At 35.9% G+C, this 115,343-nt stretch carries 114 protein-coding genes, 6 pseudogenes and 1 other annotated feature (1 of these 121 running past the window's edge); of the genes and pseudogenes, 36 read left to right on the top strand and 84 right to left on the bottom strand.

Going from position 1 to position 115,343, the window contains the following annotated elements; all coding sequences use genetic code 11:
- Nucleotides 1–1,163 carry the 3' portion of an MATE family efflux transporter gene (locus ACXY7N_RS04810; protein WP_002108704.1) on the top strand. 283 nt of this gene lie to the left of the window's left edge, so the window shows 1,163 of its 1,446 coding nt (coding positions 284–1,446); the start codon falls outside the window, past its left edge; the stop codon is at nucleotides 1,161–1,163.
- Between the two features lie 145 nt (nucleotides 1,164–1,308).
- On the opposite strand, the gene ACXY7N_RS04805 is transcribed toward ACXY7N_RS04810, so the two are convergent.
- The 5 genes from ACXY7N_RS04805 to ACXY7N_RS04785 all read right to left on the bottom strand — a co-directional run bounded on the left by ACXY7N_RS04805 (nucleotide 1,309) and on the right by ACXY7N_RS04785 (nucleotide 7,000).
- Nucleotides 1,309–2,244: an ABC transporter ATP-binding protein gene (locus ACXY7N_RS04805; protein ID WP_098485917.1), complete on the bottom strand. Its 936-nt coding sequence runs from the start codon at nucleotides 2,242–2,244 to the stop codon at nucleotides 1,309–1,311.
- Nucleotides 2,237–3,280 carry an ABC transporter ATP-binding protein gene (locus ACXY7N_RS04800; protein ID WP_000854346.1) on the bottom strand — a complete coding sequence of 348 codons (1,044 nt, stop codon included), beginning with the start codon at nucleotides 3,278–3,280 and terminating at the stop codon, nucleotides 2,237–2,239. The genes ACXY7N_RS04805 and ACXY7N_RS04800 overlap by 8 nt, the downstream gene beginning before the upstream one ends.
- Nucleotides 3,281–3,298: 18 nt before the next feature.
- Nucleotides 3,299–4,315: an oligopeptide ABC transporter permease gene (opp3C, locus tag ACXY7N_RS04795; RefSeq protein WP_016088894.1), complete on the bottom strand. Its 1,017-nt coding sequence runs from the start codon at nucleotides 4,313–4,315 to the stop codon at nucleotides 3,299–3,301.
- Nucleotides 4,312–5,241, bottom strand: coding sequence for an oligopeptide ABC transporter permease (opp3b, locus tag ACXY7N_RS04790; RefSeq protein WP_000534165.1), 930 nt, complete (start codon nucleotides 5,239–5,241; stop codon nucleotides 4,312–4,314). Before opp3b ends, opp3C begins: the two co-directional genes overlap by 4 nt.
- Before the next feature lie 127 nt (nucleotides 5,242–5,368).
- On the bottom strand, nucleotides 5,369–7,000 hold the full coding sequence (locus tag ACXY7N_RS04785) for a peptide ABC transporter substrate-binding protein (protein WP_016088895.1): 1,632 nt from the start codon (nucleotides 6,998–7,000) through the stop codon (nucleotides 5,369–5,371).
- 319 nt (nucleotides 7,001–7,319) lie between these two features.
- On the opposite strand from ACXY7N_RS04785, the gene ACXY7N_RS04780 reads away from it, so the two are divergent.
- Both ACXY7N_RS04780 and trpS read left to right on the top strand, forming a co-directional pair.
- Nucleotides 7,320–7,700 (top strand): DUF3899 domain-containing protein, encoded by a 381-nt coding sequence (locus tag ACXY7N_RS04780; protein ID WP_016088896.1) that lies wholly within the window; start codon nucleotides 7,320–7,322, stop codon nucleotides 7,698–7,700.
- A gap of 105 nt (nucleotides 7,701–7,805) precedes the next feature.
- Nucleotides 7,806–8,022: a binding site (T-box leader), on the top strand.
- 75 nt (nucleotides 8,023–8,097) lie between these two features.
- The gene (trpS, locus tag ACXY7N_RS04775; protein ID WP_016088897.1) at nucleotides 8,098–9,087 is read left to right on the top strand and encodes a tryptophan--tRNA ligase; all 990 of its coding nucleotides are present in this window, start codon (nucleotides 8,098–8,100) and stop codon (nucleotides 9,085–9,087) included.
- A gap of 279 nt (nucleotides 9,088–9,366) precedes the next feature.
- Here the strand turns inward: trpS and ACXY7N_RS04770 are convergent, their stop codons facing one another.
- The 7 genes from ACXY7N_RS04770 to ACXY7N_RS04740 all read right to left on the bottom strand — a co-directional run bounded on the left by ACXY7N_RS04770 (nucleotide 9,367) and on the right by ACXY7N_RS04740 (nucleotide 15,455).
- Nucleotides 9,367–10,113: a YjbA family protein gene (locus ACXY7N_RS04770; protein ID WP_016088898.1), complete on the bottom strand. Its 747-nt coding sequence runs from the start codon at nucleotides 10,111–10,113 to the stop codon at nucleotides 9,367–9,369.
- A 143-nt stretch (nucleotides 10,114–10,256) separates the two neighbouring features.
- The gene (locus tag ACXY7N_RS04765) at nucleotides 10,257–11,045 is read right to left on the bottom strand and encodes a DUF2268 domain-containing putative Zn-dependent protease (protein WP_098646496.1); all 789 of its coding nucleotides are present in this window, start codon (nucleotides 11,043–11,045) and stop codon (nucleotides 10,257–10,259) included.
- 106 nt (nucleotides 11,046–11,151) lie between these two features.
- Nucleotides 11,152–12,390: a beta-ketoacyl-ACP synthase II gene (fabF, locus tag ACXY7N_RS04760; protein ID WP_000412643.1), complete on the bottom strand. Its 1,239-nt coding sequence runs from the start codon at nucleotides 12,388–12,390 to the stop codon at nucleotides 11,152–11,154.
- Nucleotides 12,391–12,421: 31 nt separating this feature from the next.
- Nucleotides 12,422–13,354 (bottom strand): beta-ketoacyl-ACP synthase III, encoded by a 933-nt coding sequence (fabH, locus tag ACXY7N_RS04755; RefSeq protein ID WP_001100533.1) that lies wholly within the window; start codon nucleotides 13,352–13,354, stop codon nucleotides 12,422–12,424.
- A 232-nt stretch (nucleotides 13,355–13,586) separates the two neighbouring features.
- Entirely contained in the window at nucleotides 13,587–13,763 is a 177-nt protein-coding gene (locus tag ACXY7N_RS04750) for a ComZ family protein (protein WP_001986215.1), read from the bottom strand.
- A 55-nt stretch (nucleotides 13,764–13,818) separates the two neighbouring features.
- Nucleotides 13,819–14,691, bottom strand: a complete 873-nt coding sequence (locus ACXY7N_RS04745; RefSeq protein WP_116349585.1) for an NAD-dependent epimerase/dehydratase family protein — start codon at nucleotides 14,689–14,691, stop codon at nucleotides 13,819–13,821.
- A 29-nt stretch (nucleotides 14,692–14,720) separates the two neighbouring features.
- Entirely contained in the window at nucleotides 14,721–15,455 is a 735-nt protein-coding gene (locus ACXY7N_RS04740; RefSeq protein ID WP_016088902.1) for a lipase family protein, read from the bottom strand.
- 156 nt (nucleotides 15,456–15,611) lie between these two features.
- Between ACXY7N_RS04740 and ACXY7N_RS04735 the strand changes: the two genes are divergently transcribed.
- Nucleotides 15,612–15,794 (top strand): YjzD family protein, encoded by a 183-nt coding sequence (locus ACXY7N_RS04735; RefSeq protein ID WP_001211112.1) that lies wholly within the window; start codon nucleotides 15,612–15,614, stop codon nucleotides 15,792–15,794.
- Between the two features lie 33 nt (nucleotides 15,795–15,827).
- Here the strand turns inward: ACXY7N_RS04735 and clpB are convergent, their stop codons facing one another.
- Nucleotides 15,828–18,428: an ATP-dependent chaperone ClpB gene (clpB, locus tag ACXY7N_RS04730; protein ID WP_016088903.1), complete on the bottom strand. Its 2,601-nt coding sequence runs from the start codon at nucleotides 18,426–18,428 to the stop codon at nucleotides 15,828–15,830.
- A gap of 211 nt (nucleotides 18,429–18,639) precedes the next feature.
- A complete protein-coding gene (locus ACXY7N_RS04725) occupies nucleotides 18,640–18,819 on the bottom strand; it encodes a YjzC family protein (RefSeq protein ID WP_002095847.1) in 180 nt (59 codons plus the stop codon).
- A 492-nt stretch (nucleotides 18,820–19,311) separates the two neighbouring features.
- Between ACXY7N_RS04725 and ACXY7N_RS04720 the strand changes: the two genes are divergently transcribed.
- The 3 genes from ACXY7N_RS04720 (at nucleotide 19,312) to ACXY7N_RS04710 (ending at nucleotide 20,565) form a co-directional block, all read left to right on the top strand.
- Complete coding sequence (locus tag ACXY7N_RS04720) at nucleotides 19,312–20,121, top strand: Cof-type HAD-IIB family hydrolase (protein WP_016088904.1); 810 nt, start codon at nucleotides 19,312–19,314, stop codon at nucleotides 20,119–20,121.
- A gap of 105 nt (nucleotides 20,122–20,226) precedes the next feature.
- Entirely contained in the window at nucleotides 20,227–20,367 is a 141-nt protein-coding gene (locus ACXY7N_RS04715; RefSeq protein WP_016088905.1) for a hypothetical protein, read from the top strand.
- A complete protein-coding gene (locus ACXY7N_RS04710) occupies nucleotides 20,368–20,565 on the top strand; it encodes a DUF3813 domain-containing protein (protein WP_016133901.1) in 198 nt (65 codons plus the stop codon).
- A gap of 25 nt (nucleotides 20,566–20,590) precedes the next feature.
- Here the strand turns inward: ACXY7N_RS04710 and ACXY7N_RS04705 are convergent, their stop codons facing one another.
- Nucleotides 20,591–21,448: a YitT family protein gene (locus ACXY7N_RS04705; RefSeq protein WP_488592303.1), complete on the bottom strand. Its 858-nt coding sequence runs from the start codon at nucleotides 21,446–21,448 to the stop codon at nucleotides 20,591–20,593.
- 100 nt (nucleotides 21,449–21,548) lie between these two features.
- Here ACXY7N_RS04705 and ACXY7N_RS04700 point away from each other — a divergent pair, with 100 nt between their 5' ends.
- The gene (locus ACXY7N_RS04700; protein ID WP_001120850.1) at nucleotides 21,549–21,680 is read left to right on the top strand and encodes a DUF3941 domain-containing protein; all 132 of its coding nucleotides are present in this window, start codon (nucleotides 21,549–21,551) and stop codon (nucleotides 21,678–21,680) included.
- Between the two features lie 130 nt (nucleotides 21,681–21,810).
- Nucleotides 21,811–22,668 (top strand): peptidylprolyl isomerase PrsA, encoded by an 858-nt coding sequence (gene prsA, locus ACXY7N_RS04695; protein WP_016088908.1) that lies wholly within the window; start codon nucleotides 21,811–21,813, stop codon nucleotides 22,666–22,668.
- Between the two features lie 51 nt (nucleotides 22,669–22,719).
- On the opposite strand, the gene ACXY7N_RS04690 is transcribed toward prsA, so the two are convergent.
- Nucleotides 22,720–23,574: a CvfB family protein gene (locus ACXY7N_RS04690; RefSeq protein ID WP_016088909.1), complete on the bottom strand. Its 855-nt coding sequence runs from the start codon at nucleotides 23,572–23,574 to the stop codon at nucleotides 22,720–22,722.
- Nucleotides 23,575–23,805: 231 nt separating this feature from the next.
- Between ACXY7N_RS04690 and ACXY7N_RS04685 the strand changes: the two genes are divergently transcribed.
- Nucleotides 23,806–24,297, top strand: a complete 492-nt coding sequence (locus ACXY7N_RS04685; protein ID WP_001040146.1) for a YajQ family cyclic di-GMP-binding protein — start codon at nucleotides 23,806–23,808, stop codon at nucleotides 24,295–24,297.
- A gap of 860 nt (nucleotides 24,298–25,157) precedes the next feature.
- Here the strand turns inward: ACXY7N_RS04685 and ACXY7N_RS04680 are convergent.
- The 3 genes and pseudogenes from ACXY7N_RS04680 to ACXY7N_RS04670 all read right to left on the bottom strand — a co-directional run bounded on the left by ACXY7N_RS04680 (nucleotide 25,158) and on the right by ACXY7N_RS04670 (nucleotide 27,778).
- Nucleotides 25,158–26,042: a helix-turn-helix domain-containing protein gene (locus tag ACXY7N_RS04680; RefSeq protein ID WP_016088910.1), complete on the bottom strand. Its 885-nt coding sequence runs from the start codon at nucleotides 26,040–26,042 to the stop codon at nucleotides 25,158–25,160.
- Nucleotides 26,043–26,269: 227 nt separating this feature from the next.
- Nucleotides 26,270–26,421, bottom strand: a pseudogene (locus tag ACXY7N_RS04675) (hypothetical protein); the annotation flags it as partial.
- 55 nt (nucleotides 26,422–26,476) lie between these two features.
- Nucleotides 26,477–27,778, bottom strand: a complete 1,302-nt coding sequence (locus ACXY7N_RS04670) for an alpha-amylase family glycosyl hydrolase (protein WP_431153512.1) — start codon at nucleotides 27,776–27,778, stop codon at nucleotides 26,477–26,479.
- 213 nt (nucleotides 27,779–27,991) lie between these two features.
- Here ACXY7N_RS04670 and ACXY7N_RS04665 point away from each other — a divergent pair, with 213 nt between their 5' ends.
- Nucleotides 27,992–29,224, top strand: coding sequence for an ammonium transporter (locus ACXY7N_RS04665; RefSeq protein WP_016088912.1), 1,233 nt, complete (start codon nucleotides 27,992–27,994; stop codon nucleotides 29,222–29,224).
- Nucleotides 29,225–29,386: 162 nt separating this feature from the next.
- Here ACXY7N_RS04665 and ACXY7N_RS04660 read toward each other — a convergent pair whose 3' ends face one another.
- The 4 genes from ACXY7N_RS04660 to asnB form a co-directional block, all read right to left on the bottom strand.
- Nucleotides 29,387–29,692, bottom strand: a complete 306-nt coding sequence (locus tag ACXY7N_RS04660) for a hypothetical protein (protein WP_016088913.1) — start codon at nucleotides 29,690–29,692, stop codon at nucleotides 29,387–29,389.
- A gap of 115 nt (nucleotides 29,693–29,807) precedes the next feature.
- On the bottom strand, nucleotides 29,808–31,274 hold the full coding sequence (gene katB, locus ACXY7N_RS04655; RefSeq protein ID WP_016088914.1) for a catalase KatB: 1,467 nt from the start codon (nucleotides 31,272–31,274) through the stop codon (nucleotides 29,808–29,810).
- A gap of 59 nt (nucleotides 31,275–31,333) precedes the next feature.
- The gene (hemH, locus tag ACXY7N_RS04650) at nucleotides 31,334–32,293 is read right to left on the bottom strand and encodes a ferrochelatase (RefSeq protein ID WP_016133897.1); all 960 of its coding nucleotides are present in this window, start codon (nucleotides 32,291–32,293) and stop codon (nucleotides 31,334–31,336) included.
- Nucleotides 32,294–32,481: 188 nt separating this feature from the next.
- Nucleotides 32,482–34,329, bottom strand: coding sequence for an asparagine synthase (glutamine-hydrolyzing) (gene asnB, locus ACXY7N_RS04645; RefSeq protein WP_016133896.1), 1,848 nt, complete (start codon nucleotides 34,327–34,329; stop codon nucleotides 32,482–32,484).
- A gap of 239 nt (nucleotides 34,330–34,568) precedes the next feature.
- On the opposite strand from asnB, the gene ACXY7N_RS04640 reads away from it, so the two are divergent.
- Nucleotides 34,569–35,123, top strand: coding sequence for a DUF2777 domain-containing protein (locus ACXY7N_RS04640; protein WP_016088917.1), 555 nt, complete (start codon nucleotides 34,569–34,571; stop codon nucleotides 35,121–35,123).
- Between the two features lie 59 nt (nucleotides 35,124–35,182).
- On the opposite strand, the gene ACXY7N_RS04635 is transcribed toward ACXY7N_RS04640, so the two are convergent.
- The gene (locus ACXY7N_RS04635; RefSeq protein ID WP_016088918.1) at nucleotides 35,183–35,548 is read right to left on the bottom strand and encodes a YisL family protein; all 366 of its coding nucleotides are present in this window, start codon (nucleotides 35,546–35,548) and stop codon (nucleotides 35,183–35,185) included.
- 150 nt (nucleotides 35,549–35,698) lie between these two features.
- On the opposite strand from ACXY7N_RS04635, the gene rocD reads away from it, so the two are divergent.
- Nucleotides 35,699–36,889 carry an ornithine aminotransferase gene (gene rocD / locus ACXY7N_RS04630; protein ID WP_016088919.1) on the top strand — a complete coding sequence of 397 codons (1,191 nt, stop codon included), beginning with the start codon at nucleotides 35,699–35,701 and terminating at the stop codon, nucleotides 36,887–36,889.
- Between the two features lie 109 nt (nucleotides 36,890–36,998).
- A complete protein-coding gene (locus ACXY7N_RS04625) occupies nucleotides 36,999–37,283 on the top strand; it encodes a hypothetical protein (protein WP_098485919.1) in 285 nt (94 codons plus the stop codon).
- 34 nt (nucleotides 37,284–37,317) lie between these two features.
- Here ACXY7N_RS04625 and ACXY7N_RS04620 read toward each other — a convergent pair whose 3' ends face one another.
- Complete coding sequence (locus tag ACXY7N_RS04620; protein WP_016088921.1) at nucleotides 37,318–38,217, bottom strand: fumarylacetoacetate hydrolase family protein; 900 nt, start codon at nucleotides 38,215–38,217, stop codon at nucleotides 37,318–37,320.
- A gap of 247 nt (nucleotides 38,218–38,464) precedes the next feature.
- Here ACXY7N_RS04620 and ACXY7N_RS04615 point away from each other — a divergent pair, with 247 nt between their 5' ends.
- From ACXY7N_RS04615 to gerPF, 7 genes are all read left to right on the top strand, one after another.
- Nucleotides 38,465–38,644, top strand: coding sequence for an aspartyl-phosphate phosphatase Spo0E family protein (locus ACXY7N_RS04615; RefSeq protein ID WP_000462840.1), 180 nt, complete (start codon nucleotides 38,465–38,467; stop codon nucleotides 38,642–38,644).
- A gap of 96 nt (nucleotides 38,645–38,740) precedes the next feature.
- On the top strand, nucleotides 38,741–38,962 hold the full coding sequence (gene gerPA / locus ACXY7N_RS04610; protein WP_016088922.1) for a spore germination protein GerPA: 222 nt from the start codon (nucleotides 38,741–38,743) through the stop codon (nucleotides 38,960–38,962).
- Nucleotides 38,963–38,976: 14 nt separating this feature from the next.
- Nucleotides 38,977–39,183, top strand: a complete 207-nt coding sequence (gerPB, locus tag ACXY7N_RS04605; RefSeq protein WP_016088923.1) for a spore germination protein GerPB — start codon at nucleotides 38,977–38,979, stop codon at nucleotides 39,181–39,183.
- 68 nt (nucleotides 39,184–39,251) lie between these two features.
- Entirely contained in the window at nucleotides 39,252–39,866 is a 615-nt protein-coding gene (gene gerPC, locus ACXY7N_RS04600; protein ID WP_016088924.1) for a spore germination protein GerPC, read from the top strand.
- 6 nt (nucleotides 39,867–39,872) lie between these two features.
- Nucleotides 39,873–40,067, top strand: a complete 195-nt coding sequence (gene gerPD, locus ACXY7N_RS04595; RefSeq protein WP_001102342.1) for a spore germination protein GerPD — start codon at nucleotides 39,873–39,875, stop codon at nucleotides 40,065–40,067.
- A 15-nt stretch (nucleotides 40,068–40,082) separates the two neighbouring features.
- Nucleotides 40,083–40,469: a spore germination protein GerPE gene (locus ACXY7N_RS04590; protein WP_016088925.1), complete on the top strand. Its 387-nt coding sequence runs from the start codon at nucleotides 40,083–40,085 to the stop codon at nucleotides 40,467–40,469.
- A 42-nt stretch (nucleotides 40,470–40,511) separates the two neighbouring features.
- Nucleotides 40,512–40,727, top strand: coding sequence for a spore germination protein GerPF (gene gerPF, locus ACXY7N_RS04585; protein ID WP_001141570.1), 216 nt, complete (start codon nucleotides 40,512–40,514; stop codon nucleotides 40,725–40,727).
- 59 nt (nucleotides 40,728–40,786) lie between these two features.
- On the opposite strand, the gene ACXY7N_RS04580 is transcribed toward gerPF, so the two are convergent.
- The 6 genes from ACXY7N_RS04580 to ACXY7N_RS04555 all read right to left on the bottom strand — a co-directional run bounded on the left by ACXY7N_RS04580 (nucleotide 40,787) and on the right by ACXY7N_RS04555 (nucleotide 50,667).
- Complete coding sequence (locus tag ACXY7N_RS04580; protein ID WP_016088926.1) at nucleotides 40,787–41,074, bottom strand: RNA polymerase alpha subunit C-terminal domain-containing protein; 288 nt, start codon at nucleotides 41,072–41,074, stop codon at nucleotides 40,787–40,789.
- Nucleotides 41,075–41,086: 12 nt separating this feature from the next.
- A complete protein-coding gene (gene addA / locus ACXY7N_RS04575) occupies nucleotides 41,087–44,812 on the bottom strand; it encodes a helicase-exonuclease AddAB subunit AddA (protein ID WP_016088927.1) in 3,726 nt (1,241 codons plus the stop codon).
- On the bottom strand, nucleotides 44,809–48,324 hold the full coding sequence (gene addB, locus ACXY7N_RS04570; RefSeq protein ID WP_088083428.1) for a helicase-exonuclease AddAB subunit AddB: 3,516 nt from the start codon (nucleotides 48,322–48,324) through the stop codon (nucleotides 44,809–44,811). The genes addA and addB overlap by 4 nt, the downstream gene beginning before the upstream one ends.
- 116 nt (nucleotides 48,325–48,440) lie before the next feature.
- Nucleotides 48,441–49,004, bottom strand: a complete 564-nt coding sequence (lepB, locus tag ACXY7N_RS04565) for a signal peptidase I (RefSeq protein WP_016088929.1) — start codon at nucleotides 49,002–49,004, stop codon at nucleotides 48,441–48,443.
- Nucleotides 49,005–49,213: 209 nt separating this feature from the next.
- Nucleotides 49,214–49,807 carry a TVP38/TMEM64 family protein gene (locus ACXY7N_RS04560; protein ID WP_016088930.1) on the bottom strand — a complete coding sequence of 198 codons (594 nt, stop codon included), beginning with the start codon at nucleotides 49,805–49,807 and terminating at the stop codon, nucleotides 49,214–49,216.
- Nucleotides 49,808–50,085: 278 nt separating this feature from the next.
- Nucleotides 50,086–50,667, bottom strand: coding sequence for a competence protein ComK (locus tag ACXY7N_RS04555; RefSeq protein WP_016088931.1), 582 nt, complete (start codon nucleotides 50,665–50,667; stop codon nucleotides 50,086–50,088).
- Nucleotides 50,668–50,951: 284 nt separating this feature from the next.
- Between ACXY7N_RS04555 and ACXY7N_RS04550 the strand changes: the two genes are divergently transcribed.
- Complete coding sequence (locus ACXY7N_RS04550; RefSeq protein ID WP_016133893.1) at nucleotides 50,952–51,134, top strand: hypothetical protein; 183 nt, start codon at nucleotides 50,952–50,954, stop codon at nucleotides 51,132–51,134.
- 31 nt (nucleotides 51,135–51,165) lie between these two features.
- Here ACXY7N_RS04550 and ACXY7N_RS04545 read toward each other — a convergent pair whose 3' ends face one another.
- Together ACXY7N_RS04545 and cspA are read right to left on the bottom strand one after the other, a co-directional pair.
- Nucleotides 51,166–51,378 carry a hypothetical protein gene (locus ACXY7N_RS04545; RefSeq protein WP_080118056.1) on the bottom strand — a complete coding sequence of 71 codons (213 nt, stop codon included), beginning with the start codon at nucleotides 51,376–51,378 and terminating at the stop codon, nucleotides 51,166–51,168.
- A 107-nt stretch (nucleotides 51,379–51,485) separates the two neighbouring features.
- A complete protein-coding gene (gene cspA / locus ACXY7N_RS04540) occupies nucleotides 51,486–51,689 on the bottom strand; it encodes an RNA chaperone/antiterminator CspA (protein WP_000301522.1) in 204 nt (67 codons plus the stop codon).
- Between the two features lie 372 nt (nucleotides 51,690–52,061).
- Between cspA and ACXY7N_RS04535 the strand changes: the two genes are divergently transcribed.
- Nucleotides 52,062–52,853, top strand: coding sequence for a phosphotransferase (locus tag ACXY7N_RS04535; protein WP_016088933.1), 792 nt, complete (start codon nucleotides 52,062–52,064; stop codon nucleotides 52,851–52,853).
- Nucleotides 52,854–52,924: 71 nt separating this feature from the next.
- Here the strand turns inward: ACXY7N_RS04535 and aceA are convergent, their stop codons facing one another.
- The 12 genes from aceA to ACXY7N_RS04475 form a co-directional block, all read right to left on the bottom strand.
- Complete coding sequence (gene aceA, locus ACXY7N_RS04530; RefSeq protein ID WP_016088934.1) at nucleotides 52,925–54,202, bottom strand: isocitrate lyase; 1,278 nt, start codon at nucleotides 54,200–54,202, stop codon at nucleotides 52,925–52,927.
- 23 nt (nucleotides 54,203–54,225) lie between these two features.
- Nucleotides 54,226–55,815: a malate synthase A gene (gene aceB, locus ACXY7N_RS04525; RefSeq protein WP_016088935.1), complete on the bottom strand. Its 1,590-nt coding sequence runs from the start codon at nucleotides 55,813–55,815 to the stop codon at nucleotides 54,226–54,228.
- Between the two features lie 220 nt (nucleotides 55,816–56,035).
- A complete protein-coding gene (locus tag ACXY7N_RS04520; protein ID WP_016088936.1) occupies nucleotides 56,036–56,698 on the bottom strand; it encodes an S-layer homology domain-containing protein in 663 nt (220 codons plus the stop codon).
- A 241-nt stretch (nucleotides 56,699–56,939) separates the two neighbouring features.
- Entirely contained in the window at nucleotides 56,940–57,596 is a 657-nt protein-coding gene (locus ACXY7N_RS04515; RefSeq protein ID WP_016133890.1) for an S-layer homology domain-containing protein, read from the bottom strand.
- A gap of 429 nt (nucleotides 57,597–58,025) precedes the next feature.
- Complete coding sequence (locus ACXY7N_RS04510) at nucleotides 58,026–58,682, bottom strand: S-layer homology domain-containing protein (protein ID WP_016088938.1); 657 nt, start codon at nucleotides 58,680–58,682, stop codon at nucleotides 58,026–58,028.
- Between the two features lie 120 nt (nucleotides 58,683–58,802).
- Nucleotides 58,803–59,705, bottom strand: a complete 903-nt coding sequence (locus ACXY7N_RS04505) for a DMT family transporter (protein WP_016088939.1) — start codon at nucleotides 59,703–59,705, stop codon at nucleotides 58,803–58,805.
- Nucleotides 59,706–59,917: 212 nt separating this feature from the next.
- Entirely contained in the window at nucleotides 59,918–61,645 is a 1,728-nt protein-coding gene (locus tag ACXY7N_RS04500) for a methyl-accepting chemotaxis protein (protein WP_016133889.1), read from the bottom strand.
- A 136-nt stretch (nucleotides 61,646–61,781) separates the two neighbouring features.
- Entirely contained in the window at nucleotides 61,782–63,050 is a 1,269-nt protein-coding gene (locus tag ACXY7N_RS04495) for a M48 family metallopeptidase (protein ID WP_016133888.1), read from the bottom strand.
- 134 nt (nucleotides 63,051–63,184) lie between these two features.
- Nucleotides 63,185–63,373, bottom strand: coding sequence for a hypothetical protein (locus tag ACXY7N_RS04490; RefSeq protein WP_000882301.1), 189 nt, complete (start codon nucleotides 63,371–63,373; stop codon nucleotides 63,185–63,187).
- 12 nt (nucleotides 63,374–63,385) lie between these two features.
- Entirely contained in the window at nucleotides 63,386–63,685 is a 300-nt protein-coding gene (locus ACXY7N_RS04485; protein ID WP_001006045.1) for a hypothetical protein, read from the bottom strand.
- A gap of 25 nt (nucleotides 63,686–63,710) precedes the next feature.
- Nucleotides 63,711–64,073, bottom strand: a complete 363-nt coding sequence (locus ACXY7N_RS04480; RefSeq protein WP_016133887.1) for a hypothetical protein — start codon at nucleotides 64,071–64,073, stop codon at nucleotides 63,711–63,713.
- A gap of 1 nt (nucleotide 64,074) precedes the next feature.
- Nucleotides 64,075–64,923, bottom strand: coding sequence for a CPBP family intramembrane glutamic endopeptidase (locus tag ACXY7N_RS04475; RefSeq protein WP_001067969.1), 849 nt, complete (start codon nucleotides 64,921–64,923; stop codon nucleotides 64,075–64,077).
- Between the two features lie 140 nt (nucleotides 64,924–65,063).
- On the opposite strand from ACXY7N_RS04475, the gene ACXY7N_RS04470 reads away from it, so the two are divergent.
- Nucleotides 65,064–65,768 carry a response regulator transcription factor gene (locus tag ACXY7N_RS04470; RefSeq protein ID WP_016133886.1) on the top strand — a complete coding sequence of 235 codons (705 nt, stop codon included), beginning with the start codon at nucleotides 65,064–65,066 and terminating at the stop codon, nucleotides 65,766–65,768.
- A 9-nt stretch (nucleotides 65,769–65,777) separates the two neighbouring features.
- Nucleotides 65,778–67,520: a sensor histidine kinase gene (locus tag ACXY7N_RS04465; protein WP_016133885.1), complete on the top strand. Its 1,743-nt coding sequence runs from the start codon at nucleotides 65,778–65,780 to the stop codon at nucleotides 67,518–67,520.
- A 171-nt stretch (nucleotides 67,521–67,691) separates the two neighbouring features.
- Here the strand turns inward: ACXY7N_RS04465 and ACXY7N_RS04460 are convergent.
- Both ACXY7N_RS04460 and ACXY7N_RS04455 read right to left on the bottom strand, forming a co-directional pair.
- Nucleotides 67,692–67,877: pseudogene (locus ACXY7N_RS04460) on the bottom strand (VOC family protein); the annotation flags it as partial.
- Nucleotides 67,878–67,937: 60 nt separating this feature from the next.
- Nucleotides 67,938–68,840 (bottom strand): AraC family transcriptional regulator, encoded by a 903-nt coding sequence (locus tag ACXY7N_RS04455; RefSeq protein ID WP_000446848.1) that lies wholly within the window; start codon nucleotides 68,838–68,840, stop codon nucleotides 67,938–67,940.
- Between the two features lie 137 nt (nucleotides 68,841–68,977).
- On the opposite strand from ACXY7N_RS04455, the gene ACXY7N_RS04450 reads away from it, so the two are divergent.
- Both ACXY7N_RS04450 and ACXY7N_RS04445 read left to right on the top strand, forming a co-directional pair.
- Nucleotides 68,978–69,463, top strand: coding sequence for an RNA polymerase sigma factor (locus ACXY7N_RS04450; RefSeq protein ID WP_098986638.1), 486 nt, complete (start codon nucleotides 68,978–68,980; stop codon nucleotides 69,461–69,463).
- A gap of 5 nt (nucleotides 69,464–69,468) precedes the next feature.
- Nucleotides 69,469–70,587, top strand: a complete 1,119-nt coding sequence (locus ACXY7N_RS04445) for an anti-sigma factor (RefSeq protein WP_016133882.1) — start codon at nucleotides 69,469–69,471, stop codon at nucleotides 70,585–70,587.
- Between the two features lie 41 nt (nucleotides 70,588–70,628).
- On the opposite strand, the gene ACXY7N_RS04440 is transcribed toward ACXY7N_RS04445, so the two are convergent.
- The 3 genes from ACXY7N_RS04440 to ACXY7N_RS04430 form a co-directional block, all read right to left on the bottom strand.
- A complete protein-coding gene (locus ACXY7N_RS04440) occupies nucleotides 70,629–71,606 on the bottom strand; it encodes an HD domain-containing protein (protein ID WP_016133881.1) in 978 nt (325 codons plus the stop codon).
- Between the two features lie 225 nt (nucleotides 71,607–71,831).
- Nucleotides 71,832–72,938: a metallophosphoesterase gene (locus ACXY7N_RS04435; RefSeq protein ID WP_488592302.1), complete on the bottom strand. Its 1,107-nt coding sequence runs from the start codon at nucleotides 72,936–72,938 to the stop codon at nucleotides 71,832–71,834.
- Between the two features lie 146 nt (nucleotides 72,939–73,084).
- Nucleotides 73,085–74,002, bottom strand: a complete 918-nt coding sequence (locus tag ACXY7N_RS04430; protein WP_016088954.1) for an alpha/beta hydrolase — start codon at nucleotides 74,000–74,002, stop codon at nucleotides 73,085–73,087.
- 168 nt (nucleotides 74,003–74,170) lie between these two features.
- Here ACXY7N_RS04430 and ACXY7N_RS04425 point away from each other — a divergent pair, with 168 nt between their 5' ends.
- On the top strand, nucleotides 74,171–74,716 hold the full coding sequence (locus tag ACXY7N_RS04425; protein WP_016088955.1) for a TetR/AcrR family transcriptional regulator: 546 nt from the start codon (nucleotides 74,171–74,173) through the stop codon (nucleotides 74,714–74,716).
- 56 nt (nucleotides 74,717–74,772) lie between these two features.
- Here ACXY7N_RS04425 and ACXY7N_RS04420 read toward each other — a convergent pair whose 3' ends face one another.
- The 15 genes and pseudogenes from ACXY7N_RS04420 to ACXY7N_RS04350 form a co-directional block, all read right to left on the bottom strand.
- On the bottom strand, nucleotides 74,773–74,913 hold the full coding sequence (locus tag ACXY7N_RS04420) for a hypothetical protein (RefSeq protein ID WP_488592301.1): 141 nt from the start codon (nucleotides 74,911–74,913) through the stop codon (nucleotides 74,773–74,775).
- 48 nt (nucleotides 74,914–74,961) lie between these two features.
- Nucleotides 74,962–75,492 carry a hypothetical protein gene (locus ACXY7N_RS04415; protein ID WP_016088957.1) on the bottom strand — a complete coding sequence of 177 codons (531 nt, stop codon included), beginning with the start codon at nucleotides 75,490–75,492 and terminating at the stop codon, nucleotides 74,962–74,964.
- A gap of 26 nt (nucleotides 75,493–75,518) precedes the next feature.
- Nucleotides 75,519–75,763 (bottom strand): annotated as a pseudogene (locus tag ACXY7N_RS04410) (DUF7660 family protein).
- 26 nt (nucleotides 75,764–75,789) lie between these two features.
- Nucleotides 75,790–75,990, bottom strand: a pseudogene (locus ACXY7N_RS04405) (hypothetical protein); the annotation flags it as partial.
- A gap of 313 nt (nucleotides 75,991–76,303) precedes the next feature.
- Nucleotides 76,304–77,308, bottom strand: a complete 1,005-nt coding sequence (locus ACXY7N_RS04400) for an ABC transporter permease (RefSeq protein WP_016088960.1) — start codon at nucleotides 77,306–77,308, stop codon at nucleotides 76,304–76,306.
- A 1-nt stretch (nucleotide 77,309) separates the two neighbouring features.
- The gene (locus ACXY7N_RS04395; protein ID WP_016133875.1) at nucleotides 77,310–78,188 is read right to left on the bottom strand and encodes an ABC transporter permease subunit; all 879 of its coding nucleotides are present in this window, start codon (nucleotides 78,186–78,188) and stop codon (nucleotides 77,310–77,312) included.
- A gap of 144 nt (nucleotides 78,189–78,332) precedes the next feature.
- Nucleotides 78,333–78,515, bottom strand: a complete 183-nt coding sequence (locus tag ACXY7N_RS04390) for a hypothetical protein (RefSeq protein ID WP_001104600.1) — start codon at nucleotides 78,513–78,515, stop codon at nucleotides 78,333–78,335.
- A 5-nt stretch (nucleotides 78,516–78,520) separates the two neighbouring features.
- Complete coding sequence (locus tag ACXY7N_RS04385) at nucleotides 78,521–79,111, bottom strand: MauE/DoxX family redox-associated membrane protein (RefSeq protein ID WP_016088962.1); 591 nt, start codon at nucleotides 79,109–79,111, stop codon at nucleotides 78,521–78,523.
- Nucleotides 79,108–80,913 (bottom strand): ABC transporter ATP-binding protein, encoded by a 1,806-nt coding sequence (locus ACXY7N_RS04380; protein ID WP_016088963.1) that lies wholly within the window; start codon nucleotides 80,911–80,913, stop codon nucleotides 79,108–79,110. Before ACXY7N_RS04380 ends, ACXY7N_RS04385 begins: the two co-directional genes overlap by 4 nt.
- A 593-nt stretch (nucleotides 80,914–81,506) precedes the next feature.
- On the bottom strand, nucleotides 81,507–81,668 hold the full coding sequence (locus ACXY7N_RS04375; protein ID WP_000073170.1) for a hypothetical protein: 162 nt from the start codon (nucleotides 81,666–81,668) through the stop codon (nucleotides 81,507–81,509).
- Nucleotides 81,669–82,068: 400 nt separating this feature from the next.
- Nucleotides 82,069–82,272: a hypothetical protein gene (locus ACXY7N_RS04370; RefSeq protein ID WP_016088965.1), complete on the bottom strand. Its 204-nt coding sequence runs from the start codon at nucleotides 82,270–82,272 to the stop codon at nucleotides 82,069–82,071.
- A gap of 112 nt (nucleotides 82,273–82,384) precedes the next feature.
- Nucleotides 82,385–83,917 (bottom strand): fatty acid--CoA ligase family protein, encoded by a 1,533-nt coding sequence (locus ACXY7N_RS04365; protein ID WP_016133871.1) that lies wholly within the window; start codon nucleotides 83,915–83,917, stop codon nucleotides 82,385–82,387.
- Between the two features lie 161 nt (nucleotides 83,918–84,078).
- Entirely contained in the window at nucleotides 84,079–84,507 is a 429-nt protein-coding gene (locus tag ACXY7N_RS04360; RefSeq protein WP_016133870.1) for a lipoprotein, read from the bottom strand.
- Nucleotides 84,508–84,660: 153 nt separating this feature from the next.
- Nucleotides 84,661–85,650 (bottom strand): lipoate--protein ligase, encoded by a 990-nt coding sequence (gene lplA / locus ACXY7N_RS04355; RefSeq protein ID WP_016088968.1) that lies wholly within the window; start codon nucleotides 85,648–85,650, stop codon nucleotides 84,661–84,663.
- Between the two features lie 9 nt (nucleotides 85,651–85,659).
- Entirely contained in the window at nucleotides 85,660–86,394 is a 735-nt protein-coding gene (locus tag ACXY7N_RS04350) for an MBL fold metallo-hydrolase (protein ID WP_016133869.1), read from the bottom strand.
- A gap of 179 nt (nucleotides 86,395–86,573) precedes the next feature.
- On the opposite strand from ACXY7N_RS04350, the gene yhfH reads away from it, so the two are divergent.
- A complete protein-coding gene (yhfH, locus tag ACXY7N_RS04345) occupies nucleotides 86,574–86,702 on the top strand; it encodes a protein YhfH (RefSeq protein WP_000567010.1) in 129 nt (42 codons plus the stop codon).
- A 39-nt stretch (nucleotides 86,703–86,741) separates the two neighbouring features.
- Here yhfH and ACXY7N_RS04340 read toward each other — a convergent pair whose 3' ends face one another.
- Nucleotides 86,742–87,755, bottom strand: a complete 1,014-nt coding sequence (locus ACXY7N_RS04340; RefSeq protein WP_016088970.1) for a LacI family DNA-binding transcriptional regulator — start codon at nucleotides 87,753–87,755, stop codon at nucleotides 86,742–86,744.
- Between the two features lie 197 nt (nucleotides 87,756–87,952).
- On the opposite strand from ACXY7N_RS04340, the pseudogene ACXY7N_RS04335 reads away from it, so the two are divergent.
- A pseudogene (locus ACXY7N_RS04335) lies at nucleotides 87,953–88,894 on the top strand (helix-turn-helix transcriptional regulator).
- An 84-nt stretch (nucleotides 88,895–88,978) separates the two neighbouring features.
- Entirely contained in the window at nucleotides 88,979–89,479 is a 501-nt protein-coding gene (locus ACXY7N_RS04330; RefSeq protein WP_016088972.1) for a DinB family protein, read from the top strand.
- Between the two features lie 116 nt (nucleotides 89,480–89,595).
- Here the strand turns inward: ACXY7N_RS04330 and ACXY7N_RS04325 are convergent, their stop codons facing one another.
- Nucleotides 89,596–90,105 (bottom strand): GNAT family N-acetyltransferase, encoded by a 510-nt coding sequence (locus tag ACXY7N_RS04325; protein WP_016133868.1) that lies wholly within the window; start codon nucleotides 90,103–90,105, stop codon nucleotides 89,596–89,598.
- 133 nt (nucleotides 90,106–90,238) lie between these two features.
- Here ACXY7N_RS04325 and ACXY7N_RS04320 point away from each other — a divergent pair, with 133 nt between their 5' ends.
- Nucleotides 90,239–90,592, top strand: a complete 354-nt coding sequence (locus ACXY7N_RS04320) for a PH domain-containing protein (RefSeq protein ID WP_016088974.1) — start codon at nucleotides 90,239–90,241, stop codon at nucleotides 90,590–90,592.
- Between the two features lie 26 nt (nucleotides 90,593–90,618).
- Here ACXY7N_RS04320 and ACXY7N_RS04315 read toward each other — a convergent pair whose 3' ends face one another.
- Together ACXY7N_RS04315 and ACXY7N_RS04310 are read right to left on the bottom strand one after the other, a co-directional pair.
- Complete coding sequence (locus ACXY7N_RS04315) at nucleotides 90,619–90,924, bottom strand: DUF2087 domain-containing protein (RefSeq protein ID WP_016133867.1); 306 nt, start codon at nucleotides 90,922–90,924, stop codon at nucleotides 90,619–90,621.
- Nucleotides 90,925–90,960: 36 nt separating this feature from the next.
- Nucleotides 90,961–91,153, bottom strand: a pseudogene (locus tag ACXY7N_RS04310) (hypothetical protein).
- 182 nt (nucleotides 91,154–91,335) lie between these two features.
- Here ACXY7N_RS04310 and ACXY7N_RS04305 point away from each other — a divergent pair.
- Entirely contained in the window at nucleotides 91,336–92,049 is a 714-nt protein-coding gene (locus ACXY7N_RS04305) for a hypothetical protein (protein ID WP_016088976.1), read from the top strand.
- A gap of 47 nt (nucleotides 92,050–92,096) precedes the next feature.
- On the opposite strand, the gene ACXY7N_RS04300 is transcribed toward ACXY7N_RS04305, so the two are convergent.
- From ACXY7N_RS04300 to ACXY7N_RS04285, 4 genes are all read right to left on the bottom strand, one after another.
- Nucleotides 92,097–94,910 (bottom strand): YhgE/Pip domain-containing protein, encoded by a 2,814-nt coding sequence (locus ACXY7N_RS04300; protein WP_088083424.1) that lies wholly within the window; start codon nucleotides 94,908–94,910, stop codon nucleotides 92,097–92,099.
- Nucleotides 94,911–95,126: 216 nt separating this feature from the next.
- A complete protein-coding gene (locus ACXY7N_RS04295) occupies nucleotides 95,127–95,699 on the bottom strand; it encodes a TetR/AcrR family transcriptional regulator (protein WP_016088979.1) in 573 nt (190 codons plus the stop codon).
- A gap of 213 nt (nucleotides 95,700–95,912) precedes the next feature.
- Complete coding sequence (locus tag ACXY7N_RS04290) at nucleotides 95,913–97,811, bottom strand: M56 family metallopeptidase (RefSeq protein WP_016133864.1); 1,899 nt, start codon at nucleotides 97,809–97,811, stop codon at nucleotides 95,913–95,915.
- 2 nt (nucleotides 97,812–97,813) lie between these two features.
- Entirely contained in the window at nucleotides 97,814–98,215 is a 402-nt protein-coding gene (locus tag ACXY7N_RS04285; protein WP_000184503.1) for a BlaI/MecI/CopY family transcriptional regulator, read from the bottom strand.
- A 228-nt stretch (nucleotides 98,216–98,443) separates the two neighbouring features.
- Here ACXY7N_RS04285 and ACXY7N_RS04280 point away from each other — a divergent pair, with 228 nt between their 5' ends.
- Nucleotides 98,444–99,298 carry a hypothetical protein gene (locus tag ACXY7N_RS04280; RefSeq protein WP_016088981.1) on the top strand — a complete coding sequence of 285 codons (855 nt, stop codon included), beginning with the start codon at nucleotides 98,444–98,446 and terminating at the stop codon, nucleotides 99,296–99,298.
- Between the two features lie 113 nt (nucleotides 99,299–99,411).
- On the opposite strand, the gene ACXY7N_RS04275 is transcribed toward ACXY7N_RS04280, so the two are convergent.
- Both ACXY7N_RS04275 and ACXY7N_RS04270 read right to left on the bottom strand, forming a co-directional pair.
- On the bottom strand, nucleotides 99,412–99,711 hold the full coding sequence (locus ACXY7N_RS04275; protein WP_088083423.1) for a hypothetical protein: 300 nt from the start codon (nucleotides 99,709–99,711) through the stop codon (nucleotides 99,412–99,414).
- Nucleotides 99,712–99,810: 99 nt separating this feature from the next.
- Nucleotides 99,811–102,177 (bottom strand): DUF6359 domain-containing protein, encoded by a 2,367-nt coding sequence (locus ACXY7N_RS04270; RefSeq protein WP_016133862.1) that lies wholly within the window; start codon nucleotides 102,175–102,177, stop codon nucleotides 99,811–99,813.
- Between the two features lie 241 nt (nucleotides 102,178–102,418).
- On the opposite strand from ACXY7N_RS04270, the gene ACXY7N_RS04265 reads away from it, so the two are divergent.
- The gene (locus ACXY7N_RS04265; RefSeq protein ID WP_116363206.1) at nucleotides 102,419–103,771 is read left to right on the top strand and encodes a DUF4026 domain-containing protein; all 1,353 of its coding nucleotides are present in this window, start codon (nucleotides 102,419–102,421) and stop codon (nucleotides 103,769–103,771) included.
- A 52-nt stretch (nucleotides 103,772–103,823) separates the two neighbouring features.
- Here ACXY7N_RS04265 and hemY read toward each other — a convergent pair whose 3' ends face one another.
- The 4 genes from hemY to ACXY7N_RS04245 form a co-directional block, all read right to left on the bottom strand.
- Nucleotides 103,824–105,245: a protoporphyrinogen oxidase gene (hemY, locus tag ACXY7N_RS04260; RefSeq protein WP_488592300.1), complete on the bottom strand. Its 1,422-nt coding sequence runs from the start codon at nucleotides 105,243–105,245 to the stop codon at nucleotides 103,824–103,826.
- Between the two features lie 19 nt (nucleotides 105,246–105,264).
- Nucleotides 105,265–106,200, bottom strand: a complete 936-nt coding sequence (hemH, locus tag ACXY7N_RS04255; RefSeq protein ID WP_088083422.1) for a ferrochelatase — start codon at nucleotides 106,198–106,200, stop codon at nucleotides 105,265–105,267.
- A gap of 14 nt (nucleotides 106,201–106,214) precedes the next feature.
- Nucleotides 106,215–107,261 (bottom strand): uroporphyrinogen decarboxylase, encoded by a 1,047-nt coding sequence (gene hemE, locus ACXY7N_RS04250; RefSeq protein ID WP_000252602.1) that lies wholly within the window; start codon nucleotides 107,259–107,261, stop codon nucleotides 106,215–106,217.
- A 189-nt stretch (nucleotides 107,262–107,450) separates the two neighbouring features.
- The gene (locus ACXY7N_RS04245; protein ID WP_098485933.1) at nucleotides 107,451–109,568 is read right to left on the bottom strand and encodes a transglycosylase domain-containing protein; all 2,118 of its coding nucleotides are present in this window, start codon (nucleotides 109,566–109,568) and stop codon (nucleotides 107,451–107,453) included.
- A gap of 127 nt (nucleotides 109,569–109,695) precedes the next feature.
- On the opposite strand from ACXY7N_RS04245, the gene hmoB reads away from it, so the two are divergent.
- Entirely contained in the window at nucleotides 109,696–110,193 is a 498-nt protein-coding gene (gene hmoB / locus ACXY7N_RS04240) for a heme-degrading monooxygenase HmoB (protein ID WP_016088989.1), read from the top strand.
- Nucleotides 110,194–110,373: 180 nt separating this feature from the next.
- Here hmoB and ACXY7N_RS04235 read toward each other — a convergent pair whose 3' ends face one another.
- The 5 genes from ACXY7N_RS04235 to ACXY7N_RS04215 all read right to left on the bottom strand — a co-directional run.
- Nucleotides 110,374–111,792, bottom strand: a complete 1,419-nt coding sequence (locus tag ACXY7N_RS04235) for a PH domain-containing protein (protein ID WP_353811449.1) — start codon at nucleotides 111,790–111,792, stop codon at nucleotides 110,374–110,376.
- Nucleotides 111,785–112,261: a PH domain-containing protein gene (locus tag ACXY7N_RS04230; protein WP_016133855.1), complete on the bottom strand. Its 477-nt coding sequence runs from the start codon at nucleotides 112,259–112,261 to the stop codon at nucleotides 111,785–111,787. The genes ACXY7N_RS04235 and ACXY7N_RS04230 overlap by 8 nt, the downstream gene beginning before the upstream one ends.
- 73 nt (nucleotides 112,262–112,334) lie before the next feature.
- Nucleotides 112,335–112,631 carry a protoporphyrinogen oxidase gene (locus ACXY7N_RS04225; protein WP_116363208.1) on the bottom strand — a complete coding sequence of 99 codons (297 nt, stop codon included), beginning with the start codon at nucleotides 112,629–112,631 and terminating at the stop codon, nucleotides 112,335–112,337.
- Between the two features lie 249 nt (nucleotides 112,632–112,880).
- On the bottom strand, nucleotides 112,881–113,873 hold the full coding sequence (locus tag ACXY7N_RS04220) for a hypothetical protein (RefSeq protein WP_488592299.1): 993 nt from the start codon (nucleotides 113,871–113,873) through the stop codon (nucleotides 112,881–112,883).
- An 812-nt stretch (nucleotides 113,874–114,685) separates the two neighbouring features.
- Nucleotides 114,686–115,343, bottom strand: a 658-nt coding sequence (locus ACXY7N_RS04215; RefSeq protein ID WP_488592298.1) for a prealbumin-like fold domain-containing protein, incomplete at its 5' end; no start/stop codon positions are given.

Here is a 115,343-nt window from a genome sequence, read left to right as displayed (position 1 = left end):
CTCAATACCTCGGTTCCAAACGTTTTATGGAAGCATCTAAAATATCAGCTTTAGCCGTCACATTAAATTTAGTGGTCGGACTCGTTATAAGCGCTGGTTTTCTTTTATTTTCAAAACATATGATGATGGCAATGAACTTACAAGGCGATGTACTCATGTATGCACAAAACTATTTATCCATCGTCGGGGGAGCTATTTTCCTTCAAGCTATTATTAATTCATTAGCCGCAATTATCCGCGTACACGGCTTCACAAAGCAAGCGATGTTTATTTCACTTGGAATGAATATTATTCATATCGCTGGAAACTATGTACTCATTTTCGGGAAATTTGGTTTCCCAGAACTCGGTGTACAAGGGGCTGCCATTTCTTCTGCTGTCAGCAGATTAATCGCTCTTATCGTTTTCTTCTGGTTACTGTACCGCGTTATGGAATACCGTGTGAAAATACAATATTACTTCACCTTATCAAAAGAATACATCGGGAAAATTTTAAAAATCGGGATTCCCTCTGCATTTGAGCAAGTTATGTATCAAGCTTGCCAAATTGTCTTTCTGTATTATGCAACGTACTTAGGAACGGAATCATTAGCGGCTAGACAATACGCTACGAATATTTCTATGTTCACTTATTTATTTGCTATTGCAATCGGTATGGGAACAGCAATTATTATCGGGCGCCTCGTTGGCGGTGGTGAAAAAGATGAAGCATATGAACGCGTATGGAAAAGTGTGAAATGGGCAATTGGCGTCACTTTATGTATGGTCGCTCTCGTTATTACATTCCGCACACAATTAATGGGACTATTTACAGATAATCCGCACATTATTACATTAGGTGCATCAGTTCTTTTACTAAGTATACTACTTGAAACGGGACGCACGATGAACATCGTTATTATCAATTCACTTCGTGCAGCTGGTGATGCAAAATATCCTGTTTTAATCGGAGCATTCTCTATGGTGTTAATGAGTTTACCACTCGGTTACTTTTTCGCCTTCCATTTAGATATGGGGCTCGTTGGTATTTGGCTAGCGATTGCTATCGATGAATGGACACGTGCCATTATTATGTTCTTCCGCTGGAAAAGTAGAGCGTGGGAGCGTTATGCACTTGTTAAACCTGAAGAAAAAGAAGAGATTGTTTCTGTTCAAGCGCAATAATACTCGTTTGATTAAGGTGTAGTCTTTAGTAAATGAAACTTATATGAGCGATTCTTTAAATAAATCGACTTACCGAGAAATGTTGACAACTCTTTTATATAGTAGAAAAAAGCCAATCTTCCATAACGGAAGATTGGCTTTTTTATTATTGATAAATCTCTTTATATTTCTTATACTCTGCTTCAGAACATAATACGAAATGTCCTGGGCGAATTTCACGCATTGTTGGTGCTTCACTAGCATAATCATGCTGAGATGGATCGTATACGATACGTTTACGATTGCGCTCATAATCTGGATCCGGAAGCGGGATCGCTGATAATAGTGATTTTGTATATGGATGAATTGGATTCGCATATAACTCTTCACTTGTTGTTAGCTCAACGATTTGACCACGGTACATTACGCCGATGCGATCACTAATGTATTTTACCATTGATAAATCATGGGCAATGAATAAGTATGTTAAACCTTTTTCCTTTTGTAACTTTTTCAGTAAGTTTACAACTTGCGCCTGGATTGATACGTCAAGCGCTGAGATTGGCTCATCGGCAATGATAAATTCAGGCTCTACAGCAAGTGCGCGAGCGATACCGATACGTTGACGTTGTCCACCTGAGAATTCATGTGGGAAACGGTTTGCGTGCTCTTTATTTAAACCAACTGTGTTTAATAGCTCATGAACACGTTCCATACGCTCTTTTTTGCCTTTTGCTAGTCCGTGAATATCAATACCTTCTGCGATAATATCCCCTACTGTCATACGAGGATTTAATGATGCATATGGATCTTGGAAAATCATTTGCATTTTACGGTTGAACTTCTTCAGTTGTGCGCGTGATTTTTTACCATGTACATTTTCACCATCAAACAACACTTCACCAGCAGTTGCATCATATAAACGAATAATCGTTCTTCCAGTTGTCGATTTACCACAACCTGATTCTCCTACAAGACCAAATGTTTCTCCGCGGAAAATATCAAATGAAATATCATTAACCGCTTTGACAACACCACCACTCACGTCGAAGTGCTGCTTTACATTTTTTACTTCAATTAATTTCTCACGTTGTTTAGTCATGTTGTTCACCTGCTTTCATTTGAAGAATACGTTTTTCAACAACTGCCGGCGGTTTTACTTCTGGAGCTTGCTCGTGAAGTAACCAAGTTGCCGCATAGTGTGTATCACTTACTTTAAATAAAGGTGGGTCCATTTCAAAATCAATTTTCAATGCCTGTGGGTTACGTGGTGCAAAAGCATCTCCCTTTGGCGGCTTCAATAAATCTGGAGGCGTTCCAGGGATTGCATATAATTCTTCTTCTGAACCATCTAAACTTGGCATAGATGCGATTAAGCCCCAAGTGTACGGATGTTTTGGATTGTAGAAAATTTCATCTACAGTTCCGATTTCAACAACTTTACCAGCGTACATAACTGCCACGCGGTCCGCAACGTTTGCCACTACACCTAAGTCATGCGTAATGAAAATGATTGCCGCTTCTGTTTTTTGCTGAATGTCTTTCATAAGCTCTAAAATTTGCGCCTGAATTGTAACGTCTAGCGCTGTTGTCGGCTCATCGGCAATTAATAATTTTGGGTTGCAAGCTAACGCCATCGCAATAACTACACGCTGTCTCATACCACCTGAGAATTGGTGAGGGTATTGTTTTAAGCGCGCTTCTGGATTTGGAATACCTACAAGGTCGATTAATTCTAGCGCAACTTTACGTGCATCAGCTTTACTCATCCCTTGGTGTTTAATAAGGCCTTCCATAATTTGATTTCCAATTGTCATCGTTGGGTTTAATGATGTCATTGGATCTTGGAAAATCATCGCGATATCTTTACCGCGCACTTGTTGCATTTCTTTTTCTGTTAGTTTCGTTAAGTCACGACCTTCAAATACGATCTCACCGTTTTTAATACGTCCTGGAGGATTCGGAATTAATCCCATTAACGCTTTAGAAGTAACTGATTTACCAGAACCAGATTCTCCTACAATCGCTAATGTTTCTCCTTTTTTCAAATCAAAAGTAACACCGCGTACAGCTTGTACTTCACCTGCATGTGTATCAAAGGAGACTTGCAAATCTTTTACCTCTAGCAATGTTTTCATTTTTACTTCTCCCCTCTTTTACTTACGCATTTTTGGATCTAACGCGTCGCGTAATCCGTCTGCCATTAAGTTGAATGCTAAGATTAACATACTGATGACAACCGCTGGGATGAACATCATATGTGGATACGTTTGAATTGATTTATAACCATCGTTTACAAGAGAACCAAGTGATGCGAATGGTGGCTGAATACCTAAACCGATGAAGCTTAAGAACGCCTCACCAAACACTGCTGTTGGAATTGTAAACATTGTCATTACGATAATTGGTCCCATTACGTTCGGGATTAAGTGTTTTACAATTAACTGTGTATTTGTTGCACCTAATGTACGAGATGCTAATACGTATTCTTGATTTTTTAATTTCAGGATTTGTCCACGAACGATACGCGACATCCCTATCCAACCTGTAATCGCCATTGCGAGTGTAATTGACCATATACCAGATCCCATAATGATTACCATTAAAATAACGATGATTAAGTATGGAATACCGTTAATAATCTCCATAATACGTTGCATAATATTATCTACTCTACCGCCATAGAACGCTGAAATACCTCCATATGCAACCCCAATTACTAAGTCAATTGCTGCTGCTAAAAGAGCGATATATAATGATACGCGTGTACCTTCCCATGTTCTTGTCCATAAATCGCGTCCAAGATCATCTGTACCAAACCAGAAATACTCTTTAATATCACGTTTTTCATATTGGTCAACACCATATTGATCTGTACCGTCAAATGGTAGCCAATGAACATTTTCAATAACAGGAATTTTCGGTGGTAATTTCGAACGACCTAAATCTTGCTCTTTATAAGAATGCTTACTTACCATCGGTCCTAAAATTGCTAGTAAGATAATAAGCGCTAATAAAACGAAACCGAACATTGCCCCTTTATGTTGGAACAAACGTCTTCTTACATCTTGCCAAAACGTTAAGCTTGGACGGGCAATGACTTCATTATCAACATTATTTTGATTGGCTTGTTGAAATAAATCTGGAGATAATTTTTGTACATCTTTCATCATTTTTTCCCTCCCGCTAAACGAATACGAGGATCAATAATTCCGTATAAAATATCAACAATGAAAATAACTAAGATGAAAATCGCACTATAGAAAATTGTAGTTCCCATAATAACTGTATAGTCGTTCACTGTAATCGATTTAACGAATTGTTCCCCAAGTCCTGGTACAGCATAAATTTGCTCAATAACTAATGTACCTGTAATTAAACCTGCAACCATTGGTCCTAAAATTGTTACAACTGGAATTAACGCGTTACGAAGTGCGTGTTTGATAATGATAACGCCTTGGCTAATTCCTTTTGCCTTCGCTGTTAAAATGTAGTCAGCTTGCATAACTTCAATTAACTCTGCACGAGCGAAACGTGCGATTGTTGCGATAACTGCCATCGATAAAGCGATTGTAGGCATTACTGTAAACTCTGGTCCTTTCCAGAATGCTACTGGGAACCATCCAAGTTTTACCCCTACGAAATATTGTAGTAATGCGGCGAATACGAACGATGGTACCGACATCCCGAGTACGGAAATAATTGTCGCCCCATAATCGACCCACGTATTGTTGCGAAGTGCCGCAACGATTCCTAAAATTAAACCGATAAATGTTCCTAATATAATCGCTTGTAAACCAAGTTGTGCTGATGGTCCAATGCGATCCACAATCATATCTGTTACCGGACGGTTATCATATTGGAATGATACCCCTAAATCACCTTTTGCTAAGTTACCTAAGTAACGTGCATATTGAACTGGTACTGGATCATTTAAGCCATATTTTTCAAGAATGATTTCTTTTTGTGCCGGTGATAGCTTCTCCTGGTTTTTAAGCGGAGAACCCGGAAGTAATTTCATCAAAAAGAAAGTCAGTGTAGTAATTAAAAATAATGTCAAAGCCATGTACACGAAACGTTTTAATACATAACGTCCCATAGTCAAGCACCTCCCCGTTTTTCTCAAAAGCAATAAGATAGTTTAAAATATTCTTACTTTTATTTTTTTAAAATAAGAGCATATGCCCATCATAGGCATATACCCTTATTCATGATGGAAACCATTTTTAGTTTTTAAGTTCAACCCACTTATAGCTAAATTCTCCGCCATATTTATGTTCTAATAGGCCAGTAATTGAGCCACGTTGTAAATATGCTTTACCAGGTTGATATACTGGAGCAATCGCTGCATCTTCAAGCAATTGTTTTTCTGCTTTTAATAGAGCATCCCAGCGAGCTTGTACATCAACTTCTGTTTTCGCTTTTTTAATTAAATCATCATACGCTGCATTTGCGTAATTCACTTTATTTTGTGCATTACCTGTTGTATACATTTCAAGGAATGACATTGGATCCATATAATCTGGACTCCATCCCGCATATGACATTGCATAATCTCCACTTGCTTCAAGTTTTAGTTTTTGTGCAAATGGCTGCATTTTTGTTGAAACTGTTAAACCTGGTAAGTTCTTTTCAAATTGGCCTTTTAAATACTCTCCGATTTTTTTCGCATCATCAGTATCAAAGTTTAATAGCTCTAACTCTACTTTGTCTACACCAAGTTCTTTTTTACCAGCTTCCCAGTATTTTTGTGCTTCTTTCATATCCTCTTTTATAAGCTTTCCGTTTTCTTCACGGAAGTCTTTTCCATTCGGACCTTTTGCTAAGCCTTTCGGAACAAAACCATATATTCCTTCTGAACCATCGTTTAAGATCACTTTTCCGATGTTTTCACGTTCAAAGGACATTGCAATTGCTTTTCGGATATTTTTATTTGCTAAAAATTTATTCTTTTCATTTAAGCGAATAAATTGTGTAGATGGTCTCTTAATCGTTTTAAAGTCAGCATCTGATTTGTATTTATCTACAAATTCTGATGTTAACACTACACGATCAATTGCTTTCGTTTCATATAAATTTATAGCAGTTGAACGATCCTTAACAATATTGAAGTTTATTTCCTCAAGTTTTACTTCTTTATTTTCCCAATACGTTGGATTTTTCTTAAGTTGGAAACTTTGTTCATGCTTCCATTCATTTAATACGAATGGACCATTATAAAGTGTCGTATTGGATTCTAATCCAAATTTTGCTCCTTGTTCTGTTACAAACTTCTCATTCAAAGGATACAAGGTTGGATAGACTGTTAAACTTACAAAATAAGGAACAGGGTTATCTAATTCCACTTCAAGTGTATGATCATCAATTGCCTTTACACCAAGTTCTTCAACTGGTAATTCTTTTTTGTTAACTTTTTCCGCATTTTTAACATCAAATAGTATGTAAGCAAACTTAGCACCCGTATTTGAATCTACAGCTCTTCTCCAAGAATAAACGAAGTCTTTCGCTGTTACAGGTTCACCATTAGACCATTTCGCATCTTCACGTAATTTAAATACATACTTTTTTCCATCCTCTGATTTCTCATAAGATTTAGCGACACCTGGAACAAGTTTATCGTCTTTCCCCAGACGATATAATCCCTCCATTGTGTTATTCATGATGTTAGAAGATGCTGCATCTGTTGATAACGTCGTATCCATAGTTGGAATTTCAGCTGTCTCGGTTAGATTTAACACTTGCTTGTTTGAGGATTTTTCTTTTGCGCCTGCTTTATTATCCTCTTTTTGGTAACTACAAGCTCCTAACATACTGACCGTCAACGTCGATGCAAGTAATAACGGTATCTTTTTCTTCATGTTGTGTTGCCTCCCCTAATTGCACTTCCTGTACCCTCACTTGTAAAAAAGTAGAATTGAAAGAATAATCTCCAAGTTTCTACAATTTTCATTATACATATAATATAACAATTGTGAATATAGTTTTTTGTTTTTTTGTTAAAATTTTTAATAAAATGTTTATTTTTTTATTTTTTTGTAAAGGGATACGTTAACATTGCTACCATCATCTTGAAATCAGACCTTTAATTGCGTATAATTTTCAAAAAATTAATTCTAGTACATATTATAGCTTTTATAGTATAATAATTCTAGTAATATTTTGACGGAGGGGAACATTTTGAATAAAGTTTTTTTTCATACTTGTATACTAATTTTCATAGCGATAGTCGCTTCTAGTATTGGCGCATTCCTCGTTTCATCGCAATTTTTGTTGAATTTTGTCAATATCTCGTTTTATATTGCGCTATTTTTTATTCTTATAGGCGGTTTTTTATTCATATTTCAAAATGGATTTTTTAACGTAACAATTTACGCCTTCCAAAGAGTATTTGGTACGAACAAAAAAATTGACTCATTAATTGAAGAAGTAGAGGAACCTGTCGATAAGAAAGAACGTATTTATAAAACATATTCATTCAAATGGACGTATCCAATTTGCATTACAGGTCTCGTTCTTGGGTTGTTCTCGACCATCATTAGCTTTACTATTTTGATGTAGTTTGCAAACACTATCCCATATGATATAATAATCAGCAAAACATTTTGTTATAAAACTTTAGTTCTTTCATATTAAAAGAGCTCAGGTAACAATAAATAAATTTATATGTATGCGATGATAAAGAAGAGTACATATTGAGGCAATTTCAGAGAGCTTGTGGCTGGTGTGAACAAGTAATTGTACAGTATGGAATGGGCTTTTGAGCACCAAACCGAACCGAAAGTAGTAGGCTTTGGCGTTATATCCAAACGTTATTATGGATTAGAGAGATTTCACAGTAGTGAAATAATTAGGGTGGTACCGCGGTCCATTCGTCCCTATAGTTTTTGGGATGAATGGGCTTTTTTGTTTGCCTTCTCTTCCCCCATCACGCATTCAAATTTAGGAGGAATTACTTATGTCAGTTATCTTTTCTGGTATTCAGCCAAGTGGAACGATTACACTTGGAAACTATTTAGGAGCTATGAAGCAATTTACAGAGCTTCAAAATGAACACGACTGTTATTTCTGTATTGTAAACCAACATGCAATTACAGTACCTCAAGATCCCGTACAACTTCGTAAAAACATCCGCAGTCTTGCTGCACTTTATGTAGCATGCGGCATCGATCCTGAAAAAGCTACTTTATTTGTACAGTCAGAAGTACCAGCACACGCTCAACTAGGATGGATTATGCAATCAGTTGCTTACGTTGGAGAATTAGAGCGTATGACGCAATATAAAGATAAATCATCGGGCAGAGATTCAGTTCCAGCTGGATTACTAACGTACCCACCATTAATGGCTGCTGATATTTTACTTTACAACACTGAAATCGTACCTGTTGGTGATGACCAAAAACAACATATGGAATTAACACGTGATCTAGCAGAGCGTTTCAACAAACGCTTCCGTGAAGTGTTCACTGTTCCTGAAATTCGCATTCCAAAAGTAGGAGCTCGCGTTATGTCATTAACAGAGCCTACGAAAAAAATGAGTAAATCTGATCCAAATCCAAAATCAATGATCAGCATGCTTGATGAACCAAAAACAATTGAAAAGAAAATTAAGAGTGCTGTAACTGATTCTGAAGGTATCGTGAAATTTGATAAAGAAAACAAACCTGGTATCTCTAACTTATTAACAATCTACTCTTCATTCTCTGGAAAAACAGTTGAAGAAATCGAAGCAATGTACGAAGGAAAAGGATACGGCGACTTCAAAGGCGACCTAGCACAAGTAGTCGTAGAAGCAATTCGTCCAATCCAAGACAAATATAACGAACTAATCAACTCACCAGAACTAGACGAAATTCTAGACAAAGGTGCCGAAAAAGCAAACCGCGTTGCATTCAAACAACTACGCAAAGTAGAAAACGCAATGGGACTAAGTAGAAAACGTAGGTAATTTATAAAGCGGAGGCGACTGCTTAGCCCTGACGGCTAAGGTTCTTTCCCACAGAAGGTGCTTTTTACCTTCTCGTGGGGAAGGTTCTTAGACGCGAAGGGCTAGGAGCCGGAGCTGGATTACATAAAAAGCGGAGGCGGCTCGCTTAGAATATGAGGGGGATGGAGCTCCTGACGTAGAGGTGCTTTTTGCCTCGCAGGAAGGCGCGAAGCCACCGAATATTCTTGCCGCCGGAGCTAGACTACACAAAATTAAAAAAACCGCCAATTGGCGGTTTTTTTAATTTACCTTTTGCTCGTTTTCCATTTCCCATAACTTTTCAAAAAATGGCTGTCCTTTTACAAGACGCTCGCATAATTGTTCGTGCTTCTCAGACCAGCCTGCTTTCGCTTCATCATACAATCTAGCCCAAATATCTTCAAATTCCATATGTTGAACCATTCCGTATGCTGATGGATCCCACTCTGTGAACCAATAGCGAATTTCTGCTGTGTTTTTCGTTGTATGTAATTGATCTAACGCCATAAATAATAATTGTTTTAGCTGTCTTTCTTTACGAGTTAAGCCATTCATAATGAAAGGTGATGGTGATAAAATATGATGTTCTTTTTCCATTTCTTCTACTTGGAACTCATACTTTTCTGCTTGTACGCTTTCTACCATCTCATACACCATCTGCTCTTGGCGCGGTATAAGTCTACTTTTTCGAATTGGTACATTGTAACCAATTGTGTCGATCGCAATAATTCCTTTTCCATCTGTAACAACAAAGCAATACTCTTGCTGCAAACGTTCATGATTTTTACGAATATAAGCCTTATGATGTACGTCTTCCAACAATTTTTGCGGAAGCTCTAACAATTCGTCCTCGATGTAATGATATAATGTGGAATCTACTTTTAATAATGGCACTTGATCTAATAGCTCAATCGTATCATCTTTCCGCCATTCGTAAAAATGACAAACGTTATACCCATTTTCTTCACCTTCAAACCAATTTACCCATACATCATGTAGATATAACATTCACTACCCCTCACTTCACTACTGTTTGTATCAATCATTATGTTCAATTTTTCTTAACTTTATTCCACCTAAGGAAATATATTCTAATTATTATTTTTTCTTCTATTAATACTAAAAAAAACAGGAAATAGAGCTCCTGTTTTTTATATATGAAATGTATTTGCTTTATTCAATATTTCTTTCGCATCTATAGATAATAAAGAAAGTGTATCTATAGATGCGGAAGCTACACAGTCTTTGACAATATGAAATCCAAGTGCATAGCCAAGCATCTTCGGATAAGAATGAAGTCCATTTAATAAGATGTCGTGCTCCCTTGTTCCTCGTTTTATACTTATTCTTTCATGTACAACGTTTTTCCAATAATATATAGCCTCTTCTTTTGAAAGATACTTCGTCCATGGTGCATTGTTTTTTTCTGAATATCTTTCCGTTACTGCTTGCTCAGCTAACCCTTCCATAATCATCGTATCAAGTAATGTATATTCTGTTTCTTTCGTCTCAATTTGATGTAACCTGCATATGTGGTGATATTCATGCGCCAATAACACTTTTAATTCTTCCACCGAATTCCGTCCACATACGAATAAGAAAATAACGTGACGCATAGATAATCCAGCCCTGCCGTTATATTCTTCTTGTACAGTCCGATTATAAGAATCTGATAATAAAATAAAGACAGGGACATCCGGACCTTTTAACCAACTTTTCAGTTTCTCATACTCCATACGTAACTCTTTCCAAATTTCCTTTTTCTCTAACTCTTTAATTTCTTGTTCTCCCCGCATAACTGGACGATACATACCTTTAGAAATTAAAAAGCGATACAACCTTTCTTTTGGCAGCGGGATATACTTCGTAAATTTCTCACACAGCTTTTCTGGCCGCCCGTAATATAGATGTAACCACTCGGCTGTTTCAATAACCCCCATCTTTATCCCTCCTTATTCTTATGTATATGCAAAAGGAGAAAAAGGCGTAAAAATAAATAAGGAGTTTTTTCGTAATATATTACGAAAAAACTCCTTATTTCATCTATTATTTATACGATTTAAATACTAACACCGCGTTATGACCACCGAATCCAAGTGAGTTACTTAATACTGCATTTACTTCTTGTTGTCTCGCTTTATTCGGTACGTAATCTAAGTCACACTCTGGATCTGGTGTTTCATAGTTAATTGTTGGAGGGATTACTCCGTCTGTAATTGATTTAATTGAGAAGATCGCTTCAACAGCACCAGCTGCTCCTAATAAGTGACCTGTCATTGATTTCGTTGAGCTAATTGCTACTTTATACGCGTGCTCACCGAACGTTTCCTTAATTGCCATCGTTTCATACTTTTCATTCGCATCCGTACTTGTACCATGTGCATTAATGTAATCAATATCTTCTGGCTGTAGACCTGCATCTGCTAAAGCTTGACGCATTGCGCGCACGCCGCCTTCACCACCAGGAGCCGGCATTGTAATATGGAATGCATCACCAGTTGCACCGTAACCAGCGATTTCCGCATAAATGTGAGCACCACGAGCTAATGCGTGCTCTAATTCTTCAAGAATTAGAATACCTGAACCTTCACCCATTACGAAACCACTACGGTTTTTATCAAATGGACGGCAAGCTGTTGCTGGATCTTCATTAAATGTTAATGCTTTCGCTGAACTAAATCCTGCGAATGCCATACTTGTTAACGGTGCTTCAGCTCCGCCTGTAATCATTGCATCAGCATCACCGCGCTGAATTGCTTTAAATGCATCACCAATTGAGTTTGCACCAGATGCACAAGCCGTTACAGAACAAGTGTTAATCCCTTTTGCTCCTGTCGCGATTGATACTTGACCTGCTGCCATATCTGGAATCATCATCGGTACGAAGAATGGACTCACGCGGCGCGGTCCTTTCTCAGTAAAAATCTTAAATTGTTCTTCGTATGTTTCCATACCGCCAATACCAGAACCAATCCATACACCAATTCGAGGTCCGTTTTCTTCTGTAATTTCAAGTTTTGCATCCGCAACTGCCATTTTCGCTGCTGCTACTGCATATTGTGTAAAGCGATCCATACGGCGCGCTTCTTTTTTATCAATATATTTCTCGACTTCAAAGTCGTTAATTTCTGCTGCTACTTTTGCTGGAAATAGTTCCGGATCAATTCTTGTAAGTCGTCCGATTCCAGATACACCCTTTTTAATGTTTTCCCACGCTGTTTCAACATCTGTTCCGATCGGTGTAACAGCTCCTAGTCCTGTAATTACGACCCTCTTTTTTTCCATACAAAATACACTCCTTTTTTTCTCTCAGTCCTTATTTACCCCAACGAAGAGCGACCGCTCCCCATGTTAATCCGCCTCCGAAACCAACAAGTATAATTAAATCCCCATCTTGAATACGTCCATTTTGCAATTCCTCTACCATTGCAATTGGAATTGAAGAAGCTGATGTATTACCAAACTTTTCAATTGTCATACTCATTTTTTCTTGCGGTAAATTTAATCTCTCTCTTGCAGATTCCATAATACGAATATTTGCTTGATGTGGTACTAAGAAATCCACATCCTCTTTCGTAAGACCAGCTTTATCCAGCACGCGAAGACAAGATTCACCAAGTTGACGAACGGCAAATTTAAAGACTTCTCTGCCATTCATCATAACATACTCGTCTTGATAAAGATGCTTACCGCCACTTCCGTCTGCTCCTAATTCGAAAGATAGAACGCCTCTTCCTTCTGAAACGGCTCCCATTACAATCGCACCGGCTCCGTCTCCAAATAATACTGCTGTATTGCGATCATTCCAGTCTACAATTTTAGATAGTTTATCACTACCAACTACTAATACATTTTTATAAGTTCCCGTTTGAATAAATTGCTGCGCTGTAATCATTCCGTACATAAAACCAGCACATGCTGCACCTACATCCATTGCAGCTGCATGTTTCGCTCCAATCGCTTCTTGAATGACACAAGCTACTGCTGGAAACGCACGATCTGGTGTTACTGTCGCCACCAAAATAAGATCGATATCTTCTCCGCTAACCCCTGCATCTTCAAGTGCTTTTTTAGCAGCCTCTACGGCCATATATGAAGTATCTATTGTATCATCGGCAATGCGTCTTTCTGCAATTCCCGTTCTCGTACGAATCCATTCATCGGATGTATCCATTATTTTCTCTAAATCGTGATTTGTGACTACTTTTTCTGGCACATATCTTCCGATCCCTAAAATGCCCACGTTCACATCGCAGCCCTCCGTTTTATATCAATTATTATGACTTGGTACTAATTTTAAAACATAAATGTATTTTTGTCTAGAATATATTTCAGCTAAAGCATAAAGCTAGGCATTATTCACTTTATTGTTTATAAAAAGAAACAGAAACATACCTTTCCTAGTTTCTTTCGAAATATAAAAAGACCCGAACCGCTTCTACTTACGGTTCGAGCCTCTCTCCCTTCAAAAAAGAAGGGTCTTACTCTTTATCTGCTTTCCCAAGCTCATATGCTTCATTCATAACTTTCATCAATAACTCTAATACTGGTTGTGCTTTCTCCATATCAAGTGCAATTCCATTATCATCTAAAATTGCTTTTGCTTCTGGTAAATGCTTCATTGCGATTTGTAAAAATTGCATGCTTTTTTCGTTCATAGTATGTTCTTCCTCTCTCCAATAAACTTTCACATACAATAGTGTAACACGTGCTCTACCCTTCGTATAACTCTTTATATTTTTTCATATGTGCCAATTGTTTATTTAAACCGTATTCTAACGGGGTATTTCTTTTTATCGAAATAACCTCTACAGCTTCATCTCTTTCTTCCTCATTCTTTTTATTCACTTTATCCTCTGCACGTAAAAGATTCATACCTTTTTTCCATAATGACTTTTTACCACTAAGTAAATTGTATATACCGAGATACTCCTCGTTCATTCCATTTTCCCATAAGCATTCACATACATCTTCAACATACAGTAGATCACTTCCGTTTTCCTCGCTCGCATAACGGCACTCTTTCTCATCCAGTTCTGATAAGATGAGCTGATGATACATCATAAAAGATGGTTGCCATGGTCCATATAATGTAGGAACTCGAAATACACTATATTGTACCTCTCCTTTTTTCAATCCTTCTTCCACTTTCGAAAATAGACGTTTATTTTCAGATTCATCTGCACTTCCTACTTCAATAGAAGAAATTAAATTTAACTTTACTTTATGTTCTTCACACATTTTTATAATTCGCTTTAAATATTGCAATATAAGCCTTTCATTCCGAAACCCACTATGCTGATTTGGCTCATACAAGCAAAAGTAAACCGTATCGAACTTCTCTCCTTCCACTGATTTCCATCCATCTTCACCTCTTATCGAATAATACGTAAATAACGCATTTCGCCCAATTAACAATAACTTCTCTTCATTGATTTTTGTCATACTATCGAATTCATCAAAATCAAGACCATACACTTCTACTTCTTCTGCGATCATTTTATTCACAAGGTGATAACCTACAAACGTAAGTGCACCTATAATTAGCACGCGTTCCATACCACCAACCCTTTCCCCTTGAAACAAATAGCTCCTCATTTATGTATATGGGAGCTTCACAATTCTTCTTCATATTTTTTAAAGAAATCAGTCGCTTGCCTAACCATTTTATATTTCACATCTTGCAGATGGAATAAGACAGAAGTATCACATTGATTAAATTGCCTCATTTTCTCATATTTACGTAACAACTGTTTTCTTCCTCTTTTTTCTTGTGTTGACACGAAAATTTTAACAGGTACACAAGACGGAAGAAGGGTAAATGATTTCTTATTTATTTTTGATGCTAATTCTTCTTCTTTGGAATCATACGCCAAACTTAATTCCTTCACTAACCTTTTGTAAAAAAACTTATGCTCTTTCTCAAACTCCACATATTCTGGTAAATCTAAACACGGATTTAACATAATGACAGAGCGTATAGATTCAGGGTATTTGTTCATCATTTCAAGTGCTACAAGTGCACCCATACCATCTGCCATAATGTGCATTTTCGCATTCAATGTCTCTTTTCTCAAAACAACATCATATAAACGTTTTGCTAGCCGAACAGATTGGTCGTTTCCCCAATGTCTTCCGTATAAATTAGAAGAAAAGACCGTGTAGCCTTCCTCAATAAGGCCATGTAAAAAATAAGATCTTCCCGCATGCTGTGTCCATAAACTTGTACCATTCTCAATAAAGTAGTTGTAATCACCAAGAAGCATTACAGAAAATCCATTTGGCTTCTCTGGTAAATAAATGACACATGGTTCTTTTTCTAAGTAAAAAAAACGTTCCGTAATACTCATTTTTCCCCCGCCTTATTTTCTAAACATATAAAAGTACTCTTTTATAATGTATGAACAGAATGCAAATTTGCGTTGAAAAATCTACAAATATTTTTCTATATTCTTTTTTCAATTGTGTTACAATAAGGACAGATTGAACGAATAGAGGTGTAAAATATGCGTTTCATTTGGGCATTAATTTGGTCGTTCGCGCTTGTACATATGATGAGCTATGTAATTGGTTCTATGACTGGCGGTACATACGATTTTAACCAAGCGTCTATTTTCTCAGTTGTTCTTGCGGTATTAGTACTTGCGATTTCAGCTGCAATTCCAAACGAGCCAGTAGAACAACACTAAAAAAAGAGTCCGGATTTTATCCGAACTCTTTTTTCATTTCACACGAACGACTAATTCGTTATTTTCTACATCTACAACTACGTGACTGTTATCAGTAATCGTTCCTGCAATTAATTCTCTCGCTAATTTCGTCTCAACTTGACGTTGTACGTATCGTTTTAATGGACGAGCTCCGTACATCGGATCAAAGCCAGCTTCTACAACGAATTCTTTTGCAGAATTCGTTAATTCCACTGTAATGTGACGATCAGCTAAACGGCCTTGTAATTCTTTTACAATTTTATCAACAATACCTTTAATTTCATTCGTTGTAAGAGGCTTGAATAAAATAATTTCATCGACACGGTTTAAAAACTCTGGTCGGAAATGTCCTCTTAATTGTCCCATTACAAGTTCTCTTGATTCTTCTTTAATGGAACCATCTTCTTCTAATCCATCTAACAAATGAGCGGATCCAATATTTGAAGTCATAATAATGACCGTGTTTTTAAAGTCTACTGTACGACCTTGTGAATCTGTAATGCGTCCATCATCTAACATTTGTAATAAAATGTTAAATACTTCTGGATGTGCTTTTTCGATTTCGTCTAATAAAATAACAGAATATGGTTTACGTCTTACTGCTTCTGTTAATTGACCGCCCTCTTCATATCCAACATATCCAGGAGGCGCACCAATTAAGCGTGACACAGCATGTTTCTCCATATACTCAGACATATCGATACGAATCATTTGCTCTTCACTATCGAATAAAGACTGTGCTAACGTTTTTGCAAGTTCTGTTTTACCAACACCAGTCGGTCCTAAGAAGATGAAGGAACCAATCGGACGGTTCGGGTCTTTAATACCAGCGCGTGCACGAAGAACTGCGTCTGATACTAAGCTTACCGCTTCCTCTTGTCCGATTACACGCTCTGATAAAATTTGCTCTAAGCGTAGTAATTTCTCGCGTTCACCTTCAACGAGTTTTGCGACAGGAATACCAGTCCAGCGTGAAACAATATCAGCAATCTCTTCTTCACTTACTTCCTCACGTAATAAACGATTTTCTTGTTTATTATGCGCGCCCATTTCTTCTGCTTCTTTTAACTCTTTTTCAATTGCAGGAATTTTCCCGTGACGAAGTTCCGCTGCTTTATTTAAATCGTAATTACCTTCTGCTTCTTCTAATTCACGGCGCAGTCGCTCTAAATGTTCACGTAAGTCACGAACTTTGTGAATATCTTCTTTTTCTTTCTCCCATTTCGCTCTCATACCACTTGCAACTTCTTTTAAATCCGATAATTCACGTTGCAATGTTTTGAGACGTTCTTGGCTACCAAAGTCCTTCTCTTTTCCAAGAGCCGCTTCTTCAATTTCCAGCTGCATAATGCGGCGCGTTACTTCATCTAATTCTGTCGGCATAGAATCAATTTCTGTACGAATTGTTGCGCACGCTTCGTCAACAAGATCGATCGCTTTATCAGGTAAGAAGCGATCTGAAATATATCGATCTGATAAAACAGATGCTGCTACAATCGCGCGGTCATGAATATTTACACCGTGATAAATTTCAAAACGCTCTTTTAATCCACGTAAAATGGAAATTGTATCTTCAACAGTTGGTTCTTCTGCTAATACTTGTTGGAAACGTCTTTCTAGCGCTGGATCTTTCTCAATATATTTACGATATTCATCTAACGTTGTCGCCCCGATACAATGCAATTCACCACGCGCAAGCATCGGTTTTAACATATTTCCTGCGTCCATCGCACCTTCTGTTTTACCAGCGCCGACGATTGTATGAAGTTCATCAATGAATAATAAAATGCGGCCTTCACTCTTTTTAATTTCATTTAATACCGCTTGCAGACGCTCTTCAAATTCACCGCGGAATTTTGCTCCAGCTACAAGCGCACTCATATCTAACGCAAAGATTGTTCTATCTTTTAATCCTTCAGGTACATCTTTCTTTACAATACGCTGTGCTAATCCTTCAACGATTGCTGTTTTACCAACACCTGGCTCACCAATTAAAACCGGGTTGTTTTTCGTTTTACGTGAAAGGATACGAATGACGCGGCGAATTTCACTATCACGGCCGATTACAGGGTCAATTTTCCCCGCTCTTACTTCCGCCACTAGATCACGGCCATATTTTTCTAACGCTTCATAAGTTGCTTCTGGATTTTGACTAGTCACTCTTTGATTCCCCCGAACTGTCATTAAAGACTGTAATAAGTTGTCTTTCGTAATATGAAATCTTGTAAGTAATTGATTTATATCGCCTTTTTCTTCAGCAAAAGCAAGCAATACATGTTCAACTGAAATGTAGTCATCTTGCAATTTCTCTGCTTCTTTTCCTGCTCTTACAAGTAGTTGTTGCAGAGCACCTGTTATATATAATTTGCCCGCTTCTGCTCCGCTTCCCGTTACAGAAGGCTTTTTCTTAATTAAACTTTCGGCACCTTGCTTTAACGCTTCTATATCGACATTCATTTTTTGAAAAATACGTACTGCTAACCCATCTTGCTCTTCTAATAATGTAAACAAGAGATGAACAGTATCTACTTCTTGATGATGATGAGACACCGCTAAAGATTGGGCACTCATAATCGCCTCTTGTGTTTTTGTTGTCATTTGATTTAAGTCCATCTTTACAGCCCTCCAAATGTTTGACTTTCTTTGACCTTTGATTTGATTATACGCCAACTGACTTTTTTATACAATAATTTTGCTTATGTATTTTCAAACTTATTATTGGAAAAAAGAAAAGTGCGCATGCATGATACAATTGAAAAATATACGGTAAATGAAATTATAACGTGTAATGACAAAAAAGCCGCAATGATGATTGCGGCTCCTTTTACGGTTTTCTTTTATATGTCCACTGACGGTTATGATTCGTGTTCTCTGGAAACTTTTCACCGGCAGTTAATTGTACCATTTGGGGATTTTTCACCATACTTCCCGTTTCACCAATTTCTACGTAAATGCCATCATTTGGCGCTTTTTGTCCAGAACGAAACCTGCGATTTTGTCCCATCTTCATTCTCCTTCCATGACGTCTTGCCTCATTAGTATATCCATTTTAAAAGAAAGCTTTTCTGTCATGTTTAGGAAACAAGTACTACATCTCGTTCTTGTACATATATATGAATGACACAAGTGTAAGCAGGGATTTCTTCCCTATTTGTAGAAAAAAAAGAAACCAACCTACTCTAGGCTAGTTTCAAAGGAGAGTCAAACATATACGAGAAGATTACATGTTCATTATAAGCCTCCTCATACGAGCAATGTAACCCTTTTCACAATTTGTACATAATGAAAGAAACATTGTTTGAACTTTCTAAAAAGATGTTGACTTTTCCTAATTTCCAGCGAGAAATAGTAGACACCACAGCACTTCGAGACGTAAGATGGATATATAGTGAAATTCCCATCTATGGTGGTATCACCCAGTTTAACCTCTTATTTCTGCATATTAAAAAACGGAAATACAGATAAAAACAAAAAAATTATTATAAGAGGTGAAATTATGAAAAAACAGCATTTAATCGCATTAGACTTAGACGGCACTTTATTAACAGACAACAAAATAATTTCTACTCGAACGAAACATACAATTGCAAAAGCAAAGGAACAAGGACATATTGTCGTTATTTCAACAGGACGTCCATTCCGCGCTAGTTTTGATTACTATAAAGAACTTGGTCTTAACACACCAATCGTAAACTTTAATGGCGCTTACGTACATCACCCTCTTGATTCAAAGTGGGGTACACATCACTCACCTCTCGAGCTAGCAACAGCTCAAGAAATTGTCCGAGCTTGCTTTGATTTTGGCGTGAAAAATATATATGCTGAAGTAATGGACGATGTGTATGTTCGTGAAATTGATGAAGATAAAAAACATATTTTCGAATTCGGTTCTCCAAAGATTTTTACAGGAGACTTATTAAATATTTTAAACGATCATCCAACTTGCTTATTAATCGACGCACATGACGAGCATTCCAGTGCAATTCGTCAACACTTAACTGATATGCATGCTGAAGTAATCGATCACAGAAAATGGGGCGCACCTTGGCCAATTATTGAAATTGTAAAAAGCGGGTTAAATAAAGCTGTCGGATTACAAAAAATTTCTAGTCATTACAACATTCCACAAGAGCGAATTATCGCTTTCGGTGATGAAGATAACGACTTTGAAATGATTGAATTTGCTGGTCACGGCATCGCAATGGGAAATGCCATCCCTGAATTAAAATCACTTGCAAACCATACAACGTTAACGAATGAAGAAGATGGTATCGCTCTATATTTAGAAGAGGTTCTTGGGTTATAATCTAAAAATTCCCTGCTTATAGTTTCTCGCCAAACGCTCATACTATAATTAGACGCAAAAGTCAGCGCGTCGATTGTTTTCAGCTAAATAAAGGGGGTTTTTCGAATGGGTAAAAAGAACAAATCAAAACGTTTTATCCAACAAGGAGCCGATGCTGTTATGAAGCATGATGCAAGATTCCCGTACAGAGGTACATTAGCTGAGGCAGAAAAAGCGAGAAACAACTCTTCTTTTGGAGGGGTTTAAATGGGGAACTTACTATTCCAACAAGCTAGAGATGCTGTCACAAATGCCGTATCTTGTTCAAGCGGCACTGAGCAACAAGATCTCGTATATAGAGCAAAAAACGCTTTGCAATCTGCTTATGCAAACTCTTCAACAGCTGAAAAAGTTCAGCTACGCGAAATGCAGGAGCAGTTGCAAAACATTACGAATTTACATTAAAAAAGAGGACCAGCTTTGGTCCTCTTTAATCTTTTCGAAACAATCCAAACACCCCAACCGTTTGCAGTACGTTTGTAAATGCACCTGGGTCCACTTGTTTAATAACCCTCTCTAATTCATACAATTCGTAACGAGTAATCACAATCATTAACATTTCCTTATTTTCATTTGTATAAGCACCTGTTGCCGGTATAGTTGTAATCCCCCTCACTAAGCGTGAATGAATCGCCTTGCGTACATCTGCCCCATTCTTCGTAACGATTAATGCTGTAATCTTCACGTGACGGGTATGAATCGCATCAATAATTCTCGTTGAAACATACAACGTCAACAAAGTATATAACGCTTTTTCCCATCCATATACATAACCTGCAGCGATAATGATAACTGCATTAAAAAAGAAAAAGTATGTGCCAACAGGTTTATCTTTTATCTTAGATAAAATCATCGCGATGATATCTAAACCACCTGTAGAAGCCCCCCACTTTAAAGCAATCCCTACCCCAATTGCTGAAATTATCCCGCCAAAAATCGCATTCAATATGATGTCGTTCGAAACTGCTTTAACTGGGATAATTTCTAGAAACAAAGTCATAAATATAACGCAAAGAAAACTAAAAAAAGTAAAAGCCTTCCCAACCTTTTTCCACGCTAAAATAACGACAGGAATATTAAATAAGCTAAACAATACCCCCGTTGATATATGAATAGATAAAAAGTCACTTAATATTTGTGATAATAATTGAGACAATCCAGCAAAACCACTCGCGTACACTTTCGCTGGCGTTAAAAATAAATTCATTCCAATCGCGTTTAACAAACCTGCGACGATTACAACGATTAACTTCTTTATAAGTTCGGTATAATTCAACTTCAAATCCATTTCTAATCCACCCTTATTATTCATGAATGCACTGCTATACATAGTCTTTACGAAAAAGGAAATGATAAACGTACAACGTTTAGAAATGGAGTTGATACATATGCCACATACAAGTGATAACGACAAAAAAGCACGCGATAATAATGCAAAGCGTACGCAAAAAAATGAACAAGAACAAAAGAATATAGAGCAAGGTAAGCGTGCCTATTCCAAAAAGACCGATCACCTTTGATTCCATCGTACACCAACAGTATTGTTGGTGTACTTTTTTTACAGTTTACGGGGAAAAAACATTAAAAATTCACTTCATGTTCACTTCTATATTCTACAATAGCGATAACATATTCGGATGAGGTGTTAGCATGAGAGGGAAACATATTTTCATTATTACTGCACTACTAAGTATATTAATGCTATCTGCTTGTGGACAAAAAAACGGCTCAACTACAGTCGCTACGGCAACAGACTCAACCATTACGAAGAGTGACTTCGAAAAGCAGTTGAAAGATCGTTATGGAAAAGACATGCTATACGAAATGATGGCACAAGACGTTATCACAAAAAAATATAAAGTATCTGACGATGATGTAGATAAAGAAGTACAAAAAGCGAAAAATCAATACGGAGATCAATTCACAGCAGTACTAGAAAACAATCGTTTAAAAGATGAAGCCGATTTCAAAAATCAAATTAAGTTCAAACTTGCTATGAATGAAGCAATTAAGAAGAGTGTTACAGAAAAAGATGTGAAAGACCACTATAAACCAGAAATTAAAGCGAGTCACATTTTAGTAAGTGACGAAAATGAAGCGAAAGAAATAAAGAAAAAATTAGATGCTGGTGCTTCATTTGAAGAATTAGCAAAGCAAGAATCACAAGATCTACTATCAAAAGATAAAGGCGGAGACCTCGGATACTTCCATTCCGGTGCAATGACACCAGAATTCGAAACAACTGCCTACAAACTAAAAATCGGCCAAGTTAGTGATCCAGTCAAATCACCAAATGGCTATCACATTATTAAACTAACTGGTAAAAAAGATTTACAACCTTACGATGAAGTAAAAGACTCCATCCGCAAAAACTTAGAAGCAGAACGTATTGCTGATCCTACATTCAGTCAAAAGTTGTTACAAAGAGAATTAAAAAAGGCAAATATTAAAATAAGTGATAATGACTTGAAAGATACATTTACTTTTGCGCATGAGCGAGGAAATTAAGAAAGCATCCCCTTATATTTCACAAAATATAAGGGGATGCTTTTATTTGCTTTATTTCTTAAAGTAAGTCCAGCCTTCTTCTTGATAAACCTTTTCTTCTTTCATCAACTTACCAAGCGCGCGCTTAAATGCAGCTTTACTCATGTTGAAACGTTCTTTAATATCTTCTGGGTGACTCTTATCCCAAAACGGCATTGCTCCGCCACGTTCTTCCATATATGCATAAATCACTGCAGCGTCATCTTCCATTCCTTCTTCTTTACGAGGAAGAAGTGAAATGTTAATTGTACCGTCATCTTTTACGTCAATAATACGGCCCGTTACACGTTCACCGATGCGGACTTGTTCTTTTCTTTCAGTATGGTGTAAGAAAGCACGGAAATGCTCATCAGTTAGTATGAATGAACCAACTTGAAGTGAACGATACACACGTCCATTTACGTTTTTATTACGCATAGATGGCGTCGCATCTACGATAATTTCTTGCATATCACTGTCTCTTGCCGGAAGAGCGATAAGGCGATCACGATTCGTTAATTTTAACGTACAATATAATTCGTCTCCAACTTCTGGCCATACTGGCATATAAATCGGGAACTCATCAGCTGGGATTAGTATATCTTTTGATACACCAATATCAACAAACACACCTAAACTAGGAATAACTTCTACAACCTTTACCCAGTTCCAATCAAAAGTTGTAATAAGTGGCTCCTTCATTGTTGCTGAAATACGATTTTGGTGATCGAGGTATAAGAATACATCAATCTTAGCGCCTTCTTCAATTTCTCCAACTAATTCGTTTTTATGTAGGAAAATTTCTTCTTCTTCATTCCCAACCATATATCCGATTTCCGTTTCGCGTAAAACAGTTACCTGTTCAATCGATCCTAATTGCAAATACATATTTTTTTAATTCCCTTCTATATATATAAAATTATCTTTTTTATCATTCCAAACAAAAGTTAATTATAACACGATTTTTCCTTTATTTGTCCAACTGCCCAAAATTCACTATAATAAAATGAGGTTACATGAATATAAGTATGAAAACACTTAAGTCTAAGCTCGTTTTCAGCTATACTTTAGTATGTACAGTACATAAAAAGATTAGAAATTTATTTGGAGGTGCTAACTATGGCAAAAGATAGTTCTTTTGACATCGTTTCGAAAGTAGAATTACCTGAAGTAACAAACGCAATTAACATCGCATTAAAGGAAATCCAAAACCGATATGACTTTAAAGGAAGTAAAAGTGATATTAAATTAGAAAAAGAAGTACTAGTTTTAACTTCTGACGATGAGTTCAAATTAGACCAAGTAAAGGACGTTCTAATTTCTAAACTTGTAAAACGTAACGTTCCAATTAAGAACTTAGATTACGGAAAAGTTGAAGCTGCAACTGGTAACACTGTTCGCCAACGCGCAACACTTCAACAAGGTATCGATAAAGATAACGCGAAAAAAATTAACAACATCATTAAAGAAATGAAATTAAAAGTAAAAACACAAGTACAAGATGACCAAGTACGTGTTACAGCGAAAAGCCGTGATGACTTACAAGCAGTTATCGCAGCTGTTCGCAGCGCTGACTTACCGATTGACGTACAATTTATTAACTACCGCTAAAAAGAAAACTCCTCTTAATTAGAGGAGTTTTTCTTTTTATCATGTAGGGACAATACGACAAGGACATGAGAGGGTATTTGCGGTGAAAATTGCTGAGCGAACAGAGTCTATTCATACGAATATCTTACCGGTGACCGCGTGGTTAGACTAGGTCTCATTGTAGAATTTTTTTATACATGGAATTGAGCATGTCCTTTTAAAAATAAGGAAAAGACACCTTAGGACGTTTCCCTTCAACTTGAATCACTTTCCTTATCAATTGAATCCCAAGCCAAAGTCACCACAACTACCTCCATAAACCAAAATCTCTCTCCCTACTCAAGCGTAACAATTTATGAGTATAAGAATATTTTCCACCCTTCAATGTAATGTAGAATTAATAAGGAATCTTATTTTGTGAAAAAAAGTTAATTATAAAAGGGTTAGAAGTGGTTATTTGAAGAAGTTAATATTATGTTTTTTATTGGCTATATTCTTTCTAAATATTAAAGGATGTTCTAATAATATGACTACACTAAAGGATAAATCTAATTGCATTAACAAAGCTTGGTACAAAAAAACTATGTTATGTAATAATTTAAAGAAACATTAAATAGTTGATGATAAAGGTCATAAAAAAGACACTCTAAGGTGCCTTCCTCTTACTTGAACCATCTTAATTTTAATATGGAAGTGAAAAGAAGTATAAAGTGTTAATAGGGATGCAGATTTCAAAATAGAAAGTACGTTAAGTAAACTTTCATTCAACATATTAAGTAATAATATTTTAGAATCAAGTTTATAAAAAATATTAAGAGGTTTATAAGTGTAAAACCTACGGGAACTTTTCCTGTGGGTTTTATTGTACTATAAGTAGTTATTTAACAATTATGTTTTTCGAAATATTCTTCTTTAATTATTTGTAATTTTTTTTCGTTTTTTGTTAATTCAAATATAAATAACGCTTTTTTCATGTTATTAGCAACATTTTCTTTATTAGATTGTTTAAGCTTTAATAAATTCGAACCTTTTTCATAGTATAGTTCACCCAATAAGTATAAAGTATTTAGATTAATAGCTAATTTGATACCCTTATCAATGTATTTTTTTGCTTCTTCGTATTGATATGTGTAACTTAAACATTTTGCTAAATTATAAATGATTTTTAATTTAATTTCTTTATCTCTAGGAAAATCTAACTTATTAAAATTATTTAAACATCTTTTTAATATATTAATACTCTCTTTATATTCTTTATTTTCTGCATGAAATATAGCCATTGTCTGCATAATATCTATTTCTCTCTCTGTTAAAAAATCAATATTCGTTACAGTTATTTTTAATGCATTATTTAAAAGAGCTAAAGCCGTTTTTATTGAGTTATTCACACGATATATAGCAATTGCTTCATGCCATATTAGAAATTGTTTATCTTCTTTTATTCGAAAATTATTTAAGTTTTTTTCTTTTGTTACTATTTCATAAAGCTCTTTATATTGATGTTGTCTTATGCAATCCTTCATTACACATTTCACATTTTCTATATATTTAAATTTTTTGTTTTTAGTTAGTGCAAATATATTATTTGGATCAATACCAAGTCTTTCTGATAATTGATATAACAATATGCTAGATGGATAAATCACACCTTTTTCGATCTTGCTAATTTGACTTTGTGAGCATATTCCATGACATAATTCGGATTGCGATATATTTTTTTTAATTCTAAGTTCTTTAATGGTAATACCCAAATCGTAAAATTCCATTTTTCCTCCTACTATTTAGTACTTTAGTATAAGAGTATTCTCTAACTTTTAATGTAATGTAAAATTAATATAGTTGCAATGATTGTTTATTTCAAAGGTCTTTTCCTCCCACTATAAGAAACCTTCCCCTTCCCTTTTTCTATCGGTGTTGACAAAAAAACTGGCTAGGAAGAAAAATTTCTCCCTAACCTGGAAAACTCCTCTCATTCGAGGAGTTTTTATATTTATTAAGAGCAACACCATATCGCTTTATCAAATGATTTTTTAGGAATGTACACTTTATCATTTTCGATTTTGTATTATTTCCCTTCAGAATTGCTGTATCAACAGAATGAACACTATCGCCCCACCGAACAAATTCCCCATCATCATGGTTGTCCCAAACATCTCACCCCACCACGCACTTTCAATTCAACACAAAAGAGAATGTCCCCTTATCTACGCTTCTTTTTAACGGCAATTAAAAACGCAATAAATAATACGTTCACACCGACGATTAAAGAGATAAATAACCAATTCACACCTGTTTCTCTGTTAACTTTATACACATTTGATTCTTCCCGCTTTAAAACGAGATAAAACTTTCCGTTTTCTTCTCTTATAATTTCATCTTCTAACAATCCTCTTAACTCTTGTTTTTCACCAATTGCACTTACAGGTAAAGCAACTTTTTGTGTTTCTTTCGTATTATTAATCGCTACTACTGTCACTTCATCTTTATACTTTCGCTTTAATATACTCATTCCATCTTTATCGTATAAAAGCTCAAACGTACCATGTCGTAGAGATGGTCTCGTTTGTCTAAGCTCACCAAGTTTCGTTATATGTTGCATAAATTTTTCATCTGATTTGAAATCCATTAATCGTCTATTATCCGGAGTATCCCCTCCATCTAATGCAATTTCAGTCCCGTAATAAAAATTCGGAATACCGGGTGATGTTAATAAATATGTAAGAGCTAGTTTCAAACGAGATGGTGGATAATTCATATTCTCTTTTGCAATCCGGGCAAATCTTTTTGTATCTTGATTATCTAAAAATGTAATGGATTCCCCTTCTTTTTTACTCACATCATATAAGGGTTTCACCGATACATCCGCTTCGGAAAACGATTCTACTATTTTTTCGTTATATTCACTATCTTCTTTTGTTATAACACGAAAATCTTTCTTTATCACTTGCATATCTTTTTGCACGTCATCCCAGAAAGAACGCGGCTTTTTTTCACTATGTATTACATAACTTCCATCTAAATCGACTTCTTTGATCCACCATTTCATCGAGTCGATGACTTGTTGTTCGTTTTCTCCAAGCGGAAATTGAAGTACAACTTTCATTCCTTTTGCATGCGCTTCTTGTACAAGTTCTTTCACATCATTTTCTGTTCCGAAATGTTCATTTACCTTTTGAAAATCGCGCACGTCTAATCCGTCGTACTTTCCACTTTCAAAAAGCGGAGAAAGCATAACAGCGGTAAAGCCCATTTCTTTTATGTAATTCAGTCTTTTTATAATCCCTCTTATATCTCCGCCCTGATACCCTTCTAAATTACCAACTTCTAACTGTTTGTCATTTTTCGGTTCTCCATTATTGAAACGATCAATCATAATGGAGTATATAACTTCGTCTCGCCACTCTCTTTTTTCATCTGCAAAAGCATGTATTGGTACAAACAAAACGACAGCTAAACAAAAACAAATGAATAGTTTCCTAGTCTGTATTTTTCCCACACGCATCCCCCATGTTTTTTAATTGTAAGAATATTATACCAATTATCCGAATGAATCGCATACGTTGATTTCTTTCTCCCTAAAATAATTCATGTCAGATTTCCTAACATAAATTATAAAGTTTTCTGAATTTTTAGTTGATTTTTCATTTCGTTTCGAATATGATATGAAACATAACAAGTTCATGTTATTTTTTCTAACATTATAGGAGGAGAGAGAATGAATACAAGCGATACGGTTTTTATGTTTGTAACGACAGCAATGGTCATGTTGATGACACCAGGATTGGCTCTTTTTTATGGGGGTATGGTTCGCAGTAAAAATGTACTCAGTACGACAATGCATAGTTATAGCGCAATGGCTATCGTTTCGATTCAGTGGATCGTAATTGGTTATTCTTTATCATTCGGACCAGATTGGCACGGGCTTATCGGCAATCTCGATTGGTTCGGTTTAAACGGAGTTACCTACGCACCAAATCCAGACTATTCATCCACTATTCCTCACAATTTATTTATGATGTTCCAACTCATGTTCGCTATTTTAACTCCCGCTTTAATTTCAGGTGCATTCGCCGAAAGAATGCGATTTTCAGCTTTCCTTATTTTCATCCTTCTATGGACAACAATTGTTTACAATCCTGTCGCTCATTGGGTATGGGGCGTTGGCGGGTGGCTAAGAGAACTTGGCGCGTTAGACTTCGCTGGTGGTAATGTCGTTCATATTACATCCGGCGTTGCTGGTCTTGTATTAGCTATTTTCCTTGGAAAACGAAAAAACATAAACGGTTCTTCCCCTCATCATTTACCATTTACGATGTTAGGCGCAGGCTTACTATGGTTCGGCTGGTTCGGTTTTAACGTCGGTAGCGCATTATCTTTAAATGATGTAGCACTAACCGCATTTATTAATACAAATATAGCCGCCGCTGCCTCAGCATTAACTTGGATGCTTTCAGAGTGGTTCTTCCAATCAAAACCGACTGCGATGGGGGCCGCTTGTGGTGTAGTTTCTGGTCTAGTCGCTATTACACCAGCTTGCGGGTTCGTTACACCTTTCTCCGCTCTTCTTATCGGAGCAATTGGCGGCGTATTATGCTTCGGAGCGGTCTTCTTCTTAAAAACGAAATTCGGATATGATGATACACTTGATGCATTCGGATGCCACGGCATCGGCGGAACTTGGGGCGGGATTGCAACAGGATTATTTGCAACTACTACTGTAAACGGTGATGGCGCTAACGGATTATTGTACGGAAACGCCGCTTTACTGTTTAAGCAACTGGTAGCAATCGGCGCAACATATGCATTCACAATTATCATGACATACGCCATCATTAAAGCGATTAACTTCTTCCTCCCCGTTCGGGTAGATGAGCATGAGGAACATATGGGACTTGATATTTCGATGCATGGAGAGAAAGCTTATGAGTATACGGAGCGAGTGAACTAAAAAAGAGATGCAATCTATTGGTAGTAGATTGCATCTCTTTTTATTGTACTTGTTGGTGGCATACCCCATTCAGTATTTCTATGAATATATCAGCGCTCATTTCGATATATCGATTTACCAACAAATTCCGACCTGATTTAAACGTAAAATACCCCTTGTAACTTACGAATCACCGTACTTTCTTTTATTGGCACTTAAGATAATAAGAAATGCCACAGCTATGACAGCTAAAAAGCGAACTGGATTAAACGGTGTTCCTACCGTTTCATTAAAACGATGATAAATAAAAGGGATCATCTCAAGCACCATTAGCCCCATCGCAATTTGAAACGTCTCAGCCATCGCTTTGTTTTTTATAAATGCAGCGCGTTCATCACCTTGTTTTCCAATCGCTATAAACATTTTTATAATAGCAAACACTACAAATAAAAAGACACTGAGCGCAATAATAAAAATAGCAACATCCATTCAATACACCTCTTGTATGTAAAATTCATTTGACAAAAGTATAACATCTTTTACACCTTATGTAAAACATGTTTTACATAAAAAAGACGACCGAAATCCGGTCGTCTTTTTCTATTTATTTCGGAGCGTTTCCAACGTACTGCGTGATATCAACATTTAACGCTTGTGCTAAACGCATACCGTACTCTTGATCTGCACGGAAGAAGTTACACACAGCTAATAATTTCGTGCGTTCATTTACATCTTTTAAGTCATTTGTTAAGTTTGCAATTAAGTTCGCTTGCTCCTCTTTAGAGAATGAACGGTAACGCTCACCTGCTTGTTTGAAGTCATTTGGTTTCTCAATTTTTTCACGAGATACATAGCCTTCTACTTTCATAGTTGAATCGCGGTAAGTTGGGTCTTCAACTGGATTTTCAGTATGACGACTAGGTTCATAGTTAATTGTAGATGGGTTTTGATTCACTTGCATCGCACCATCACGTTGTTGGTTATGGACAGCTGCATATGGGCAGTTTACAGGAATTTGTAAGTAGTTTGCACCAAGGCGGTAACGCTGTGTATCTGGGTAAGAGAATAAACGACCTTGTAATAATTTATCTTCAGATGGTTCAATACCATTTACAGTTGCACTTGGAGAGAACGCCACCTGTTCTACTTCTGCGAAGAAGTTTTTCGGGTTACGATTTAACGTCATTGTCCCTACTTCAATTAACGGGAAGCGATCTTCTGGCCATACTTTCGTTGGATCTAGCGGATCAAAGTCTAAAGAATCCGTTTCATCTAGTTGCATCACTTGTACGTGTAAATCCCACTTTGGATAATTTCCTTTTTCAATTGCATCGAACAAGTCACGAGTTGCATGGTTGAAATCTTTCCCTTGTACTTCTTGCACTTCTTTTGCACTTAAGTTCCGTACACTTTGCTGTGGTTTCCAGTGATATTTAATGTAAACGATTTTACCTTCTGCATTAATCCATTTAAATGAATGGACACCGAAACCTTCCATTTCACGATAGCTCGCTGGTGTACCATAATCAGAAAATACCCATGTCATCATATGTGTTGATTCTGGAGTTAACGTCATGAAATCCCAGTAACGATCTGGAGTTTGAATATTTGTATCAGGTGCTGGTTTTAAAGAATGCACCATGTCTGGGAATTTAATTGCATCACGAATGAAGAAAACTGGTAAATGATTACCTACGATATCGTAGTTTCCTTCTTCTGTATAAAATTTAACAGCGAACCCACGTGGGTCACGCGCTGTTTCCGGAGAACCTTGACCATGAATAACCGTTGAGAAACGAACAAATACTGGCGTTTCAGTTCCTTCATTTTGTAAAAATGCCGCTTTCGTATATTGCTTCATGCTGTTTTTCGTTACGAATACACCGTGAGCACCTGCACCACGTGCATGCACAACACGCTCTGGAATACGTTCACGATCAAAGTGTGCCAGTTTTTCTACTAAATGATAGTCTTCTAATAATACCGGTCCACGGCGACCAGCTGTACGAGAATTTTGGTTGTCTCCAACTGGAGCACCTTGGTTTGTTGTTAAGCGATTATTTGGATTCATCTAGGGGGATCCTCCTCTTTCTTTCATAGTAATTATTATTTATTTAAAATTATTATAAACTAATTATTATTCAAAACTAAATCTTTGTCAACTATTTCCTTCATTTTTTTGGAAACAATTGCAGCTAAGCAATCGATAAATACAGATTTTGAATTTGGCATATTTGGTCTAAAATATGCCAAATTTAATTCATCAGTTACCACTTTACACTCGTAATCGTTGTCATATAAAACTTCTAAATGCTCTGCCACAAAGCCAACTGGGCAATATACGAAAGATTCATATCCATGCTCTTCAAATAAATCTCTCGTTAAATCTTGCACATCCGGTCCAATCCATGGATCTGGAGTATTCCCAGCACTTTGCCAACCAATTGTATAGTTCTGAATATTCGCAGCTGTAGCGATTAAATCCGCTGTATGTTGTAATTGCTCTACGTACGGGTCCCCTGCTGCAATAATTTTTTCTGGTAAGCTATGTGCAGAAAAAATTACGACGGCTTTCTCTTTATCTATAATTTTAGTAAACGTTTCTTGTATTTGATCTGCCCAATAGGAAATAAATTTCGGTTCATCGTACCATTGTTCAATTGGTTCAATAACAGGACCACCGATTTCTTTTGAAAGACGAATCGCACGGTCATTATACGCTTTAATGCTAAAAGTAGAATAATGCGGCGCTAATACGATACTAATTGCCTGCTCAATTCCATCGCGCTTCATCTCTTCTACTGCATCTTCTATAAATGGTGCAACATGTTTTAAGCCTAAGTAACAAGTAAATTCATACTCTGTAAATATATTATTCATTGAATCTGTTAATTTATGCGCCTGCTCTTTCGTAATTTTTGCAAGTGGTGAAATTCCGCCAATCGCTTTATAGCGCCCGATTAAGTCTTGGAGTGCTTCTTCGGAAGGTTTACGCCCGTGGCGAATATGTGTGTAGTACGCTTCTACATCATCTAATGATTCTGGCGTCCCATACGCCATTACGAGTAAACCTATCTTTTTCTTTGTCATCTATATCACACCTCAATTTTATAAATGAGAATCTTTTTCAAGAACATTCGTTTCAAATTATAACAACTAATAATAAGTACGTCAAAATAATTATTATAAATAAACATTATTTCTAATATGATTTTTAATTTTATTTGACAATTTATTTAATAAAAAAGCGACTTACTTTTATGTAAGCCGCTTTTCTTCTATTCTTTAATATTTACCCCGTATTCTTTAAACCAAACGTGAATTTGTGCTAAATGAGCTAAAAGTTGTGGCCCGCTCATCAATTGACCAAACCAAGGCGTTTGAAATGCACTGCCGCCTGACTCAATTAATCCGCTAAGCTGTTCTTTATCAAATAGTTCGTGTAAAATTGAGCCTTTATCCGTTAATAAATCTTGTAGCCATACTGTTACCGCTTTTGTATAGTGCGGATTATGCGTTTTCGGATAGGGGCTCTTCTTTCTATATAAGATGTCATTTGGAAGTAATCCTTCTAACGCTTTACGCAATAGACCTTTTTCGCGGTTTTTATACATTTTCATTTCCCAAGGAATATTCCACGCATATTCGACAAGTCGGTGATCCGCAAATGGAACGCGTACTTCTAAGCTTGCGCCCATACTCATACGGTCTTTTCTGTCTAATAATGTTGTCATAAACCATACCATGTTTAAATAAAATAATTGTCTTCTTTTTGCTTCTAGCGGGCTTTCTCCCTCTAAAATAGGAACTTCTTGAATAGATTCTTCATAACGCTGTTGTACATATTGTTGTAAATTTAATTTACTTCTCCATTCTTTCTTTAGCAGTTGTTCACGCGCTTCTGTAGAGCGCATCCACGGAAATGCACTCGATTGCAAATCATCTTCTCTATAAAACCACGGATAACCACCAAATATTTCGTCTGCACATTCCCCAGATAAACCGACGACAAAATCTTGTTTAATTTCGCGACAAAACCATAATAATGACGAATCGATATCTGCCATACCAGGCAAATCACGAACGATTACTGCTTCTGTTAAATACTGTGCTAATTGTTCATTTGAAATGACGCAGCGATGATGGATTGTTTGAAACGTCTCCGTCATCAAATGAATAAATGGTGCATCTGAATTCGGCTGGAACGCATTCGCTTTAAAGTATTTATCATTATCTTCGTAATCAACAGAATATGTGTGTAATTGCCCTTTTCCTGACCTTGCATATTCTTTCGCAGCAATCGCTGTAATCGCGCTCGAATCTACACCACCTGATAGAAAAGTACATAGTGGTACATCAGAAACGAGCTGCCTTGTAATCGCATCTTGTAATAAAAAGCGTGTTTTCTCTACTGTTTCTTCAAAGGAGTCTTCATGTTTTTTACTTTCCACATTCCAATATCTCCATATACATAAACCGTTCTTTGAAAATGTCATCGCATGACCTGGACGTAATTCTTTTATACCAGCATAAATGCCGTGACCAGGCGTTCTAGATGGTCCAAGGCCGAATATTTCGGATAACCCTTCTAACGTTACTTCCGCCTTCACATCTGGATGAGCCAGTATCGCTTTTAACTCTGAACCAAATAGCAATCGTCCACTATCATATTTATAAAATAGCGGTTTTACACCTAATCGATCTCTTGCAATAAATACTTGTTCTTTCTGTTCATCCCATACGGCAAACGCATATATACCGTTTAAATGATCGACACATTCTTCTTTCCACTCAATATACGACGCTAATAGTACTTCCGTATCAGAATGACCTTTGAACGTATATCCTCTTCTTAATAGTTCCTTTCGAATATCTTCTGTGTTATACAGTTCCCCGTTATAACAAATTGCATAATTCGCTTCGTCCTTTAAACAAGTCATCGGTTGTTTACCACCCTCAGGATCAACAACGATTAACCGTTTATGCCCAAATGCGACATTGCCTTTAATCCAAACTTTATTATCATCTGGGCCACGCTTCGCTAACGTCTCAGCCATCTTCGTAACGACGTCCCGTTCTCCTTCTAATGAGCGTTTATAATCCACCCATCCTGTAATCCCGCACATATAAATCATCCTTCCATCTTATTTCTTTTCCTAAACGAGCAGTAATCCCCACCTTAGAGATGCGGATCAAAAAAATGACAAACTTGACGATAACGTACTATCCACATACGGAATAGCATTTTCACTCAGTAAAACGTGTTTTATTGTATGCCCACCTATGTCTAGGTGTGTCTAGTTATAAAGTACGCCCGAACTGTCTATAACAGAAATAACTACTTTTCATAAAGGAGAAATCGTGTATGATACAACGTAACCATATTTTATATAACCAGCCACGCGCTCATACAGTCGGTAATGTAGAATATATAAACAATGAATGGGTATTCTTTGACGATGAAAATGATGAAGCATTTTTATTAGAAGATATTGCCGAAGATGGCTTTGAGATTTTATATAACAACAACTGGCTACCAGCTCGTTTCTATGAACAAGATGTATTACAAATCGCCAACGAACAGCACCATTTGCAAAATGGGGAAATGATACGAATTCGAAAAAAATTACTTCTTAGCTATACGGAATGGCTTGAGGAATTACCTGACTCTGTCTTTACATTATTAACGGAATCATTGCAATCCCTTCATTACTCTTTATATGATTGCATGTATTGTCATAATTATTTATCTTTCTTACCGAAAGAGGAAACGTGCGAAGGAGTAAATATTCTTTTGTTCGATAACGAAGAGATGATTTGTACACTGCAACACCATTTCGTTCGTCACCCTACGTCAAATAAAAACATGTTTCGTTTTACGAAAGTAAACGGAGAAGAGTTGCATATCGATGCGACATAAAGTAAAAAAACCACCTTATCTCCCAAATATTTGAGATTATAAGGTGGTTTTATTTTTAATTAAAATACTTGCCAGCCAATCGGTAATTTCAGTCCAAGGTAAAATACTGCTACTAACGCAACAATAAATAGTCCCCAAACTGCCCCTGTTGCTTTGTTCTTGCTCATTTTTACAAGAACCATTTCCATTCCACCGATAACTAAAATACCAGCTAACATTTTTAAGCCGTACCACATGTGCATGCTACCTGTTGCTGTTTTCACAATACTCATGTACAACATGAAGCCCGTCACAATAATGATAATGTACATTAGGCGAAGCCCCATATGTACACCTTTACCTTTTCTTCCTGCTGAATAAAGTGAATACGCAACGAAGAATAAAATTAAACCTAACGCCCATGCTGTAATATGCATATGTACCATCGTATCCCTTACCTCCTCTTTTCACACTTTTTCACTCTATATGATAACATGTTCATTTATTTTCAGGAAATGTTTCGCTTTTTTACATTTAAATGATATAATATTTAGAGTATTTACAAACTTCTTGTAATAACAAAAGGGGGAACAATCATGATTCAAACTAAGGATATTATCGAACTTACAGACACATACGGAGCAAATAACTATCACCCACTTCCAATCGTTATTTCTAAAGCAGAAGGCGTTTGGGTAGAAGATCCTGAAGGAAACCGCTATATGGACTTATTAAGTGCATATTCTGCAGTAAACCAAGGTCATCGTCACCCAAAAATTATTAACGCTTTAATTGACCAAGCTAATCGTGTTACGTTAACTTCTCGTGCTTTCCATAGCGATCAATTAGGTCCTTGGTACGAAAAAGTTGCGAAACTAACTAATAAAGAAATGGTACTTCCAATGAATACAGGTGCAGAAGCTGTTGAAACTGCAATTAAAACAGCTCGCCGCTGGGCTTATGATGTGAAAAAAGTAGAAGCAAATCGTGCTGAAATCATCGTTTGTGAAGATAACTTCCACGGCCGTACAATGGGTGCTGTTTCTATGTCATCAAACGAAGAGTACAAGCGTGGATTCGGTCCAATGCTTCCTGGTATTATCGTAATTCCTTACGGTGATTTAGAAGCGTTAAAAGCTGCAATTACACCAAATACAGCTGCATTCATTTTAGAGCCAATTCAAGGTGAGGCAGGAATTAACATTCCACCAGCTGGTTTCTTAAAAGAAGCTCTTGAAGTATGTAAAAAAGAAAACGTTTTATTCGTAGCAGATGAAATCCAAACAGGCTTAGGCCGTACTGGTAAAGTATTTGCTTGCGACTGGGACAATGTAACTCCTGACATGTACATACTTGGTAAAGCCCTTGGTGGCGGCGTATTCCCAATCTCTTGCGTAGCAGCAAACCGCGACATTTTAGGCGTATTCGAGCCAGGTTCTCACGGTTCTACATTCGGTGGTAACCCACTTGCATGTGCTGTTTCTATCGCAGCTCTTGAAGTGTTAGAAGAAGAAAAATTAACAGAGCGTTCTCTTCAATTAGGTGAAAAGTTAGTTGGGCAATTAAAAGAAATTGATAACCCAATGATTACTGATGTTCGCGGTAAAGGCTTATTCATCGGTATCGAATTAAACGAGCCAGCTCGTCCTTACTGTGAACAACTAAAAGCAGCTGGTCTATTATGTAAAGAAACACACGAAAATGTAATTCGTATCGCACCACCTCTAGTAATCTCTGAAGAAGATTTAGAGTGGGCGTTCCAAAAAATTAAAGCAGTATTATCGTAATAATAGAGAGGTTGTCCTACATGTTGGGACAACCTCTTTCTTTTTATATTGATTTATACTAAAATAAAATTGTAATTTTCTGTATTTTATTTTAGAAAGCAGGTGCGATATGTTATTAAGGTATGGTAAACATATTAACTATTTAGCCACATCTTTTATTTTAGTTACATTCTTTGGCTTCCTCCTTTCCGTAACATTACTTAGTCACTACTCATCTTCTACTACATTCACACTACTGAAAGCATCATTTTGGACCGCTGTTATTCTGACTATCATTGGTTTTGGACGAGAAAAAAGCGCACTTACGGTTATACTATTTGGTATTTGTACACTTGCATTTATTGGTCTTTACACTTTTTCCGTTATCGATTACCTCTATAACCCAAGACCATAGAAAAGGGCTATCTTTTCACAAGATAGCTCTTTTTTCATTTCACTACATTTCGCAAAGTACCAATTCCTTTTACTGTAATGATCACCTCATCACCAGCATGTAAAAACTTCGGTGGTGTGAAACCTTTTCCGACACCAGATGGCGTTCCTGTTGCGATAATATCTCCTGGTTCTAATGTCATTCCTTTACTTATCGTTGAAATAATCTCTTCTATTGAAAAAATCATTTTATTTGTATTTGAAGTTTGCCTTACTTCCCCATTTACTACCGTTTCAATGTGTAACGCATTTGGCGTTTCAACCATTGATTTATGAATTAAATACGGTCCCATCGGACAAAATGTATCAAAACTTTTTCCAAGGAAAAATTGTTTATGCTTCCGTTGAATGTCGCGAGCAGTTATATCATTTATAATGGTATAACCAAAAACATGCTCTAGCGCTTTTTCTTTTTTTATTTGTTTCCCTCGCTTACCAATGATGATAGCTAGTTCTCCTTCATAGTCTAGTTCATTCGTTGCGTGGGGATGACTATTAATTTTTTCATTCATTCCAATAACTGTCGTTGGCGCTTTCGTAAAGATCATTATATTTTCTGGAATGGACTCTACTCCGCCCATTTCTATCGCATGCTCACGATAGTTTTTTCCAACGCACAAAATATTCTTTCTTGGCCTTGGAATCGGTGCTAATATTTTCACCTCAGTTAACGGATAATACGCCGTTTCCCCATGCTCTTTTGCCCAATTTACAATTTCACGTACTTTCTCAAAACATTCAGTCCCTCTTTCAATACACTCTAACATTGTAATGGGGATTGTAACCTTTTCTCCCTTTTGCCTTTGCGCTTCTCTTAAGTGCAATACCTTTTCTTCCTCTTCATCCACAATACCTACAAATACCTTTTCATCTTTTTTCGCTGTTACCAAACGCAATATTTCCACTCTCCATCCTAAAACTCATACCCTTTAATTGTATTCGCATCCGTAAGAAAAAAACCTTCTCATGCACGCTAATTTTTACAATATTCTTCTCATATCCTATTCGTTACCCCTTTATCATTTGGCATAAAATGTAGAAATTTTACTTTTTTTAGCGAAGGTATTTCTTTTTTATGGGATTTTTGTATAATATGTACTACATATATACTAAAAATTTCATTTAGAGATGGAGCCGATTTCAATGTTTGAGCAAGCGATTGAAAAAAAACGTGAAAAAATGATTTATTTTGCTGAACGCTACGGAATGACTTCTCAAAAAACAGTGGATTGTAGCCAAGAACTGGACAGGCTCTTAAATGCAATTTGGCATGTACATACGGATTTTCACCCCAATCAAACACTCGATACACACACACAATAACGTGTGTGTTTCTTTTATTTCAAAAACACACACATTTTATTGAAAACGCCCATACAATAGTAGAAAAGAAAATTTTAAAAACGAAAGGTGTTTTTTATGCCAGCTATGGTCGGACATATTCGTATCGTTAATATTGGATCAAGTGGTATTTTTCATATTGGAGATGTATTTGCGATTAGACCTATTAGTTATTCACGCGCTTTCGCTGGGGCAGGCTCCTTTAATGTTGGAGATAACGTTTCTGTCTACAATTATCAAAGTACAACGACTGTCAATGATTCAGATGTAATTGATCAAGCGATAATTGGTTCAACTTAGAGGAGGCGATTGCATTGAATTTTTATGTAAACCAAAGTATCATCATCAACAGTATTAGGATTGATAGCATTACAACTTCTTCTGTATTCCAAATTGGAACTGCCGGAAGTATTAAAGCTCTATCTAAATTTTCAAATTCCGGCGGATTTACACAGCCTCTTCGCCCATTACAGGGGAAGGGACAAATTATTTCTATCAAACCATCAACTAGTTCTTCTTAAGACATCCTTGTCATAAATATATAGCAGGAATATTTTTACCCTCCCTATTGAAAAGGAGGTTTCACAAAATGAACCAAGATATATATACTTACTTACACCAACTTCAACAAGCTCTTCAAGCACAACAAGCAAACATTCTTCACCTAGAAGATCAAGTGCGCCAATTACAAGAAGAGCTTACCGAATTAAAAAATCGCCCCTCCTCTTCTGTAGGAAAAGTGGAATACAAATTCGATCAGTTAAAAGTAGAAAATTTAAATGGTACTTTAAATATTGGTTTAAATCCGTTTTCAGCAAAAGGACAGCCAATTGAGGATTTTCAAGTGGATACAGAAACATTAAAGGTAAATCCTGAAACAGATACAAACCCAGATTTTTACCAAGGCATCCTTCAAGAAATGCATCGTTACTTAGATGAAGAAGCATATAATCGAATTCTCCATTTTGAACAAGAAGAGAGAACGCCGCTCGATGAAATGTATCGACAAATGATGGTGGATGACATAAAAAAACAAATGGAGCATAGACTTCCTTATTATTTATCACAAGCGCAATCATATGAAGGGATTTCAACAGATCCAGATTATTTACGAGATATCATTATTCAAGCAATGAAACATGATATCGACAAAGCTTTCCTATCTTTTATTCAACACATACCGGGCAATTTCCGAAAGGAGTAAGTATGTATGAATGTTAACGTTGTAAATCGTGAATTAAAAGTCGGACAGATTAAAATGAACGGTGTATCGTCGTCCGCACTCTTTTTAATTGGAGATGCGAATCTCCTCATACTATCTTCTATTCTTGATACACCATTTGAAACTGTTACAGAGGGTCCATTTGTACCACTAGTCACAGATGTCCCTCCTACTCCAGGTTAAGGAGACTGAGAAATTATGTTACATCATGTGTCTGTTGTCCAAAATGTTTCTATTATTTCTTTAGGGATTACTGGTGTATTTCAAGTTGGAGATGCAAATCAAATGGAATTAAAAAGTAGAGCTCTTGCCGTACACAGGGAAATTCCTTGTTATATAAAGGGAGAAGGTCGCTTAGATGCGTTTGAAATCTTTACAGACGAACACATCACAATCCCAAAGCGAACGACAGATGTAAAATTAAATATTGTAAATGAATACCCTTTTATTGAAGTAAACAATGTTGAATTACGAACCCTTTTAAATTCTGGTTGCTTTCAAATTGGAAATGTTGATTATGTTTTTAATAACTCTCGTATTATGCAAATCCGCCAATATATTTCGGATGAACCTTCCGCTCAATAGTTCATATAGTAATTAAAAAGCTTAGAAAAGTAGGTGGATGGTATGCCCTCTGTTGTTGGAAATCTTGTCGTTCAAAACAGTAATGGCTCTTTCAATTTAGGAGATTTTTATAACGTATCTCCGAAAGAAAATACGAAAGCTTATAACGGATCTGGTGCTTCCAATGTTGGATTTGTCGTGAATACGTTTAGCGGCGTTAGTGCAACAAATACGTTTGATTCTGATGTGGCAGATCAAGATCAAATTGGAACAGCGTAAAAAAAGTAGGAGATGCTCTCCTACTTTTTTCTTATTCCCATACAAATTATAATTTCATTTTATTTAAATGATAACCCGTTCTCCTCCAAAGCCTTTCTAAGCTTTGGTAAAGATGCCGGGCCCATACCATGTAGTTTTAAAATTTCCTTTTCACTATATTTTGAGAGTTCTTCTATAGTGTGAATTCCATGATGTTGTAACGCATTTCGTGCCGGTGATGAAAGAAGTGAAAGAAATCCTGTTTTTGGTTTCTTTTCTTTCTCACAAGCTGGGCAAGTTGGACAATCGCTACTTTTATAGTATTCATGTCCTTTTTCACACGTTCTTAACGTTTTTTCCGTTGCCATTTTCCAGTTCCTCTATTCCTCAATTTTCACAACATGGTTGCCATCAAAGAAGTATAAGCATTTCTCTTTCACAGGATGTTGCAAGCTTTTCTCTAGCGCCTTTGCATATAACGAAAGCTGCACTTTATATCGATCTTCTAAAATCGGTTTCGCTTGATCGAATCCGCCTGGGAACTTCCCTTCAATCGTATCTGTTTTAAAGTCGATTAAAGTGATACCATCTTCCTCTTCAATCATGCAGTCGATAACCCCTTGGACAAGAATCGATTCTCCGCTCTTCCCTTGCCAATCTTGATATGCTTCTTCTGCTGCAAGCATCATCGTAAATGGTACTTCACGCTCAACACTTTTCGCCGCTAATACCCTTTTACCAAGATCACTGTCAAAGAATGAAATCACTTTTTCGATTGCTATTTCTTCCGCTTGTTCAAATGTTAATAGTTCTTTATTAACCATGCCATTAATTTGCTCCCGAATCACTTCTTCTGTAATCGGCTTCTTCAAATCTACATGCTGCATAACAGCGTGTACTGCCGTACCTCTTTCAGCGTACGTTAATCCTTTTTTCTCCATAAAACGAGGACGTGTTTTAATTGGCGCACGTAGTTTTTTAATAAAGGCGTTATCGCTACCTTCTTCAGATTGATAATTTCTCTTTATTTCTGTAACAGACTGTTTCGCACGATATGATGTTGCTTCCTCATATCCGTACTTCCACATTAATCTGTCGTACACTTCTTCTTTCCGTTCACTTTGTAACGGAACAGCTTTTTTCTCACGAAGCGCTTCTAGTAATTCTTGTTTCTCTTCTTGAACCGGTTCTGGTGCGAGTAACGTGTTACCGTCTACAATTTCTACTTTCCAGCTAGTGTCATACCCATAAATTTCACCTGGAATACTTCCTTGTCCTAATTCCAGAAGCATTTCACTATCACGATGTCTATATAATGAAGGTGCAATCCAGTCTAAATAACAAGACGCTCCGGCACGTATATGGTCTGGTAATAACCACTCACTATGCTCCCTCGCATCGAGCCATTTTTCCATTTCTTTATTTGCATCCTTAACCGTTCCAATTAAAATTAACTTCTCTTTCGCACGCGTTAACGCCACATATAATACACGCATTTCTTCCGCAATTAATTCCATCTTCATTTTACGCTTAATCGCTAATTGTGATAATGTCGTATATTTAATTCGTTTACGAGGATCAATGAACTGTGAACCGAAACCGAAATCTTTATGAAGTAAGAAACGTTTCATTAAGTCTTGTGTATTAAAACGACGCCCAAGTCCAGCTACAAATACGACTGGGAACTCTAGTCCTTTACTTTTATGAATCGTCATAATGCGAACGACATCTTCTTGTTCACCTAAAGCTCTCGCCGTACCCATATCATCACCGCGTTCTAAAATACGCTCAATAAAGCGTAAGAAGCGGAATAATCCTCTAAACGATGTTGCTTCATATTGCCTTGCGCGATCATATAGTACGCGTAAGTTTGCTTGCCTTTGCTTTCCAGCAGGTAAACCACCAACGAAATCGTAATATCCTGTCTCACCGTACACTTTCCAAATTAAATCAGAAAGTGACTGTTGACGCGCGAATTCACGCCATCCTTGCAGTAAATTATAAAACCACTCTAATTTATCATGTAGTTCTTGCTCTTCTTCAAGCGGTGCTCCTTTTAAGAATGAGCTCATTACTTCATAAAATGACCCTTTTTTCCCGTGAGAACGAAGCGTTGCAAGTTCTTCATCATTTAGTCCAACAATTGGTGAACGAAGTACTGCAGCAAGCGGAATATCTTGCATCGGATTATCAATCACACGGAAGACGTTCATCATAATATTTACTTCTGTCGCTTCAAAGTAACCAGTCGCAAGATCAGCGTATACTGGAATTCCTTGCAGCTTTAACTCTTCCATAATTTGCGGCGCCCACGGCATGGAGCGAAGTAAAATAACGAAGTCACGGTATTGCACCGGACGCATACTATTATTTTTACGGTCATACACTTCATAACCTGAATCGACCATCGCTTTAATACGTTGCGCCATAAGACGAGCTTCCAGCTGTGCTTTTTCTACCTCGGCACCTTCTTCTCCGTCTATCACTTCTTCTTCTGTTTGCTGAATACATAGTAGCTCAGCTGCTACATCTTCACCTTCTGGATAGCTAGCACCTAGCTTTAATTCAGCGTCAGCATCGTAATCGATTTCACCGACTTCTTCACCCATAATTTGTTTGAATATAAAGTTCGTACCTGCTAGCACTTCATGACGACTACGGAAGTTTTTTGCTAAGTCAATCTTCATTCCGCCGTCTAATCCTTCTTGTGTGAAACGTTTATATTTTCCTAGGAATAGGCCTGGTTCTGCTAGTCGGAAACGATAGATCGACTGCTTCACATCACCAACCATGAACAAGTTTCCTTCACTCTCAGAATCTTTCGTTACGAATTTAATAATAGATTCTTGTACGAAGTTCGTATCTTGATATTCATCGACTAGTACTTCAGCAAATTTATTACGATATTGAAGCGCTACTGCTGACGGCTTCATTTCACCGTTTTCACTTTGTTCACTTAAAATTTGTAAACAGAAATGCTCTAAATCTGTGAAATCGACCATTCCTTTATCACGCTTCATCGATTGGAAACGCTCTGTAAATACTTTTACGAGCTGTACGAGTTTTTCTAATACAGGATGCATATCTTGAAAATCTCGTAAGAAACTTTCCGGTCTGCGGCTAAACAACTCTTCTTGTAATTTCTTCACTTCATCTTTCGCTTTATTACGAAGAGCGTCTACTTGTTTTACAACATCTTCGTTGTAATCACTTTTCTTAATACGTTTTAACGTTTGCCACGATACATTTTGCATCGCTTCATACACGCTTGTCCATGATTCACGAGCCGCTGCTGATAACGTTCCAAGTAAAGCTATATCTGCTTGCAGCGTTTCAACGCGAGGCGCTGGACCGTCAGGAAGCATCGCAAGTTCAGTCGCTTTACGAATATGCTGTTCCGCTGTTTCAAGCTGGAATTTCACATCTTCTAATAAGTAAGAAGCGTACACTAAATCTTCAATTGTCTTTCCTTCCACGTCGTATGCTTCTACTAATTTATCGAGCCATTTTTCCGGATTCGGGTGCGCTCTTGATTCTGTATGAAGCGCTAAAATCATACGCTGTAAGTCATCATCACTACGGTCACTCGTATAACGATCAACAAGTTCAAAGAAAATACTATTATCTTCAATTCCGTACTCTTCTTCTAATATGTCATCTAATACTTCTTCTTTTAACAGTTCATTTTCCGTTTGATTCGCAATGCGGAAACGAGGATCCACATCAAGCATGTAATAGTATCCTCTAATTACTTGTAAACAAAATGAATGGATTGTCGAAATAGAAGCTTTATTTAATAAGCTAAGCTGCTTTCTTACGTGCTGAGAGCCTGGTTCATCAATTAATACTTTTTCTAACGCTTCCCCAATTCGGTTTTTCATCTCTTGCGCCGCTGCATTCGTAAACGTTACAACGAGCAGGCGGTCGACATCGACTGGGTTTTCTTCATTTATAATCTTTTTAATAATACGTTCAACTAATACTGCTGTTTTACCCGATCCAGCTGCTGCTGCGACTAAAATATCACGTCTGTTCGCTACAACCGCTTTCCACTGGTCATCTGTCCACTGACTACCTTCTGGTTTTTCAGGCCAATTTTCAATCATTCTCCGCCAACCTCCTCTCTAATTTTCTCCATCGCTTCGCTATCTTTCATATCTTTTAACGTACGGAATTGATTATCTTCAAGTGATTCATCGAACTGACAAACAGATTTGAAGTTACAGAACGTACATGCCGCTTTATTTCCCTTTTTGTAAGGAGCAATATCGATCACACCTTCTGTAATGTCTTTTCCGATATTTTCAAACGTATGGTGTACGTATTTTTGCAGTACATTAAACTCTTGTTCACTTGCAATGCTCGAACGCGCACTAAAACTACCGTCTTTTTTCAGACCAGCAGAAATAATATCAGAGCTTCCTGTTGAAAGTTTGTTATCCATTAAACGAACAACATCAGCATCGCCTAGTACGAGACCTTTCATTTTAAATTTCTTTAAAATTTCTTTCTCAATTTCTGCTTCCGATGCGTCACCTTTCATCTCAACAATCGGGTTATGAATATGGAAGTACAGTACACCTGCCGGTGATGCCGTGCCGCCTTTTTTCATCCACGTATGTGCATTCGAAGTAACAACATCCAAATACGTTAACATTTGCAGTGCTAATCCGTAATACACTTCCGTTAAATCTAGCGCTTTTGAGCTTGATTTATAGTCAATAATACGTAGGAATGTCCCATTTTCATCTTCTGCCTTATCCACACGGTCAATACGGCCGACAACTTCCATCTTCACACCATTTGGTAATGAGAATTCCATCGGCGGAAGTGATCCTGTACCGCCCATACCGAACGGCACTTCTAAATCAACTGGTACGAAACCGCTTGACTTCGCGTGCTCACGTAGAATGATTGATGTACGGAAAATGATTTGCTGTAATTTTTGTTTTAAGTAGAAATGACGATTTGAACTTAATAAAATTTGTCTTTGTAATAACGGTGCAATCTCCTCTATTACTAAAACAGAAAGATGCTCACACTCTTTTATTGATAAATCTGCCCAAGTACGGTTTTCACGCAATAGCCTGTCTGCAATTCTCTTCAGCGCTGCATGGAATAGCTCCCCGATATCTGGCGCATCCAATTTGAAAATATCACGCTCTCTTAATGATAAACCGTGCTGCGCGAAATGAGCGTACGCACAACGATTAAATAATTCCATACGAGAGACGCTTCCCTTAATGGTATCTCCGTATAAATCTCTACTTACAACTGTGCTTAGTTTCTGCGCACGATTTCGGTAGAATAAACTTGATAGCACGCGGCTACTTTTTTGCTTCCATTCATCTGAAGTTACGTAGAAATTATATACATCCCACCAAAAGTCTAAATTCCCTTCAAATCCATATCGCTTCCACGTTTGTAATTGCTGCATTACGTAAGACAACGTTACTTCTGGTGTTGCTACGTATGAAATTTGTTCTGAACGTGATAAGTCATTTACGTCATTTGTAATAAACGAATCTTTCACATCCGGGAACATTCTTTTTATTTTCTTAATAAAGCTAGACGCTAGTAATGTCTTTCCTTCTTCATCTGCAAGCGGGCATGAAATATATAATTTCTCAGTCGCTCTCGTTACCATTTGATACATAACGAACTGTTCTTCTAATAAAGTTTGTCTCGTCGTTGGCGCTAATTCAATTCCTGCCGCGCCAAGAACTTCTCTTTCCTCATCAGAAAGCATACCTTCATCCATAGGTGCTGCTGGAATGACGCCTTCATTTACTCCTATAATGAATGTTGCTTTCACGTTTGATAACCTGGAGTGATCAATATTGGCAACTAACACCTGGTCTAATGACGGCGGAATGTTAGCGAATTGAAGCGCTTCAAGACCTGTCGACATAACATCTGTGAACATAGAAAGTGACATTTTCTCTTCGCCAAGCATCTCTACAAACGTATCAAGAAGACTCATTACTTCTTCCCATACTTGCTCATGATCTGTCGCAAATAAGAAATCTCCGCTCTCTTCTGCACGAATACGTAATGCTTCTAGTTTTTTCGGAACGTCAAGCTCCTCTAAAAATAAGTAAACAGCTTCACACATTTGCATAACTGTTCCCGCACGCTTCAGTCTTTTTTGCATACGAATAACAGGCGTTCTTACAACGTCGCGCAGTCGATTTATTCTCTCTTCCATTTCACGTTCACTGTCTGTAATCATTCCGTCCGTATCGTCAAGAGAACGATAGCGGCGATACATCCACGGGTCCTCTGAAGTCCATCTCTTCCCTTGTACACCGTACGCTAAACAGTAGTTTTCAAACTCATCCATCTCTTCGCGCATCGTTTCTTTTCTTACATCTAATGGATATAAAAGCTCTGTTTTCACGCAGCGGAACACCGCGTCGTAGCGCCAGTTCCCGCTAATAATTTCTAATGCAGAACGAATACATTCTACTAACGGATGATGTGACATCGGGCGTTTTTCATCGATGAAATGCGGGATATTATAATCCGTAAATAACGTTCGCATCACATCGTAATAACTTTCTCCGTTACGAAGAAGGACTGCAATATCTCGGTAACGATACTGTTCATCCCCGACAAGTTTACGAATTTCCCGAGCAACACCTTCTACTTCAGCTCGTAAATTCGCGGCTGTACTAATCGTTACACTTGCTTCACCGTGAAACTTTTCATTCGGACGCGCTTCATAATGAGCTTCTAAATGAGCTAATGCCGGAGAATGAAAACGCGGTTGTTCCATAAGTGGAATCGTTTTTTCAATTTCTATCTTCTCTTCACGTGCTACTTGTTTTATTTTTTCATATGTTAACGTCGTTTCATAAAATAAATCTAGTTCATTTACTGGCTGTGCTAACGTTTTTTCATCTATCGTTAACGTGATCGTAACTCTCGCTCCACAAATCATAAGCTGTCTTACAATTTCTAGCTCTTGCGGTGAGAATGAATGAAATCCATCTATATAAATTTCAGCCCCATTTACATATTCAGACTGCGGAAGCTTTTCGACTAGTAATTGCAGGTAGTCTTCTGAATCTAAATATTTTCCGATTAAAGCACGTTCAAAATCATCATATAGTAGTTGTAAATCATACACTTTATTCGCTAATAGCTTTTGCTCGGCACTGCTACTATGCGCATCTAATTGTTGCCACATTTCATATACGTTTGATGGCGTCACATTGTAACGTTTAAACTCCGCAATCATACTACCAAGATGTTCAAAGAAACCGTTTTGCTCCGCTGCTTTTTGGAACACCGATAATCCATCTTTACGAGACTCTACAATTTTACGAAGCAACATATGTACGCCCGCTTCATCAATGTGAAGACGACTCGCTCCGCCAACTTCTTGCAGCACCTTCCACGCTAACCGTGAAAAACTAAAAACTTGTGCCCGAATAGAACCTCTTACATCCTCGCTTCCAATTAAGGCCTGCTGCGTTTGGAATGTCATCTGTTCTGGCACAAGGTATAATATTGTTTCCCCTCTTGGGCGCTGCTTTAACTCTTCTTGCACTTCGTGTAAACAAAGTGTACTTTTTCCACTTCCCGCTCTACCAATCACAAATCGAAGTGACATGTAACCCCACCTTTCACTTACATAACGAACGTTAGTTTGCTACTATAATTGTATTATAGGACACGAAAAAAGACAAACGGAGTAGTTTGTCTTTTTCTATACTTCTACCTATTATATCAACCTTTTGAAAAATTCGTTTGTACCTCTTGAATTGGCCAATATCGTAAATCAACTTTACCGACTACTGTATCAGCTTTTACAAATCCAAAGTGTCTACTATCCCAGCTCCCGAGGCGGTTATCGCCTACCACAAAAATGTAACCAGGTGGTACAAACTTCTCTTTCGTTAATTCTTCTAATTTAAAATCACCTGTTAGTTGTCGTCCATTTATCTCTTTCTTATATTTCTCTAAATAAGGTTCATCTACGAATTGTCCATTTATATATAGCTTATCATGCTTATATTCAATATGGTCCCCAGGTAAACCAATAATTCGTTTTACATAGTCCTCTTTTTTATTCGCATGAAACACAACGACATCAAACCTATTCAAGTCCCCTACTTGATAACTCACCTTATTTACAACGAGCATATTGCCATCTTGCAATGTTGGCATCATTGACTTCCCCTCTACAACGTACGTTGAAAAGAAAAACGTTCGAAAAAATACAGCTAATAATACACCAATTAAAATTGTTCGTATCCACTCTATGCCTTCTTTTTTCAAAGTTTTCTTCATCCGCTTCTCCCCTTACCCTTTAATAATGAAGCTTGCATTTATAAAGTGAAACTTAATCGGTGGGGTTTTGTTCATCCCCCACCGATTATCAGCCCGCACCAATCGGGCATTTACGGGCAGTTTGATCTCCCACCTAACTTTTTTGCTTCAGCCGATTTTTTTGGTGGGAGTTTTACTGCCCACAAATAGCGGGACAAAGAAGACTATTCTTAATGTAGCTCTAACTTTACTTCGATTTTCTTACCGACATACCATAAAATAAAAATACCAATTGCTACAATGACTGATTTCACCGGATTATGAATAAATGACATTAAATCATGGCCGATATACGTTAAAATAAAAATCATTACAAGCTTTCCGAACGCGAGCGCAAGTCCAAACTGTTTTACACTAATGCGAGATAAACCAGCGACAACATTTATAAGCGCAGACGGTGTAAACGGAAAACAAAATATGACGAAAATCGGCGCGAACCCTTTCCTTTCAATCCATCCCATTGCCTTTCGTACTCTCTCATGCTTATTTACAAAAGAAAAGAAACGACTTCGGCCAAAATGGCGGATAATGAAAAAGACAAGTAAGGCACCCATTACTGATCCAAGCCAAGAATAAAGAAAACCGAGCCAAAATCCAAATGCAACAGCATTCGCCAGTACAAATACGATGAGTGGCAATGCTGGAATCAACGCTTCTATCATCGGTAAACCAATACCAAGAAGTGGTCCGAACGCTTTATAACTTTCAACAATATGATCCATATTTTCTGGTGAAAAATAATCTTTGATTGTCTGAAAATCCATTCTACACTTTACCCCTTTACTCTAAATACTACCTCTACTGTATCATCGCTTATAAGAAAGAGGAAATGGTAGATACGACATATGGAGATGTATTTATTAAAGTTTCCATATCTTTCATGAGAATTCCTTCATTATTTAGCTATGATAATCTATCAATATTCGACAGGATGTGTCGTATGTTTGGTTACTTGGGTGATTTTTCTCAGTACTTGTCACGACAAGTGAAATTATATCGACTTACCGACAAATAAAAAAAGATGGGGTTTTCCCCCATCTTTTCAAACTTCGCCTTCCTTAACAAAATACACTTTCTCGTATGCTGGTTTTAATTTAGATTCTTCACTTTTATCAATTAGTTTAAAGGAAGGGTTCCCTTGTTTTTTTCTACAATCTTCATATTCAGTACGCAATTTCGCTGTACGATTTTGTTGATTTTCAAAACTACTTTTTGATATTTCTAATTTCACAGCAAAGCCATTTATAAATCGAACAATGACATTTCCATCTTTTGACTGTTTATTACTTTCGATATAAAAATGAGACAACCAAGCGCACTCTTTTCTAGAGTAAGAATAAGTAGGGAAAAAATAAAGTTGATCTGTCGGACTAATCGCAATCGGTGCTTTATGTGTAATATGAGTTAACTCTTTCGTTCCTTCTTTTCTGCCTAAGAAGCTAGAGCCATGCTTACGGCAACTTCTTTCTATAATATCTAGTGGCTTTTGAAATACGAAAAAAGAATCTTCCCTCTCAACAACTCGTGTAACAATTTTCTTCTCACTCAAAATAACAGGAAGTAAGGCCATTGTATTTTTATTTACCACATAGTTTTCGACATAGCGCTCTACTTTACTTTCCATATTCTACTGTCTCCTTTTTTCTATTTATATTAGCAGCTGCATATGTAATTTTAGCATCTATGAGACGAAAATAGGCTACAGATTCCGCTTTTTTACAATACTTTATCATTTATCAAACATTTTTTAAATTAAAAAATAATTATATAGCGATTAAATAATAAACAACCTAAACAAAATGTATTTATACTATCTATAAATATTTACAATCACTTCCTCATTTCGCATCATTACGACAATTAACTTTGCTATAATTAAAAGGAAAATCCAATATATGGAGGTCCACTATGGAAGAAAAAGAAATTCAACCAACGATTCAAATGAAAAATAGTAGTATTGTGATTGTGAAAAACTCAGCTAGTATTATATTTGGGCTATTTTTCATTCTCTTATTCTTTGCAAAGCCTTTTCGTACATCGAAATGCTCTGAATGTAAGAAACGCGAGAAGAAAAAGGTTGAAAAAGAATAGTAAAAGGCCTTCCATTTCGGAAAGCCTTTTACTATTCTTCATATTCATATTTTCTTCCAAGATTCTTTGTATCTCTTTCAATTTGTAATAGAACTATATATCGATCCTCATCTAAAACAGGAGAATGAGATTTCTTCAAATCGATTAACGTCACTTTATCATGTTCATACGTTTTCGCATACGCTTTTATCTCTTCAATCGTATTGTTTAAGTCTTCTTCGTTACCTCTACGAACATTGAGTATGACTTCATTTGTATACTTTTCCCCAAAATATAATCATTATGCTCGTATATTACAACAAAAAAAGGGATGGCAGCAGCCATCCCTTTTTTCCATAATAAACTATAAAATTATAGTTTGATTACGTTTTTAGCTTGAGGTCCACGGTTACCTTCTTCGATTTCGAAGCTAACTTTTTGACCTTCTTCTAGAGATTTGAAACCTTCAGTTTCGATTGCAGAGAAATGTACGAATACATCGTTTTCGCCTGGAACTTCGATGAAACCGAAGCCTTTTTCGTTGTTAAACCATTTTACTTGTCCTGTTACTGCCATAATTATTTCCTCCTAAAGAAAACACAATTTATTTTAGTCTTCCTGTCTAAAAAAAGAATCCACACATTATCAAATACGAAACATAAACTAGTTCTCACATACTTTTTCTCGTTCGTTTTCAGCACTTGATAACATATGGATTGCTTAATTTAACTATTCAACTGACACCATCATAGCACACTTAAAATGAAATGTACAATCTTTTTTGAAAATAACTGACAAATTAAATTGATTGTACATACACAAATATTTGATTTTAACATATACGGATTTCACTATAAAGTGAACACACACATCATTCGAATGCGATTACATCCCTTATTCTAAGGTGTTACAATATAATCGTACAGTCGTGATAATGGAGGGGATTATATGCCAAACTACGCTAACGAAGAAAAGCTTACAGGGGGAAATGTATCCAATGTATATCGTTCTGAAAATACTGTTCGTAGAGAATTAAAGCCAGACAGTACAAAAATTCATAAGTTATTACAACACTTAGAAAACAAAGGGTTTCATCATGCTCCAAAGTTTTTAGGTGTAGATGAAAAAGATAGAGAAATTTTATCCTTTATTGAAGGAGAATCTGGGAATTATCCGTTAAAAGAATATATGCGGTCTAATGCTGTTTTAAAAGAACTAGCAAAGATGCTTCGTCTGTACCATGATGCTGTAAGTGATTTTCCTTTATTAGATGATTGGAAACCGATGGATCATACTCCAAATAATATTGAGGTTGTATGCCATAACGATTTTGCCATATACAATATTATTTTTAATCAAGAAAAACCAGTAGGCATTATTGATTTTGATGTTGCTGCTCCTGGTCCAAGAATTTGGGATATCGCCTATACGCTTTATACTTGTGTACCTTTAAGTAGAATGTATTATACAGAATCGGGTGAGGCCGTTCATTATGAATCGTCACGACATGCTGCCCATACGAAAGAAAGAGTGAAGTTGTTTGTCCAGTCCTACGGTAAAAGTATGGACGAAGATTACGTAGGTATGGTACTACTACGCCTAGAAGCGTTATGTGCCTATATGAAACGAAAAGCGCAAGAAGGCGACTTGAATTTCCAAAGAATGATTGATGAAGGACATTTAGAGCATTATAAGAAAGATATTGCATTCATTCGTACGCATGGGAAAGAATGGATTTGATAATATCTTCTTTTTTGTCGAATCGTTCATAAAATAACAAGGGGCACCCTTGAAAAAGGTGCCCTTTCCTTTTATTTCGTAAACTGTGCTTCTTCCGTAGATCCTTTTAATGCTGTCGTTGATGATGTACCGCCTGTAATAACTTGTGCTACTTCATCAAAGTAACCTGTCCCTACTTCTCGTTGATGACGAGTTGCAGAGTAGCCGTGTTTTTCTGCTGCGAATTCTGCTTGTTGTAGTTCTGAGTACGCTGCCATGCCGCGCTCTTTATAGCCACGCGCCAATTCAAACATGCCGTAGTTTAATGAGTGGAATCCAGCTAGCGTTACGAACTGGAACTTATAACCGTAAGATGCGATTTCTTTTTGGAAGCTCGCAATTGTTTTCTCATCTAGTTTTTGTTTCCAGTTGAATGAAGGTGAACAGTTATATGCAAGCAATTTCCCTGGATGCTCTTTATGAATTGCATCTGCAAATCGTTTTGCATCTTCTAAATTTGGTTCAGACGTTTCGCACCAAACGAGATCTGCATAAGGAGCGTATGCTAAACCACGTGCAATCGCTTGATCAAGACCTGCTTTCGTACGGTAAAACCCTTCTGGAGTTCTTTCTCCTGTAATAAATGCTTTATCAACCGGATCAATATCGCTCGTAATTAAATCAGCTGCATCCGCATCTGTTCTTGCAACGATAATGGTCGGCACTCCCATTACGTCTGCTGCAAGACGTGCCGAAATTAAATTACGTACCGCTGTTTGCGTAGGTAATAATACTTTTCCGCCTAAATGGCCGCATTTTTTCTCTGAAGATAATTGGTCTTCAAAGTGCACGCCAGATGCACCTGCTTCAATCATACCTTTCATCAGTTCAAATACGTTTAATTGTCCGCCAAATCCAGCTTCTGCATCTGCTACAATCGGTACGAAATAATCTGTATCACCGCTTCCTTCCATATGCTGAATTTGATCCGCACGTTGAAGTGTTTGATTAATTCGTTTTACTACAGCAGGTACGCTGTTCGCTGGGTATAAACTTTGGTCTGGATACATATGTCCAGAAAGGTTCGCATCCGCAGCGACTTGCCATCCACTTAAATAAATTGCTTGTAACCCAGCTTTTACTTGTTGCATCGCTTGGTTTCCTGTTAATGCGCCTAGTGCGTTAATGTAATCTTCCGTATGAAGCGACGACCAAAGCTTTTCAGCACCACGGCGCGCTAATGTATGTTCAATATCAATTGATCCTCGCAGGCGAATTACATCTTCTGCCGAATATGGACGTGTGATCCCTTTCCAGCGCGTATCTAATTCCCAGCTCTCTTGTAATTTCTCGATTCTTTCGTTTTTCATATGATCCATCCCCTTTTCATTTTTTATAAAATTTCATAACCCGGTAATGTTAAAAATGGTACGAATTCATCATTCCGAACGAGATTGGTAAACAACGTTGTTGCCTCTTGGAATCTCCCTTTCTGAAAGGCCTCTTTACCAATCTCTCTTTCTATTTTTTCTAATTCTTCTTCTTTTAGCTCTTCCATCAATTCAAGCGTAATATTACGGCCATCATGTAGCTTTCCACCTTCATGGCGAATCCATTGCCATACTTGTGCCCTAGAAATTTCCGCTGTTGCCGCATCTTCCATTAAGTTATAAATTGGCGCTGCTCCCCGTCCACTTAACCAAGATGCGATATATTGAATACCTACGCTAATATTTAGGCGAAGCCCCTCTTCTGTAATCGTTCCCACTGGTACTTCTAATAAATCCTTTTCTGTAACATGTATTTCTTCACGTTTTCTAAAAATTTGATTCGGTGTTTTCATAATGTGATTAAATACTTCCATCGCGACTGGTACAAGTCCCGGGTGGGCAACCCAAGTCCCGTCATGACCGTCTAAAGCTTCGCGCTCTTTATCTGCACGCACTTTTTCAAATGCTTCTTCATTCGCTTCTGGATTGTTTTTAATCGGAATTTGTGCTGCCATTCCACCAATTGCCGGTGCATTGCGGCGGTGGCACGTTTGAATTACTTTCAAAGAATACGCGCGCATAAACGGCGCCGTCATCGTGACTTGCGCTCTATCTGGAAGTAAAAATTTATTATGATTACGGAAACTCTTTAGAAAACTGAAAATATAATCCCATCTTCCGCAATTTAATCCAGCAGAATGATCTTTAAGCTCATACAAAATTTCATCCATTTCAAACGAAGCGTGAATCGTTTCCAGTAACACCGTCGCTTTAATCGTTCCGTTTGGAATACCGATATATTTTTGAGCAAATATGAAAACATCATTCCATAACCTTGCTTCTAAATGGCTTTCCATTTTCGGTAAGTAAAAGTATGGACCGCTTCCTTTTGCTAAAAGAGCTTTCGCATTATGGAAAAAATAGAGTCCGAAATCTACTAAGCTACCAGACATATTCTTCCCATCAACTTGCATATGTTTTTCTTCTAAATGCCATCCTCTTGGACGCACAATTAATACTGCTGTTTTACTATTTAAATGATATTCTTTTCCGTTATCATTTTTATGCGAAATCGTTCCCTGCACTGCATCTCGTAAGTTTATTTGACCTTCAATCGCATTTTCCCAAGTTGGTGAATTCGAATCTTCAAAATCCGCCATAAAAAGATGCGCTCCTGAATTTAAAGCGTTAATAACCATCTTTCTATCTACTGGTCCCGTAATCTCTACACGGCGATCCTCTAAATCTTTTGGCAGTTTGGCAATTGTCCAATCCGCTTCACGTATACGTTTTGTTTCTTCTAAAAACTTCGGAAACTCTCCTGCATCAATTCTTTTTTGTTTCTCCGCACGCTTTTGTAAAAGTTCTATGCGGCGCTCATTGAAATTTTCATGTAGTTCCTTTAAAAAACTAAGCGCCTCAGGTGTCAATATTTCGTTGTACGCTGGTAACATTTCTCCGACGAGTGTAACCCGTGAAGTTTGCGTCGACATATTAGCATCCCCTTCTTAAACTGTTTTATAACAGATTTGATTTTATGTTTTATATTATATAACAAATCTTCAGAAAAGGAAGTTTTTTTTGAAAATTCATTTCGTTTTTTTCCAAAATGCTTTTCTTTCGCGCTTTATTCCATACAAAAAAAGGTCACTGTTATACAACAATGACCTTTTTGTATTATTTTCCAAACCTCAATTTACTAATTAAACCTTATTACTGTCCTTGTTCCATATCATGCAAAATTGCTTTATATAAAAACTGTGCGTATTGTTCTCTTTTTACTTTCATGGAAGGACCGAATTTATTATCTCCGATTCCCGCTGTAATACCATTTGTTTGTATTGCACTAATTGCATTCGTTGCCCATGAATTCGCTGAAACATCATTAAAATTATGAGGACCCTTCGCCTGTAACTCAAACGCATTCGTAAGAACTTGCGCCATTTCTGCACGAGTTAACGTTGCTTTCGGTCTAAAGTTTCCATGCTCATCTCCCATGAAAATTTCTAGTTCCGTTAAAGCTAATATTTCTTCAATAAAGTTTGTTGAGTTTTCATCGATATCCCCATATGGGTTTTCATATTCATCTTGTTCTTCTATATCAAACACACGATAAATTAAAGCTGCAACTTGCTCACGTGTTACATCATCTCCAAAACCGAAAATTCCATCTCCATATCCAAAAATAATTTCGTTTGCCGCTAAATTATGAATTGCCTCTTCTGACCAATGTCCTTTTGGTACATCTTTAAATACAATTGGATTTGTATTTTGTAACGGTGCACTTTCCGCTTTTACATTGTTACTCTCTGCTGAGAATAACATCCCACCCATAATTGTTAATGCCGTAGCTGTTTTTAATAATTTTTTGCTCATCAAATTATCTCCCCAATATGTATATGTTTTTAAAAAATATACATAACAAATGGTATAGTGACAATAGATTTCTCGACACATTTCGTGACGGTTTTGTGAATCATATTACATATCATGTCTTTTTTACGGGGTTGATTATAAAGCTCATGTACAACAATAAAAATACATAAAAACGCATAATAATTCTTCTATAAACAAACAAAAAGCACAAATAGTTCTATTTGTGCTTTCCTATTTCACCCTATTTCCAATCCTCTTTCAAATGATAATTAATAATTGCGTTATTTATAAACTGAGCATATTGTTCTCTCGGTACGAAGCTATTTAATTCATACATACCTTTTCCAGTTCCTGTCACAACTTGATTAGATTGTAATGCACTAATTGCACCTTCTGCCCAATGTCCTTTTGGCACATCTTTAAATGTATGCTTTTGTTTTGCTTCGAAAGTATATGCCTTTTGAAGTGCTACTGCCATTTCAGCTCGAGTAATTGGTGCTTTCGGTCTAAAGTTTCCGTTTGCATCACCTTTAAAAACACCACGTTTTGTTAACGCTAAAATTTCCTTTTGGAAATTAGTTGAACTTCCAGAAATATCTTTGTATGGATTCGCTACTGCCCCTTCGTCTTTCATTTCAAGTGTTTTGTAAATAACCCCAGCTACTTGTTCACGTGTTGTAAGATCTCCAACACCATACTTTCCATTTCCGTATCCAACTATAATTTTATTATAAGCTAAGTCTAAAATAGCATCATATGCCCAAAATCCGTATGGAACATCATCAAATACAATCATTTCCGGATATTCTTCCGCTTTTACAGGGGCCACATTCGTTCCTGTAAATATACCGCCTACCATTGTCGCAATCATCATTACACCCAATATTTTTTTCTTCATTGTCCTCTCTCCCTATTTCTATTTTATGTTAAATAGAAAAATAATAGATAATACGAAGTTATCCATACTACATATGAAGTATTTCCAAATAACATGAGCAAATATTTTTAGCCATGCATTTTAATAAGCTTCACTGCTTTAGGAGTATTCATTTATTGATGAATGTACGATAAAATGCAAATCTTCTAGAAGAAACATTTTTACTACCTTTCTGCTTCATACCTCCTTCTTCTATTGTCAAAAAGGAAGCTGTCAAATCTAAGGTGTTATATAATGAAATATTCTACAATCTCTTTGTGAACTCCTTTGCATTTTTAAATTTCACTTTATTGACACAAAAAGACGCAAATAATATATATTTGCGTCTTTTGTAATTCTATATGAATTAATAACGATTTTGTCCAAATCTAGCACAAATAGTAAACTAGATTAATTATTTAATGCTTTCATTACCATTGCATTTTTTAAAAACACCGCAAATTGCTCACGTGTTACAAAAGTATTCGGCTCATATTGTCCATTACCCATCCCTTTAACAACATCATTAGATTGCAACGCACTAATTGCATCTGTTGCCCAATGGGTATCTGGTACATCTGTAAATGTATGCTTCTGTTTCACTTTAAATTCATAGGCGTTCACAATAATTTGTGCCAGCTGTGCACGAGTTACTGGATCCTTCGGACGAAATGTGTTATTTTCGTATCCTGCGAAAATTCGACGAGTCGTTAATGCTTTAATTTCATAAGCAAAATTTGTTGTGCTTTCATTGATATCTGTATATGGATTGTCTAATAGTTCTAGATTATTTGGTATTTTAAGAGCATGAGCAATTACAGCTGCCGCTTGCTCACGTGTTACATTATCTTTAGCACCAAATGTTCCATTTCCATAACCAACCATGATTTTATGATATGCTAAATCATAGATTGCATCCTTCGACCAATGATCCTCGGCTACATCAGTAAATACAATCATTTCTGGCTCATGCACTGGCCATTCTTCTGCACTAGTACTATTTGCACTCACAAATACTCCACTTAATAAAGTCATCGCTGTGATTCCTTTTAATACGTGCTGTCTCATTACGTCCATCCACCCTTTTTTCTTTTCTCTCTTTTTCCCTTTATTTACTAATTTATTGTATAAAACATGTAAATAAATTGCAATATCTTCTTATTGAAATGAAAATGATATCTTCTAAAATTAAGAAGTAGCACTTTCCTTTACCGATAATTCCTTTTCTCTTCCCTTGCGAAAAGTTAGAGCCATCCCTACAAAGATAAGAACAATCCCTACTACTTGCATACTAGTCGGTCTAAACCCGGTAAAGACTGTATCTAATAGTATTGCAACCGCAGGATCTAAAAACACTAATACAGAAATTAATCTTGTCGATAAATCTCTTAAACTGTCAAAAAATAAATAATAAACAAACCCCGTATGTATAAGTCCTGTCGCTGTGATCATCATCCAGTTCATCTCTGTTAGTCCTTGAAACTTCCCGAAGTCTACGAATGGTAGCAATAAAAATATCCCTAAAAATGTTTGTAAAAATGTCATCGCATATGCGCTCGTATGCCGAATTCCTTTTCCTAATAAAGTGGTAAAAGCATAAAATACAGCTGCAAGAAGTGCCCATACCATGCCAGATGACATAAGTTTTTCGAGCGATAGACTTCCATCTACTCCAGCTACTAAAACTGTACCGATAAAACAAATGACAATGGACATAACAGCAAACACTGTAAGTCTCTCTTTAAATACAATACTACCAATCATTAATACGATAATTGGTGCAAGATGGTACACTGAAATCGCAATTGTAATTGACATAACTTCAAAGGCTTTAAATAGAAACACCCAGTTAAAGACGAGAAATACGCCGCATGCTAATATTTGCATTACTTCTTTTTTATTCCATTTCTCACTTTTATACTGTCCTGTTACGAGCCAACATAATGCTAAAAATAGAGTCGCACAAATGCAACGAACGAATACTAATTCAAAAGACGGTAAACCTGTTTGAACAGAAAAAAATCCAATTGATCCGAAAATAGACATCGAAAGGATCATTTTTATAGCCGGCATTGATTTTTTATTGAACACCCTTTCTCTCCTCCTATAACCTACCTTTTACAAACGAAAAATCTCCAAAACATTACGTATTATTATATATTACAATCGGAAAATTGTAAAAAATTAGAATATAACAAGTGACAGCCGTACAAAATTCCCATAAAAAAATCATCCTTGTTTACATAGGATGATTTTTTTATTTATTGAGAGGAATTTCTCTATATTAAAGCTTAAATATACTACTACTTTTGAAGAGTAAATCGAGCAACTATTTGTTTTAATTCTCCTGCTGCGTTATGCATATGTTCCATTGAAACCGAGATCTCTTGAACAGATTTTTCTTGCTGTTGAATAGACTCTTTTACCCTATCAGTTCGGTCAGATGATCTTTGGGAAATTTGAGCCATATCTTCTGCAGAAGCCGAAATCTCTTCACTACTCGCTGCAATTTCATCTGTAGACATAGATACAGTTTGAATTTGCTCAGATACTTGCTGTACTTTTTCTGTAATTTTTCCAAATACTTTTTCTGTATGCAGTACCACTTGTGTACCTGCCTGTACCTCATTATCTACTGCCCCCATCATATCTACGGTGTGGCTCGTTGTTCCCATAACTTGAGTAATAAGCTTCTCAATTTGTTTTGCAGAATTACTAGATTGTTCAGCTAATTTACGCACTTCATCTGCCACAATTGCAAACCCTCTACCACTTTCCCCAGCACGTGCAGCCTCAATTGCGGCATTTAATGCTAATAAATTAATCTGAGCGGCAATACCTTGCATAACATCAATGATTTTAACAATTTCTTCTGATTGTTCTTTCATAGTCTCTACTTGTTTCACACCGCTATGTACTGAAATTTGGATTATATCCATCTGTTGAATCATTTGTTTCATTAACTTATTACCACTCTCTGCATCTAATGCTGACTGAGCAGACAATTCATTTACAGATGATGATGTATTCACTATACTCTGCATTCCTTGTGTCAACTCTTCCATCGCACCCGCAGTTTGTTCCATTGCTTGCATTTGGCTCTCTGCACCATTTGCAACTTCTTCAATATCCATCGTTATTTTCTTCGCCGCACTGCTAGATACTTCTGATGCACATACGACTCCGTCTGCATGTTGGAATAAAAGCTGAATATTATTATCTACTTCTTTCATATTTGTTCTTAACCCTGTAATCATTTCATTAAAATCACTTACTAATACACCTAATTCATCTTTAGCATTATACTCACCATGTACAGTTAAATCTCCATCTTTTGCTCTTTCCATCATACGACTAACCGTTTGTAAAGGAGCAACTATAAGCCTGCTAATAATATAACTTACTATACATATAACGATTGTAGTAACTACTACAAGAACGATAAAAGTAATAACGGATCGATCTATCATTTTTTGAGAATCTTTAAATACTTGATCAGCTAAATTTGAAACATACGATTCTAAATCCACCGCATAACCAGCTAACTCTACTCCCTTCGGTTTTAATTCCTTCTGAAATTCGTTTACCATTTGTAGCTCGTTTGTTACCTTCGCCTTTTCAAACAACTTTTTATATGTATCTATATAACTTGGCAAAGATTTTTTCATCTTCTGAAACAGCTCATCCTCTTGCTTACTTAAATTAAAGCCATCATCATATTCTTTTAATAAAGAATCATATTTTTTAAGATCCTTTTCAATATTATCAATTATCCCCTCTTTATTTGTCCCTTCATTTTGTGATACCGTAATTAATTCTAATAAGTTATATTCTAATGAATTTTGTGTACGAAGCATTCCTTCTAATAAAATTGCAGAATATTGATAATCATCTACTACAACCTCTGTATCGTGCTTAATCTTATTAATAGAATGAATTGCTACACAGCTCATAATTACCATACCTAAAACTGCTAATGAAATAAGCGATAATAATTTATATTTCACTTTTAAATTTTGTAAAAAATACATTTTTTCACCTTTATTCCTTTATATATAGATTTTTAGAATTTTATAGCTTATTATTTACAAAATCACAATAAAAAGCAATGATAAATATTCCCAATATCAAACTTATATTTCTATAAAAAAAGAAGTAGCATAATAGCTACTCCTTTTTGCTTTGTTTCTCATATTGTTCAAACGTATGAATTCTTTCGAAAATTGGTGGATGTGTGTATAAGAAAAACTTCACTAACGCAGGTGGATTCACTTGGCTTAAACTCGTTTTTGATAAATATTGAAACGTTTTTACACCAGATTCTCCATCTTTCGTCATATCTAAAGCATATTGATCTGCCGCTCGTTCTTCTATACGAGAAACATAGTTTGTTGCTGGCTGTGATGCAAACGAGAGTACAGAAGAAATTAAGAAAAATAAAGGTAAAATTGAGAAACATGCTACTTTTGAAATTTGCAGCGTATCTCCCCATTTTCGAATACACATATTTATAATACGACTAATGAGATACATACCTATAAACGATAGCAACACATAACTCGCAACACCCCAATATATATGTTTCATAACATAATGCCCCATTTCATGGGCCATTATAAATAAAATCTCTTTATCTTTTAATTGCTTAAGCGTTGTATCCCACATTACAATACGTGCGTTAGGACCAATTCCTGTCACGTAAGCATTTAACGCTTTCGTTTTTTCCGACATATTTACTTCATATACATGTTTAGCAGGAATGTCAGCTTTGTCTGCTATCGCTAAAATTTTCGTTTCTAATTCTTTATTTTTCAGCGTCGAGAAGTCGTTATACAGTGGATCGATAACAACAGGCTGTATAAATGTTAAAAAGATTGTAAATGGAACAGAGAGTGCCCACCCTGCTAGCCACCATCGCTTCGGGAATTTACGGATAAGCCATAACAGAACGGTAACTACGATTAGCATCGTCGCATAACTCTCCCAAAAACCGATAATGTGATCTTTTATCCAGCTTTGTGTACTTTGCGTTGAAATGCCGTAATCAACTGACACTTTTCGGCTAATCCATTGCATCGGCAGGGCTAGAACTGTTGTGAGTAGTGATAAATAAAAGAAATAAATCGCGACTTGCAGGACACTTATTTTCGTCGTTTCCTTCGACCATTTCTCAAACTTTCTTGAAACACCGAGCACAAGTACAAATAATAAAATAATCCATTCAAGAGGCGTCGCTAAAAAGTACAGTAAATTTTTCACGCGCGAATAATCTTGGCTTAGCGTAAGCTCTCTTGCATTCATAAACGTTTCTGGATCTGCCTTTGTTCCTTTATACATGTCCGGAATCAGTTCATGATTCCATCCAAATAAATACCAATATATAAGCAACGCAAACCCAACGTACAAAAAAAGCGACCACCCAATAACCTTCCTCACGCTATTCCCTCCTCTATGCTGCCTGTCTATTATTATTGTAAGTTCGTACATGCTAAATTAGAACAAGCTTATTACGCGAATTGCTCGAGATCCTTTTATTTACATAAAAAAACTCTTCTACAAAAAGAAGAGTTTTACCTACCTTTAGACACTTTCTTCGGTTCATACTCTGGGATAAGAAACGTACTTACAACCCAACATATTAAACCAGCGCCTTTTATATAGCGTATATATTCATAGTCTTGAAAAAATAAAGTCGTTACAATAAGCGTAAAAAATCCAATTAAAACTAGTACGTATCCTATTTGCTTCTTACATAACATAACGTGTCCCCCTTAAGGAAGTACATCCACTAATAAACTAAAATCTTGTAAAGAAAAAGTACTATATTTCATAATACCTTGTACAGCTAAAAGTAAAATAAGACCGGTCACACACATATAATTAATGCTTTCTTCACTCTTTTTTTCAGCAACTATTCCGCCGCTTATACATAATATTCCTAACAAATGGAGTGCTAAATACATAAAGAAATAAGCTTCCTCCCAGCGAAGAATAACATTGACTGTCGTTATCAGCACAATACTAAGCAAAATCAAATAAAAAAACTTATTTGATGATATTGTTTCATTCATATAATTTTATACATCCCTTTCAAATTTAGAATGAATGATGTTTCAAAGCTATAAAGTAAATGATTGTTTTCATACTATAAAACAAAAGGAAAGCCACTATTACTTTCTCGAATACTTTATGAACCCACATATACTTCTCTTCATTTTTTCTGAAGATGCGCTTCATCATTTCTTCTACAATTAGACCAAATATTAGTAAAACCCCTAACACAATAAGAAGAGAAATAATATTTTCTTTTACATGAGTACTAGAAAATAAGTAATACTCTGGAAACACAATCGTATCTACTACAGGTTGCACCCAATGACAAACGCTTTTATCACACATATCTGTAATAGACGTAGAATCTATAATGTCTTTCAATATTTTTTCAATCGTCTTCTTCATCTCATTTACTCCCCACTACGTCTGAAAAGCTTTTTTCCTGCTCTACATATATAGCTGGCATTTCTTTACTCCAATATTTGCGGTTAACAAATAAGAAGATGAGTACTAAGTTTAATCCTGTTATAAAAATAATAAGTCCTGGGAAAAAGGTCGTATAATTTGAGAAATCTGCAAAACTCATTATTTCTTCTTTATTTATTAAATAAGAAGCGCCGATTACAAATGCATTGTTTAACATGTGAATAGCAATTGGCATAAGTAAACTATTCGTACGAATATATACGATTGATAGTACAACGCTAAATACTACTGCGCCTAGGAAATCAACATGTAACAACGCAAACAACATCGCTACTACAATAATCGCTATACTCGTTCCCCATTTTGCTGCAAAGCGTTGCAGTAAAAATCCACGAAAAACAAATTCACCAATAATTGGCGCAATGAATACGACCATAATAAATTGATATACATATCCCCCTGTACTATCTATAATCGGTTCACGTAATGCGTTCATAATAAATTCCGGTGTAATCCACGCAAAGCTATACATGTACAAAATAAGATACCCGTAACTAAACACGCATAACATAATCGTAATGTATAAAACTTGCACCAGGTTAAATGTTTCATTTTTATTAACAAATAATGAAAATGAAACACGGTGTTTTCTATATTCATAAAAAATCCATATAATCGGAAGGATGTAGAATATAAGAATATTTATAAAAGTAGAATTTTGCATATGAAATGTATTTTCTATCAATTCATTACTGACTCTTGCAACTAAAGTTAATAGTGCAAATACAATTAAAAAATATCTAGCTCGCATCGTTTGAAACGGATTCACACTCATCTCCTCCCCTATGTTCTTTTATCATATCATTTGATTCTTAATTTTTTGCGAAAGAAAACCTTAAAATTTCCTTAAAAATTCCATAAATTATAGAAAGATGATATGATATTCGAGGAAATTAGGAGGGATTTTTTATGTACCAAGCAAATATTTTGCTCGTTGATGATGAAACAGCAATTTTACAATTACTAACTACCATTCTTGAAAAAGAAGGTTTTTCTCATATTACAACTGCAACATCAGCTGAAATAGCATTATCTCTCACTGAGCAAAACAATTACGATTTAATTATTTTAGATGTCATGCTTCCTGGACAATCTGGTTTTGATATTTGTCCGATTATTCGCCAAAAAACAGATTGCCCTATCTTCTTCCTCACAGCTAAAACATCTGATTTAGATAAAATATCTGGATTTTCACACGGTGCAGATGATTATATTACGAAGCCATTTCATCCACTTGAAGTAGTAGCTCGTATGAAAGCACAACTCCGAAGACATATAAAACAAGTAATGCCACATGAACAAAAAGTACACTCCAATTCATTTGGTAGATTTGAAATTGATCGATATTCCGCAGAACTTACAGTAAATGGACATGTTGTCGAATGTTCAGCCCAGCTATTTCAGCTACTACTCTTCTTTTGCGAGAATCCGAACTATGTATTTTCGAAAGAAGAAATATACGAAAAAGTTTGGGGAGCACCTGCCTATAATGGCGATGATAATACCGTTATGGTTCACATTCGAAAACTACGTGAAAAAATTGAACAAGATCCAAGTAAACCAGAATATATAAAAACCGTTCGTGGACTTGGCTACAAGTTCATTACAAAGTAGGGTGACGATATGAACTTTAATAAACGACTTATTATACAGTTTATCCTGCAGCACGTATTTGTTTTAGTTACGTTACTGATTGCTGTAGTAGCTGCTTTTACTTATTTATTTTTTCTTGTTACTAGTACTTCATATGAACCGAACATTCCAGATTCTGATAGTTTTATGATTTCAAGATATATATCTTCAGAAGATGGCGATATTTCGTTAAAAGCTGAAGTAAAAGACTTAATTAAAGAGAAAAATGATTGGATACAAGTTGTGGAGGAAAACGGAAAAGTTCTCTATCACTTTAATACACCAAGTGACGTACCAACATCTTATACGAAAATATCTTTATTCTCATATATACAGAATCAAATAGAAAGCCCTTATACATTTACATATTGGGAAATTGAATTAGAAGAAAAGAACGTACTTGTTATTTACGGTGGTATGTTAAAAAGCAATGCATTACTAAAAACAATTCAGAAAGGGCACCCTTCTGTATCTACTGATTCGTTCACATTAACAGAAGAAGAACAACAGTTACTTTCCAAAGAAGAAGCAACACTTCAAATTTTTAATAGTAACGGCGATGAAGTCTTCTCCTATCCAAATGGAAAGAAAAAAACGTTTTCCGTTATACAAGCCGCTCTTAGCGAAAAAGAACCGTGGAATCATAAGGAAAACACGTCTAGCTTTTATGACACAAATAGCAATCATCTTCTTGTTGTAACTGCAAAAAATGAGTACTACTACCCAGATGATGAAATAGACGATGTATTTACTAAAAAGTTTCTAATCGGATGCGGATTAATCCTTCTTATCGTATTTGTTTATTTAGTCATTCTTTCTATTTGGTACGGTAATAAATTTGGAAAACCGTTATTACATGCGATGCGCTGGCTTAAAAACATCGCTGGTGGAAAGTACGAAGAGCCTGTTAGTAAAAAAGGGAAACCTATCCGGTTCAGGCGGTCCGGTAAAGAAAAATGGTCATTCCGCTTGTTTCGAGATGTTACAAATTCACTAGAGCACCTCTCTATTACACTCAAAAAAAATGATGCAATAAGGCAAGTACTGCAGCAAACACGTGAAGAATGGATTACCGGTCTAACGCACGATTTAAAAACACCACTAAGCTCTATTTACGGCTACGCTTTATTACTAGAATCAAAGCAGTATAACTGGACCGATCAAGACATCCAGCAGTTCGGTAGCGTTATGAAAGAGAAATCTCAATATATGACGACATTAATTGATGATTTAAGCTTAACGTATCAATTAAAAAATAACAGTCTTCCTGCGCAGCACGTGAACATTGAAATGAATCAATTCGTCCAAAAAGTCTTATTACAATTTATTAATAATCCGACACTTCAAAATCAAAATATTGAATTCGTACCGAGCTCAAACAAAATTCAATATTTCATTGAAGAAAAATGGTTCCAGCGTATTATCGAAAATTTACTCGTAAACGCTGTAAAACATAATAATGAAACGACAAATGTCAGCGTAAAACTTTCCCAAAACGCTACTTCATTCACACTTTCTATTTCAGATAACGGAAAAGGAATGGATGATAAAACGAAAGAGCTTCTATTTGAGCGCTATTACAGAGGAACAAATACAGAAGAAAGCAACATCGGAACTGGACTTGGCCTCGCCATTACGAAACAGCTCGTTCATGCTCATAACGGAACAATTTCAATTGATAGCGAACTTGGAAAAGGAACGACGATTATACTTGTGTTCCCGTTTCATTCGTAGGAAAGGCGCTATGTGGCGTCTTTTCTTTTTTGGGTGAATGGAATCTATTCTCTCGGTAGTTCGGTGGTAAATGAAATTGTATCGATTTACCGACAATGCCAGTCTTCCTCCCCTACTATACAAAGTAAAAGTAACAATAAAACTATTAACAAATACATTTCTAAACTGTTAATTGCTTATTACTAACTCCGAACTTTTCTCATCTGGAAACTTCAATCCTATTAACGTCCAAATAGCCCCTTCTTCTAATTCTCTTTCTATAACCCAGTTTTGCTTCATTCCCATTTCTGTATAAAAAGAAACTGATTTTTCTATATCCTTCGTATGTATAGATACACATTCTAATTTTTTGAACATTGTCCCATTTCCCCCTTTATAAAAAAGCGAACCATTTCTCAATGACTCGCTCTCAATCTATTATTTTTTCTTCACCGGTATCCAAAGCTCTACTTGAGCGAACTCACTCTTATCTTCATGGCAACGCTCATCGTATAGTTCAAACTCTGTAACGCCGCAATGTTCATATCCTGAATGCGGGAACCATTCTGAGAATACGGCGTTCCACGTTTGGTGAATAGACGATACCATTTCTTCATGAGGAACTTTCGGCGTTGTAAATACTGCATATGTTGCTGCTGGGAAAGTACGCTTCGCAACTTCATTTGGTACATTTTCGAAGTCTGTAACTTCCATTCCAATAATATACGTGAAGTCCCCTGTTTCTAAATTAAAATCAGTACATAATCCAAGCTCTACCCATTGACTCGTATCTTTACGATTCGGAATTGTCGTTCCAAGATCTTTTTGTAAATATTCTTGCCAAAATACTGGGATGTCTTGATGGTTTTTCCCTTCCTTACTTGTCGTCTTCAGTTCATAACCTGCCACTAAAAATTCTGGTTTATTTACAATACGATATTCCATTTGTATGCCTCCTAAATACGGATTTAATTTTCTTTGCTTTACATTCACACTGTAATACATCGGTGTTTCAATTTCTTGTTTTCGATATTCACTTGGTGTCATTTGAAATAATTTTTTAAAGGCTCTCGTGAACGTTTCGTGAGATTGAAAGCCATGCTCAAATGCGATATCAATAACTTTTTCATCCGTATGAGAAAGTTGATAAGCTGCCCGGGCTAACCTCCTCTTTCGAACATACTCCATTACCGTATCACCTACTAACGCCTGGAATACACGATGAAAATGCGACTCAGAAAAACCTGCAATGCGAGCTAAATTACGCAGCGTCTGTTTTTCCATTACATCTTCCTCAATATAATCAATGGACCTTTGAATTTGTGTTTCATAGCTTTCCATCTCTGTTCACCCGCCTTATATGTATTATGATAAAAGAGAACGCAATCCAATTCTTGACGTTTTTTACTATAATTCCATAAAACATTGTAACTTTTTTATATGTATTTCGTTGTTATGTATGAAGGGAGGGAAATGTAGTGAAACGCAAACAATCATTAGAAGAAATTTACTCAGAGCATACGCAAGATTTATTTCGCTATCTTCTCTCCCTAACCGGAGATTCCCACTGTGCGGAAGATCTCATGCAAGAAACATTTTACCGCATGCTCGTCCATATTGACTATTATAAAGGAGAAGAAATTAGGCCGTGGTTATTTACAATTGCCTACAACGCCTTTATCGATTGGTATCGTAAAGAAAAGAAATATAAAACAACAAAGCTTGCAGAATTCCATTTACCAAACGTGCCTAGTACAGAACATGAATATTTCGTAAAACATGAGATTGCTAGTTGGTTAGACAGTTTATCTTCTCTTCCGCTCCAAAGACGAAATGTCCTGTTACTACGAGATTACTACGGATTCTCGTATAAGGAAATAGCCGAAATGACCGGTCTCTCATTAGCGAAAGTGAAAATTGAATTACACCGAGGACGAAAAGAAACGAAAAGCATAAAGGAGTGATACGGATGGGTTGTACAGCATTTAAAAAACTATGGGAGAAGTACGAAAACGGAATGCTCACGCATGATGAACAAAAGCGATTAGAAAGTCATATTGAGACATGTGAAGAGTGTGAAGCTTACTTAGATGAGTTGCTTTCGAAGAGTGAACCACTAAAGAAAAGACTACCACCAAAAAATCTAAAAGTCCCGTTTTGGAAAATAAAGTGGAAACAGCGTTGGCAAACTGTTAGTTTTGTCCTTGCGGTTTGTATAGCAATCTATTTTGTCGGTCATTTTTCGTCTTCTCTTTACTTCTATAATATGAAAAAGTTAGTCGAAGTAGATGAGATTCCAGCACTCGCACTAGAAGCAACAATTCCAAATAGTCGTTCCACTGTAGGCAGTGCAAAAATTAAACCCTTTTTCCGTACAGAAAATGAAATGAATTTAGTTAAAACGGTCGGCAAAAAAGAAATTCCAATCGGTACAGTAACAACGCGTAGTTTCTTATCATCTGTAACTGCCACAAATCAATCTTGGAAAAATAAACCCTATTCAAAAAAACTTTCCTTTGTTCATCCAAAAATCAAGGAAGATGCTTCTTTGAAAGAATCATCTAAAAAAGTTTGGGATACACTTGCAAAAGTACATGACGGAACCGTTGCTGAAGTAGCGATATCTTTCGACAAACCTTACACTTTACAAGAATTAGAATCCCTTTTATATAGCGTATTTGAAGCGCAAGAAATGCCACCAACTCCTGTATGGTACGCTTTAGACACAGGACAAGAGAGAATAGATGAGAAAGATTTCATCCTACATGGCGGAGAGGTTATCGGGTTTTCAGAACATATAAATCTCCCTGATAATGAAGAAATGCGACCAAAGACAAAAGAATATGAAGTAATCGAAATGATGCGTATTCTTTCTACACATAAAGAAACTGTAAGTAAAACTACTCGGACTCCTGAAAAAGAGCTGAACTTAGATAAGCGTTATGAGTATGTAAAAGATAACGGTGTAAAAGTATACGGCATTGTCATTACTGGCCCGTCAAAAGAGTTATTAAAATTACAAAACTCACCGCACGTTCGTTATGCGACTCTTGGAGATATTGAGGTTTGGAATTGGTTTGATCAGTAATATAAAAAAAGGAGAGCATCTAGGGGTGATGCTCTACCTTTTTAATCCGAAATCACTTTCACATACATCCCTCTCACCGCTTTTTCATAAGCGATCTCACTCATCCGTCTTATTTCTTCCGACACAACAGACGATCGAACAACTTCACCTTCCCGAAGTAATGGAGGATCAATGAGACGGACTTTATTTTTCTGATACAAATCATAGTCGTTTCTATCTTCTTTTACTTTTACATTCGGATGAACTTTGCTTAATAAACTATGTACTTCTGGATTGCTACATTGCTGCAATTTCGAAATTAGCTCATCATCTTCAAGAAGAAAATCATCTGCATGAATAACCTCTTTATGAAAAGCTAGCTTTAACGTCTTAGCTAACATATCATTTCCGTAAATATTCATTGGTTTCATAAAGAAATCGATTACTTCTTTATAGTACGTTTCTGTAAACCACTCTGCCATTTCGATACTTTGAAGGACCATTTTCCCCTCTACTGCAATGATATCCTCTAAAAATCTATGAACTTCTTCTAACGAAATATATCCGTATGTATACATATCTCGTAACGTATAATCCACACGATCTGCGCATAATTCGGGCGCTGACCTTTCCAGTAACGTCCACTTCGAATCATCTAATAAAATATCTTCATAGTTATAACCATACTTTGAAAGAATCGCTGGAATTTCTGAGTTTTTCACAACAGAACTAAATATCTCTTCATGATAACTTTCATTTCTATTCTCAAAAACGTAATCAATCACATGAGAAAAAGCAGTATGCGATACGTCGTGCAGTAAACCAGCAATTTGCTCTTCTACTGAACCACCTAGTTTTTTAACTAACAACATAACACCAACTGAATGATCAAAGCGTGTTACATTCCATTTCTCATTTATTAAGTAGCTTGCGCCATTTTGATGAGTACCTTTCAGCCTTTGCACAGACTTACTTACAATTAATTCTTCTACTACTGGATCCACTTCAAATTCTCCGTATAGTACATCTGATATAATCACTTATAATCCCCCTTTATTTCAGCCACGTTTTATAATCGTACCTCTTTTATGAAATCGACATCAACACAAATTGTAAATCTGAATATTTTTATATCAATTATTAATGTTGTATATTATACATGTCTGTTATTTGTTTTAATTCATTTGTTTTTATTGAATGCTCCTTATGTGGAGCCTTTTTTTATTTATAAAAATAGAGAGCCATTAGCTCTCTATTACATACACTTATTCAAACGTAACCTCCACCTGTACAATCTCCGACCTACTTCCGAGTCTAAGTGGTGGTCCCCAGAATCCGAAACCAGAAGAAACAATCGCGTGGAATGCACCTTTTTGTGCGTATCCCCAGTCTAGTTCGTACATTCTTCTCGTTACAATATGATTCGGTGCCATTTGTCCGCGGTGCGTGTGACCGGATAATAATAAATCGACGCCAGCATCCGCTGCTTGTTTCAATTCAAACGGCTGGTGATCCATCGCGATAACTGGCATCGTTTTATCTACCGTACTCATTAGATTTTCAAAACTTTGGCGATCTCGCTCTGTTTTATCTCTTCTTCCAACGAGATAAAAATCATCTTCAATGGTGATCACTTCATCTAAAAGAATACGAATATCAATCTTATCCATCTCCTGCAAGAATTCAGGAACCGCTCTTCCGTAATATTCGTGGTTTCCTAACACACCATATACGCCTAATGGAGCCTTCATTTGTTTCATAATTGGTCCCATATTCTTTTGAATGAATACACCTGGATGATCATCGATAATATCACCTGGCAGTAAAATAATATCAGGCTCCATCTCATTTACATGACGGACAAGTCTTTTTAAATGTGCAACGCCAGATAATTTACCGAAATGCATATCAGAAGCCATCGCAATGCGTAAGCTTTTACGTCCCTCTACTTTTTTCGGGATGTGCACCTCGTACTTTCTTACTACTGGGCTATATGCGTTGAATACCCCATATGCAAAAATAAAGATGAACGCAAGTAACACTGCCGTTCCTGTCCAAATAATTGCCGTCTCTTTCTCCATTGAAAACTGTAGAAGGAAAACTGTAATATCAGCAAGTGGCAACAACATAATCACATATTGTATGACCGCAAACCAAATTGAACCGACCGTTCGTAGAAATGGCAAAAACTTAAACACTTGCACAAGAATGTACGCATATGAAATAAAACCGACTACGAAAGCGTAATATCCCCAAGATTCCCAGCCGAACACCGCATGAAGCCAAACCCATCCGTTCCAGCCAATGTAAAACATGAGTAGTGTGTATACAATTAAAATAGTAAATATATTGAGATACCGAAAATTTTTCACTGATAGCCTCCTTATTGATTTCTTCTATTATATCTTGTTATGCACGTTTAACGTAAATATTAAGCACAGCAACCTTCACAATAAAAACCTCTAACTGCTAGATGCAAACCTAACAATTAGAGGTGCCATTCAAAACAAAATTACTTTTACAGATTTTCGTTATAGAAACTTGTTAATTTTTCAACTGCAATTGTAACTGGTTCTGGTTGGTCGTATAAATCGTAATGACTCGCACCTTCCACAACAAGTAAATCTTTTTTCTCCGAAGCTGCTTTCTCATACAGCTCATGACCATCTTTATAAGAACCGAATGCACCTTGCTTATTGCCGACAATAATTTGTAACGGTTGTGTTAATAATGTATCTGCTAAATGGAACGCATCAAAACCAATTACCGACCCCATGCTCGTAAAGTTTAACTTATTTGGAGAGTTAACACTTCGCCCTCGCGGTGTTGTATAATACTCAACTGCTTCTACAATATCTATATCCGTCATACCTGCTGCCTTTAATTCCTCTTGATTTTTAGGAATCCAGTTTGTAATCATCGCCTCTGCTCCGCGTGCTTCAGCGGTACGTTGTTTACCGATAGCCTCTAAACCCCCGATTGGATCAGCTTCACGATTTAATCGGCCGATATTTGCACCAACAACTGTGCCAACTGCTTTAATACGGCGCTCCGTCATTGCAGCACTTACCGCATATCCTCCGCCCGCACAAACACCTAACACACCGATACGTTCTTCATCTACATAAGGAAGAGTAGTTACATAATCTACCGCTGAGCGAATATCTTCGACGCGCGCAGCTGGTTCTTCCATATATCTCGGTGCCCCTTCACTTTCACCTTGATACGATGCATCAAACGCAAGCGTTACATAACCTTGTTCTGCTAATTTCTCCGCATATAATCCTGCTGTTTGATCTTTACAGCTACTACCTGGATGCACACAAACAATCGCTGCATTTTGTTTCTTTTCCTCAGCACCTACAGGAATATTTAAAATGCCTGCAACTCTTAATCCTCTTGCATAAAAATGAACATTTCTCTTCGTAACTGCCATATATAAAACCACCCTTACTTTATTTTTCATTTACACTTGTGAGAGTTAATACTCACGTGTATATTTATAATAAAGCGAGCAACCACTTGTTTCAATGACCACATTTACGCATTTGGGTGATAATACACACATAACGAAATATGTGTATCAATACCGGAGGAACATCATATGGAGAAAATCGATAGAAGAATTATAAAATCACAAAACGCCATTCAATCCGCATTTATCGAAATGTTAATTGAAGATGGCTTTGATGAAATTACAGTAAAAAACATTACAGAAAAAGCGAACATCGGAAGAAAAACTTTCTACCTACACTACCTAGATAAATACAATTTATTAGACAAAATTGTGGACGACCATTTAAATCAATTAAGAGAAATATGTGATATAAAGCAAACAAAAGGCTATATAGAAGGAACTATCATATGGTTTGAATACTTCAAAGAACATAAACCATTTTTTACATCGTTATTTAGAAGCAACAGCACATTATCATTTCAGAAAAAGTTCCTAACGTTCATCATGGGTGAACTAGAGAAAAAATTAAATACAAATACCTCATTAAATAAAAACATTGATACACACATCGTTTTAAAGTTTTTAGGAACCGCTGTCATGGGCATTTTGGAATCTTACGTGTTGGATGAGATTGATAATGATGTTGAGTACGTTGCGAAGCAGGTTGGGGAGTTGATGAGGAGGAATATATAACGGTTATGAAAAAGTGCACCCAGATTGTTGGGTGCATTTTTTACATTTTAACGCCTTTATTTTAATCCGTAATATTCCTCGATATCATCATCCAAATCATCCCATGCTACACACATGATTGGATATGTTTCTTTTGATGGTACTTCTATATTTTTATGTACGAGGTGAATACGTTCTTTCGGATCAATCGTCTTCAAAAATACCTACTCCTGATACATACATTTTTGTACCTCAACTTGGTAGATTTATAATAAATTAAATGCCCCTTCACTAGGATAAACCTGTATATAATCTTCCTCATCATTCACATAAGCAATCTTCACACCATCTAACAACTGCTGGTTTTTCAATTCCTCTAGCGTTGTTTGCAGCGCTTTATCAACATCAATTACAAAAGTAAATATGTTAATTGTCACGCTACCAATATCTCCACCATCACAATGTCCATTTCCAGACCAGCCTAATGCTTCATCCATAACCTCTTGAACTTGATGGCGCTTTTCCAATGCTTCTTCCAACTGATCGTCTGCATACTCATATTGCAAAACAAATTCTATCAATTCTTCCTCATCGAGTTTCTTATACCCATCTGCTAACTGTTCATCTGCTAAGTCTTTCATTTCTTTTTCAACACGCTGAAATGGATAAAGTTCTATTTCATACATTTCACCTGTATCACCAACACAGCCACAATGTACAATTAAAGTTTTCTCATCTTCTCCCCATACTTCCCAGTACAACATTTTATCTTTTTCTTGCTTAATCAGTTTAATCATATAGTCGCCTCATTTTAAAATTTTCATTACTCATAAAAAGATCCAACTAGTAATACCATCGCTTAAAAATTCCATGAGGCATCTCTTCACCTTTATTTTGAAAAGCACCATCACAATCATTTAGCCATGCTTCCATCGATTCTAAGTAATCTGCTAACGTTATATTCTCCCAATCTCCTTGATTTTCTTTGAAATCTTTTTGAAGATAAAATAAGAATTCTACTAGTTTTTCTTTTGAATCTACACCATCAGCTAAATCGTAAATATCCATTTCGTTACTCCTTCTATCTAATACATTTAGCTTTCTTTCCATATCACTATCTCGACATTATACTCATTTTTTAAAAAAGAAAATGCACTTCTCATAGACTCATTTACTACAATAAGGCTAGAATGAATTAATCCTCTTTGAGCCTCATCATATCCAATGAAATGTAATACTTCTTTTGTATATAACATGAAATCTTCTAATTCTATTTGCACACCAAAGTCCCAATTTTATAACTATATCCTCCAGCATCAAGAATCGATCCGGTACTTGAAATGTTGTAGAATCAAGGATCAGAATACGTTCAACGGAAGCAGAAAGAGCAAGAGAGGTAGTAGCGATATAACCCTTCAGGAAAATAAAGACAACTTTTGATTTTGATGCATATTCGTAAAAAGCACGTTACTATTCTCATTAACATAAGAAAATAGTAACGTGCTTTCACCTTCAAGAATAGTCTCAATCCTTAAGTTATGGATATGTGATGGTACCTCTTATAGAAAAGGTTAGATATACCTCTGAATATACCTAATCCTTTCTTTGCTATTTGTCATCATAGAGTGTAAATGAATTAGCCGGGAGTTGTTGTGTAAAATTAGGAGTATTGAGTTGTTCTATTGGTTCTTGAGATGTTTGTTTCATGTGTCGTTTTTCAAATGCTAATTGTATCCTTTGTAGCATAATATGTGCTGTAATAATAGTCAGGATGAAAAATGTAATAGGAACCATTGGAATCCAAGGTTGAACAGAGAGGGAACGAAAATAGAGACCAATTAAACCTGACCATTCATTGCTAACTGACTCAGCTTCATTTCCGTAGAAAAGAATTGTACCACCAAAAAATAATTCTAAAATACCAAAATGAGAGAAAATGATTAAAGTTTGTACAAATTGTTGCATCATGACAATGATTAGAATAGGAAATATATTTGGAAATATGTGTTTTATAGCGAGATGAAATTTGCTTCCTCCTAATATTGTAGCAGCTTCTATAAATTCTTCGTTCAGTATCTCTTTTGTCTCTTTTGCAAAATAAAATATAAGAACGGGTAAAGCGAGAATGACTAAGACTATGATTTCAAAGGATGCTCGTTCAAAGAAAGAGGGAACTGGAGACCCGTTTTGAAAACGCAATACTGTATCAAGAATAAAGTAACCAATGAGGGTCATTGGAACAACTGTAAAACAATCAAAGAGAGCTTCAAGTGTCTTAAAACTTTTTCTTACATAAAAAGCGAAGAATAATCCAATTGCTAGCCCGATAAATGTTCGTAGAAATGCTATCAATAACGATATACCAATGGTCCATTTCGCTCCATCTACTACTCTATGTAATAAATCAAATCCCTTCATATCCGTACCTAACAGAAAAGTGAAAGAAGGGGGAAATGGTGCCGCTTGTACATTACCACTTTCATCATATAGAATAGATGTTTGGCGAACTTTCCCATCAAAGAATATGGAATTTCCAATGCTTACTATGATTAATAGAAGCAAAAAGGATATACAAATTATGAAATACTTATCTCTTTTTAAATGGGCCCACATGTTAAGATTCTCCTTTCAGTTCATCAGGTATGAAAATATTGAAAAGCTTAAAGACAATAAAGATAGGAATGTAAATTAAAAACAATGTAACGCAAAATATTTCAGGTGCTGGTTCTAATTCGGTATTATACGTTTTTAAAAATGTGAAAATACCTTGAACATTGAGTAAGTATTCAATAATGTATAAATTAGATAACATATACCAAATATTTGTTTTTGAGAAGTAGAGAGTACTTAAAAAGACGTTTCTTAGAACGTGACGATTGAGAATATAAAACGTGTCAAATCCTTTGGCGCGTGCTAGCAAGGTATAATCTTTTTGTAATTCATTTTCAAAACGTAGCAATAGTAGTTTGTTAAACATAAGAATAGTTGGAAAACTTAAGCAAATAATTGGAAATAGTAAGATTGAGTTGTCTTTTGTACCAGCTATATTTGCGATTAAAAAGTTTGTCTGTTTATAAATCCAAACGACAAGTAATTGGAGACACAAAATAATAAAAATATCGGGAATTGCTTCTAATAGTAAAAAAAATGATTTTATTCTTTCTCTTTTTTTTACAGGGAGTAGCAACAAGGCATAAACAGTCATAAAAGAAACTAATACGGAAATAAAAAGAGCAGCTAAAAAGATAATAACCGTGTTTCCATATTGAATTAGAATTTGAGGAAATAGGGGTTTTGCAAATTTCGTGTAAGTTAATGGATCCCACCCTATTAATTTAGAGGTGACGTCCGTAAGTGTGTGCAGGTAATTGTTAAAGTCAATCTTCATCCCAATAAATAAGTGCGGTAATGTGCCGATAAATATAATGATAATAAACGATAAGAATAGGTGGAACGGTATCGTTAAATATGTTTGTGCAGAAATTTTTTTCATGTTAGCCTAACCTTTCCTATAAAGTGAAGCTACCATCAGTAGAGATTCTCTACTGATGGTAGCCTAATGAACTAGTTTTTACAACAAATTCAGGAAAAAGAAACACTTCATATACTTGAATTGACAGGGGAAAAATTTTATTTATTAGCTTTTCATTAACTCTTCTTTGTTTATCTCCATATTTGTCTTAGCAGAATTTTTAAATTCGATTATATTTACTTGATTTTGGAATTTATTCAAGAAGTCTGTTACTAACCTAATTAACAAAAAGAAAATAATCATTTGGATAATCATGCAAGCCCAAAGTAAATAATCCGTCCAGTTCATATCTTTCACTCCTTTATTTGTTTTGTAAGATATAAAAAATGATTCATACTACGATAAATTGTGAATGTTGAGTTTAAAATTGCTATTAATAAAACTAAGAATGTTGATAAAAGTATAGAGAAGATTCCATTATGATTGAAAATTAGTGATATATCCTTTTCATATATAAGAAGAGATTGCAAGCTGAAAAAATCTGTTTCATTTTTAATAAGGAAAATAATTAATCCTACTAAAAAAATATTGCGAAACACTAAAGTCCAAGATAAGTTATGATCTCCTACAATTCCACCACATCCGCAAGAAATATTGGTTCTCTTCCTATATAAATTAACAATGATTCCTATTGTATACATAATTAATAAAAGTAAAAGTATAGCGCCTACCCAAAGCTGTAATAATCCTAGAATGAGTGAAATGGAACAAATTAACGCAAGGCTTACTTCCATCCTAGAAAAGAATTTTATGAATTTTTTGGGGAGGATTTTATATTCCCCTACAATGACAACGTGTTTGCTAAAATGTAATAGTTTACTAATAGAGGACGATAGAAAAAGAGTACCTATTAATATCCTTAAAATTAAGATAATTTCATTCATATTAAAACCTCATCAAGTTTATTTTGATATAGAGTTGCTTGGGTTGTGTATAATTCATAGTATTTCCCTTTTTTTAGGAAGAGCTCTTCATGAGTGCCGAACTCAACTAATTCACCATTGTCTAATACAACAATTTTATCTGCTAATTTAGCTGCAGACATTTTATGAGAAATCATAATTGTAGTTTTCTGGTTGGTCAGTAATTCAAATTTATCAAAAATTTCTCTTTCTGAAATAGGATCTAACGCAGCAGTTGGCTCATCTAGAATCATGATATTACCATTTTTAAATAACGATCGAGAGATTGCTAATTTTTGCCATTGACCTCCTGAGAGCTCTTCACCCTCTTGTAAAAATCTCCCTAATGGAGTGTTGTATGCATTCGGGAATAGTTGGATATCTTCATGGATTCCTGACTGCATAGCTACATTTTTTAGTTTTTCATCATTATTTATTTCGGAAACATTACCAAGAGCGATATTTTCTCTTATGGTTAAATGGTACTGAATAAAATCTTGAAACATTACTGTCGTGTGCTCTCTTAAAGAATGTAATTGAATTTTGTTAATAGGTATATTATCAAAATATATATTTCCAGATGTAAGTGGATATAGTCCAAGCAGGCATTTTATTAATGTAGTTTTTCCAGATCCATTATGACCGACTATTGCTATCTTTTCATTAGGTAATATAGAAAAAGATACATTTTGTAAAATTTTATTTTTATTATTAGGGTATGAAAAAGATACATTTTCAAAGCGTATGCCATATTGTAAAACACTAGGAAATGGTACTTGTTCATCGGTATTTATTTCATCCTCATCTAGTGAATCGATATAATGAAAATAGTCATATATATATAATACATCCTCATATAATTGAGCCAAATTAGCTGAAATGTTATGTAATGCATTTTGTGTATTATGTACTGCTTGTCCTATAGAAACGAAGTCACCAATTTTAACAGCAGATTTTTTAATGAGCCAAATAATAATTCCGGCCGAACCGCAATATGAAAGAGCTACTAGCAAATCTAAGAATATTTCCGCTTTACTTTTGGTTTTTAAGAAATTTAAAGAATAACTCATATTTTTATTATATTTTTTTTCCCATCTTTGTATGAAGTACGTATGTAGGTTAAAAATTCTAATTTCCTTAATCGTATCTTTTTGCATTAACAAGTTCTCTATATAATTTGTCTCCCTTAAGAGGGGAGTAGTTTTTTTTGTGAGTTCAAATCCTTGTTTACCAAGATATGATTTTATGAAAAGAGCTGGAAAAAAGGTAATACTAGCAACTACAGCTAAACTCCAATGAATAGAGAGTAAAAAAATAATTAAAGATGAAATGGTTATTAAAGATTGTGCAATTAAAAATAAATTGTTAATTGGTGATAGTAGACGTCTACCAGTATTTGATTTTATTCGATTGGTATAGTTATAAAAATCAGGATTATCAAAATATGAATACGGTATTTTAAATGTCTTATAAGCAATTTCTTCAGTTAAAAATTTAGTGAGCTTAAAGCGCATATTTTCGTCAATATAATACTGTAATTGTTTAATGATAGTTTCAATTAATAATAGCAAAAATTGTAGTACAAGCAGAGTAATAGCTAATGTATAATTTTTATTTTCACTTGTAATGATGGTGGATACATTGTTAACAAGTTCTTTTGTAGTCCATATTGTAGCCACAGGTAACATCCCTAAAATAATCATGAATATGCTAGAAAAGCAAAACCAAATCTTATTGAGTTTCCAAATTAGTTTAATAGTTCTTAGTATGTAAGTAATGAACATATAAAAAACCCTCACTTTTTCTTCTTTTAGAGGACATTGTCAGATATTGGAGAAAACTTAGTAATATTAGCTTCAGAATTGATACGTATAAATGTCGGGAAAACAAATATTTGTAATTGTTTTTTTTGAATCTCAGATAAAGGAAATATCGGAATCTTACAATGTGCTGGAATACTATTATTAAATTGATTGTATAAATCTGGGGTTTCGGAATATAAATATATTATTAGGTTATGTGATTTGTGCTTATTTTTATGAATAATTTCATTTAATTTTTCATGACATATTTTACATGATGCGGCCATTAACAAGATAATAGATTCATCATGGGTGGAGTAGGAATTTGGTAATTGTAATATATTACTAATATCTTTTTTTATTAAGGAGTTTGATTTTTTCTGAATAAATTTTGGTTTGGGTAATAGAGCGAGCGCTTTTTTCAACTTACTAATTTGTATAAGTAGAACTAATAGAAAAAGTAACCATATGAAAAATAGTAGAAGATATATAATCATATTAAACGCCTTTCTATCTTTAATTTAATAGGATTCAAAGCTAAGAATTTTATATTCTTAGCTTTGAATTTTACACTTTTAGCAACAACCAACAGCAACAAAACGTCCGTTACCATAATGACGAAGTAATGTGCGACGGCTTGTACCACAATAACTATCATAGTCACAGCCTTCTTCATAATATTGTGGACCAACAACCTCATTTTTTACCCCAAATAATTTTGCTAAAACATTACTCATACTAACAACCCCTTTGTAAAGTATTGGTAATACATTACAAATTTTAACAATAAAAGACAGAATATTCAATATAAATAAAATTTTATCAAGTTTTTTAGTTTATAGCACATTAATTATAAAAAGAACCCATTTCACAATTATTTCTTTTCCTATTTGCCAGTTTTTCTAGTAGAGAAGACGTTAAATTACAGCACAGTTATTAAAAAAATAGTTATAATTCATTTTGAATAGAAAGATTTATAAATTTTCTCAAGTTTTTTCAGCTTATAGCAAATTAATTATAAAAAAGAATCTGGTTCACAATTGTTCTTTTTCTATTTGTTAATTTTTACAAATAAAAACATTGAATTAAAGTGGAATTCTTCAAAAAATAGTTGAAATTCATTTTGAATAGAAGGATTCATGCAGTATGAACTTTCCTTTCTAAATAATCGATAGAATACGAGCTTGATGGATCCACTAAATCACCTATCGCACCTGAAAGATGATCAATGACTTGCTGCAAAATTTCTAAGTTTTTTTTCTCACTTTCAGCGTTCATTTCATCCATAATGTCACAAATAAGATATTGCACTCTCCGCAAGCGTAATTCCTTTTGCTCCACGTATATCTCCTCCTTATTAGTCATATTACGGTTTAAATATATGGGGTTATAGCTTAACCAATGCTAAAAAATACAAAGGCAACCATCTTCAGAAAGATGGTTGCCCCTATTTTTAAACTTGCATCGCTTTTTCTCTCAAAGCTCTTCTTAACAACTTACCTGTCGTATTCTTTGGTAACTCTGTTAAAAACTCGATACTCATTGGCACTTTATATTTCGCTAAATGTAACGTGCAATAATGCATAAGTTCTTCTTCTGTTACGCTCGTTTGTTTTAGAACGACGTAAGCTCGTACTGCTTCTCCTAAGTTTTCGTCCGGTACGCCAATTACGACAACTTCCGCTACAGATTCGTGCGTGTACAATACTTCTTCTACTTCACGCGGATATACGTTATAACCACCAACTAGGACGATATCTTTTTTGCGATCAACGATATAGAAGTAACCTTCTTCATCCATTTTCGCTAAGTCACCTGTATATAACCAGCCGTCTTTTAATGTCGCAGCTGTATCTTCTGGCGCGTTATAGTATCCTTTCATCACGTTAGGTCCGCGAACAATTAATTCACCGACTGCACCGACAGGTACTTCTTCTCCAAGTTCGTTCACAATTTTATTTTCTACATGCCAAATATTTGTGCCAATTGAACCTGGTTTACGCGGACGATCTAGCGGATTGAAACAAGTAACTGGTGATGCTTCTGATAAACCGTACCCTTCTGAAACAATTACGTCAAAACGTTTTTCAAAGTTTTGCAGAAGAGCAACAGGCATTGATGCACCACCTGAAATACAAAGGCGAAGCGTCTTCACATCTTCTGCGCTCGCTTCTTCAAATAAATATAAATAATTGTACATTGTCGGTACACCAGCAAAAATCGTTGGTTCGTACGTACGACAAATACGGAATACTTCTTTCGGACTAAATTTCGGTAACATTAAAATCGTTGCCCCGTTCACAATCGGCGCATTGACCGCCACTGTTAAACAAAATACATGGAACATCGGCAGTGCCGCAACGACGCGATCGTCACCAGTATATTGTAAATACGACGCCACATCGCTCGCATTACTATATAAATTTTTATGTGTTAACATAGCACCTTTTGGTTTTCCAGTTGTGCCTGAAGTGTATAGAATAACCGCTACATCTTCTTCATCTAGCTCTGGGCCTTCGTAAGTTAAATCTCCAGCCCCTATCATTCTAGTAAACGTTTTCATTTTTTCGGTTTCTGTATGGTTAAAATCTGATGAGGTTTCGCATATAATGATGTTTTCTAATGAAGGAAGTCTTGTTGTAAGAGATTGTATAACAGGTAGAAGGACGTCGAGTACGATGATTGTTTTTACATCTCCATTTTGTAAAATGTAATGCATTTCGTCTGCTGTATAAATTGGATTAACTGGAATGACAGTTGCTCCTGCTTTCATTGTTCCGTATAAACCGACCAAAAAATGTGGTGAATTTCCAACAACTAATGCGACATTGTCCCCTTTTCCAATGCCCATTTCTGCTAAATTGCTAGAAAACCTTGTGACCATTTTGTTTAATTGGTCATACGAGACCGACTGATCCATAAATATATAAGCCGGTTTATCCCCCTTTTTTTTCGCCGTTTCAGCCAAAGATTGAACGAGATTCACACAAACCCCACCTTTATAAAATTTAGAATATTTAAAAATTCTAAATTAATTATATTAAAAGAAAATTAAAGTAGCAAGTGATATTCTATTAACTGCATATACAAGGATCACCTCCTCTTAGTTTACTTTGGAAAGATAAGGGGATTTTGTTTGCAAGTAATTTATGAAACTAGACCAGAAATCATTTTAGGATAATATGCATTCATCTTTTCTCTAAGTTTATTAAGTTCCTCTTTATTTAACGTCGTATGCTCTCCAAACAAGTTGATCGCGTCCGCTCCATCTTCATGAAAATACACCGTAACATATAATGTCGGTAACCCTGTATTGTCTTCATCTATTGAAAAAACGACATCTGGTGTCTTATTAACAGTGCTGAATGTTTCATTTCTTTTCCACTTCTTATTTTGAAACATGTCTTGTATTTCCTGTATCTTTCGTCTGTTATCTGTATGCGTAAAATATATAACATTATCTTTCGCTGGCTTTCCAATCGATAAAAGTATGTGACTTGAGGACGTTTCATCGTTACAAGCTTTCATTCCGATGACAAAGCTAAGCAATAATACAACGTACATTACCCTTTTCATTTCGATCCGCCTCCTTTTGAATATATATATTCCTTTGTAAGGGGCAGATGCCCTGTGATTTTATGGTAAGTGAAATTATATCGACTTACCGAAAAAACATGACAATCTACGCAAAAAGAAAGAGGCTGCCAGTTATGACAGCCCCTCTTATTTTTAGAAGAACAAATGTAAGAAATCTTCTGTTGTAATATTACCGAAGTAGCGTGCGATATCTACGCCTTCTAAAGCTACAGTGAATGCATCTTTATCAAATTGTACGCCTGTTAGACGTTCTTCAATGTCATGCACATCTAGTGAACCGAAGAAGTCACCGTAAATTTTGCATTCTGTTACTGTTCCTTTTTTCACTTCAAGACGAACGTCAACTTGTCCAACTGGGAAGCGGTGTGAATGTTGTAAGTTGAACTTCGGAGATTTTCCGTAGTTCCAATCCCAATTTTGGTAGCGTTCTTCAGAAAGTTTATGGATTTCCTTCCAATCATTTTCTGTTAATTCGTACGTCGGAATTTCTGTTTCTCCTTCGAAAATTGTTTCTAGAAGAAGTTGTCTAAACTCTTCTGTCGTCATTTTTTCGTTTAAGAACTCTGTAATGTTCGCAACGCGGCTACGGATTGATTTAATGCCTTTTGATTGAATCTTATCCATTTTTACTTTTAACGCTGATACGACGTGATCGATTTCAGAGTCAAATAGTAACGTGCCGTGACTGAACATACGACCTTTCGTTGAGAACTGCGCGTTACCTGAAATTTTTCTACCTTCAGCTAAAATGTCGTTACGACCACTTAGTTCTGCATTTACTCCTAATTTACCAAGCGCTTTCGTTACAGGCTCTGTGAATTTTTTGAAGTTGCTGAAACTGTCTCCATCATCTTTCGTAATAAAGCTGAAGTTTAAGTTTCCTAAATCATGATATACTGCGCCTCCGCCTGATAGACGACGAACGACATGAATACCTTTTTCTTTTACGTAATCTGCATTAATTTCTTCTACTGTGTTTTGGTTTTTACCAATGATAATGGAAGGCTCGTTAATGTAGAACAATAAATATGTTTCGTTAATATCTAAATTCTTCACACAATATTCTTCAATTGCTAAGTTTATTCTAGGATCTGTAATCCCTTTATTATCAATAAATAACATCGTATCACCTCATGAGTTCCATACGTAGCCACTATGCGCTAGCGTAATATGGCCACTGAAAATTTGTTTTGCTTCTGTTACTAAATCAGATGGATTGCCTGTATGCGGTAAGTGCGTTAATAAAAGTTCTTTTACATTTGCATCTTTCGCAATACTTGCTACTTCTGTACTATTCATATGCCCTGCTTTTGCAGCTTCTTGATGTGCATACATATTACACTCACAAATGAAAAGATCAGCATCTTTTGTGAATGGAATAAATTCAGGAATATAACTTGAATCAGCACTGTATACTACAGCGTCACTACCAGCTGTAATACGCATCGCAAAGCATGTAACAGGATGAATAGTTTTTAAGAATGAAATCGAGAACGGTCCAATTTGAAGTGTTTCTTCTGGATTGTACGCGATTCCTTTCGTATGTGGTTCATGCGTTAAAGAATGGAATCCATTCTCGTCAAACGTATGACCGTATATTGGTAATTCCGGTAGTTGCCCCTTTGTCGCACTCGTAATTAATCTCGCATATTGCAATACCCCAATGTCTGCAACATGATCGTGATGATAGTGCGAAAGTACAACTGCATCTATATCAGATGGTGTTATATATTTTTGAAGCTGTGCTAGTACACCACTGCCACAGTCTACAAGTAAACGAAAACCATCGTGTTCAAACAAATAGCCCGACGTTGCTTCTCCCGCTTCTGGAAAGCCGCCCCAAAAGCCGACAACAGTCATTTTCATATGTATCCATCCTTTCTAAACCGAGTAGGAATGCATGTTTCACTTACATCCTACATTGTTAACTATAATCCATTTCCTAAACTTTTTCATTAATTTTCACTTTTGTTATAAAACAGTTGTTGACTTTTATTTTTTGTACTAATACAATGATAGTAAGAAATGGAAATGGAGGGATTGACATGATCGATCAACCAATGGAGTTTTTCAGAAATTTACCGACGAAAACTTGTGCGCACTGCGGGAAAGAAATTGATGAGCAACACGAAGCATACCATAACAAATGTGATGACTGCGTTCACGAAGAATAGTAGTTTATGAACATAAAAAAACCTAGCAGACATAGTCTACTAGGCTAATAACATCGTATCCTTCATCGTTGAACCTTTCACCAAGAGCTCCAGTTCAAACTCATACAATTCTTTTTTTCGATAATTTTTCGTATGGATTTTATCCATCATCAGGTCGACAACTTTTCGGGCCATCTCATCGATTGGCTGTTCAATTGTCGTAATACCTGGCTCTGTAATCTGTGATAAAATTTGATTATCAAAACCAATAACAGCAAGATCATCTGGAATACTCCAATTATGGCGTTTCGCCTCTGAAATAATTCCAGCTGCTACCTCATCGCCTCCTGCCAAAATCGCGGTAGGATTTTTTTTGTCCTTTAATACTTCATGGAATATTCTCTTTCCATCATCCCAAGAGAAAGCGTTTTCAAGAAAATCGATCGCTTCTACTTGGCGGCTCTTCTCCGTTATGGCACGTAAAAAGCCCATTTTTCGCTGCTGGCTAACTACTTTGGTTTCGTTACCACGGCAAAAAATAAGATTACGATATCCTTGTTCTAACACATGCTTAGCAGCTATGTATGCTCCTTGCGCATGATCAAACTTCACTGTTGGAACATTTGCTTCCTCAATATATTCATTACATAACACAATTGGACCGTGCTGTAAGTATGGCTCTACATCTTCCCACGGATTTTCTAGTGAACATAGAATAATCCCATCTACTTGTTTCGTAGATAATAATTGTAAATACTCCATCTCTTTTTCTGGTAAATATCTTGTTTGACAAATAATCAGTTTATATTTATGTTCAGAAGCAGCAATCTCGATTGCTTCGATAAATCTACTGAAGAAAGGATTTGTAATCCTTGGAACGAGCACCGCAATTGTTTCCGTCTTTTGTTTACGAAGCCTTCTCGCCGCAGAATTAGGAACGAAGCCTAAGTGCTTCATTGCTAATTGAACCCTTTTTTTCTTCTCATCTGAAACATATGGATGATTATTAATCACCCTAGAAACCGTTGTCCTTGATAACCCCGCTAATTTCGCCACGTCCTCTATAGTCGACACGAAATTCTCCCCCTTTGCATGAAAACGTTTTCTTAAATTGATTATATAGTATATTATTGGAAACTGCAATATGGGTTGTTATGATTTTACTATATTAATATTATTCATAGGGAAAAGTCTGTTAATGGGAGGGGAATTTATACTACTTTTAGAACTTTACAGTAGGCATATTTACTAAAGATAAAGGGAGATATTTCATGAATCGGACGGATCGTTTATTAGCTATATTAATTGAATTACAAAGAAGACACACTGTTACAGCACAAAGCTTAGCGGAAAAATTTGAGACAAGTATAAGAACTATTTATCGAGACATGGATGCACTTAGTGAATCTGGCGTCCCACTTTTCGCCATGCCCGGCCACGGTTATTCATTAATGGATGGTTATTTCTTACCCCCCATTCAACTTACGCCTGAAGAGGCTGTTACTCTTTTATTAGGCGGTGATTATATCGAGAAAACTTTCACTTCTTCTTTTGCTGTACATGCACGATCAGCAAAAGAGAAACTTGAAATTGTTCTCCCTGCTGATTAACAAAAGAAAGCCCAGGAATTACGAGGAACTTTTCGTTTCCTTTCTCCTATATTCTCACATCAGCAATCTGAACAAGAAACACTAGAAAATCAACTTCTCCTATTGCAAGAATCTATTCAAAAAGAACAAGCTATCTCTTTTTCTTATCGTAAACCGAGGGAAACTACAAAAATACAGCGGGCCGTTCATCCTTACGGTTTAGTCAATATTTCGGGAATTTGGTACATCGTTGCCTACTGTTTACTTCGAAAACAAATACGTAATTTTCGTTTAGATCGTATGGAGGAATTACAACAAGAGCAAGAATTCTTTACGAAACCGAAAGACTTTTCTTTACAAAACTATCAACCTGAAAATAATCGCACTGTTATGATTCATTTATTGTTTCCATCTCATATTGCACATAAAATTATTGAATCACGATATTATTTTATAGATTCATATGAACATAGAGATAGCGGTTTTCACGTTTTTTTGAAATCAAGAAACATAGACGAAGTATTTCAATGGGTATTAAGCTGGGGAAGCCAAGTACAAGTACTTGAGCCAAAAATTCTTTCTGAGAAAATCCGTGATGAAGCAAAAAAAATGTTAAAACTGTAATTTCACTACTGACATAATGCTGTCAGTATCTCTCCTTTATAGTAGGTATTAACAAATACATTTTCATAAAAAGGAGTTAGTGATATGAAGAAATTTGAAGAGTTAGCAACGTACTACATAGAGGAATTAGAAAAGTACTCTATAGAACAATTTAGGATGAAGCCTTCTAATGAGGAATGGTCTCTCGGTCAAATGTATAATCACTTAATTTCAGCTACACGCATGCAGTTAGATGCAATCGCAAAATGCAGAACTGAATTACCTTCTGTAACTAACAAGAAAACAGATATGGGAGAAAAGGTATATATGATGGGAGCTTTCCCAGACATAAAAATCAAATTACCAGATCATCCTGGATATACGCCTGAAAACCCAGCTAATAAAGAAGACGTACAGAAACAGATTCTAGAATTAATTACAATTGTTAAAGACATTGAGCCAACGCTTTCTTCTATCTCTAGTGATTGTAAAGTCGAACATCCTGGGCTTGGTTACTTACATGCAGCAGAATGGTTCCAGCTTATTTCTATGCATTTTGCACATCATTTACGTCAGAAAGAAAGATTGGAACTTAAGGTTTGCTAAGTGTTAACATTTCCACTAAAAAGAGACTGCCCATATTGGCAGTCTCTTCACTAAAATATGCACCGCCTATACAATTCATAAATTCCCACTTGCTATCAATAGAAGACTCCTCTTTTTTATTCAATATAAAAACACATCAATACGTCATCTCCATATGACCCATCTTCATATTTAATTTGCTTTCTTTGTCTGCCTTCTTCTACAAATCCCATACGTTTGTACACCTTAATCGCTCTATCATTAACAGAAACTACGCCTAAGCAAATTTTCTCTAAACCTTTCTGCTCTTTAGCCCAACTAATAAGAAATTCAATTAGTTTCGTACCAATGCCTTGATTACAGTACGCCTCCCTTATCCCCATTCCCATTGTACCTGCATGTCGTAAGCGTTCTAGTTCATATCGATTGAAAATTAAAAAACCAACCAATTTTTTATCAACTTCATAAACTATGTAAAGATTACCTTTTTCATTACTTTTCCGTATCTTTTCAATTTCTGCATTACTATCATTTGGTAATTTATTTGGAGATACTATAAAAAACTTTGTAGTAGTTTCCAATAGTATAATTTCTTTTCTAATATCTATAATTGATTCTGCATCAATCTCTTTTGCAAATCGTATCACTAAATCACCTCGTACCTTTTTCTTTAAAAAATAACATTAAAACTATATAACGCTCAAAATGCAACATTACATATTGAGAATTTTTCCACTTTTGATACAATATCTTTACATCTATATAAAAGGAATGTATACAATGAATCCAATTTTAACAGCTGCAAAACAACTATTACATAAAGAAGAAACAATTTTATCTACTTTAAATTGTTCACTTACTGGCTATATAATTACGCATAAAGTTCCGCATCCAGGCATGCTACTTGCTACGAATGGAAGACTTCTCTTTTTTAGCCAATATAAAAACACATTCATTGCCGAATTTGATTATGAAAAAATTCTATCCATAGAAACGAAGAGAAGAATCTTTGATAAAAAAATAATATTTTACTATGAAGATGAATATATCACGCTGGGATACATTACAAGTTCAAATATTGAAGAATTCATAGACTTACTACGCAGAAAGTGCAAGACTAGTACGAGCTCATAATCAGTGGGGATCCCCCTGCTGATTCATTATTTTAACTCCTCCCACTTCACCCAAACTTCTCTCCCATTTATACGGTACGTATTATCCTCTCGATCCATAAACCCGTGCACAATAAACTCACGTCTAATCGTACAAAAATCATCATGGTATTGTTTTATAAATGTATTCATTTCTTTTTCCGTATATTGATTTCCAGCGTTTAATTTGCTAATTAAATGCTCTAACAATACTATTTTTTTCTTCTTTTGACCTGGAATCGATTTTAAACGATCCTCTTTATCGAAAAAGTTACGGATAGTCGTATCCCTAAATTTCATTTCACTTTCAGTCATTTTATTGTCCCCCATTGATTTTTATACAATAAAACTTTATTGTTTGTCCTTACTATTCTTCTTCATTCTTTCACTTACAACATCCATAAAGTAATACCCACTAATTAGCACATAGTAAACTACAAGTATTCCTAGTGCATCTTTCATATTTATATATTTTTCTTTGTGAAACAAGAAAGATGATTAATGGATTTAAGATAAAATAATAAATAAGATTTCCTTTCATCATATCAACTCCCCTACCCTATGTTTCTCTGTAAATTGTTGTAAGTCCTTTTCACTTTTACTCCTCTCCTCCACACTTTTTTAATTTATTCATCATTTTTATACTTGTAACTTATTATTCAAATCAATAATTCCATATGGTAAATTATGTTATAATTAACTTATACATACTTTGGAGGGTACATAGTGAAAAAAGCTATTATAGTATTAAGCATCCTATATCTGATTTTAACTGTACATACAGGAGCTGTTCTTTTAGGAAAAGAAGATTATAGAAATGCTATCAATACATTAAAAAAAACGGAAGAAGTCTCTTCATTTCAATCTGCAAAAGACGGTGTAATTTTATTAAAAGGGACGTTAACTACTGCGCAACCTATTACAGAAGAAAAACTTCAAAATAAAGAATTCGCACTCCTTGAAATTAATACGTATAAACGCCGAAAGGCAAATTGGATAAACATTGATACTGAGCAGCATATTGCAAAGCAACTCTTATTAAACAATGAAACTCTTCCTACATTAAAAGAAATCCGTTTTTCAATGGAGCCAATTACACTGTTAGGAAAAGATATTTCTGCCGAAGATTACTCACTAAAAAAGGATGATACTCAATTAACAATTAAAGGTAAGGGCTACCGATATACAGGAATAGAAAACAAATCAGATACTCTTATTTTTGGTATAAAAAAAGGAGATACACTTGAAGGCTATAGTGGCTCAGAAATTCTAATAGGAAAAACAAAAGAGGATATTGCCAGGAACATGAAACTATATACTTTTGCTGAAAGATATGGTCCATTTGTTTGGATTGTAGCTACTATTCTCCTCATAAGTGTTGGTATACACTTGTTCCGTAAAAATAAAAAAACAAATAAAATTTCTCATCCAATAAAATAAAACCGATAAAAAAGGCACCTTTTCAGTGCCTTTTTTATTGGTCTTATTTACGCTTCAACCGATTGATTTTCAGCAATATTTTTAAACTGTCGTTTATGCATCCAAGTTAATGAGGCGATAGTTCCAAGTGATAACACAACGATGAAAATCATGAGTATTCCTATGTTTTGCCACATGAAGTTAAAGTCTCCACTTGATACGACTGCTTTCAATCCTGATACAGAGTATGTCATCGGTAACCAAGCGTTGAATGGTTGTAAAAACTTCGGAATCAATTCTAGTGGGAATGTTCCAGCACTTGTTGTAAGCTGAATAATTAATGTGATAATGGCAATAAAACGCCCTGCATCACCGAATGCTGTTACTAAACATTGAATTAATGCGATAAACGCTAAGCTTGTAACGATGCTAAAGAGTATAAAGTACGGAATGCTTTGTACTTCTACACCTAACCCAAATAGTAATATAACATCAGCTACTACCGCTTGAATAACTCCAACTGATAGTAAAACACCAAACTTACTAATAAACCAGCTAAATCCTGATTTCGGAACGCCGACTGTATCACGTAATGGATATACGATTGATAGTAGCAATGCCCCAACGAATAAACCGAGTGATAAGAAATATGGTGTGAATCCTGTTCCGTAGTTTGGAACTTCCGCCATTTTCTCCGTCTTCACTTTTACAGGACTTGCAAACATATCATACGTTTTATCGGTTCCTTTTACTTCACCCGTTTTCTCAGCCCCTTCGCCAAGTTTCTCAGCAAGTTCACCTGAACCATCGTTTACTTTTACGAGGCCATCTGTCACTTTTCCTGAGCCGTCTGCTAGTTTATTTACGCCGTCGATTAGCTGGGTTGAACCAGTTGACATTTTATTTAGACCACCATTTAGAGTACCTAAGCCAGTTGTTACTTGACCAGAGCCATCTGCTAATTGATTTACTCCACCTGTCATTTGGTTTGCTCCTACAGATAATGTACCTAAACCGCCTGTTACTTGGCTTGAGCCATCTGCTAATTGATTTACTCCACCCGCCATTTGGTTTGCTCCTGCAGATAATGTACCTAAACCGCCTGTTACTTGGCTTGAGCCATCTGCTAATTGATTTACTCCACCTGCCATTTGATTTGCTCCTGCAGATAATGCACCTAGACCAGCTGTCACTTTTCCAGATCCGTTTTGTAATTGCGTTACGCCATCAATTAATTGAACTGATCCATCTTTTAATTTATCAGCACCTATTTTTGCATTATCTAATCCCTCACCAAACCCATGAAACTTACTAACAAATTCATTTTGTGCGTTCGTTAGTTTCTCAATACCACCTGCTAGAGTTTCCACCCCTGCTGGATTTGGTAATTTGTTTTGCAATCCATTTGTTTTTTGATGTATTTCGCCTTTTAATTGTTTTACTTCTTCATTTAATTTATTTGTTCCACCCGCTACTCCGGAAGCTTTTTGCTGAACTGTCGCTGTACTTTTTACAGCACTTGTTATGAACGGTTGTAACTGCTCTTGATATTCTTTTGGTAAACTTTCAATTTGCTTTTGTAAATTCGCTACCTCTTGCGCTGCATTTTTTGCATCTCCTGCTGTTGATTGTGTAAGTTCATTTAACTGATTTACATTCGCCCCAGCCCCATCTATTTTCTCATTTACTGCATTCAATATAGAAGGAATTTCCGACTGCATTTCACCTAATCCTGCAGCAGACTTTTGTACGTTACTATTTAAATCTTGCAATCCCTTTTGAATTTCTTGAGACCCTTTTTCTAATTGACTTTGCCCTTCAGCAAGTTTTCCCATACCATTTGATAGATCCGTTGTTCCTGCTTTTAATTCACCGGATTTACTTACTAATTGGTTCAAACCACCGGTCACTTTCTCAGATCCATCACGCAATTCGCCAATTCCTTTTTGCATTTCACCCGTTTTACTATTTAACGTATTTAAACCGTCTGTTACTTTTCCGGAGCCATCTACCAATTTTCCAATACCTGTTTGCATCTCACCTGTTTTACTATGTAACGTATTTAAACCGTTCGTTACTTTTCCGGAACCGTCTAATAATTTCCCGACACCTATCTGCATTTCACCTGTTTTGCTATTTAGCGTATTTAAACCGTTTGTTACTTTTCCGGAGCCATCTACTAATTTATTAGATCCATCTGCTAATTTCTGAACTCCATCCTTCATCTCCCCAGACTTCCCTTGCAGTGTATGAAGGCCATCTGTCACTTTACTTGAACCATCGTGCAATTCACTTGATCCGTCGTGTAGTTTATTTGCTCCTTCCGCCCCATCTGCTAATCCTTTTGAGACGTCTTGAATGGAATCAAACATTTTCTCTGCATATGTTTTGGTTAACGTACTTGATACTTCAGTTTTAATCTTTTCAATGGCTGTTCCGCCAATTTGTGAAGATAAGAAGTTTAAACTTTCGTTTGGAATGTATTCTAAGTTTAATGGTTTTGGATCATCTTTTAATAACGTTGTAGCGTTACTTGAGAAGTCATCTGGAATGCGTACTAACATGTAATACTTTCTACCTTCCATTCCTTTTTTCGCCTCTTTTTCACTTACAAATTCCCATTTAAAACTTGTATTATCTTTTAAGTTATCAACGAGCCCTTTTCCGACCTCAATTGGTTTCCCATCAAATACTGCACCTTTATCTAAATTGACTACCGCAACTGGTAAATCATCTAACTGTTTATACGGATCCCAAAAGGCCCATAAAAACATACCTGCATATAAAATTGGTACGAATAAAACCGCGATAATTGGAATTAATATTTTTTTACTTTTTATAATTTGTGTGAACTCTTTACGAAGTAACTGATTTCCTTTCATCATTTCTCCCCCTTTTTTCTGAATGACCAAAATGTTCATTTGGTCATTTTTACCCAAATAAAAAGGCTATACTTATTCATACATATGCCTTATCCCCGAATTTATACTATGCAAATGTTCCTTACTATGAAGTAAATATTTCTATTATCCCTCCTAAAATAAATATATGACCATTTTGTTCAAGTGGTCACTTTTTATAATAATAAAAGGATTATCTTAGTTTGACAATCCTTTTAATAAATAAAGTTCAAATAATTCTGCGATTTTTTCTTTTTCTAACGGTTTATGATTTTTTTCCCAATCAAAAATAAGCGATACGTATAAGCGAAGCATAATAAATGCTGTAATTTCTGGATCACATTTGCTAATTTCACCTTTTTCAATCGCAATCTTTAAATACGATTGAATGACAGAAACGATTTCCACATCTACTTGTTGCATCACTTCTTGTACTTCTTTCGTTCCCATATCACGTTCTTCTTGAATTAACTTAATCATGAGCTGATGTTCTTTTCTGAATTCTAATATGCTATATAATGCTCTATGTACATTTTCAAAAAATGAAACATCTGAACGAATTGCATGTTCTGCAACTTGCTTCATTTCTGTAATTAAATTAGAAATAATTTCACCAAATAGCTCTTCTTTATTTTTGAAAAAAGTATAAATCGTTCCTTTTCCTACATTCGCTAACTTCGCTACTTGATCCATCGTTGTTGCTTTATAACCGAACGCTGAAAAAGACTTTGTTGCAGCTTCAATAATAGAACGCTTTCGATCTATCGCCACATCGTCACCTCCAAAAATGACCAATTGGATAATATAGTCAATCAGTACATCTTTGATATTACCACACGCTTACATTCTATACAAGTTCTCTTTTTTATTATTTCCAGTATAAAAAATTCCAGTCAAGTTATATCATACTGTCCATAGTGTATCAGAAGAAAAGAGAAAAGGAAAAGGTGTTCTTGAGATATACATCTCAAGAACACCTTTTTATTATTTCAACATAGAAAGCATAACCTTCTCTAACTCTTCTTTATTTACATTCTTATCGAATACTGCTTCTCCTGGGTTCTCTAAACTATGATTAATAATAACGATTTGGTATGCACTATTTTTCCCTTTTGCAGGAACAATCATCTTCATACCTTGTAAATTACTATGCGAGTTATGAGTCGCATAGTATATTTGATTACCTTCTAGTTCGTACTGTTCAATGTTTTCTTCTACAACAAACAAAGCATGGAACGGATCTTTACTTTCCCCAAAAACTTGTGATTGAGAAATTGCATAATTTCCTTTTCCGTTTGTATATTCTAAATCAATAATTAATTCAGGTCTTCTCTTAATAAAATAACTTACCTTTTCATCCTTCAGATTGTATCCTTCAATTGTGTAAGTTGGCTTCTTAATTTGAAAATCAACATGTTCCTGCGCTTCCTTCACCGTATAATTTAAAGATTCATGCACTTTGTCATCAAATGGTTTTGCTTGATCATAAAGTGCATATAATTTGTCACGATCAGCTTCTGTTAAACGCTCTTCTCTAAAAAATATTGACTCGTAGTCAGAATCTCTCGGAGCCCCTTTTTTCTGTATATTAATAATTTCTTTAGATAATTTTATGTACTGCTGGAATTCATCTTTTGTTAAAGCCTTTTCAGCTAAATATATATAATCTGTCTTTTGTTCATACACTCTTGCTGAATAATGATATTCTTTTTTCGCATTTTCTTCTGTACCATACAGCATATCTACAGCATTTTGGAAAGCATCCTTTGACTGCTCTACCTGATCCTCTTGTTTTTCTTGCCCTTCCGTTGCACGTGCGTTGAATAAAGAGAGGGATGCTATAGCAACTATAGCAATAACTCCAAGTAAAGAAAGACGATACGATTTCTTTTGGAACTTTTTAATCATAACGATTCTCCTTTTTAGTGTTCGTTTATTTCTACTTAAATTTGCTAGGCTTGGTGCTTGATAGGAATAGTGTTCTAGAAGGGTAATAATTGTATGACCGTATGCAATTTGCTCCTCTTTATCTATAAAAGTAAGCGCATATGCATCACAGGCTAATTCTTGATCTTCTCGCATACAGAAATAGGCGTACCAAAGAATCGGATTGAACCAATTTAATAGGAGTAAACTATACATAATCCAATTTACCGCTACGTCATTTCTCTTAATATGAGCTAACTCATGGTAAAAGACATATTGTAATTGTTGTTCATTTAATACTTTCATATGTTTTTTTGATAGTAATACTTTCGGACGAAAGAAACTAAATACGGTTGGACTCGCAATTTTTCCTGCTAGACGTAATGAAACTGCCTTCTTCATTTTCATAGACTGCTTACAGCGATTAAACACTGTAACGACCTGTTCATCTGTAATATCCGGTTGTTTCTTTATGTAAGAATATAAACGTCTATTTGTAATAAACGTTATGACTGCTAATATGATTACCCCAGCTAACCAAACATATAGAGCGATTTTGTATAAAGAAAATGCAGTCTGTTGTTCCGCACCCGCTTTTACTTCAGGTCCACTATTTTTTGTCACAGTTTCTGAATTTGATTCGAATTCCACTTTACGGTCGCTTTCTATGTTCACTATACTCTCAGTAGCCGGCATATTTTTTGGAATAACTTCCGACACACTAGAACTATAAGAAAGTAATGAATAAATGCTATAAGAGCTATCTGGTGACCATGGTAAAAGGAGTCTTATCATTAGTACGATCCACAGCATATATTGCCACCGGGGCGTTAATTTATTTCTAAATAGCACTTTTATACATAGAATAAATCCAACTAATATGCTAGCCATAAGTGACGTTTCTATAAGCCAATCAAAAAAATGAGGAAGGTATACATTTATAAGCGTGTCTATCATTGTTATCTATCCTTCCTCTTGTTCTCCTCAGTCTTCTCATCTAAAATGCGTTTCAGTTCATTAATATCTTCTGAAGATAATTTTTCCTCTTTTAAAAAATTAACAAGTAGTGGCTTAAACGCTGCGCCACAAAAACGCTTTAGCAAAGATTTCGTTTCAACTTGTAAATAATTATCTTGTGATACTAACGGATAATAAGCGTACATACGCCCTTTATCTTGATGGTAAGAAACGGCTTCCTTTTGTACTAACCGATTAATTAATGTCCGGATTGTTTTCGGTTTCCAATCCATTGCATCTTCCAGTTCTTCTATAATTTCATTCGCTGTTTGTGGAGAGTTCGACCAAAGTACTTTCATAATTTCTAATTCTGCTTCAGATATTTTAGGTAATTGATTTGTCATAGTATATTTCACTCCCTTGTATTACATTTGTAATCTATAACTAAGATTACAAATGTAATACTTAATTGTCAACCAAATTTCAGAAAAAAATACTTTCAACTAAACCTTACTTAACAACAAATTTCCCTTTTTTCAAATAATCAAATAAAAAAACCAAGAAAATCTTTACATTTAATAGTAATATAGAAAATAGACAAGTTTATCAAAATAGTGGAGGCTTTTTCAGTCATGATGCGTGCGCTTCGTTTAAATATAAAGCAAGCTTTTTGTAATCGTGTTTCTTTAATTATTATGTTTAGTGGATTCGTTCTTATTTGTATTTATCACTATTATTATGTAATTCGTTATTTAGGAGATCCAGCGAGTGGACCTATTTCAACAGATATGAAATGGATTGGATTTCGCGACAATGAAATGGACGTTTATTTGTTATTAATGCCAGTTATTGCGAGTTTTCCCTTTAGTACAAGTTACAATTCGGATAAGTCAGATGGTTTTAAACCGTTTGTGAGTAAGGGGATTTCTATCTTTACTTATTCAGTAACGAAATATATCGTTACGTTTTTTTGCGGAGGATTTCTTTATACGCTTCCATTCATCTTATCATTATTATTTTGCAAATTAACCATTCCAGACGGAGAACCTACAGCTGGTTCAGGCATCATAAATGATGAGGGAATGTTCGCAAACCTATATTTTGATGCACCTCTCACTTACATTACTGTATATATCGGAATTAATTTTTTATTTGCAGGTTTAATGGCCCTTTTAGGACTTGCTGCATCTGTATGGTCACAAAAGGACTATATGGCAATTCTCTTTCCATTTGCAGTTGCCTCCATTCCGTACGTCCTGCTAAATACAATACTTCCTTCAATAGGCGGAGCACCTTTTCATTTATATGATCCGAAACAACCATTGCAAGGCATGTCACCGTATATTTTAACGATGCAATGTACTTTCTTCCTTCTCGTTAGCTTATTCATGTATATACAAGGAGTAAAACGGGATCGAAAAAAATATAGAAGAAGACTGCAAAAAAGAGATCGGTGTAGAAAAGCGTTTCAAGCAATTTCAGACTAAATGATGATATGAATAAGAGCGTAATTCCCTAATTTAGCTTAGAGAATTACGCTCTTATTCTCATTTACATGTATCAATCTTATATTTTCAATATTCATATAATCATCCCCCCTTTACGGCGTACCTGCCAATCCCCATAAAATAACGACCGCCGCAAAATAAATCGCTTTAATACCTACAACTGAACATAATAAAATAATTGCAAATTTACTTAATTCTCTTCTTGCGCCTATTAAAGTAAAAATCACTGCCAAACTAAATGTTACATAGGACGATGCTGTATGTATTAAGTTATACGTAATGTCCAAATTTTGAGTAAGTCCTGTTATCTCCGCTACAAATTGGAGCATGACAATTGTACTAAAAAATATTGCAAGCTGATTCATTAACTTTCCATTTATTCCTGCTTGCATCTTTAACCTCCTTGTTAAAAAACTGAATTTTTAATCAATTTTAACATGATTTTCACAGAAAAAGAACGCTTAGTATATTAAGCGCTCTTTTTCAACTATTTAAGAAGCTTTCTTCAAATCGATTTGAGCAAGTACTGGGTCGTGGTCACTTACACGTCCATGTTCTTTCATAATGTTTGAGTTTAAGTGTACTGGATCTACAATTGTGTGTGGTGCGATGTTGTTTGTTACTAAAATATGATCTAACACTTGTGCATTTCCTTCATGAATGTACGTGTAGCGGTTCTCTTTCGGCACTGTGTTTAACATATTTTTTAAGTTTGTTCCTTCTAGTGTTTTTAGTGGTTTAGCGAACTCAAAATCGTTCATATCCCCTAACACAACAACTGGTGCATTCGTGTTCTTTTTCTGAATTCCTTGTACGAAGTGATTTACTTCTTGCGCTAATTGAATTCGTTTTTCTTCACTCATTAATACGAGCGGCTGCACTTTTCCAAATGGCGTTGCATCCCCTATTTTTGAGTTTAAGTGATTTGCAACGACAACAACGTTTTGTCCTTGGAACGTAAATTCTGCTGCAAGCGGTTTACGTGTACTTTCAAATAATGGGTTTTCGTCTCCAATACGAACAACATTTTTATCAAGTAACTTCGGTACTGCTGCTAATTTCACACGTGATGGATTGTAGAAGAAACCGACGCGAATATTCGCTCCTGGTGCTCCCCCATCTAGATTATTATGCGGAGCAATTTCTACATACTCATACTTCGGTCCACGAATTTCTAGCACTGCATCAATGATACGTTTTGCGCTTAACGAAGCATCTGTTGTACCGTCATTAATTGTTCCATTATTATCTTGCATTTCCTCTACACCGATAATATCTGGCATTTTTAAATTGTATTTAATTGAATAGGCTAACGCTTTTACTTTTTCATCTGTTGTTTCTTTTTTATTCGCCGAGAAGTTTTCAATGTTATATGTAGCAACTGTTAACTTATCAAGACGAGGTTGAATATTTGCCCCTACTTGCTTAAATCCACCGTCCACTACAGATGGTAATTCTGTTACTGGTGAAATGCGGAACGAACCGTAATCATATCCGACTACCCCTGTTATATCTCCAGTGAAAGTATCTCCTACTTTTGCTACATAATCACGAGGTACCTTTACAGAAAGGCGCTCTGGGTTTAATTGATTTTCATCTAATAAAGGTGTGCCATATTTCGTTACGACTTTATCTCCACCATTTTCTACTGTTACATATAAATTCCCGTTTTTCTGAGGTGCAATAATTTTTGGCGTTGGCATCGTAACGCGCATACCTTCTACACTTTCATAGAAGTCGATTGCATCTTCATTTGGATCGAATAAACCGAATGCATCATTATCGATAATTTGATCAGGAATTTTCACACCATTTTCCCCTAATACAATCGGTGCTGGTAAAGGTTGATCTTTTGCGATTACAGCAACACGGCTCGCCTTAATTTCCGTCGTCGTTAAGTCAGTTTCAAATCGCTCTGCATATCCAGGACCAACATATTCTTCCACTTCTCCATCAACTTGAATAAGATCTCCTACCGCTACATTCGCATCTTTTTTGTATACGTACATACCTTCTGAAGTAGCTGGGTCATTATCTGGCTGATTATCTTCTATATAAAAACCATTTTTATCAAGCGCTGTGACAACGCCTTCCACATTGTATACTTTCTTCCCTTTGTAAGGAGAAATATGTGATTTTCCTTGAATATCATGAATACGAACCTGTTCATTGTTTACGATAATAAATGAAAACGTTGAAATTGCTGAAGAAGTAAACCCTTCTTTCTCTGCAATTGCTTTAATCACACTATTTTCATTCACTACAATTTGTCCGTTATAACGAACACTTTTATTTGTAGGGTTAGAGCCATCTAACGTATAGTAGATTGTTGCTCCTTCTGTATTCGTTGTTAATGTTACCGCTGTGCCCTTCGCAATTTCTCCGCCACCAGGCGAAGCTACTACATCGCTAACACGGTTTTGTCCTTCCCCTTGAAACTTATGAGCTGTTACGGATTTTAAACCTGGGCTACTAAAATATAATTCAAGCGTCCCTGTTAAACTAACTTTCTTCCCGATATTTTCAGGATGATCTTTCACGTTTACTGCTGCTCTCACATCGCCTTTTGGCAACTGAACAGGCATAATTTTGTCTGGATTCGTTTCATTTGGCGAATCCGCAATTGCTACGTTTGTATCATCAAACTTAGCCGGATCTTTCGTGTATTTAGAAGGACTTTGCGTATATCCGACAATATATCCTTCCACCATCCCCTTCATTTTTCCTTGCTGCTTAAATACTTGAATTGCTTTTTCTACTGACATAGAAGTCGTTTCTTCTGCCTGTGCTAAAGTTCCAGTAAATGAAAGCAATAGCAAGAATGATAAAAAGATACTTAACAATTTCTTCACAGCCATTTTCCTCTCCCTATTTCATATTTTCTCAGCATTTCTATCATATCAAATGATTCGTTATATAGAATGATATTTCGACAAATTTTACAAAAAATTTATTTAATTTACAAGCTTTCAAACTACAATACAAAATAATAATTTTACACCTTCTACGAATGCGAACTATAATAGTAGAGAGAGAAAACAGAAAATATCGAAATTTAATTGGCATGTAAAATGGATTCATTTGAATAGGAGTGATTGGATGGAAGTGCAAACAGAAACATACCGCGCAGCTATGAATGGAACATTAGAACGTCATTTTTCAGATATGATTGCCGTTATACCAACTAGAATTACAATTGAGCAGCTAAAACAGCGGCTAGAAACTGTCTCTACTAAAGTTGATGAGTTAAAAATTGTTTATAGTGATGAGACAAGCCTTATTGTTGAGTTACATATGGATGAAACAGTCATACCGTATGAACTGCATATTGATGAAACGAATGATCCTGAAGAATATAAACTGTACAATAGACAAGATTCCACAATCGTAGACCGTACTTTTGAAGATGCAGCTTATGGTACTGAAATTTTCACTCGCACGCTATTTGTAGGTGATGTACTGGACTGCTTTTTCCAGCAAATACAATTTTTATGGAACCTCGCTCCAGACTTATTATTTGTAATTGATTCAAGCGCAGCAATGAAAGTGATATCTAGAAACTATATTGAATATCACGTTGAAAATGAATTATTACCTGACATTCCTGACCTATACGTTATTCATTCTGTTTATGAAGACGATAAAGAAGGCGAGCCTACGCAATATTGGTTTCATACACACGGCCTTTTAAGAGCAGGCGTAACAGAAATAGAATTAATGATTCCAAATCGCATTTCTTCTTATTACGGCATTGGTGATCTCTTTCAAACATTTGCTAATAATGCCGTTGAGAATGGACAAGTCCCTATGAATGAGCCTATCGTTATCGCACATAGTCAGCAAGGTTCTATCCATACAGTAGCTGTTCCGTGGGAAAAAGGATTATCTTATATGGGGCATAAAACGAGTATGGATCAATTGTCTTCCATCGAGGATGAAGAAGTGAAACTACAACCAATAGATGCACAAAACGTATTCTTAGGCGGGATGGATGACCGAGATGAATACCATCAATCTCCATCCGTTCTCTTATTCAAATTTAATACTTCAGAAGAATATATTGAAAGTTTTTTCAAAGAACACGAGGAAGCTACAGGGCTTATGTTCTATAAAACAAATAGTGAAACCGACCGTATGGCTTACAATGCGAAGAATACTTTCGGGTATTTCAGCAATATTTTTCACATTGAACAATCAAATGAAGATTTTCGTTTCCTCGCTAAGTTTGGTGTCTCCTACGAAGAAGGAAAAAGTGAACATATGTGGTTTGAAATGCAAGACATTACGGAAGATTTCATTCAAGGAATACTCATTAATGAACCATATTTTATAAAAGATATGAGTGAAGGAAATAGTTATCATTTAGATTTTGATAACTTAACAGAGTGGGTTATTTATGCGGGAGATGCAGTGATAAAGCCAAATAACTTATATATGTTTATTGGCGAATAAATATTTTATATAACAAGCGAAACGCCTTCAATATGATTGAAGGCGTTTCACTTTATTGTGCGATTAATTCAGTCTCTATTACTTTCTCCAAATGAGATAGTACACGCTTTGCGGCTTTCTCACCTTGATCAATACAGTCCGGAAGACCAGAACCAGCGTAAGAACTACCTGCCAAGTATATACCTGGCAACTCTTTCTCCATAAATGTTGTGAGTTTCTTCATTCGCTCGTTATGGCCTACTGTATATTGGGGCATCGCTTCTTTCCAGCGGCTTACGACTGTAAACTCTGGATCCTCTGTAATATCCATCGTCTTTCGTAAGTCTTCTAGCACAAGCTGAACGAGTTCCTCTTCTGTTTGTTCTACAACCGCTTCATCACCAGGTCGTCCAACGTAACAACGAAGAAGCGTTTTTCCTTCTGGCGTTGTATGTGGCCATTTTTTATGTGTCCACGTGCATGCTGTAATTGTGTAATCACTATTTCTTGATACGACAAATCCTGTACCATCGATATCACGCTGAATGGCTGATTTCGGAAAAGCCATTGCCACATTTGCAACTGATGTAGAAGGAATGTTACGGAAGAAACGGAACTGCTTGTACTGCGCGAACATAGATGGCAATACTTTATGCGGCGTCGCAACTACGACCGCGTCCACTTCTATTTCTTTTCCGTTACTAAGAATAATCGTATAGCCATCACCAAGTTTTGCAACTTTTGCAATGCGAGTTCCCTTTATTATCGTACCTTCATGTATCTTCACTTCGAGAGATTCTACTATAGATTCTAAACCTGTTTTCACTGTTTGGAAGATTCCCTTTTTCGGTTCAGATGTCTCTTTTTTCGGAGCGAGCGTACGCATACCGAGTGAAATACTGCGATGTTTCTGCTCAATTTGATACATTTGTGGGAATGTTGACATTAAGCTCATTTCATCGATATCCCCTGCATAAATACCCGATAGTAATGGTTCGATTAAATTTTCAACCACTTCGTTGCCGAGGCGATGTCTGAAAAAATGCCCGAGTGATTGGTCAGATACTGGCTTTGATCGCGGCATTAACAGATCAAAACCAGCTCTTATCTTACCAATTGGGGAGAACAGCCTGGAAAATAGAAACGGCGTAATTTGCGTTGGAATTCCCATCATTGATCCGCTCGGCATTTTATGTAACCGATTGTTTACGAGGATAAATGATTGACCGGCCTTATTATTTACAAGTTCATCGCCAAGACCTAATTCTTTCGCTAATCTAGCTGCACTTTCTTTTCGTGCTAAGAAAGAATCCGGTCCGCGTTCAATTGTAAATCCATCTTTTCGAACGGTTTGAATTTTCCCGCCAAGTTTACCCGATGCTTCTATAAGTAATGTATCAATCGGCAAGTTCTTGTCACGAATATCTTTTTGTAAGTGATACATTGTTGTTAATCCTGTGATGCCACCGCCGATAATTACAACTTTTTTCCTCAAGCAGGCTCCCCCTCTCTTCTTACATTACAGATTCTTTTTTCTTTAATACAACATCTGTTAAGCAATCAATAAATGCGTCCGATGCATTCGGCATTTCTGGACGATAATATTTCGCGCCAATTTCATCTGTCACAACTTTACACTCAAAGTCATTGTCATATAAAACTTCTAAATGCTCCGCAACAAATCCAACTGGTGCGTATACGAATGAACTGTATCCATACTTTTCATTTAGTTCTCTCGTTAAATCTTGTACATCTGGACCAATCCAAGGATCTGGCGTGTTTCCTGCACTTTGCCAACCTACTGCATAGTTCGCTACTCCAGCACCTCTTGCAATATAATCCGCTGTTTCATTTAATTGATCTGGATATGGATCGCCCATTGCAATAATTTTCTCTGGTAAGCTATGAGCAGATACGATTAATACTGCTTTTTCACGCTCTGCGTCTGACATACCGTTATATATACCTTTCACTGCATCAACCCAGTACTGGATGAATTTCGGTTCTTTATACCAGCTATCAATGCCGTGAATTGTTAAGTTTCCAAGTTTCTCAGCTTCTTCTTGTGCTCGTCCTACATACGATTTCACGCTAAATGTAGAATAGTGCGGCGCAAGAACAAGTGCGATTGCATCTTGTATACCGTCGTTATGCATATCCTTCACTGCATCTTCAATGAAAGGTTCGATATGTTTTAAACCAAGATACATATGGTACTCTACTTCATCTTGTACTTCATTTAAACGCTGTTCTAACTTTTTAGCTTGCTCTAATGTAATAGTAGCTAAAGGAGAAATGCCACCAATTGCACGGTAACGCTCTGTTAAATCTTCTAGCATTTCAGGACTTGGCTTTCTTCCTCTACGAATATGTGTATAGTAACGTTCAATATCTTCTTCTTTATATGGCGTTCCGTATGCCATTACAAGCAAACCAATTTTCTTTTTCATACAGCTATTCTCCTTTACTTCGCTAACTGTTCTTTAGAGTATTCATGAATAAATGTAGTTAATTGTTTTAATGTATCTGGATTTACCTCTGGGAATACACCGTGACCTAAGTTAAAGATATAACCTGGCTCTTTCATCCCTTGATCTAAAATAGCTTTTACATGTTCTTCAATAACAGACCAAGGTGCTAGTAAGAATGAAGGATCCATATTTCCTTGTACCGCCTTATGAACACCGCGTGCACGTGCTTCTTCAATCGGTAAACGCCAGTCTAAACCTACAACATCAAGAGGTAAGTCATGCCATTCATTCACTAAGTGCGCAGCTCCTACGCCGTGCATAATCATTGGAACACCCATCGTACGAACTTCTGCAAAAATACGCTCCATCGCTGGTTTAATAAATATGCGGTAATCTGCTACATTCACTGTGCCAACCCAAGAATCGAAAATTTGAACTGCTTTTGCTCCTGCGTTAATTTGCGCTTTTAAATATGTAATAACCATATCTGCTAGCTTATCCATTAATGCGAACCAAGCTTTCGGCTCTGCATACATGAACGCTTTCGTATTATGATAGTTACGAGACGGACCGCCTTCAATCATATAGCTTGCTAACGTAAATGGAGCTCCTGAAAAACCGATTAACGGTACGTCTAACATTTCAGTCGTTAATAAACGAATCGTATCTAATATGTACGGCACATCATCTTCTGGATTGATTTCCCCTAGTTTTTCTACGTCTTGTAAAGAACGGATTGGATTATCAATAACTGGGCCAATACCTGATTTAATTTCTACATCCACACCAATTGCAGGTAGTGGTGACATAATATCTTTATACAGAATTGCTGCGTCTACGTTATATTGATCAACTGGCAACTTTGTAACGTAAGCACATAGCTCTGGATTGTGTGTAATTTCAAATAAAGAATACTTTTCTTTTATCTTTCTATATTCCGGCTGTGAACGACCTGCTTGACGCATATACCATGCTGGTACATAATCGGTACGTTCCCCCCTACATGCTTTTAAAAATGTCTCATTTATAGTTCTTACCAAGACCCTTGCTCCCTTCCTTGCCAATGCTTTTGCTCTAAATACGTTCTATTCCGATATTTATCTTTTTTTACTATACAGCTTGTAAAAACAAAATGCATAACATTATGTACGTTGTTCATGAAATTGACACAAACATTCGTAAAACCGCTTACTATTTTCACAACATTCTTATTATAGCACAGAGAAAAACTATGGTTTAGCTACTTTTGACTTTTCTCCCTCACGGTTCGTTTGTGTGTTATATGGTACAACGTAAAAACTCGGTTTTGAAAAGATGTTAACAAACTTTTCTTCATATTCTCCAGCACCGTTTACAGTGTCTACATGCGTATGAATACCATTTTCTACTCTATAAATTCGGTACATAATTCTTTCATCTGGAAGTGGTGTCCAGCTTAATTTCACTTTAAATAAACCGAAAGGGCTAAACGCTAATTTCATTTTCACATCTTCAATCTTGCGCAACCGTATTGGAGCACCGATTGTTTCCACACCTTCTGGTTTCATAAACTGCTCTTTCTGTTCTACATTTGCCTTCGTTAAAATTTTCTTAAACAATTTCGTTGCTGACGCACTTTCTCCTTGCAACTGATGCTCTTTATCCGTACGGTCATAACCAATCCAAACTGCACCTACTAAATTTGGCGTATAGCCAACGAACCACATATCTCTCGCTCCATTGTCGTCATTTGGTAAGGAAGTGGTACCCGTTTTCCCAGCTAACGCCCCGTTATATATACCTGCTTTCGCTGTCCCTTCCTTCACAACTCCTTCTAACATTTTCGTCATATACCATGCCGTTTGTTTCGAGAAAATTTTCGTTTCTACTTTTGGCGATTCTCCAATGACTGCGCCGTGTCTATTTAACACCTTTTCTATAACGTGCGGCTCAATAATAGCGCCATTTGCTAAAAATGCACGATACATTTTCACAAGGTCAAATGTTGAAACACCATTTTTCAATCCGCCAAGCGCTGTACTTAAACCAGCATCAGCAATATGAACATTGCCTTTCTCTAAATATTGCTTGCCTTCTTCTACCCCTAACTCATTTAATAAAGAAACTGCCGGTACATTTGCTGACTCTAAAATCGCATCGTACATCGTCATTTCTTTCGTATATTGACGATTGTAATTTCGAGGTTCATAACCTTCAAAAGAAGTTTTTTCATTCGTTAATAAAGAATACGGATTATATTTTTTCGTTTCGAGTGCTGGTGCATAGACAATCAGTGGTTTTAGCACAGATCCCGGCTGTCTTTTTGCAAAAACACGATTAAACCCTCTCGGGACATACTTTCTTCCGCCAATCGCAGCTTTAATTCCGCCCGTACGATTATCCATTAATAAAAAAGCACCTTGCGCCCCCTCTTCTTTACCAGGAAAATTCCTTGCATCTTGAAACTGGTTATACGCTACGTTTTGAATTTTTTCATCCATCGGTACGACAAACGTATATCCTCCTCGGAGTACCTCTTGATGAGACAACCCGTATAAACGAGCTGCTTCATCTATGACCATATCAATATACGGCATATATGCGAGCTCATTCTCATCTAAGTTTTTGTAAAGAGCAATCGTCTTTCCTTGATAACGTACGCTTTCTTCTGCAGTCAAATAACCTTGTTTATGCATAAGTGACAATACGAGATCACGGCGCTCCTTACTTTTCTCTGGAGAGAAATACGGTGAATATCCGTTTGGCGACTTCGGAAGGCCTGCAAGCATTGCCCCCTCTTCTACTGTTAAATCCTCTACATTTTTATTAAAATACAACTTTGCTGCAGCTTGAATACCATAAGCTCCATGACCAAAATAAATATGATTCATATACATTTCAAGAATTTGTTGCTTCGTATATTTTTGCTCTAATTGAAGGGAAATTGCGATTTCCTTTAACTTGCGTGTAAATGTTTTTTCACGAGTTAAAAAGACGTTTTTAGCGAGTTGCTGCGTAATCGTACTACCGCCCTCTACTTTTTCTCCAGCTAATGTATCTTTATAAAGAGCACGGAATATAGACGGGTAATCAATTCCTTGATGCTCATAAAAACGAGAATCTTCCACCGCAATAAACGACTGCTGTACATGCTTTGGAATTTGCTCGACTGGTACGATGTCCCTATTTTCTACATATAATTTCGTAATTTCTTTCCCTTTCTGGTCAACGATACGTGATGAAGAGTGGAAAACGAGCTGCTTTTCATCCATCATATAGCCACCAGCTAACACAATAAGTTTATAGAGTACAATCGCTAATACAATCGTTGCTAACCCACCTAATAAAGTCCACTTTACTTTCTTCATACATCGGCCTTCTTTCCAAATGATGGTACATTTATTATTTGAAAAAGAAGTATCTTTATGTATATAATCTTCGAAGTTTTTTACGAGAGTTGATATAATGGAAACAAACAATTAAGGGGGCATTAAAATGAAGGCTATTATTTCATACGAAACACCTCTAGAACAAGCACATTTCACTGCAAAAAATGATGAGAAGAATATGTTTTATAAAGAAAATACTGAAGAATCTGTAGAAGGATCACTTCAGTATGACGTACTAGACGCTGTTGGCGAATTTAACGGACAACCTGGCTATATCGTTTGTAACAACATTTCTGTAACAGACGAAGGTCGCCCTGTATTTGAAAACCGTTTTAAAAACCGCGCAGGCCTTATCGAAAACGAACCAGGATTCCAAGCGATCCGCGTTCTTCGCCCATTAAGTAACGATACATATGTTATCTTAACGATGTGGGAAACAGAGCAAAACTTTAAAGACTGGACAGAATCACGTTCATTTGAAAATGCTCATAAAAAACGCCCTGCACAAGCAGAGGGACAAGCTCAAGCGCATCCACATGCAGAGCAGCAAAAAAGTATTTTCTCTCGTCCGTCTTTTGTGACTACTTTTGATGTGTTAGTTTAGGTTTCGGCATTCGGCGTTGTCGGTATGTGAAATTATATTAACGATTTTCTGAATATATCTATCGTATCTTTGAATATATCAACGATTTTTCCAATATATCTATCGTATCTTTGAATATATCAACGATTTTTCCAATATATCGACTTATCGACAAATCACGACATAAAAATGGAAACACCATTACACACCGGTGTTTCCTTTTTCTTTATACCAATTATATATACGAAGCGCGTCTTCTTTTCGCATATGTTTCACATTATATCTATGCCCCGCTACTGATACGGCAGCTGTACATAACTCGTCTTTCTTTTGAAAATGCGACTGACTATATCCTACTGCTTGAACATGCCTTCTTCGCATGATCCCTGTATATTTCGCAAGGCCACGGTATACCATGACTAACTGATTTTCTCGTATCATATATCCACCACTTTTATACCGAGCGTATGCAAGTAACGTAAATGTGATAAATAGTGGTATTAGCGTGAACAACGCAATATTTTGTTTAAAATATATACTCGCACCGATGATCGGCAGTGCAAGCACCGTACTTGTAATCCAGCCCATTATTACGTAACGGCGCAATGCATCCTTCGGTAAGTGAACGATTTCCTCTTCCATTTCATACGGCAACTGCAAATACGTAAGTAGCTGCTGGACATCTTTCTTTTTCATAAAAGGATGTAACATCACTTCATTTCCAGCCGATTCTATACTTTGAATGACTTCTACTTCAACAGAGCAATAACCGAAAGGCTGACGGAGAATTCCCTCTTTCACCGTAATCGCTTGAATGCGGTGTAATTTTAACACAAACTCTTTCTTATCAAACAACCCTTGCACGATGCGAATTTCATTTCCTTTTCGCTCAATTTTAAAGTTCGCATATTTTAACGCATAGCCACCTGTTGAAACGACCCACGAAATCGCCATTAAAATCGCAGCCATAACGATTAATTCATATACACCGTTATCCATCACATACGCTTCCACTTTATTAATAAGCCATTCTGGTAGAAATTGATTAAACTCTGAGTAAATAAGAAGAAGTCCAGAAAATACTAACCCGAATCTACCAGATGTAATAGATGCTGCTAAAATTTCTTTCGCTGTTAACTGATAAACCGTCTTACTTCCTTCTTCCTCAGGCACCTCTTCACTCACAATACTTCTTTCTTTATGTAATAAGGCAATGAGTTCCTTCGCTTCCTCTTCTCTAATACCCGCCAACATCACTTCTGGCTCAGTCCCGCCGCCCGCTACTTCTATATTTAATTTCGTCAGTCCAAGCACTTGATAAATAAGGTTAGAAGACGTACTAATATTTTGCACACGTTCTTTATTTAAGTAACTTTCCTTCTTTACAAAAACGCCGTGTTTAATATGTAAAATATTGTTTTCAACCCAGTACACTTTGAAATACCATTTTATAGCTGAGAAAATAGCCATAATAAATAATAAGGCCAAGAGAACAAGATGAAAGATATACCAAGGTTTTACTTGACCATCTGACCGAAATAAAACAAGAAGAATAAAAGGCAACAAAGTCGCAATTCGAATACCTAATAATATCGTAATCGGATGTTGCCTCTTATACATCCTCATCACTCACTTTCGCAAGCTCTCCAATTTGTCTTTTCAGCTGTTCTGCTTCTTCTTTCGTTAAGCCTGGAATACTATGAGAAATTGCTGCTGTTGAAATATGTAATTCTGCTAAATTATATTTTCTCATAATCGGTCCTTGTTCAATCGTTACGTGCTGCACGCGAATCATCGGAATGAGCACGCGTTTTACAACGAACATTCCCTTTTGAATCTCAATCTCATCTTCATTTAATCTGTAACTATAATAGCGTTGACGTAAATTTGGAAACACAAAATAATCAAGTGGGATAAATATAATAGCCCCTGTTACTAACAAGCCAAACAACCACCCCCACCAATTAAAATTGATCATAAAAAAGAAATATGCAATTACGACTGCTAGTATAACCGCCGCCCCAATTAAAGCGTGAATTCGCCACACTTTCAGCATATTAGCATGAATCTCTCTTTCTAACGGCTGCATCTCATCACTCCAATTATATAAATTTATTAATTATATATTAGTTGGTATATACATATTTGTAAAATTATAGTTTTTACATCATATCGATCATTTCTTTAAAATTCCCTTCATTAATCGAATACACTTGAAACTGAATGTAATCTATTTCATTCGTATTAGGGCGGGCATATGGCAAAATGGTAAATTGAGAAGCTGATCTTCCTAACATATCTACAATCATTAGAGAAACGTCAATATACTCGAAGTCTACACGGAATACGACTGCTTCTCCCGTACATTCATAATCTTTAATCGCATCATAAGACTGATTCGCACTAATTAACATCACTTTTAATAGTTGGTTCAAATTTTCTGGTTTAAAATTAATCATATACGCAGCTCCTTTTTTCAATAAAACACTACAAAAATAGTGTAATCTTATACTTTCATAGCTTCACACATCAATTATATTAAAAATAAAGCTAGTTTTTTATAAATTTTTTGATATAATTACTTACGGGAAAAGGGAAGAATTTTGTCTTCCCTTGTGTTTTTATTTGCATCTAGTACTTTTGCTAGATGCTTTTTTTTATGGAAAAAAGGTACCCTCATATACTTTGAGGATACCTTTTTCATCAATTTAGTGCATTTCAATAATTGTACCATCTTCGAATACTTTGAATACGCCAGTAAATCCTGGTCCAGCTGCGCCTTCTATTTTATATGTCGTACGCACTCTAATTTGATAATATTTCTTTCCATTCTCTACTTGCGTGTTCTCTAGTGTGTAATCATAGTCTTCTTTATATTCATTTTTAATATATGCTTTAGCTTTCTCAAAAGTAAATGTATCTTGAGTCTTTCCTGTTTCTACCTTTTTATTATTTTCTGTCGCCACTTTTTGAGTCTTGTCTGCTTCTACTTTTTTATTATTTTCTGTCGCTACTTTTTGAGTCTTGTCTGCTTCTACCTTTTTATCACTCTCTGTCGCTACCTTTTGATTTTTTTCTGCCTCTGTTTTTTGAGTCTTTTCTGTTGCTACCTTTTGGTTCGTTCCTGCATCAGTTTTTTGTGCCTTTGCTGCTGTTTCACTCTTTGTAGTTTTTTCTTCTTCACTAATTTTCATAACTAATCCTACTGCTTTTTTATTATACTCTTCAAGGTTCTTGTTATTTTTTGTTTCTGAAACTAGCTTATTTAATGTCTCTTTCGCTTCTCCATAATTTTTCTTATTTATTAACTCTTCACTTTTCGTCAGTTGCTCGCTATACTTCTTTTTTTGTTCTAAAATGGCTAGTAATGCTGTTCGTTCTTCCTTGGCCTGCTTTATAAGCGTAGTATTTCCATCCTTCATGTTCTCTACTTTTTCAAATGACTGAATTGATTCTTCTATCTTTGTTTCTTCTTTTAACTTTACTGCTTCCATCATGATTTTCGTTTGTTCTGCAAGCACTATTGCATCTGAATCGTCTTTTTTCTCATCCAGCGCTCGTTCAAATGATGATAAAGCATTCTTATATTCTTTATTCGTTAACGCGGTCTTCCCTGCATCTATTTCTTTTTCAAAATCTCCATTACTACATCCTGCTAACATTAAAAATGTAATCCCAATTACCGTTAATAACTTCCTCAATGTTTCTCCCCCTATGTATTCCTAAAACAATAACGTCATATGTATAAAAGTCTGTGTAGTAATTAGACTGAAAGTAAATATGTACTACATTGTGTGTGGGAAAGGAAGTACATTTCATTTACTATCATTATTTAAAACTCCTAAATAGTTGGTAGTTGGTTTTCTTCTTTTAAGACAGAAAGGAATTTTAATAATGTGCGTAAAGCTCTCACCAGGCTCTTTACTACACACACTCTTATACACATAGAAAAACTCTTTTTCAATTTTATATATTCTCAGTTGATTGGATACGAACTCTAATTCGTAACATACCGAAAGACAAAAGAAAACAAACCGTAATATAAGTTACGATTTGTAACTCTTCTGTAATACAAATGTAACATAAGGTTTTTGAATATACAATAGTTTTTTTACATTATTTTCCCCAATCTACATTTTAAGGCGCTAATACAGTGCCAAAACGAGTTTCATCTCCACCTGCTATTGGACTATCATCCTTTGAATACTTTAGGAAATAGACCTCTTTTCTAAAGTACTCAAATTAATTACATAGATAACTCTTTTTTCACCCAAATATTACGAAGACCTTTAACCTTGTACTTTCACATTAAATATATAGCTAACTTTTTTGATATAACCACATTAAGAAAATAGGACGCACTTTGTCTTCCTTTTTGTTTTTATTGGTATCGAGTTCTTGTGCTAGATGCTTTTTTTATGCCAAATAAAATAAAAAATGCACCTCCAATTGTTAGACCGTGTCTAACAATTGGGGTGCACTTCAATACTTGAAGGATACCTTTTCTCTTTTATTATCTCTGCTGTTTTCTACCTAATACGAGTAATCCAAAACTCATCATTACAAGAAATGCTCCCATATATGGTTCCACAGGCATTTTCTTTCCTGTCTTCGGTAATTCTTTTTCAGGTTTTTCTGGATTTGGTGTTCCAGGCTTCTCTGGATTCGTTGTTTCCGTTTTTTCTAGATTTGGTGTTCCAGGCTTCTCTGGATCCGTTGTTTCCGGTTTTTCTGGATTCGTTGTTCCAGGCTTCTCTGGATCCGTTGTTTCAGGCTTTTCTGGATTTGGTGTTCCAGGCTTCTCTGGATCCGTTGTTTCCGGTTTTTCTGGATTTGGTGTTTCAGGCTTTTCTGGATCCGTTGTTTCTGGTTTCTCTGGGCCTGGTGGTGCTAAAGAAGTCAATTTGTTTAATACTTCTAATTGAACTGAACTTATCATTCCCTTTGTAATTTCAAATGGAATTGGATGAGTTAATTTTTCATAACCTTTTGGTGCTTCTACTTCTACAAGTGTGTAGTGACCTACAGATAAGTCTGAGACTTTCGCTTTTCCTTCTTTATCTGTTGTTACTTTCGTTACTACTTTGCCTTTTTCGTCATGAACTTCAAACACTGCCCCTGATAATACATTCTTACTTTCAGCATCCATTTTTGTGATTTCTACATTCCCC

Source organism: Bacillus sp. 5w2, assembly GCF_054353775.1.
The sequence above is the reverse complement of the archived record's forward strand: the minus strand, read 5'-3'. Positions and strand labels throughout refer to the sequence as shown.

Bases quoted from the DNA above. Each gene is read 5' to 3' on its own strand.
- cspA (WP_000301522.1), bottom strand. From the start codon at position 51,689: ATGGCAGTAACAGGACAAGTAAAATGGTTTAACAACGAAAAAGGCTTC.
- ACXY7N_RS04270 (WP_016133862.1), bottom strand. From the start codon at position 102,177: ATGGCTGTGAAGAAATTGTTAAGTATCTTTTTATCATTCTTGCTATTG.
- ACXY7N_RS04480 (WP_016133887.1), bottom strand. From the start codon at position 64,073: ATGAAGAAGACGATTGAAAAAATATTGAAAGACATTATAGATTCTACG.
- ACXY7N_RS04510 (WP_016088938.1), bottom strand. From the start codon at position 58,682: ATGAGACAGCACGTATTAAAAGGAATCACAGCGATGACTTTATTAAGT.
- ACXY7N_RS04800 (WP_000854346.1), bottom strand. From the start codon at position 3,280: ATGAAAACATTGCTAGAGGTAAAAGATTTGCAAGTCTCCTTTGATACA.
- ACXY7N_RS04390 (WP_001104600.1), bottom strand. From the start codon at position 78,515: ATGAACTGGACGGATTATTTACTTTGGGCTTGCATGATTATCCAAATG.
- ACXY7N_RS04615 (WP_000462840.1), top strand. From the start codon at position 38,465: ATGTTTGAGCAAGCGATTGAAAAAAAACGTGAAAAAATGATTTATTTT.
- ACXY7N_RS04485 (WP_001006045.1), bottom strand. From the start codon at position 63,685: ATGAATGAAACAATATCATCAAATAAGTTTTTTTATTTGATTTTGCTT.
- ACXY7N_RS04515 (WP_016133890.1), bottom strand. From the start codon at position 57,596: ATGAAGAAAAAAATATTGGGTGTAATGATGATTGCGACAATGGTAGGC.
- ACXY7N_RS04710 (WP_016133901.1), top strand. From the start codon at position 20,368: ATGGGGAACTTACTATTCCAACAAGCTAGAGATGCTGTCACAAATGCC.
- ACXY7N_RS04770 (WP_016088898.1), bottom strand. From the start codon at position 10,113: ATGTTATATCTACATGATGTATGGGTAAATTGGTTTGAAGGTGAAGAA.
- ACXY7N_RS04395 (WP_016133875.1), bottom strand. From the start codon at position 78,188: ATGAAAAAAATTTCTGCACAAACATATTTAACGATACCGTTCCACCTA.
- ACXY7N_RS04560 (WP_016088930.1), bottom strand. From the start codon at position 49,807: ATGGATTTTCAGACAATCAAAGATTATTTTTCACCAGAAAATATGGAT.
- addB (WP_088083428.1), bottom strand. From the start codon at position 48,324: ATGTCACTTCGATTTGTGATTGGTAGAGCGGGAAGTGGAAAAAGTACA.
- ACXY7N_RS04445 (WP_016133882.1), top strand. From the start codon at position 69,469: ATGGGTTGTACAGCATTTAAAAAACTATGGGAGAAGTACGAAAACGGA.
- fabF (WP_000412643.1), bottom strand. From the start codon at position 12,390: ATGGAAAAAAAGAGGGTCGTAATTACAGGACTAGGAGCTGTTACACCG.
- hmoB (WP_016088989.1), top strand. From the start codon at position 109,696: ATGAAGGCTATTATTTCATACGAAACACCTCTAGAACAAGCACATTTC.
- ACXY7N_RS04320 (WP_016088974.1), top strand. From the start codon at position 90,239: ATGAATCCAATTTTAACAGCTGCAAAACAACTATTACATAAAGAAGAA.
- ACXY7N_RS04660 (WP_016088913.1), bottom strand. From the start codon at position 29,692: ATGGATGTTGCTATTTTTATTATTGCGCTCAGTGTCTTTTTATTTGTA.
- ACXY7N_RS04735 (WP_001211112.1), top strand. From the start codon at position 15,612: ATGCGTTTCATTTGGGCATTAATTTGGTCGTTCGCGCTTGTACATATG.
- ACXY7N_RS04670 (WP_431153512.1), bottom strand. From the start codon at position 27,778: ATGCGTGTGGGAAAAATACAGACTAGGAAACTATTCATTTGTTTTTGT.
- ACXY7N_RS04360 (WP_016133870.1), bottom strand. From the start codon at position 84,507: ATGAAAAGGGTAATGTACGTTGTATTATTGCTTAGCTTTGTCATCGGA.
- clpB (WP_016088903.1), bottom strand. From the start codon at position 18,428: ATGGACTTAAATCAAATGACAACAAAAACACAAGAGGCGATTATGAGT.
- ACXY7N_RS04740 (WP_016088902.1), bottom strand. From the start codon at position 15,455: ATGAGTATTACGGAACGTTTTTTTTACTTAGAAAAAGAACCATGTGTC.
- trpS (WP_016088897.1), top strand. From the start codon at position 8,098: ATGTCAGTTATCTTTTCTGGTATTCAGCCAAGTGGAACGATTACACTT.
- ACXY7N_RS04555 (WP_016088931.1), bottom strand. From the start codon at position 50,667: ATGGAAAGTAAAGTAGAGCGCTATGTCGAAAACTATGTGGTAAATAAA.
- hemH (WP_016133897.1), bottom strand. From the start codon at position 32,293: ATGACAAAGAAAAAGATAGGTTTACTCGTAATGGCGTATGGGACGCCA.
- lplA (WP_016088968.1), bottom strand. From the start codon at position 85,650: ATGTTATTTATTGATAATAAAGGGATTACAGATCCTAGAATAAACTTA.
- opp3b (WP_000534165.1), bottom strand. From the start codon at position 5,241: ATGGGACGTTATGTATTAAAACGTTTCGTGTACATGGCTTTGACATTA.
- ACXY7N_RS04235 (WP_353811449.1), bottom strand. From the start codon at position 111,792: ATGTATAAGAGGCAACATCCGATTACGATATTATTAGGTATTCGAATT.
- ACXY7N_RS04750 (WP_001986215.1), bottom strand. From the start codon at position 13,763: ATGAACGAAAAAAGCATGCAATTTTTACAAATCGCAATGAAGCATTTA.
- asnB (WP_016133896.1), bottom strand. From the start codon at position 34,329: ATGTGCGGGATTACAGGATGGGTGGATTATAAACGCTCATTAGAAGGA.
- ACXY7N_RS04785 (WP_016088895.1), bottom strand. From the start codon at position 7,000: ATGAAGAAAAAGATACCGTTATTACTTGCATCGACGTTGACGGTCAGT.
- ACXY7N_RS04375 (WP_000073170.1), bottom strand. From the start codon at position 81,668: ATGAGTAATGTTTTAGCAAAATTATTTGGGGTAAAAAATGAGGTTGTT.
- ACXY7N_RS04350 (WP_016133869.1), bottom strand. From the start codon at position 86,394: ATGAAAATGACTGTTGTCGGCTTTTGGGGCGGCTTTCCAGAAGCGGGA.
- ACXY7N_RS04705 (WP_488592303.1), bottom strand. From the start codon at position 21,448: ATGGATTTGAAGTTGAATTATACCGAACTTATAAAGAAGTTAATCGTT.
- gerPA (WP_016088922.1), top strand. From the start codon at position 38,741: ATGCCAGCTATGGTCGGACATATTCGTATCGTTAATATTGGATCAAGT.
- ACXY7N_RS04805 (WP_098485917.1), bottom strand. From the start codon at position 2,244: ATGACTAAACAACGTGAGAAATTAATTGAAGTAAAAAATGTAAAGCAG.
- opp3C (WP_016088894.1), bottom strand. From the start codon at position 4,315: ATGATGAAAGATGTACAAAAATTATCTCCAGATTTATTTCAACAAGCC.
- ACXY7N_RS04385 (WP_016088962.1), bottom strand. From the start codon at position 79,111: ATGAATGAAATTATCTTAATTTTAAGGATATTAATAGGTACTCTTTTT.
- ACXY7N_RS04685 (WP_001040146.1), top strand. From the start codon at position 23,806: ATGGCAAAAGATAGTTCTTTTGACATCGTTTCGAAAGTAGAATTACCT.
- rocD (WP_016088919.1), top strand. From the start codon at position 35,699: ATGATTCAAACTAAGGATATTATCGAACTTACAGACACATACGGAGCA.
- ACXY7N_RS04715 (WP_016088905.1), top strand. From the start codon at position 20,227: ATGGGTAAAAAGAACAAATCAAAACGTTTTATCCAACAAGGAGCCGAT.
- ACXY7N_RS04275 (WP_088083423.1), bottom strand. From the start codon at position 99,711: ATGCAAGCAGGAATAAATGGAAAGTTAATGAATCAGCTTGCAATATTT.
- hemH (WP_088083422.1), bottom strand. From the start codon at position 106,200: ATGAAAAAGAAAATTGGTTTGCTTGTAATGGCATACGGAACGCCATAT.
- ACXY7N_RS04425 (WP_016088955.1), top strand. From the start codon at position 74,171: ATGGAGAAAATCGATAGAAGAATTATAAAATCACAAAACGCCATTCAA.
- ACXY7N_RS04690 (WP_016088909.1), bottom strand. From the start codon at position 23,574: ATGTATTTGCAATTAGGATCGATTGAACAGGTAACTGTTTTACGCGAA.
- ACXY7N_RS04430 (WP_016088954.1), bottom strand. From the start codon at position 74,002: ATGGCAGTTACGAAGAGAAATGTTCATTTTTATGCAAGAGGATTAAGA.
- ACXY7N_RS04680 (WP_016088910.1), bottom strand. From the start codon at position 26,042: ATGGAATTTTACGATTTGGGTATTACCATTAAAGAACTTAGAATTAAA.
- ACXY7N_RS04290 (WP_016133864.1), bottom strand. From the start codon at position 97,811: ATGATAGACACGCTTATAAATGTATACCTTCCTCATTTTTTTGATTGG.
- ACXY7N_RS04535 (WP_016088933.1), top strand. From the start codon at position 52,062: ATGCCAAACTACGCTAACGAAGAAAAGCTTACAGGGGGAAATGTATCC.
- ACXY7N_RS04700 (WP_001120850.1), top strand. From the start codon at position 21,549: ATGCCACATACAAGTGATAACGACAAAAAAGCACGCGATAATAATGCA.
- ACXY7N_RS04225 (WP_116363208.1), bottom strand. From the start codon at position 112,631: ATGATTAATTTTAAACCAGAAAATTTGAACCAACTATTAAAAGTGATG.
- ACXY7N_RS04330 (WP_016088972.1), top strand. From the start codon at position 88,979: ATGAAGAAATTTGAAGAGTTAGCAACGTACTACATAGAGGAATTAGAA.
- ACXY7N_RS04265 (WP_116363206.1), top strand. From the start codon at position 102,419: ATGGAAGTGCAAACAGAAACATACCGCGCAGCTATGAATGGAACATTA.
- ACXY7N_RS04550 (WP_016133893.1), top strand. From the start codon at position 50,952: ATGGAAGAAAAAGAAATTCAACCAACGATTCAAATGAAAAATAGTAGT.
- addA (WP_016088927.1), bottom strand. From the start codon at position 44,812: ATGATTGAAAATTGGCCTGAAAAACCAGAAGGTAGTCAGTGGACAGAT.
- gerPD (WP_001102342.1), top strand. From the start codon at position 39,873: ATGAATGTTAACGTTGTAAATCGTGAATTAAAAGTCGGACAGATTAAA.
- ACXY7N_RS04455 (WP_000446848.1), bottom strand. From the start codon at position 68,840: ATGGAAAGCTATGAAACACAAATTCAAAGGTCCATTGATTATATTGAG.
- prsA (WP_016088908.1), top strand. From the start codon at position 21,811: ATGAGAGGGAAACATATTTTCATTATTACTGCACTACTAAGTATATTA.
- ACXY7N_RS04725 (WP_002095847.1), bottom strand. From the start codon at position 18,819: ATGGGACAAAATCGCAGGTTTCGTTCTGGACAAAAAGCGCCAAATGAT.
- gerPF (WP_001141570.1), top strand. From the start codon at position 40,512: ATGCCCTCTGTTGTTGGAAATCTTGTCGTTCAAAACAGTAATGGCTCT.
- ACXY7N_RS04380 (WP_016088963.1), bottom strand. From the start codon at position 80,913: ATGTTCATTACTTACATACTAAGAACTATTAAACTAATTTGGAAACTC.
- ACXY7N_RS04415 (WP_016088957.1), bottom strand. From the start codon at position 75,492: ATGATTAAACTGATTAAGCAAGAAAAAGATAAAATGTTGTACTGGGAA.
- ACXY7N_RS04500 (WP_016133889.1), bottom strand. From the start codon at position 61,645: ATGTATTTTTTACAAAATTTAAAAGTGAAATATAAATTATTATCGCTT.
- ACXY7N_RS04280 (WP_016088981.1), top strand. From the start codon at position 98,444: ATGATGCGTGCGCTTCGTTTAAATATAAAGCAAGCTTTTTGTAATCGT.
- ACXY7N_RS04400 (WP_016088960.1), bottom strand. From the start codon at position 77,308: ATGTGGGCCCATTTAAAAAGAGATAAGTATTTCATAATTTGTATATCC.
- ACXY7N_RS04520 (WP_016088936.1), bottom strand. From the start codon at position 56,698: ATGAGCAAAAAATTATTAAAAACAGCTACGGCATTAACAATTATGGGT.
- ACXY7N_RS04580 (WP_016088926.1), bottom strand. From the start codon at position 41,074: ATGGCAACGGAAAAAACGTTAAGAACGTGTGAAAAAGGACATGAATAC.
- ACXY7N_RS04285 (WP_000184503.1), bottom strand. From the start codon at position 98,215: ATGACAAATCAATTACCTAAAATATCTGAAGCAGAATTAGAAATTATG.
- ACXY7N_RS04590 (WP_016088925.1), top strand. From the start codon at position 40,083: ATGTTACATCATGTGTCTGTTGTCCAAAATGTTTCTATTATTTCTTTA.
- ACXY7N_RS04765 (WP_098646496.1), bottom strand. From the start codon at position 11,045: ATGGGGGTTATTGAAACAGCCGAGTGGTTACATCTATATTACGGGCGG.
- ACXY7N_RS04245 (WP_098485933.1), bottom strand. From the start codon at position 109,568: ATGAAGAAAGTAAAGTGGACTTTATTAGGTGGGTTAGCAACGATTGTA.
- lepB (WP_016088929.1), bottom strand. From the start codon at position 49,004: ATGAAGAAAACTTTGAAAAAAGAAGGCATAGAGTGGATACGAACAATT.
- aceB (WP_016088935.1), bottom strand. From the start codon at position 55,815: ATGTCGACGCAAACTTCACGGGTTACACTCGTCGGAGAAATGTTACCA.
- ACXY7N_RS04490 (WP_000882301.1), bottom strand. From the start codon at position 63,373: ATGTTATGTAAGAAGCAAATAGGATACGTACTAGTTTTAATTGGATTT.
- ACXY7N_RS04640 (WP_016088917.1), top strand. From the start codon at position 34,569: ATGATACAACGTAACCATATTTTATATAACCAGCCACGCGCTCATACA.
- ACXY7N_RS04720 (WP_016088904.1), top strand. From the start codon at position 19,312: ATGAAAAAACAGCATTTAATCGCATTAGACTTAGACGGCACTTTATTA.
- ACXY7N_RS04625 (WP_098485919.1), top strand. From the start codon at position 36,999: ATGTTATTAAGGTATGGTAAACATATTAACTATTTAGCCACATCTTTT.
- yhfH (WP_000567010.1), top strand. From the start codon at position 86,574: ATGATCGATCAACCAATGGAGTTTTTCAGAAATTTACCGACGAAAACT.
- ACXY7N_RS04315 (WP_016133867.1), bottom strand. From the start codon at position 90,924: ATGACTGAAAGTGAAATGAAATTTAGGGATACGACTATCCGTAACTTT.
- katB (WP_016088914.1), bottom strand. From the start codon at position 31,274: ATGAATCCAAATAATCGCTTAACAACAAACCAAGGTGCTCCAGTTGGA.
- aceA (WP_016088934.1), bottom strand. From the start codon at position 54,202: ATGAAAAACGAAAGAATCGAGAAATTACAAGAGAGCTGGGAATTAGAT.
- gerPC (WP_016088924.1), top strand. From the start codon at position 39,252: ATGAACCAAGATATATATACTTACTTACACCAACTTCAACAAGCTCTT.
- ACXY7N_RS04665 (WP_016088912.1), top strand. From the start codon at position 27,992: ATGAATACAAGCGATACGGTTTTTATGTTTGTAACGACAGCAATGGTC.
- ACXY7N_RS04470 (WP_016133886.1), top strand. From the start codon at position 65,064: ATGTACCAAGCAAATATTTTGCTCGTTGATGATGAAACAGCAATTTTA.
- ACXY7N_RS04300 (WP_088083424.1), bottom strand. From the start codon at position 94,910: ATGAAAGGAAATCAGTTACTTCGTAAAGAGTTCACACAAATTATAAAA.
- ACXY7N_RS04465 (WP_016133885.1), top strand. From the start codon at position 65,778: ATGAACTTTAATAAACGACTTATTATACAGTTTATCCTGCAGCACGTA.
- ACXY7N_RS04635 (WP_016088918.1), bottom strand. From the start codon at position 35,548: ATGGTACATATGCATATTACAGCATGGGCGTTAGGTTTAATTTTATTC.
- ACXY7N_RS04230 (WP_016133855.1), bottom strand. From the start codon at position 112,261: ATGCAGCCGTTAGAAAGAGAGATTCATGCTAATATGCTGAAAGTGTGG.